This window comes from Pseudomonas sp. Irchel s3f10, from assembly GCF_900187515.1.
In the GTDB taxonomy this organism is placed as follows: Bacteria; Pseudomonadota; Gammaproteobacteria; order Pseudomonadales; family Pseudomonadaceae; genus Aquipseudomonas; species Aquipseudomonas tensinigenes.
The window spans coordinates 626211-734923 of sequence record NZ_FYDZ01000001.1; the positions used below are offsets into that span (position 1 = coordinate 626211).

134 protein-coding genes, 3 tRNA genes and 2 pseudogenes (2 of these 139 cut by a window edge) are annotated in these 108713 nt (G+C 57.5%); 94 read left to right on the forward strand and 45 right to left on the reverse strand.

The window, feature by feature from the left end:
• The 5 genes from CKW17_RS02830 to CKW17_RS02850 form a co-directional block, all read left to right on the forward strand.
• Positions 1-93 carry the end of a LysR family transcriptional regulator gene (locus CKW17_RS02830; protein ID WP_095118611.1) on the forward strand. 801 nt of this gene lie to the left of the window's left edge, so the window shows 93 of its 894 coding nt (coding positions 802-894); its start codon lies off the left edge, out of view; the stop codon is at positions 91-93.
• Between the two features lie 124 nt (positions 94-217).
• Positions 218-1378 carry a radical SAM/SPASM domain-containing protein gene (locus tag CKW17_RS02835; RefSeq protein ID WP_095118612.1) on the forward strand — a complete coding sequence of 387 codons (1161 nt, stop codon included), beginning with the start codon at positions 218-220 and terminating at the stop codon, positions 1376-1378.
• Positions 1379-1505: 127 nt separating this feature from the next.
• Positions 1506-2531 carry a GlxA family transcriptional regulator gene (locus CKW17_RS02840; RefSeq protein WP_095118613.1) on the forward strand — a complete coding sequence of 342 codons (1026 nt, stop codon included), beginning with the start codon at positions 1506-1508 and terminating at the stop codon, positions 2529-2531.
• A gap of 479 nt (positions 2532-3010) precedes the next feature.
• Positions 3011-3376: a DUF6124 family protein gene (locus CKW17_RS02845; RefSeq protein ID WP_095118614.1), complete on the forward strand. Its 366-nt coding sequence runs from the start codon at positions 3011-3013 to the stop codon at positions 3374-3376.
• A 118-nt stretch (positions 3377-3494) separates the two neighbouring features.
• Complete coding sequence (locus CKW17_RS02850; protein WP_095118615.1) at positions 3495-3851, forward strand: DUF6124 family protein; 357 nt, start codon at positions 3495-3497, stop codon at positions 3849-3851.
• Between the two features lie 209 nt (positions 3852-4060).
• Here CKW17_RS02850 and CKW17_RS02855 read toward each other — a convergent pair whose 3' ends face one another.
• On the reverse strand, positions 4061-5089 hold the full coding sequence (locus CKW17_RS02855; protein WP_095118616.1) for an alpha/beta fold hydrolase: 1029 nt from the start codon (positions 5087-5089) through the stop codon (positions 4061-4063).
• 319 nt (positions 5090-5408) lie between these two features.
• Here CKW17_RS02855 and CKW17_RS02860 point away from each other — a divergent pair.
• Positions 5409-5483, forward strand: a tRNA-Gln gene (locus CKW17_RS02860).
• Positions 5484-5595: 112 nt separating this feature from the next.
• On the opposite strand, the gene CKW17_RS02865 is transcribed toward CKW17_RS02860, so the two are convergent.
• From CKW17_RS02865 to gstA, 3 genes are all read right to left on the reverse strand, one after another.
• Positions 5596-7584 carry a U32 family peptidase gene (locus CKW17_RS02865; RefSeq protein ID WP_095118617.1) on the reverse strand — a complete coding sequence of 663 codons (1989 nt, stop codon included), beginning with the start codon at positions 7582-7584 and terminating at the stop codon, positions 5596-5598.
• Positions 7585-7788: 204 nt separating this feature from the next.
• On the reverse strand, positions 7789-8169 hold the full coding sequence (locus CKW17_RS02870) for a RidA family protein (protein ID WP_007919637.1): 381 nt from the start codon (positions 8167-8169) through the stop codon (positions 7789-7791).
• Between the two features lie 99 nt (positions 8170-8268).
• Positions 8269-8880, reverse strand: a complete 612-nt coding sequence (gstA, locus tag CKW17_RS02875; protein WP_095118618.1) for a glutathione transferase GstA — start codon at positions 8878-8880, stop codon at positions 8269-8271.
• Between the two features lie 109 nt (positions 8881-8989).
• Here gstA and CKW17_RS02880 point away from each other — a divergent pair, with 109 nt between their 5' ends.
• Positions 8990-9889, forward strand: a complete 900-nt coding sequence (locus CKW17_RS02880; protein ID WP_095118619.1) for a transcriptional regulator GcvA — start codon at positions 8990-8992, stop codon at positions 9887-9889.
• Between the two features lie 167 nt (positions 9890-10056).
• Positions 10057-10425, forward strand: coding sequence for a cupin domain-containing protein (locus tag CKW17_RS02885; RefSeq protein ID WP_371850949.1), 369 nt, complete (start codon positions 10057-10059; stop codon positions 10423-10425).
• Between the two features lie 9 nt (positions 10426-10434).
• Here the strand turns inward: CKW17_RS02885 and CKW17_RS02890 are convergent, their stop codons facing one another.
• Genes CKW17_RS02890 through CKW17_RS02900 form a run of 3 tightly spaced genes read right to left on the reverse strand, consistent with a single transcriptional unit; the run spans position 10435 to position 12264 of the window.
• Positions 10435-10644, reverse strand: coding sequence for a hypothetical protein (locus CKW17_RS02890; RefSeq protein WP_095118621.1), 210 nt, complete (start codon positions 10642-10644; stop codon positions 10435-10437).
• The gene (locus CKW17_RS02895; RefSeq protein ID WP_095118622.1) at positions 10619-11830 is read right to left on the reverse strand and encodes an MFS transporter; all 1212 of its coding nucleotides are present in this window, start codon (positions 11828-11830) and stop codon (positions 10619-10621) included. The genes CKW17_RS02890 and CKW17_RS02895 overlap by 26 nt, the downstream gene beginning before the upstream one ends.
• Positions 11831-11877: 47 nt before the next feature.
• Positions 11878-12264 (reverse strand): ectoine synthase, encoded by a 387-nt coding sequence (locus tag CKW17_RS02900; protein ID WP_034155877.1) that lies wholly within the window; start codon positions 12262-12264, stop codon positions 11878-11880.
• Between the two features lie 597 nt (positions 12265-12861).
• Here CKW17_RS02900 and CKW17_RS02905 point away from each other — a divergent pair.
• The gene (locus tag CKW17_RS02905; RefSeq protein WP_095118623.1) at positions 12862-13203 is read left to right on the forward strand and encodes a tail fiber assembly protein; all 342 of its coding nucleotides are present in this window, start codon (positions 12862-12864) and stop codon (positions 13201-13203) included.
• Between the two features lie 5 nt (positions 13204-13208).
• On the opposite strand, the gene CKW17_RS02910 is transcribed toward CKW17_RS02905, so the two are convergent.
• Positions 13209-14399 (reverse strand): acyltransferase, encoded by a 1191-nt coding sequence (locus CKW17_RS02910; protein WP_095118624.1) that lies wholly within the window; start codon positions 14397-14399, stop codon positions 13209-13211.
• A gap of 89 nt (positions 14400-14488) precedes the next feature.
• Between CKW17_RS02910 and CKW17_RS02915 the strand changes: the two are divergent.
• Positions 14489-14581: pseudogene (locus CKW17_RS02915) on the forward strand (cell wall hydrolase); the annotation flags it as partial.
• Positions 14582-14616: 35 nt separating this feature from the next.
• On the opposite strand, the gene CKW17_RS02920 reads toward CKW17_RS02915, so the two are convergent.
• A complete protein-coding gene (locus tag CKW17_RS02920; protein WP_141234546.1) occupies positions 14617-15738 on the reverse strand; it encodes an acyltransferase in 1122 nt (373 codons plus the stop codon).
• A gap of 53 nt (positions 15739-15791) precedes the next feature.
• On the opposite strand from CKW17_RS02920, the gene CKW17_RS02925 reads away from it, so the two are divergent.
• Positions 15792-16214, forward strand: coding sequence for a cell wall hydrolase (locus CKW17_RS02925; RefSeq protein ID WP_095118626.1), 423 nt, complete (start codon positions 15792-15794; stop codon positions 16212-16214).
• 13 nt (positions 16215-16227) lie between these two features.
• Here CKW17_RS02925 and CKW17_RS02930 read toward each other — a convergent pair whose 3' ends face one another.
• The gene (locus tag CKW17_RS02930) at positions 16228-16560 is read right to left on the reverse strand and encodes a hypothetical protein (protein ID WP_095118627.1); all 333 of its coding nucleotides are present in this window, start codon (positions 16558-16560) and stop codon (positions 16228-16230) included.
• A 231-nt stretch (positions 16561-16791) separates the two neighbouring features.
• Here CKW17_RS02930 and CKW17_RS02935 point away from each other — a divergent pair, with 231 nt between their 5' ends.
• On the forward strand, positions 16792-17049 hold the full coding sequence (locus tag CKW17_RS02935; protein ID WP_225936800.1) for a hypothetical protein: 258 nt from the start codon (positions 16792-16794) through the stop codon (positions 17047-17049).
• 134 nt (positions 17050-17183) lie between these two features.
• Here CKW17_RS02935 and CKW17_RS02940 read toward each other — a convergent pair whose 3' ends face one another.
• The 4 genes and pseudogenes from CKW17_RS02940 to CKW17_RS02955 all read right to left on the reverse strand — a co-directional run bounded on the left by CKW17_RS02940 (position 17184) and on the right by CKW17_RS02955 (position 19324).
• A complete protein-coding gene (locus CKW17_RS02940) occupies positions 17184-17369 on the reverse strand; it encodes a hypothetical protein (RefSeq protein WP_095118629.1) in 186 nt (61 codons plus the stop codon).
• A 66-nt stretch (positions 17370-17435) separates the two neighbouring features.
• A pseudogene (locus CKW17_RS02945) lies at positions 17436-17634 on the reverse strand (hypothetical protein).
• 396 nt (positions 17635-18030) lie between these two features.
• Complete coding sequence (locus CKW17_RS02950) at positions 18031-19080, reverse strand: tyrosine-type recombinase/integrase (protein ID WP_095118630.1); 1050 nt, start codon at positions 19078-19080, stop codon at positions 18031-18033.
• Position 19081: 1 nt separating this feature from the next.
• Entirely contained in the window at positions 19082-19324 is a 243-nt protein-coding gene (locus tag CKW17_RS02955) for a DUF4224 domain-containing protein (RefSeq protein ID WP_095118631.1), read from the reverse strand.
• A 104-nt stretch (positions 19325-19428) separates the two neighbouring features.
• Here CKW17_RS02955 and CKW17_RS02960 point away from each other — a divergent pair, with 104 nt between their 5' ends.
• The gene (locus CKW17_RS02960; protein WP_095118632.1) at positions 19429-19638 is read left to right on the forward strand and encodes a hypothetical protein; all 210 of its coding nucleotides are present in this window, start codon (positions 19429-19431) and stop codon (positions 19636-19638) included.
• A gap of 376 nt (positions 19639-20014) precedes the next feature.
• Here the strand turns inward: CKW17_RS02960 and CKW17_RS02965 are convergent, their stop codons facing one another.
• Complete coding sequence (locus tag CKW17_RS02965; protein ID WP_095118633.1) at positions 20015-20647, reverse strand: hypothetical protein; 633 nt, start codon at positions 20645-20647, stop codon at positions 20015-20017.
• A 95-nt stretch (positions 20648-20742) separates the two neighbouring features.
• Here CKW17_RS02965 and CKW17_RS02970 point away from each other — a divergent pair, with 95 nt between their 5' ends.
• Positions 20743-21459, forward strand: a complete 717-nt coding sequence (locus CKW17_RS02970) for a hypothetical protein (protein WP_095118634.1) — start codon at positions 20743-20745, stop codon at positions 21457-21459.
• A gap of 148 nt (positions 21460-21607) precedes the next feature.
• Here the strand turns inward: CKW17_RS02970 and CKW17_RS02975 are convergent, their stop codons facing one another.
• Positions 21608-22252 carry a hypothetical protein gene (locus CKW17_RS02975; RefSeq protein WP_095118635.1) on the reverse strand — a complete coding sequence of 215 codons (645 nt, stop codon included), beginning with the start codon at positions 22250-22252 and terminating at the stop codon, positions 21608-21610.
• A 93-nt stretch (positions 22253-22345) separates the two neighbouring features.
• On the opposite strand from CKW17_RS02975, the gene CKW17_RS02980 reads away from it, so the two are divergent.
• A tRNA-Ile gene (locus tag CKW17_RS02980) sits at positions 22346-22430 on the forward strand.
• A gap of 50 nt (positions 22431-22480) precedes the next feature.
• Here the strand turns inward: CKW17_RS02980 and CKW17_RS02985 are convergent.
• Positions 22481-24517: a DNA cytosine methyltransferase gene (locus CKW17_RS02985; RefSeq protein WP_095118636.1), complete on the reverse strand. Its 2037-nt coding sequence runs from the start codon at positions 24515-24517 to the stop codon at positions 22481-22483.
• 49 nt (positions 24518-24566) lie between these two features.
• On the opposite strand from CKW17_RS02985, the gene CKW17_RS02990 reads away from it, so the two are divergent.
• From CKW17_RS02990 to CKW17_RS03000, 3 genes are all read left to right on the forward strand, one after another.
• Positions 24567-24923, forward strand: a complete 357-nt coding sequence (locus CKW17_RS02990; RefSeq protein ID WP_095118637.1) for a hypothetical protein — start codon at positions 24567-24569, stop codon at positions 24921-24923.
• Positions 24924-25003: 80 nt separating this feature from the next.
• Positions 25004-25249, forward strand: a complete 246-nt coding sequence (locus CKW17_RS02995; RefSeq protein ID WP_095118638.1) for a hypothetical protein — start codon at positions 25004-25006, stop codon at positions 25247-25249.
• 90 nt (positions 25250-25339) lie between these two features.
• The gene (locus CKW17_RS03000; RefSeq protein WP_095118639.1) at positions 25340-25972 is read left to right on the forward strand and encodes a hypothetical protein; all 633 of its coding nucleotides are present in this window, start codon (positions 25340-25342) and stop codon (positions 25970-25972) included.
• Between the two features lie 20 nt (positions 25973-25992).
• Here CKW17_RS03000 and CKW17_RS03005 read toward each other — a convergent pair whose 3' ends face one another.
• The 9 genes from CKW17_RS03005 to CKW17_RS03045 form a co-directional block, all read right to left on the reverse strand.
• Positions 25993-26307, reverse strand: a complete 315-nt coding sequence (locus CKW17_RS03005; protein ID WP_095118640.1) for a hypothetical protein — start codon at positions 26305-26307, stop codon at positions 25993-25995.
• 75 nt (positions 26308-26382) lie between these two features.
• A complete protein-coding gene (locus CKW17_RS03010; RefSeq protein ID WP_095118641.1) occupies positions 26383-26847 on the reverse strand; it encodes a hypothetical protein in 465 nt (154 codons plus the stop codon).
• Positions 26844-27086, reverse strand: coding sequence for a hypothetical protein (locus CKW17_RS03015; RefSeq protein ID WP_095118642.1), 243 nt, complete (start codon positions 27084-27086; stop codon positions 26844-26846). Before CKW17_RS03015 ends, CKW17_RS03010 begins: the two co-directional genes overlap by 4 nt.
• A 2-nt stretch (positions 27087-27088) precedes the next feature.
• Entirely contained in the window at positions 27089-27757 is a 669-nt protein-coding gene (locus tag CKW17_RS03020) for a lambda exonuclease family protein (protein WP_095118643.1), read from the reverse strand.
• Positions 27754-28734 carry a RecT family recombinase gene (locus CKW17_RS03025; RefSeq protein WP_095118644.1) on the reverse strand — a complete coding sequence of 327 codons (981 nt, stop codon included), beginning with the start codon at positions 28732-28734 and terminating at the stop codon, positions 27754-27756. The genes CKW17_RS03020 and CKW17_RS03025 overlap by 4 nt, the downstream gene beginning before the upstream one ends.
• Positions 28735-28789: 55 nt before the next feature.
• Positions 28790-29920, reverse strand: coding sequence for a hypothetical protein (locus CKW17_RS03030; RefSeq protein WP_256586185.1), 1131 nt, complete (start codon positions 29918-29920; stop codon positions 28790-28792).
• A gap of 278 nt (positions 29921-30198) precedes the next feature.
• Positions 30199-30393, reverse strand: a complete 195-nt coding sequence (locus CKW17_RS03035; RefSeq protein ID WP_095118645.1) for a hypothetical protein — start codon at positions 30391-30393, stop codon at positions 30199-30201.
• Entirely contained in the window at positions 30390-30623 is a 234-nt protein-coding gene (locus CKW17_RS03040; protein ID WP_095118646.1) for a hypothetical protein, read from the reverse strand. Before CKW17_RS03040 ends, CKW17_RS03035 begins: the two co-directional genes overlap by 4 nt.
• Positions 30620-30856 carry a hypothetical protein gene (locus CKW17_RS03045; RefSeq protein WP_095118647.1) on the reverse strand — a complete coding sequence of 79 codons (237 nt, stop codon included), beginning with the start codon at positions 30854-30856 and terminating at the stop codon, positions 30620-30622. The genes CKW17_RS03040 and CKW17_RS03045 overlap by 4 nt, the downstream gene beginning before the upstream one ends.
• A gap of 182 nt (positions 30857-31038) precedes the next feature.
• On the opposite strand from CKW17_RS03045, the gene CKW17_RS03050 reads away from it, so the two are divergent.
• A complete protein-coding gene (locus CKW17_RS03050) occupies positions 31039-31377 on the forward strand; it encodes a hypothetical protein (protein ID WP_095118648.1) in 339 nt (112 codons plus the stop codon).
• 466 nt (positions 31378-31843) lie between these two features.
• Here CKW17_RS03050 and CKW17_RS03055 read toward each other — a convergent pair whose 3' ends face one another.
• The 3 genes from CKW17_RS03055 to CKW17_RS03065 form a co-directional block, all read right to left on the reverse strand.
• Positions 31844-32116 carry a hypothetical protein gene (locus tag CKW17_RS03055; protein WP_095118649.1) on the reverse strand — a complete coding sequence of 91 codons (273 nt, stop codon included), beginning with the start codon at positions 32114-32116 and terminating at the stop codon, positions 31844-31846.
• 60 nt (positions 32117-32176) lie between these two features.
• Positions 32177-32377 (reverse strand): hypothetical protein, encoded by a 201-nt coding sequence (locus CKW17_RS30690; protein WP_095118650.1) that lies wholly within the window; start codon positions 32375-32377, stop codon positions 32177-32179.
• Between the two features lie 432 nt (positions 32378-32809).
• Positions 32810-33613, reverse strand: coding sequence for a zinc ribbon domain-containing protein (locus CKW17_RS03065; protein WP_176470023.1), 804 nt, complete (start codon positions 33611-33613; stop codon positions 32810-32812).
• Between the two features lie 132 nt (positions 33614-33745).
• On the opposite strand from CKW17_RS03065, the gene CKW17_RS03070 reads away from it, so the two are divergent.
• Entirely contained in the window at positions 33746-34003 is a 258-nt protein-coding gene (locus CKW17_RS03070; RefSeq protein WP_141234547.1) for a hypothetical protein, read from the forward strand.
• Positions 34004-34054: 51 nt separating this feature from the next.
• Here the strand turns inward: CKW17_RS03070 and CKW17_RS03075 are convergent, their stop codons facing one another.
• Both CKW17_RS03075 and CKW17_RS03080 read right to left on the reverse strand, forming a co-directional pair.
• Positions 34055-35056, reverse strand: a complete 1002-nt coding sequence (locus CKW17_RS03075; protein WP_095118652.1) for a hypothetical protein — start codon at positions 35054-35056, stop codon at positions 34055-34057.
• 49 nt (positions 35057-35105) lie between these two features.
• Positions 35106-35894 carry a LexA family transcriptional regulator gene (locus CKW17_RS03080; protein ID WP_095119020.1) on the reverse strand — a complete coding sequence of 263 codons (789 nt, stop codon included), beginning with the start codon at positions 35892-35894 and terminating at the stop codon, positions 35106-35108.
• A 116-nt stretch (positions 35895-36010) separates the two neighbouring features.
• Here CKW17_RS03080 and CKW17_RS03085 point away from each other — a divergent pair, with 116 nt between their 5' ends.
• From CKW17_RS03085 to CKW17_RS30300, 39 genes are all read left to right on the forward strand, one after another.
• The gene (locus CKW17_RS03085) at positions 36011-36214 is read left to right on the forward strand and encodes a Cro/CI family transcriptional regulator (protein ID WP_095118653.1); all 204 of its coding nucleotides are present in this window, start codon (positions 36011-36013) and stop codon (positions 36212-36214) included.
• 81 nt (positions 36215-36295) lie between these two features.
• Positions 36296-36718, forward strand: a complete 423-nt coding sequence (locus tag CKW17_RS03090) for a phage regulatory CII family protein (protein WP_095118654.1) — start codon at positions 36296-36298, stop codon at positions 36716-36718.
• A 157-nt stretch (positions 36719-36875) separates the two neighbouring features.
• A complete protein-coding gene (locus CKW17_RS03095) occupies positions 36876-37727 on the forward strand; it encodes a BRO family protein (RefSeq protein ID WP_095118655.1) in 852 nt (283 codons plus the stop codon).
• A 1-nt stretch (position 37728) separates the two neighbouring features.
• Positions 37729-38700, forward strand: a complete 972-nt coding sequence (locus CKW17_RS03100) for a phage replication protein (protein ID WP_095118656.1) — start codon at positions 37729-37731, stop codon at positions 38698-38700.
• Positions 38687-39484 (forward strand): hypothetical protein, encoded by a 798-nt coding sequence (locus CKW17_RS03105; RefSeq protein ID WP_095118657.1) that lies wholly within the window; start codon positions 38687-38689, stop codon positions 39482-39484. The genes CKW17_RS03100 and CKW17_RS03105 overlap by 14 nt, the downstream gene beginning before the upstream one ends.
• Positions 39481-39708, forward strand: coding sequence for a hypothetical protein (locus CKW17_RS03110; protein WP_095118658.1), 228 nt, complete (start codon positions 39481-39483; stop codon positions 39706-39708). The genes CKW17_RS03105 and CKW17_RS03110 overlap by 4 nt, the downstream gene beginning before the upstream one ends.
• A complete protein-coding gene (locus CKW17_RS03115; protein ID WP_095118659.1) occupies positions 39701-40171 on the forward strand; it encodes a hypothetical protein in 471 nt (156 codons plus the stop codon). Before CKW17_RS03110 ends, CKW17_RS03115 begins: the two co-directional genes overlap by 8 nt.
• A complete protein-coding gene (locus CKW17_RS03120) occupies positions 40168-40749 on the forward strand; it encodes a recombination protein NinG (RefSeq protein ID WP_095118660.1) in 582 nt (193 codons plus the stop codon). The genes CKW17_RS03115 and CKW17_RS03120 overlap by 4 nt, the downstream gene beginning before the upstream one ends.
• Positions 40746-41012 carry a hypothetical protein gene (locus CKW17_RS03125; protein WP_095118661.1) on the forward strand — a complete coding sequence of 89 codons (267 nt, stop codon included), beginning with the start codon at positions 40746-40748 and terminating at the stop codon, positions 41010-41012. The genes CKW17_RS03120 and CKW17_RS03125 overlap by 4 nt, the downstream gene beginning before the upstream one ends.
• A complete protein-coding gene (locus CKW17_RS03130; RefSeq protein ID WP_095118662.1) occupies positions 41009-41554 on the forward strand; it encodes a hypothetical protein in 546 nt (181 codons plus the stop codon). The genes CKW17_RS03125 and CKW17_RS03130 overlap by 4 nt, the downstream gene beginning before the upstream one ends.
• Positions 41555-41685: 131 nt before the next feature.
• On the forward strand, positions 41686-42057 hold the full coding sequence (locus tag CKW17_RS03135; RefSeq protein ID WP_095118663.1) for a hypothetical protein: 372 nt from the start codon (positions 41686-41688) through the stop codon (positions 42055-42057).
• Between the two features lie 180 nt (positions 42058-42237).
• Positions 42238-42609, forward strand: coding sequence for a chemotaxis protein (locus CKW17_RS03140; protein WP_095118664.1), 372 nt, complete (start codon positions 42238-42240; stop codon positions 42607-42609).
• Positions 42609-42947, forward strand: a complete 339-nt coding sequence (locus CKW17_RS03145) for a hypothetical protein (protein ID WP_095118665.1) — start codon at positions 42609-42611, stop codon at positions 42945-42947. The genes CKW17_RS03140 and CKW17_RS03145 overlap by 1 nt, the downstream gene beginning before the upstream one ends.
• Complete coding sequence (locus CKW17_RS03150; RefSeq protein ID WP_095118666.1) at positions 42944-43444, forward strand: DUF2514 family protein; 501 nt, start codon at positions 42944-42946, stop codon at positions 43442-43444. The genes CKW17_RS03145 and CKW17_RS03150 overlap by 4 nt, the downstream gene beginning before the upstream one ends.
• A gap of 57 nt (positions 43445-43501) precedes the next feature.
• A complete protein-coding gene (locus CKW17_RS03155) occupies positions 43502-43777 on the forward strand; it encodes a hypothetical protein (protein ID WP_256586187.1) in 276 nt (91 codons plus the stop codon).
• Complete coding sequence (locus tag CKW17_RS03160; protein ID WP_095118667.1) at positions 43774-44028, forward strand: hypothetical protein; 255 nt, start codon at positions 43774-43776, stop codon at positions 44026-44028. Before CKW17_RS03155 ends, CKW17_RS03160 begins: the two co-directional genes overlap by 4 nt.
• Before the next feature lie 60 nt (positions 44029-44088).
• Positions 44089-44298, forward strand: coding sequence for a YodC family protein (locus tag CKW17_RS03165; RefSeq protein ID WP_095118668.1), 210 nt, complete (start codon positions 44089-44091; stop codon positions 44296-44298).
• A gap of 143 nt (positions 44299-44441) precedes the next feature.
• On the forward strand, positions 44442-45065 hold the full coding sequence (locus CKW17_RS03170; protein ID WP_095118669.1) for a putative metallopeptidase: 624 nt from the start codon (positions 44442-44444) through the stop codon (positions 45063-45065).
• A 30-nt stretch (positions 45066-45095) separates the two neighbouring features.
• A complete protein-coding gene (locus tag CKW17_RS03175; protein WP_095118670.1) occupies positions 45096-45572 on the forward strand; it encodes a DUF2280 domain-containing protein in 477 nt (158 codons plus the stop codon).
• Entirely contained in the window at positions 45547-46866 is a 1320-nt protein-coding gene (locus CKW17_RS03180) for a terminase (RefSeq protein WP_095118671.1), read from the forward strand. The genes CKW17_RS03175 and CKW17_RS03180 overlap by 26 nt, the downstream gene beginning before the upstream one ends.
• On the forward strand, positions 46866-48326 hold the full coding sequence (locus CKW17_RS03185; RefSeq protein ID WP_095118672.1) for a DUF4055 domain-containing protein: 1461 nt from the start codon (positions 46866-46868) through the stop codon (positions 48324-48326). The genes CKW17_RS03180 and CKW17_RS03185 overlap by 1 nt, the downstream gene beginning before the upstream one ends.
• Positions 48244-49356, forward strand: a complete 1113-nt coding sequence (locus CKW17_RS03190; protein WP_176470024.1) for a minor capsid protein — start codon at positions 48244-48246, stop codon at positions 49354-49356. Before CKW17_RS03185 ends, CKW17_RS03190 begins: the two co-directional genes overlap by 83 nt.
• 8 nt (positions 49357-49364) lie before the next feature.
• Entirely contained in the window at positions 49365-49850 is a 486-nt protein-coding gene (locus CKW17_RS03195; RefSeq protein ID WP_095118674.1) for a DnaT-like ssDNA-binding protein, read from the forward strand.
• Positions 49851-49929: 79 nt separating this feature from the next.
• Positions 49930-50070: a hypothetical protein gene (locus tag CKW17_RS30295; protein WP_176470025.1), complete on the forward strand. Its 141-nt coding sequence runs from the start codon at positions 49930-49932 to the stop codon at positions 50068-50070.
• Positions 50071-50208: 138 nt separating this feature from the next.
• A complete protein-coding gene (locus CKW17_RS03200) occupies positions 50209-50946 on the forward strand; it encodes a hypothetical protein (RefSeq protein WP_095119022.1) in 738 nt (245 codons plus the stop codon).
• 3 nt (positions 50947-50949) lie between these two features.
• Entirely contained in the window at positions 50950-51927 is a 978-nt protein-coding gene (locus tag CKW17_RS03205) for a major capsid protein (protein ID WP_073474183.1), read from the forward strand.
• A 58-nt stretch (positions 51928-51985) separates the two neighbouring features.
• Positions 51986-52291: a HeH/LEM domain-containing protein gene (locus CKW17_RS03210; protein ID WP_095118675.1), complete on the forward strand. Its 306-nt coding sequence runs from the start codon at positions 51986-51988 to the stop codon at positions 52289-52291.
• A 10-nt stretch (positions 52292-52301) separates the two neighbouring features.
• A complete protein-coding gene (locus tag CKW17_RS03215; RefSeq protein WP_095118676.1) occupies positions 52302-52679 on the forward strand; it encodes a hypothetical protein in 378 nt (125 codons plus the stop codon).
• Positions 52680-52681: 2 nt separating this feature from the next.
• Complete coding sequence (locus CKW17_RS03220) at positions 52682-53074, forward strand: hypothetical protein (protein ID WP_095118677.1); 393 nt, start codon at positions 52682-52684, stop codon at positions 53072-53074.
• Between the two features lies 1 nt (position 53075).
• Positions 53076-53660, forward strand: a complete 585-nt coding sequence (locus tag CKW17_RS03225) for a hypothetical protein (RefSeq protein ID WP_095118678.1) — start codon at positions 53076-53078, stop codon at positions 53658-53660.
• Positions 53657-54085, forward strand: coding sequence for a phage tail terminator-like protein (locus CKW17_RS03230; protein ID WP_095118679.1), 429 nt, complete (start codon positions 53657-53659; stop codon positions 54083-54085). Before CKW17_RS03225 ends, CKW17_RS03230 begins: the two co-directional genes overlap by 4 nt.
• Positions 54086-54124: 39 nt before the next feature.
• The gene (locus CKW17_RS03235) at positions 54125-54784 is read left to right on the forward strand and encodes a phage tail protein (protein WP_095118680.1); all 660 of its coding nucleotides are present in this window, start codon (positions 54125-54127) and stop codon (positions 54782-54784) included.
• A 9-nt stretch (positions 54785-54793) separates the two neighbouring features.
• Positions 54794-55174, forward strand: coding sequence for a phage tail assembly chaperone (locus CKW17_RS03240; RefSeq protein WP_095118681.1), 381 nt, complete (start codon positions 54794-54796; stop codon positions 55172-55174).
• Between the two features lie 53 nt (positions 55175-55227).
• Complete coding sequence (locus tag CKW17_RS03245) at positions 55228-55497, forward strand: DUF1799 domain-containing protein (RefSeq protein WP_095119023.1); 270 nt, start codon at positions 55228-55230, stop codon at positions 55495-55497.
• A gap of 27 nt (positions 55498-55524) precedes the next feature.
• Positions 55525-58575 (forward strand): phage tail tape measure protein, encoded by a 3051-nt coding sequence (locus CKW17_RS03250; protein WP_095118682.1) that lies wholly within the window; start codon positions 55525-55527, stop codon positions 58573-58575.
• Positions 58575-58913 (forward strand): phage tail protein, encoded by a 339-nt coding sequence (locus CKW17_RS03255; RefSeq protein WP_095118683.1) that lies wholly within the window; start codon positions 58575-58577, stop codon positions 58911-58913. Before CKW17_RS03250 ends, CKW17_RS03255 begins: the two co-directional genes overlap by 1 nt.
• Before the next feature lie 9 nt (positions 58914-58922).
• Positions 58923-59672 carry a phage minor tail protein L gene (locus tag CKW17_RS03260; protein ID WP_095118684.1) on the forward strand — a complete coding sequence of 250 codons (750 nt, stop codon included), beginning with the start codon at positions 58923-58925 and terminating at the stop codon, positions 59670-59672.
• A gap of 1 nt (position 59673) precedes the next feature.
• Positions 59674-60438 carry a C40 family peptidase gene (locus tag CKW17_RS03265; protein ID WP_095118685.1) on the forward strand — a complete coding sequence of 255 codons (765 nt, stop codon included), beginning with the start codon at positions 59674-59676 and terminating at the stop codon, positions 60436-60438.
• 27 nt (positions 60439-60465) lie between these two features.
• Entirely contained in the window at positions 60466-60642 is a 177-nt protein-coding gene (locus tag CKW17_RS30300; protein WP_176470026.1) for a hypothetical protein, read from the forward strand.
• Here the strand turns inward: CKW17_RS30300 and CKW17_RS03270 are convergent.
• Together CKW17_RS03270 and CKW17_RS03275 are read right to left on the reverse strand one after the other, a co-directional pair.
• On the reverse strand, positions 60626-60871 hold the full coding sequence (locus CKW17_RS03270) for a hypothetical protein (protein WP_095118686.1): 246 nt from the start codon (positions 60869-60871) through the stop codon (positions 60626-60628). The two genes, CKW17_RS30300 and CKW17_RS03270, sit on opposite strands and share 17 nt — an antisense overlap.
• A gap of 86 nt (positions 60872-60957) precedes the next feature.
• On the reverse strand, positions 60958-61209 hold the full coding sequence (locus CKW17_RS03275) for a hypothetical protein (protein ID WP_095118687.1): 252 nt from the start codon (positions 61207-61209) through the stop codon (positions 60958-60960).
• Between the two features lie 116 nt (positions 61210-61325).
• On the opposite strand from CKW17_RS03275, the gene CKW17_RS03280 reads away from it, so the two are divergent.
• From CKW17_RS03280 to CKW17_RS03325, 10 genes are all read left to right on the forward strand, one after another.
• Positions 61326-61748 (forward strand): hypothetical protein, encoded by a 423-nt coding sequence (locus tag CKW17_RS03280; protein WP_095118688.1) that lies wholly within the window; start codon positions 61326-61328, stop codon positions 61746-61748.
• Positions 61749-61801: 53 nt separating this feature from the next.
• Positions 61802-62404 carry a tail assembly protein gene (locus CKW17_RS03285; RefSeq protein ID WP_095118689.1) on the forward strand — a complete coding sequence of 201 codons (603 nt, stop codon included), beginning with the start codon at positions 61802-61804 and terminating at the stop codon, positions 62402-62404.
• Positions 62405-62606: 202 nt separating this feature from the next.
• Positions 62607-66176, forward strand: coding sequence for a phage tail protein (locus tag CKW17_RS03290; RefSeq protein ID WP_095118690.1), 3570 nt, complete (start codon positions 62607-62609; stop codon positions 66174-66176).
• Positions 66177-66559: 383 nt separating this feature from the next.
• Complete coding sequence (locus tag CKW17_RS03300) at positions 66560-67285, forward strand: hypothetical protein (protein ID WP_095118692.1); 726 nt, start codon at positions 66560-66562, stop codon at positions 67283-67285.
• 76 nt (positions 67286-67361) lie between these two features.
• Positions 67362-68543, forward strand: coding sequence for a hypothetical protein (locus CKW17_RS03305; RefSeq protein WP_095118693.1), 1182 nt, complete (start codon positions 67362-67364; stop codon positions 68541-68543).
• 4 nt (positions 68544-68547) lie between these two features.
• Positions 68548-68889, forward strand: coding sequence for a tail fiber assembly protein (locus CKW17_RS03310; RefSeq protein ID WP_095118694.1), 342 nt, complete (start codon positions 68548-68550; stop codon positions 68887-68889).
• Positions 68890-68932: 43 nt separating this feature from the next.
• The gene (locus CKW17_RS03315; RefSeq protein WP_095118695.1) at positions 68933-69355 is read left to right on the forward strand and encodes a cell wall hydrolase; all 423 of its coding nucleotides are present in this window, start codon (positions 68933-68935) and stop codon (positions 69353-69355) included.
• On the forward strand, positions 69355-69867 hold the full coding sequence (locus tag CKW17_RS03320; RefSeq protein ID WP_095118696.1) for a lysis system i-spanin subunit Rz: 513 nt from the start codon (positions 69355-69357) through the stop codon (positions 69865-69867). The genes CKW17_RS03315 and CKW17_RS03320 overlap by 1 nt, the downstream gene beginning before the upstream one ends.
• A 10-nt stretch (positions 69868-69877) precedes the next feature.
• Positions 69878-70591: a hypothetical protein gene (locus CKW17_RS29575; protein ID WP_141234548.1), complete on the forward strand. Its 714-nt coding sequence runs from the start codon at positions 69878-69880 to the stop codon at positions 70589-70591.
• A 425-nt stretch (positions 70592-71016) separates the two neighbouring features.
• Positions 71017-71247 (forward strand): hypothetical protein, encoded by a 231-nt coding sequence (locus tag CKW17_RS03325; RefSeq protein ID WP_095119024.1) that lies wholly within the window; start codon positions 71017-71019, stop codon positions 71245-71247.
• A 31-nt stretch (positions 71248-71278) separates the two neighbouring features.
• Here CKW17_RS03325 and CKW17_RS03330 read toward each other — a convergent pair whose 3' ends face one another.
• The 4 genes from CKW17_RS03330 to CKW17_RS03345 form a co-directional block, all read right to left on the reverse strand.
• A complete protein-coding gene (locus CKW17_RS03330; protein ID WP_095118697.1) occupies positions 71279-72004 on the reverse strand; it encodes a hypothetical protein in 726 nt (241 codons plus the stop codon).
• A gap of 407 nt (positions 72005-72411) precedes the next feature.
• On the reverse strand, positions 72412-73437 hold the full coding sequence (locus CKW17_RS03335; protein ID WP_095118698.1) for a hypothetical protein: 1026 nt from the start codon (positions 73435-73437) through the stop codon (positions 72412-72414).
• Between the two features lie 345 nt (positions 73438-73782).
• Positions 73783-73992, reverse strand: coding sequence for a hypothetical protein (locus CKW17_RS03340; RefSeq protein WP_034156506.1), 210 nt, complete (start codon positions 73990-73992; stop codon positions 73783-73785).
• Between the two features lie 201 nt (positions 73993-74193).
• A tRNA-Ser gene (locus tag CKW17_RS03345) sits at positions 74194-74281 on the reverse strand.
• Positions 74282-74403: 122 nt separating this feature from the next.
• Between CKW17_RS03345 and CKW17_RS03350 the strand changes: the two genes are divergently transcribed.
• Positions 74404-75075 (forward strand): Bax inhibitor-1/YccA family protein, encoded by a 672-nt coding sequence (locus tag CKW17_RS03350; RefSeq protein ID WP_095118699.1) that lies wholly within the window; start codon positions 74404-74406, stop codon positions 75073-75075.
• A gap of 85 nt (positions 75076-75160) precedes the next feature.
• On the opposite strand, the gene CKW17_RS03355 is transcribed toward CKW17_RS03350, so the two are convergent.
• Both CKW17_RS03355 and CKW17_RS03360 read right to left on the reverse strand, forming a co-directional pair.
• Positions 75161-75478, reverse strand: coding sequence for a YceK/YidQ family lipoprotein (locus CKW17_RS03355; protein ID WP_095118700.1), 318 nt, complete (start codon positions 75476-75478; stop codon positions 75161-75163).
• Between the two features lie 57 nt (positions 75479-75535).
• Positions 75536-75973 carry an Lrp/AsnC family transcriptional regulator gene (locus CKW17_RS03360; RefSeq protein ID WP_007915449.1) on the reverse strand — a complete coding sequence of 146 codons (438 nt, stop codon included), beginning with the start codon at positions 75971-75973 and terminating at the stop codon, positions 75536-75538.
• A 149-nt stretch (positions 75974-76122) separates the two neighbouring features.
• Between CKW17_RS03360 and CKW17_RS03365 the strand changes: the two genes are divergently transcribed.
• Complete coding sequence (locus tag CKW17_RS03365; protein WP_095118701.1) at positions 76123-77016, forward strand: DMT family transporter; 894 nt, start codon at positions 76123-76125, stop codon at positions 77014-77016.
• Between the two features lie 3 nt (positions 77017-77019).
• Here the strand turns inward: CKW17_RS03365 and CKW17_RS03370 are convergent, their stop codons facing one another.
• Both CKW17_RS03370 and CKW17_RS03375 read right to left on the reverse strand, forming a co-directional pair.
• On the reverse strand, positions 77020-78060 hold the full coding sequence (locus tag CKW17_RS03370; protein WP_026000472.1) for an FUSC family protein: 1041 nt from the start codon (positions 78058-78060) through the stop codon (positions 77020-77022).
• A gap of 46 nt (positions 78061-78106) precedes the next feature.
• Positions 78107-79732, reverse strand: coding sequence for an NADP-dependent glyceraldehyde-3-phosphate dehydrogenase (locus CKW17_RS03375; protein ID WP_095118702.1), 1626 nt, complete (start codon positions 79730-79732; stop codon positions 78107-78109).
• 349 nt (positions 79733-80081) lie between these two features.
• Here CKW17_RS03375 and CKW17_RS03380 point away from each other — a divergent pair, with 349 nt between their 5' ends.
• The 14 genes from CKW17_RS03380 to CKW17_RS03445 all read left to right on the forward strand — a co-directional run bounded on the left by CKW17_RS03380 (position 80082) and on the right by CKW17_RS03445 (position 94271).
• Positions 80082-80435 (forward strand): cytochrome c5 family protein, encoded by a 354-nt coding sequence (locus CKW17_RS03380; protein WP_095118703.1) that lies wholly within the window; start codon positions 80082-80084, stop codon positions 80433-80435.
• A 76-nt stretch (positions 80436-80511) separates the two neighbouring features.
• The gene (locus CKW17_RS03385) at positions 80512-81840 is read left to right on the forward strand and encodes a D-arabinono-1,4-lactone oxidase (RefSeq protein WP_176470037.1); all 1329 of its coding nucleotides are present in this window, start codon (positions 80512-80514) and stop codon (positions 81838-81840) included.
• Positions 81841-81914: 74 nt separating this feature from the next.
• Positions 81915-83123, forward strand: coding sequence for a DSD1 family PLP-dependent enzyme (locus tag CKW17_RS03390; protein ID WP_176470038.1), 1209 nt, complete (start codon positions 81915-81917; stop codon positions 83121-83123).
• Between the two features lie 261 nt (positions 83124-83384).
• Complete coding sequence (locus tag CKW17_RS30695; RefSeq protein WP_007915478.1) at positions 83385-83996, forward strand: transposase; 612 nt, start codon at positions 83385-83387, stop codon at positions 83994-83996.
• Between the two features lie 56 nt (positions 83997-84052).
• The gene (locus tag CKW17_RS03400) at positions 84053-85651 is read left to right on the forward strand and encodes a ShlB/FhaC/HecB family hemolysin secretion/activation protein (protein WP_095118706.1); all 1599 of its coding nucleotides are present in this window, start codon (positions 84053-84055) and stop codon (positions 85649-85651) included.
• A gap of 12 nt (positions 85652-85663) precedes the next feature.
• A complete protein-coding gene (locus tag CKW17_RS03405) occupies positions 85664-87460 on the forward strand; it encodes a DUF2341 domain-containing protein (RefSeq protein WP_095118707.1) in 1797 nt (598 codons plus the stop codon).
• An 11-nt stretch (positions 87461-87471) separates the two neighbouring features.
• Positions 87472-87897 (forward strand): biopolymer transporter ExbD, encoded by a 426-nt coding sequence (locus CKW17_RS03410; protein WP_007915482.1) that lies wholly within the window; start codon positions 87472-87474, stop codon positions 87895-87897.
• 3 nt (positions 87898-87900) lie between these two features.
• Positions 87901-88605: an energy transducer TonB gene (locus CKW17_RS03415; RefSeq protein WP_016983409.1), complete on the forward strand. Its 705-nt coding sequence runs from the start codon at positions 87901-87903 to the stop codon at positions 88603-88605.
• Positions 88606-88644: 39 nt separating this feature from the next.
• Entirely contained in the window at positions 88645-90342 is a 1698-nt protein-coding gene (locus CKW17_RS03420; protein ID WP_095118708.1) for a putative porin, read from the forward strand.
• A gap of 17 nt (positions 90343-90359) precedes the next feature.
• On the forward strand, positions 90360-90989 hold the full coding sequence (locus tag CKW17_RS03425) for a DNA repair protein (protein ID WP_095118709.1): 630 nt from the start codon (positions 90360-90362) through the stop codon (positions 90987-90989).
• A gap of 17 nt (positions 90990-91006) precedes the next feature.
• On the forward strand, positions 91007-91477 hold the full coding sequence (locus CKW17_RS03430) for a YbjN domain-containing protein (RefSeq protein WP_095118710.1): 471 nt from the start codon (positions 91007-91009) through the stop codon (positions 91475-91477).
• Positions 91474-92421: a peptidylprolyl isomerase gene (locus tag CKW17_RS03435; RefSeq protein ID WP_095118711.1), complete on the forward strand. Its 948-nt coding sequence runs from the start codon at positions 91474-91476 to the stop codon at positions 92419-92421. Before CKW17_RS03430 ends, CKW17_RS03435 begins: the two co-directional genes overlap by 4 nt.
• 158 nt (positions 92422-92579) lie before the next feature.
• Positions 92580-93560: a LysR family transcriptional regulator gene (locus CKW17_RS03440; RefSeq protein WP_095118712.1), complete on the forward strand. Its 981-nt coding sequence runs from the start codon at positions 92580-92582 to the stop codon at positions 93558-93560.
• Between the two features lie 192 nt (positions 93561-93752).
• Entirely contained in the window at positions 93753-94271 is a 519-nt protein-coding gene (locus tag CKW17_RS03445; protein WP_095118713.1) for a GNAT family N-acetyltransferase, read from the forward strand.
• A gap of 1 nt (position 94272) precedes the next feature.
• Here the strand turns inward: CKW17_RS03445 and CKW17_RS03450 are convergent, their stop codons facing one another.
• Positions 94273-94965, reverse strand: a complete 693-nt coding sequence (locus CKW17_RS03450; protein ID WP_095118714.1) for an aspartate/glutamate racemase family protein — start codon at positions 94963-94965, stop codon at positions 94273-94275.
• 212 nt (positions 94966-95177) lie between these two features.
• Here CKW17_RS03450 and CKW17_RS03455 point away from each other — a divergent pair, with 212 nt between their 5' ends.
• A complete protein-coding gene (locus tag CKW17_RS03455) occupies positions 95178-95669 on the forward strand; it encodes a hypothetical protein (RefSeq protein ID WP_095118715.1) in 492 nt (163 codons plus the stop codon).
• A 192-nt stretch (positions 95670-95861) separates the two neighbouring features.
• On the opposite strand, the gene CKW17_RS03460 is transcribed toward CKW17_RS03455, so the two are convergent.
• Both CKW17_RS03460 and ccoN read right to left on the reverse strand, forming a co-directional pair.
• Complete coding sequence (locus tag CKW17_RS03460; protein WP_095118716.1) at positions 95862-96080, reverse strand: CcoQ/FixQ family Cbb3-type cytochrome c oxidase assembly chaperone; 219 nt, start codon at positions 96078-96080, stop codon at positions 95862-95864.
• Between the two features lie 18 nt (positions 96081-96098).
• The gene (ccoN, locus tag CKW17_RS03465; RefSeq protein ID WP_095119025.1) at positions 96099-97526 is read right to left on the reverse strand and encodes a cytochrome-c oxidase, cbb3-type subunit I; all 1428 of its coding nucleotides are present in this window, start codon (positions 97524-97526) and stop codon (positions 96099-96101) included.
• Positions 97527-97872: 346 nt separating this feature from the next.
• Between ccoN and CKW17_RS03475 the strand changes: the two genes are divergently transcribed.
• The 5 genes from CKW17_RS03475 (at position 97873) to CKW17_RS03495 (ending at position 103724) form a co-directional block, all read left to right on the forward strand.
• A complete protein-coding gene (locus tag CKW17_RS03475) occupies positions 97873-99546 on the forward strand; it encodes a nitrite/sulfite reductase (protein ID WP_095118717.1) in 1674 nt (557 codons plus the stop codon).
• Positions 99543-100022 (forward strand): DUF934 domain-containing protein, encoded by a 480-nt coding sequence (locus CKW17_RS03480; RefSeq protein ID WP_095118718.1) that lies wholly within the window; start codon positions 99543-99545, stop codon positions 100020-100022. Before CKW17_RS03475 ends, CKW17_RS03480 begins: the two co-directional genes overlap by 4 nt.
• Before the next feature lie 220 nt (positions 100023-100242).
• Positions 100243-101217 carry a hypothetical protein gene (locus CKW17_RS03485; RefSeq protein WP_095118719.1) on the forward strand — a complete coding sequence of 325 codons (975 nt, stop codon included), beginning with the start codon at positions 100243-100245 and terminating at the stop codon, positions 101215-101217.
• Positions 101218-102090: 873 nt separating this feature from the next.
• Entirely contained in the window at positions 102091-102768 is a 678-nt protein-coding gene (locus CKW17_RS03490) for a DUF3313 domain-containing protein (RefSeq protein ID WP_095118720.1), read from the forward strand.
• 587 nt (positions 102769-103355) lie between these two features.
• Positions 103356-103724 carry a DUF6124 family protein gene (locus tag CKW17_RS03495; RefSeq protein WP_077572690.1) on the forward strand — a complete coding sequence of 123 codons (369 nt, stop codon included), beginning with the start codon at positions 103356-103358 and terminating at the stop codon, positions 103722-103724.
• Between the two features lie 253 nt (positions 103725-103977).
• Here CKW17_RS03495 and CKW17_RS03500 read toward each other — a convergent pair whose 3' ends face one another.
• On the reverse strand, positions 103978-104403 hold the full coding sequence (locus CKW17_RS03500) for a YciI family protein (protein ID WP_095118721.1): 426 nt from the start codon (positions 104401-104403) through the stop codon (positions 103978-103980).
• A gap of 341 nt (positions 104404-104744) precedes the next feature.
• On the opposite strand from CKW17_RS03500, the gene tpx reads away from it, so the two are divergent.
• The 3 genes from tpx to CKW17_RS03515 form a co-directional block, all read left to right on the forward strand.
• Entirely contained in the window at positions 104745-105245 is a 501-nt protein-coding gene (tpx, locus tag CKW17_RS03505; protein WP_008086450.1) for a thiol peroxidase, read from the forward strand.
• A 186-nt stretch (positions 105246-105431) separates the two neighbouring features.
• Complete coding sequence (locus CKW17_RS03510; protein ID WP_095118722.1) at positions 105432-106739, forward strand: MdtA/MuxA family multidrug efflux RND transporter periplasmic adaptor subunit; 1308 nt, start codon at positions 105432-105434, stop codon at positions 106737-106739.
• Positions 106736-108713: the 5' portion of an MdtB/MuxB family multidrug efflux RND transporter permease subunit gene (locus CKW17_RS03515; protein WP_095118723.1), read on the forward strand. Its footprint extends 1124 nt past the window's final position; only the first 1978 of its 3102 coding nucleotides appear in the window; it begins with the start codon at positions 106736-106738; the stop codon falls past the right edge of the window. Before CKW17_RS03510 ends, CKW17_RS03515 begins: the two co-directional genes overlap by 4 nt.

Here is a 108713-nt window from a genome sequence, read left to right on the forward strand (position 1 = left end):
CCGATGCCGCTCTACATCGCTTATCCGCCGAACCGGCATGTCAGTCTGAAATTGCGTGTGTTCATCGATTGGGTCGTTGAGTTGATGGCGTAGCAGCATTGTGGTGCAGTTATTGCTAGCTGCTGTGCCAGTGCCGTCAAAATACCAACACAATCAGGCGACTTGAAAGCCCGTAGTGATGAGATGCATGGCTTTCAATTCTAGGAGCTTCACCCGCATGAATATGTACATCGATATCGTCGGTGCGTGCAATCTGAGCTGCCCGTCCTGCCCAATGGGCAACTCGGAAAATCTCAATTTCAAAAAAGCCATGCAGCTCGAGATGTTCAAGCAGATTGTCGATAAGGCCAAGACAGAGGGCGTCAACACGATTTACCTCTATAACTGGACCGAGCCGCTGATTCATCCAAAAATTGGCGAGTTTATCGAGGTCATCAATGCTGCCGGCCTGGGCAGCGGCATCAGCACCAACCTGAACCTCGCCAAGAATATGGAAAAGGCCTTGATGGCCGAGCCGAGTTACTTCCGTATTTCGCTCTCGGGTTTTTACCAGGAGACCTACGAAAAGGGTCATGTTGGCGGCGATATCGAAGTTGTAAAACAAAACATGATCGCCCTGCAGGAGATCAAACAGCGCCTCGGTCTGAGGACCCGCGTTGATGTTTACTATCACCGCTACCTGGATAACATCGAAGAAGAATCACTGATGCGCGAGTTCAGTGAACGTCTTGGCTTCATGTTCACCACCGGGTATTCCGTGATGATGCCGCTGGAGAAGACACTGGCCATTGTCGAGCGTGACCCGTCTGTCACGCCTACCGACCTTGATACCCTGAAACGCCTCGCACTGCCGCCGTACGACGATCTCGTCAACGTCATCCAGAACTTTCCCAAGATGGCGTGCACGCTCAAGGATGACTGGCTGGTCATCGACTGCAATGGCAACACGGTGCTGTGCTGCACGATCTTCAATCAGACCGAGTATCAGGTTGGCAAGTACCTCGACATGCCGCTTGCAGAACTGACGCGGCGCAAATCGACGCAGAAAAACTGTGTCGACATGTGCGACCGCTGCGCCAATAAAGGCCTGCATATCTACTCGATGCATCCCAATCAGGGAGTGCTGGAGCGCCACGCGGTGAATCGCATCATCGATTTCGAGCACTTCGCCAGCCAGGGTCTCACGGTGGACAGCGAGCGGCTCGGGCGTGCCGGCGAAGTCAGCGCAGAAGACTTTGATGAAGCCCAGTACCTTCGATTGAATGACGATGTCAGGATTGCGATTTCCCAAGGAGCCTTCTCCAGCGGCTATCAGCACTACGTGCTGTGTGGGCGTCTCGAGGGGCGTTTAGGCGCCGGGTTTTTCTCGGCTGTTTGAGTCTGGATTCGGATCGCTGCCATCGCCCCAGTGGTGGCGCAGGTCACTGCGTCACCCGCCATCCACCACAGGCGTGATTGACTCTTTCACCGATCAAGCCAACTATCGGCGCATAACAACATGACCGATGGACCACAACTTGATCGAACGACGCCAATTCAGCGGAGGTATGAAGGGGAAAAACCTCCGCTATCTGAATGAGCAAAGCGCGGAAGACCCGCGCCTGACCCGCACCGGTTTTCTGCTGCTCGAACATTTTTCACTGCCGGCGTTTACCCAAGCGCTGGATACGGTTGTCACCACTAATCTGCTGCGTCCGGGGCTGTTTTCTTCGCGCACGTTTGGCTTGGGCGACGGTGAAGTCATCAGTGATCTGGGGCTGGTGATCCGCCCCGATGCACGTCTGGATTCGGCCGCGCTTCAGCAGCTGGATCTGCTGGTGGTGTGTGGCGGGTATCGCACCGAACTGCGGGCGAGTGACGAGTTTATTCATTTGCTGCGGGCAGCAGCGGAGCGGGGCATCAGTCTCGCCGGGTTATGGAATGGCTCGTGGTTTCTCGGCCGCGCCGGATTGCTCGACGGCTATCGCTGCGCGATCCACCCGGAGCACCGCCCGGCGCTGACCGAAATCGCCAAGTCCACCCACGTCAGCAGTGAGCCTTACGTGATCGACCGCGACCGCCTCACGGCCTCGAGTCCGTCCGGGGCTTTCCACATGGCGCTGGACTGGATCAAAAGCCTGCACGGCAAAGCCTTGGTCGAGGGCATCGAAGACATTCTGGCGTTCGAGGAATCGCGCTACCGCCGGATCAAACCGGATGAAAACCTCTGCGTCAGTGCGCCGCTGCGTGAAGTGGTGAAACTGATGGACGCCAATCTGGAAGAGCCGCTGGAGCTGGAGCAACTGGCGGTGTACGCCGGCCGATCCCGTCGTCAGCTGGAGCGCTTGTTCAAGGAGCAACTCGGCACCACGCCGCAGCGTTATTACCTGGAACTGCGCATCACCGAAGCACGACGGTTGTTGCAGCACACTGAGCTTTCGCAAGTGGAAGTGCTGGTCGCGTGCGGCTTCGTCTCGCCAAGCCATTTCAGCAAATGCTACAGCTCGTATTTCGGCTACAGACCTTCCAAAGAAAAACGGCTGGTCAAATAACGACAGCCGTTTCCCAACCAGAGTGCACCGCGCAATCACACGTCGGCGTACCTCGCCCAAACACCACGGTCGGTTCCCTCTACCTCTGGGAGAGGGCTAGGGTGAGGGGCTTTTAAACACCATCACCCACACACGTTTAACTTACACGCACTGTTACGCCATAACGGCTACAACACCTTGCGCCGTTGCCTACGCGTACGCCAGAATCCGCCGGCTTACGCGCCTTGAGGCGGGCTGTATCGTTTCCCAGTCACTGCAAAAACAGTGATCGGGTTTGGTAGCCCGTTTTCTAAGCGTTATGCGCCGCTATATGCAGTCTCTTTTCGAGGCTCGGTTTTATATGGTGGCCATGCGTGGGGCTCCTTCGGGAGCGCCGGGGTTTACTCGCTTAGACCGGTCTACCAACCTGCGCAATGGTCACCACCTCGTTTGGTAGCGTGAGTGATGGCTCCTTATTTTTTGTTAAGCGAGTGTCATCTATGTTCAAAATTACGCCAAACCCGCCAGAAACCGATCCAATCCCCTACGACGCCGCACTCGAGCCTCAAAACATCAAAGAGGCCACCGACCGCGCGATCAATTTCTACCTCAATCCTTCCGCGCTGAAGACTTCAATACCCACCCGCAAAACCGGCAAGATCTACCTGATCGACCCCACGGTGGATAACGAAACCCTGCTCGTCGAAGCCACTGAAACCTTGTCCTGCGCCAGTGACATGGCCCGAGATCTCGCCGACGTGATCGATCCTTCACAGCGCAAAAAGATGCTGATCCTGCAACAGGTGATCATGCTCAGCGAGCTGGGGGTCGGCCGAGTCCTGGATAACCAGCGCTTGCCGCACTAGTCGCGATGCAGATGGGTGAGGGGGCTTGCTCCCTCATTGCACAGAAGCGTCCGCGATCGCGGTGCTTCACGCTTTCTATAAAAGAACCTGAAGCGGTTCTTGTCTGGAGTTTCAGCTGATGTCTCAGCCACCCGAACCACCGGTCACTGATCTGGTATCGCCGTACGCATCGCCCAATTCAAGAAAGCTGCACGAAGCGGCAGAGCGTGCGCTCGACCATTACCTGTTGCCTGCCGCGATCATGGCCGAACCCTATACGCCCAACGCTCTGTTCATGGCCAACCCGCAAGCAGACACCGAGGCGTTGCTGACCAATGCTTGCGGATCGTTGGCATCCGCCTCGGTCATGCTCGGTAATTTTGCCGGGATGCTGGAGGGCGCAAATCGTCATACGCTGCTGGGCATTGCGCAAGTGGTCATGTTGGGGGAGTTGGCGGTGAACAAGGCGTTGGATCTGGTTGTGCCGACTGAGTGATCGCGCACGTTAGTCGGGATTGAGGGTGTTTGGTCGGGCATGATCGCGAGCAGGCTCACTCCTACATTTGAAATGCGTTCCCCCTGTAGGCGTTCGCCTGCTCGCGATGACGCCCGTTCAGGCATGGAATCTGCAAAACGTGACCATCCCTCAATCCCACCCTCAAATAATCAAGCAGTCAGCCATTGCGGCTGACTGCTTTTTTGTTTCTACAGGTGGTCAGCGTCAATCACAGCCTTGGCAAACGCCTGCGGATCTTCCTGCGGCAGGTTGTGCCCGATCCCGCCATTGATCAAACGGAACTGATACTTGCCGGTAAAGCGCTTGGCGTAATCCTCCGGCGCCGGGTGCGGCGCTCCGTTGGCGTCACCCTCAAGCGTAATGGTCGGAACGCTGATCGACGGCGCGGTGGCGAGTTTCTGCTCCAGCGCGGCGTATTTCGCTTCGCCTTGCACCAGGCCCAGACGCCAGCGGTAATTGAACACGGTGATGTCGACGTGATCGGGGTTCTCCAGCGCCTTGGCGCTGCGGTCGAACGTGGCGTCGTCGAATTTCCACTGCGGCGAAGCGGTCTGCCAGATCAATTTGGCGAAGTCGTGGGTGTTCTTCTCATACCCGGCGCGGCCACGGTCAGTCGCAAAGTAGAACTGATACCACCACTGCAATTCAGCCTTGGGCGGCAGCGGGTTTTGCCCGGCGGCCTGATTGCCGATCAGATAACCGCTGACCGACACCAGCGCTTTCACACGTTCCGGCCACAACGCCGAAACGATGTCCGCCGAACGCGCGCCCCAGTCATAACCACCGAGTACCGCTTGCTTGATCTTCAGCGCATCCATGAAGTCGATGACGTCACTGGCCAGCGCCGCCGGTTGGCCATTGCGCAGGGTGTCTTTGGAAAGGAACTGCGTATCGCCATAACCGCGTGCATACGGCATCAACACCCGATAACCCTTGGCCGCGAGCAACGGCGCGACTTCGTCGTAGCTGTGAATGTCGTAGGGCCAACCGTGCAACAGGATCACCACCGGGCCATCGGCGGGACCGGTTTCGGCGTAGGCGACGTCGAGCACGCCGGCCTTCACATGCTTGAGCGGGCCGAAAGGCGAGGGCGCGGAATAGCTGGCGGCCGCAGGTTCAGTGGTTTGCGCCTGAGCGCTGCCAAAAGCGCCGAACAACGACAAAGCCAGAATCGACAAACCGAACGCGGTTTTGCGGGTGTGCAGTGCCATCTTCATGGTGACGTCTCCTTTGCGAGCCTTTGGCCAAGGGGCCTGAATGAACCCTTGAAACCTTGAGTGCATTTGAGCGCTGGGACGTATCTGGCCTGTGTCGAAGAACGGCTTTATCGAAAGTCGATGTGTCGCGGCGGGGTTCGTACACAGTGTGATACACGGCGGTTAAACCGACTCACCCTGCACCTGATTCAGGCCAAAATAATAAGTCGCTGTTTTAAAACAAAAAATATTTCACTTCGCGCTTCCCAAAGGCAAAAAACCTTGGTAAATTGCGCCCCGTTCTCACAGCGAACCTAACGAAGTAGCTGGAAAGAGCAGTAGGGGCGTCGCCAAGCGGTAAGGCAGCAGGTTTTGATCCTGCCATGCGTTGGTTCGAATCCAGCCGCCCCTGCCATATTCGAAAAAACGCCAACTTCGCAAGAAGTTGGCGTTTTTTTATGCCTGCGATTTGGCCAGGCAAAGCGGGCAGACGTGCACGGCGCCGAAGCACCGCGCACGCCGTCCACTCAGTGCGGTGCGCGCGGAATGGTTTTCATCAGGTCTTCAGGACTGATATGGCCGACCACGCTGCCCGGCTGCGGCAGGTTGAGGATGTGGCCTTTCATCTTGCCGATGATGTGCATCTCGCACGGCTTGCAATCGAACTTCAGCGTCAGTACTTCATCGCCGTGGATCAACTGCATCGGCGCGACTTTGGTGCGCACGCCGGTCACGCCTTTGGCCTGTTTCGGGCACAGGTTGAAGGAGAAACGCAGGCAGTGCTTGGTGATCATCACCGGCACTTCGCCTGGCTCTTCGTGCGCCTCATACGCCGCGTCGATCAGCTTCACGCCGTGACGGTGGTAGAAGTCCCGCGCCTTCTGGTTGTAGACGTTGGCGAGGAACGTCAGGTGCGAATCCGGGTACACCGGCGGCGGGCTGGTTTCGGCTTTACGGCCGCCACGCGGATGCGCAGCGACACGTGCGGCGGTCAGGGCTTCGATCACTTCACGGCGCAGCGACTTGAGCTGCGAGTTAGGGATGAAGAACGCCTGTGGCGCATCCAGTTTGATGTCGGTGGCGTGGTACTGCGTGGTGCCGAGCTGACCGAGCAGATCGCGCAGCTGCTCCAGCGCTTGCTCAGGCTTGTTGGCTACACCGAACGGACCGTTCAGGGTGACGCTGGCGCTGATGCCTTCTTCACTGGTGGCGGTGACTTCCAGCTGTTCTTCACGCAAACGCGCGACCCAGCTCAGGGCCACGCGACGCTCGGAAGAGGTCTTTTGCAGCGCCTGTTGCCAGTTGTGATCGAGGTTGCGATTCAACGGGTGGTTCGGGCGCAGCTTGTACAGACCTTCAGGCATTTCGTTCGGCTCGACGCGATAGCGGTAGCGCTTCTCGCCGTCTTCTTCGAACTCGCCTTTGGCTTCAGCGATGTTGGCGCGGAAACCGACCACTTCGCGCTTGACCAGCACGTTCAAACCGTCGCCGTTGGACAGTGGTTCCTGGGTCACGACCTGCATGTCGCGTTTGCCGACTTTCTCGACGATACCGACTGGCAGACCGGTGAAGGTCGGCGAGTCGAAAGCGCCGATGTCGATCTTGCGATCGGTGACGAAGTAGTCGGTGCTGCCACGGTGGAAGGTCTTTTCCGGATCGGGCAGGAAGAAGTGCGCGGTGCGGCCGCTGGAAGCGCGGGCCAGGTCCGGGCGATCTTCGAGCACGTCGTCGAGGCGCTGGCGGTAATAGGCGGTGATGTTTTTCACATAGCCCATGTCCTTGTAGCGACCTTCGATCTTGAACGAACGCACACCGGCTTCAACCAGCGCGCGGATGTTGGCGCTCTGGTTGTTGTCTTTCATCGACAGCAGGTGTTTTTCGTAGGCGATCACGCCACCCTTTTCATCTTTGAGGGTGTACGGCAAGCGACAAGCCTGGGAGCAGTCGCCACGGTTGGCGCTGCGCCCGGTCTGCGCGTGGGAAATGTTGCACTGGCCGGAGAAGGCCACGCACAACGCGCCATGGATGAAGAACTCGATGGCGGCGTCGGTTTCGTCGGCGATCGCGCGGATTTCCTGCAGGTTCAGCTCACGGGCCAAGACCAGTTGCGAGAAACCGGCCTGATCGAGAAACTTCGCTCGCTCAAGGGTGCGGATGTCGGTCTGGGTCGAGGCGTGCAGCTCGATCGGCGGAATGTCCAGCTCCATCACGCCCAGATCCTGAACGATCAGCGCGTCGACCCCAGCGTCGTACAGCTGATGGATCAGCTTGCGCGCCGGCTCCAGTTCGTTGTCGTGCAGGATGGTGTTGATGGTGGTGAAAATTCGCGCGTGGTACTTGCGGGCAAATTCCACCAGTTCGGCGATTTCGCCGACTTCGTTGCAGGCGTTGTGGCGCGCACCGAAGCTCGGGCCGCCGATGTACACGGCGTCGGCGCCGTGCAGGATCGCCTCACGGGCGATGGCGACATCGCGGGCAGGGCTGAGCAATTCCAGATGATGCTTGGGCAAGGACATAGTTTTTTTAGTCAGGCTGTCACGGTTAGGCGCGCATTCTACCCGTGAAACGCGCGCCCGGCACGCCTGTGCTGCCCGATGGTGAACTTCCACTCCGGACCTGTAGGAGCTGCGGCACGCTGCGATCTTTTGATCTTGAAGCTCAGATCAAAAGATCGCAGCCTCGTTTCACTCGACAGCTCCTACAGGGGCTGGGGTGGTGTGTCAGGCCTTCGCTGCCATCGCAGTCACTTCCACGCGCATCCCTTCAACCGCCAACGAGGCCACACCCACCGCTGCACGCACCGGCCAAGGCTTGGCGAAGTAGCGCTTGTACACCTCGTTGAATGCCGCGCGATCAGCCATGTCGGTCAGGTAAATGGTCAGGTGCATCACCCGGTCCATCGAACTGCCGGCGCGTTCCAGCGCAACTTTCAGCGCTTGCAGGGTGCATTCGCTTTGCAGGGTGATATCGCCCAGTTCCAGACTGCCGTCGGCACGGGTCGGGATCTGCGTGGACATCATGATCCCGTTGAACGTGGTGACGTCCGAGGAAATCGAGTCGGCGTCCGGATCCGGAGTGAAGGTGATGTCTTGGTTAGCCATGCTGATCCCTTGTCTGAGCGAGTAAATCGCGCCAGTTTACAGATTCATGGCTAACGGACAAATGATCAGCCGCCACCGCAGTGAAAGCGTAGAGGGCGATCAAACCGGTTGCGTCGCCGCTTCTGCCGCGATCGCCGCAAGGACGCTGGGGCGGGCGGCGACCCGCTGGGAGTGGGCGGCCAGCGACGGCCAGTCCTGCAGGTCGATATTGAAGTTGGGCAGCCACGTCAGCACGGTAAACAGGTAGGCATCGGCGATACCGAACGTGCCCAGCAAATAGTCCTGATCGACCAGTTTGCGGTTCAGGTAGTCGAGGCGCTTGAACAGTTTGTGGGTGAAAATCGCTTTGGTCGCCTGTGGAATCTGCGCATCGAACAGCGGTGCGCAGCCGCCGTGAATCTCCGTGCTGATGAAATTCAGATCCTCCTGCAACCGTGTCCGCTCCCAACTGCCAAGTGCCGGCGCCAGTGCGCGTTCGGGAGCCTGATCGGCGAGGTACTGCAAGATCGCCGGGCCTTCTGTCAGCACTTCGCCGTTATCCAGAACCAGCGCGGCTACGTAGCCCTTCGGATTGATCTCGCGAAAGTCGCGGCCGTCGGCGGTGCGTTTGCTCTGGTTATTGACGCGAACCAGTTCAAACGGCAAACCCAGTTCCCGCAGGACTATGTGCGGGGAGAGCGAGCAGGTCATGGGGGCGAAATACAGTTTCATGGCACTTCCTTGAAGAGAGAAGGCGCCAGATTCCATTGCCGTGGTGGCTTTCGCAAAGGTCATTTCGGGTGTTAGCGTATGACAAAATCTCATGAGCAATCATCATCCCATGTCCGTCCGACTTCCTTCGCTTAATGGATTGCGTGCTTTTGAAACGGTCGCTCGGCACATGAGTTTTACCAAGGCTGCCGAGGAACTTAGCGTCACCCAAACCGCTGTCAGTCATCAGATTCGCCGACTCGAAGCCGAACTGGGTGTGGCTCTTTTTCTGCGGCTCAACGGTGGTTTGGCGCTGAGTGAAGACGGGCAGGCCTACTTGCCGGGGGTGCGTGCAGCGTTTCAAGCGCTGCGTTTTTCCACTGAACAGTTGCTGGAGTCTCGCGATAAAAGCGTACTGACCATCAGCACCTTGGTGTCCTTTGCGTCGAAGTGGCTGTTGCCGCGTTTGCCGTCCTTTCAGCAGGCTTTCCCCGCCATCGATGTGCGAATCAGTGCGTCCACTGAGCGGGTGGACTTTCGCAAAGACGCGATTGATGCCGCGATTCGTTACGGGCGGGGTGACTGGAAAGGGCTGCGTGCCGACTTTTTGATGTCCGATGAAGTCTTTCCGGTGTGCAGTCCTGCACTGGCGAAGACGTTGTGCGCGCCGGCGGATCTGGCCAATCACACGTTACTGCAAGTCAGCGGTGTGACGGCCGGTGACTGGAGCGCCTGGCTACGCGCAGCGAGCCAACCGCCACAACTCGCAGAAGGTCCGCGTATGACCTTCGACCTGGCGATGATGGCGGTACAGGCCGCTGTTGACGGACAGGGCGTGTGCATTGGCCGTTCGACCTATGTCGAGGACGATTTGCGGGCCGGGCGCTTGGTCGCACCCTTTGGTCTGCGCTTGAAAGATGAACTGGGCTTCTATCTGGTGACGCCCGATGAAACGGCGCAATCGAAAAAAATCGTGGCATTCAGGACATGGCTGCTGGCGTTGCTGGCGGGCGCAGACACCTTTGTATAAGCGTGTATCAAGCTGTCGCGCAGACACATGCGCACAATAAAGTCAGGGTTTACGACACATCAACGATACAGGCGACTCCCACAGTAGAGGTCACCCACCACTACGTTTGAGAGGGCTCCACCATGCATCGTCCACTGTTACTGGCCAGCGCCGCGATACTTGCTTCAATGATCGGTATCGCCCATGCGGCTGACGCACCGGCCAAGAGCTGGCAACAAGGTTTGAGCCGCACGGACCTGGTTCGCCAGGATCTCGGGGCCGCCGAGCGCGAAGTGATCCAGGCACGCGTCGATTTCGAACCGGGCGTGACGTCGCCAAGACACGCGCATCCCGGCGTTGAGGTCGCGTATGTGATCAGCGGCACGTTCGAGTATCAACTGGAGGGTCGGGCGCCGGTGACACTGAAAGCGGGGGATTCGTTGTTCATTCCCGAAGGTGTGGCGCATGTCGCCAAAAACGTTGGTGCGGACAAGGGTTCGGAACTGGCGACCTATATTGTGAAGAAGGGTGAGCCGGTGCTGATTCTGAAACCTTAGGCCCACGCCTCAATGGAGCGTCGCCGCTCGACGACTTTCTCCAATCCTGATTCGATCGAGCGCCCGGTTCAACGCATCGAGGGCATCGAGCAGCGCTTTGGCCTCGGCTTCCCGGCCTTCGCCCCACAAGCGCTCGGCCATTTTGTTCAGGGCCTGGATCGAGCGCTCGATGTCTGCGGCGTTTGCGTGCTCTTTAGGGGGCGGTGGTTTCTTCGGCATTCAGGGTTCCTCTGCTGACGGCAAACCACCATACCGCTGCGACGCCCAACAGCATAGTCAGCACGGCCAGAATCAGGATCACTCCTTGCGTACCCAGGCTTGAGGCCAACAGCGCCACCAGCAACCCCGCCAAAGGTTGCGAGAGATTATTGAGCAAGGTGATCACGCCCACGGTCTTGCCGAAGTCCTTGGCCGGAATCACCCGCTGACGGATGCTGCGCATGTAGATGTTGAACATCTTGTCGAAGCCGACGATCAGCAGGAAACCCACCACATAGCCAGTCAGGTTCGGACTCAGTGCACTGATGAGGGCGCCAGCGGCGATCATCGAGTAAGCCAGCCCACCCAGTAACCGCTGCGGGATTTCAACCCGGGCGAGGAAGAACAGAATCACGATGGTGGTGACCGCGCCGGCAGCCTGCAGTCCGGCATACGCATCTTTGCCAGCGCTGTACTCGCCGATCACCATCGCCGCTGACGTCGCCAGAGTGACGCCGACGATCAGGTTGACCCCGACCGCCAGCAGAATGATTTTTTTCAGCTCCGCCAGTTCACGTATATGCCCGAAAGCGATACGCAGCGGTTGCAGCCAGATGTCCTGATGCTGCTCGAACACTTCCAGGGTGATACGGCTGAGGCGTTGCCATACCAGCATGCTCAGGTCCGCCAGCAGGAACAGCCCGGCGACCCACAGTACCACCCAATGCCACGCCCAGATTTCCAACAGCAGTGCAGCCACCAGAGGCCCGAGCACCAGCCCGGTCTGATCGGCGATCTGCGAATAGGACAAGGTCTTGGTGTAGCTGTAGTGTTGGAAAATGTGTGGCATCAGCACCTCGCGGGCCATGATGCCCTGGGTGGTCAGCACGCCACATAGCGCTGACAGCACGACGACCCAGGCGATACCGCCGAAGAGGGCAAACATTGCCACCGCGATCAGGCAGAGCAGTGCTCGGTAAACCTGGCTGATGTGCAGAATCCTTATGGGCGAAAACTTGTCACACAAGGCTCCGCACAGCGGAAACGCGAGAAAGCGCGGCAGCGATTCGACGAAAAACGCCAGACCTGCCCAAGAGGCGCTGTTGGTGGTCTGGAACACCACCAACGGCACGATGAACAACAGAATCTGATCCGCCAGTCGCGAGAGGAACAGCGAGGTGAAAAATGCCAGGTAATCCTTGCGCAAAATGAACTCCTTGTTGTTGACGGTCTGGCCGCGTGGCCAGCCGTGCTTCAGTACGCCGATCCCTGGCTGTCGTTGAGATTATGCCGCTCGTCCCCGCGCAGGGGCGGGTTGAATACGCTGACGAGGATCAGGTCTTGCTCCTTGCCCCCGCGCAGGTAATGACGGTCGTGCTGGTCAAGCACATAAACGTCGCCGGGGCGAATCGGGAAGACATTCCCCTGCATGTCTTCGACTTCGCCTTCCCCGGCAATGCAGTAGCATGCCTCCAGATGATTGCGATAGTGCAACAGTGATTCAGTACCGGCACGCACCACGGTGTGACACAAAGTAAAACCCATGGCATCGCGTTCAGTAAGCAAGCGATGGCTCGTGCCCGCGCCCCACTCGACGAAGTACGGGGTTTGTTCAACGTCGGATTTGTTGCGAATGAACATATGAACCTCTCTGCAAAAGTGCTGATTTGAAAAAACTTCAGACCGGTTTCAGGACGGCTTCACCGTAAGCCTGCATCGCGTCGTGCCAGACCTCTACAGCAATGCCGGCACTCCTGCTCTTGAACTGAGCTCAACGATTGCCGACTCATACAACGTGGGCACGGCTCGGCAAAAGTCCGGAGATCCAAGTAGACGATTCCTTTTTTCAGTTCGAACCGGTAGCGGAGGTAACTTTCTGAAAACGGTACAAAACGGTGATCTCATGGAATACCGTAATACCTTGAACGCCTCACCGTATCGCGTCGTTGCTGGCAATTCGTCGACAATCCCATATATCGTCTATCTCATAACGATTGTTCCGCCAATAGCCAAGAGCGCACTGGTTAGCTGTCATAACGCTACGGCTGGCAGTGGCGGTCCGATTATCTGGATTACCGATTATGAGTTTCAGTACCTACCTATCAGAGGAGTTGATAGCTCAACCAGGCAAGTGCTTAAGAATTCCTCTAGTAAACCTTAGTTTTGTGTTTTTCCTTTCCTCGTCTGGTGGAAGCGCGAACTTTGACATTGTCGGTTACAGCGCGGAGCGATAAGCATATGAACGGATTTGTGATCACGGAAGTTTCTTGGGCGCCTTACACAGAAGATCGTGGAGTGCTAGACGGTGAAACATTTGTTGAGCAGATTCCTCAATGGTTGATTGATAACCTGACGAGGATCGAAAGGGACCGAGAAAACAGAAGTGAGCTCTCTGCTCGCGTGGAAACTGCCGGAAGTATCATTCAGCCACTTCAGGACGATTTTGATATCGAAGAGATAACGGAGGAAAATTTGGTTAAGCTGAAAGCTTGGAAGAAGTACCGCAGTGCACTTTTTAAAACTCCGGAGCGCTTGGGATGGCCAGAACAGCCAGACTGGCCATTAACTCCGGTGGATTAATAAAGTTATGCGGCCGCTCCGATAATTTTATCGGATGCTGTCCGGCCGCGAGCAATAAATCGTTTTTCAAGCAGTCTGTAGGATAGATCCGCTAGGAGCGCGCAAAGGATCGATGATAGAACGGCAACCATAATGATATCCCCACCATTAAGCTCTCGGTCGTAGATCGACTGTAGCGAGTGCGAAACGAGCCTAAAACCTATTCCATGAATGAGGTAAAGGGAATAAGAGCGTGAGGCAATCCAAAGAACAACTGGATTATTCTTAATAGACGAGGAAAAAAATCCTTGGTCGTAGGACGCTAGCCAGACGATTACTCCGCAGACTACTGCGATGAGGCCGGTGTGGAATGAGGCAATTGTACCAAGCCCCATCGCCGGTATTAATGCGACCAGCGCGGAGGCGATGATTATTCTAGCGGGAGCAAATTTCATGAAAGTTGGTGTGAGCGTTTTCATAATTGGGGCGTCGTAAGCCAATGCAACGATGACCCCCCAGAGAATCGCGTCAGTCCTGACGTACCAAAGAGCTGAGCCAATTTCACGCTGTAGCGGAAATTGTAGGGCGATGGCAGCTAAGCAGAAGGCGATGCGGTGGCGTTTTATAAAGAAAAAAACAATCGGTAGCGCAATGTAGAATTGCTCTTCAAGAGATAGAGACCAATATTTTCCATTTATTCCGCATTCTGAAAACCCATGAGAGCAATAATAGGCGAACCAATTTTGCACGTAGAATATTTGTGCGATGGTCTCTTTAGTGTTTGCGGAAACTGTTTTGAAATAACCAAATTGGTAAAGTGTGGCGGCAAGAAATATACTGGTGAAAAGCCAGAACCATGAAGCTGGTATTAGTCTGAAAAATCTTCTTACCCAAAAGGCTTTAATTCCTGACCAGTATTCATTGGTGTTGGATGTTGATAGCTGATCTCTGATGCTTTTTGTTATCACGAATCCGGAAACGGCGAAAAATATATCAACGCCTGGCCAGAAGCTCACATAGGTATTCAAAACTTTTAATGAGTTTGGCATTGCTGGAAGCAGAAAAGGTAAATGGGCGATGATTACAAAAATTATCCCTATCGCCCTTAATACTTCTAATTCGTTATTTTTTTTCATTTCGGGCCCCGCAAAATAAACAGCGTTAAAGAAGTAAAAAATAAGCGCGGGATTGTATCGGCGAATGTCCTGATATTCCACTCAAAACGCGCGTTATCCGCAATGGACTTGAATACATACCCAATAGGTACCCGCCGCTGAGCGGGTATTTTTTTGCCTGGAGAAAAGTGATGCCTGTAACCGAAAAAGATCGCGACATCCTCGCTCGCACAATCTGGGGCGAGGCTCGCGGCGAAGGGACGGCCGGCCAAGTGTCCGTGGCCACCGCTTCCTGAGGCTGGCTTCACGTAGAGAATAGCTACACCGCCTCAGCAGATGATGATGGATTGGCTGTTTTTGCTTGGCGTCTAATAACATTCCTCACTGGCTCTAGCCATTTGTTTGCTGACCAAGCCAAGCCATAGGAAAGAAGTAGTATTGGAATGATGGATACAGCAACGAGGCTAAGGCCTCGACGCTGCCCATCCAACACCAGATAGCTCATGATGAAGCCGACTACTCGGTGCAGTAAGAACATGGGGTAGGCAAGGTCTCCGAGCAACTTTCCTGAGCGCTTGAAAGTTTTTTGTAGGCTGGAGTTTGCTACGCAGTAAATAAAGCTTGCCATGCAAATGAGGTTTACATAGAAGAATAGGTTGAAACTCTTGAAGGCGAGACCAGAGAATAACCCGCAGGCAATAAGGTTTGCTGTCCCTGTCAGAACAGATGCACCGGCAATTGCGTGGAGCATGGCTGGAGTAATTTTTTTCGCTAAGTCTCTGAAGAAGTAAATGCATGCTCCCATTGAGAACGGCAAAAGCGCAGCATAGAACGGGAAGTAACGTTTGGTCCAATCCATATCCATAGCAAACGTAGCAGCATGATAGATCAGCGTCGCGAAGACTGTGATGACTGCCAGTTTTTTGCTTCTGGCAACAAATAGCCACAGCACGAAGTAGTTTATTAGTTCTACGCCTACTGACCAAGCAGGCGGAATCAGCCTGAAGGAAGCGTCATAAAACTCGAATGGAAAAATGAACAGGTTACCTACCACGTCTATGGCTCTGCCGGTGAATGTCCACGCGTTGTGATACTCCTGAGCTCCAGGAATCACGACCATTGCAATAATTGTTATTATTGCTGCAACGTAATATATGGGAAAAAGTCTGAGGAACCGGTTTTTCGCAAATGATGGCAAGTTGAAAGAGTACGCTTCATTTAGGACAATGGTCATTAGGTACCCGGAGATCAAATAGAATCCGAATACCGCAAAAATACCCCAATGTTCGAAGAATAGGCGACCTTCAGTCAGGTGCGCGACAACCACTAGCGCGGCTAGTCCAAATCGGTAGATCCCAAGCATTTTCGCATCCAAGCCGTATTTTAATCGGCGAATTGTATCGCTAGGTTTGCGCCTCAGCCATAAAAACAATGGCCACAAGCCGTATTCATTACCCGCCTTTGAGCGGGTATTTTTTTGTCCGGAGAAAAATGATGTCTGTAACCGAAAAAGACCGCGACATCCTCGCTCGCACTATCTGGGGTGAGGCTCGCGGTGAAGGGATAGCCGGCCAAGTGGCCGTGGCCTGGACGATCCGCAACCGTGTGTTTGATGGAAAGGAAAAGTCTTGGTGGGGCGAGGGCTACGCCGGCGTGTGCCAGAAGCCTTACCAGTTCAGCTGCTGGAACAAGACTGACCCGAACTATCGGTTCCTTATCGGCGTGAAGCAGATCCCGTTCCGTGAACTGGCGCAATGTCGTATCGCGGCTGACCAGGTGATCGACGGCAAGGTGCCAGACCCAACTGGCGGCGCCACCCACTATTACGCCACCAGCATCAAGGCGCCGGCCTGGGCGGCAAAGGCCAAGCAGACGCTGAAGCTCGGGCACCACGTCTTCTTCAAGGATGTTCCCTGAGTCCGAGCCTGGATCACTCTTCCTCCTCGATATCGCGAAGCTCCCTGAGCAGGCGTTGATTCTCTCGGAAGAGATGCTCTCCCTGGTGCTGCACGTCCGCAAATCTTCGCATTTCGCTCAGCAAGTCCCCTTCGGCGTACTGAAGCTTTGCCCTGAGAGAATTTCTCTCCTGGGTGAGCGCGTCATTGTCTCGAACCAATCCCTCAATATTTTCAAGTGCTCGCTCGAGCTTGAGGGTGAGAGTTTCGAATTCGTTTTCGTACATCCTGAGCTGGTGACGGCAGGTTTCGAGCGAAGTCGGGTTACCGAGCCAATCGTCGGTGTCTTCTATATAGAGGGGATCCACGGGTATGTCTTGCTGAATACTGTTTGCATATAAAGTAATCGAGGCGGGGTAGGTGGGCGAGGGTGAGGCGACGAACTGCAGCGGTGCGGCTACTTTCAGCCAGAAGCGGATGTTTGCAAGCGACCGCTACCGGACAATAGCGGTCATCCTTCACCGCTAGGTGTCGACCCATTGCGGCCATTCGCAGGAGCCACCAAAATCGGAGGACTATTGGTAGTGAGGTGACACATAGTGAGAATTGAAGTATCAGAAGAAGCCGACTGGAAGCTTTTCGAGGACGCGGCCCGGGTTCTTGAGAAAGGGCTGGGCGGTTGCTGGAAAGAGAGGCTCGATAGCCCGGACCAGCGCTATTGGGATCTGGTGGTGGATGAACACACGCTTACCCTGCACCTTGAGCACTATTTAGGCATTTCAGTGGTCATTCCCGATGGCGCAGATGAGATCGCTCGAAGAGTATGTGCGTTGCTCAAGCAGCCTACGCGCGGGTAAGCCCGCTCTAACAAAGATAACAACAGATCTAAATGGCAGCTGTGGGTCGATTGCTGCCTGTAGGTAACGTCAGCTTTTTTGGCCGATTGGCACCTGTCGCGAGGTGCGGTTATTGACCCATGCGAGACATCACTTCACGGGCCACTGGTGTAGATGAGCAAGGCTATGAATGCTGCGAATGGAGAGATCAGAATCAGCGCGCCGACGACAACTGCCCAGCCCCAGGCAAAACCACTTTCTCCCTTGAAGCGGCCGCCACTCAAGAGGCTCAGTACGTAGACGCCAACACGATGAGCTATCAAATCGAAAATGAAGTCCATTTGACCCTCACGCCTCCTAGTCGGGTTCCTAGATATCTCCGAACGATATTTCTGGCTGTCTATTCGTCAGTCGGGCGTCATCAGCACTGCAAGCGTCATCTTGATGAACTCTTCGTTCTTGTCGATCGCCCAGAGCGCGCCGCGCACATTCTCGGCGACGTCTGCCGATCCGCGTTGTTCTACCCAGTTCGACAACTCCATGATGGCGGCTTTGGTTTTCGTTGATTTTGAAGAGAAGGGAAGGGAGCAGGTCGGAGTTGGGCATTTTTTGGTTTCCTTGGCAGCCAAGGAATCAGCGTAGCACCGTGTACATGAAGAGTGTTTTAACGATTGGCAGGACGCCGGAGAGGGGAAAACTCGGTCGAGTTATGGAACGCGTCCACAAAAGTTATGGAACGCATTCGGCTAGGCGGAAATTTTTCAGAACGCCAGAAACGACAAAGCCCTGAATAATCAGGGCTTTGTCGGTACCAAATATGGCGGAGGCGATGGGATTCGAACTCATGGACCTGTTACAGTCGACGGTTTTCAAGACCGATATGCAAAGCCAATGAAACCGTGGCCTGTAGCCGCTTTTCGTTACGATACGTTTATTTTTTGACACCTCTACAGCCCGCATTCTACAAGGGGCGGATTTTGAGTTTTGTAACGGTTTTTGGGGCTATTTTGATGGCTTGGCAATGGCGCCAATTCGTCGATAGACGCGCTCGGTAATGTCTCCTTTGGTGTGCCCCAAGAGTAGGCTTGCATCGCCGACGTCGAGGATTTCCGACGCCGCTTTCGGCCTGATGTCTCTGAACTGGAAGCCTCCGATTTTCTCCGCCAGCTGAACATCGCCTTTTTCTTCAGCTTCTTTCTTAGCCCTTTCTCTGGCGTCGTCCCATCGATCGCGAAGCATCTTCGCGGTCATCCGCTTGCCGCGTGCGCTCACGATCAAATAGCTGCAAATGTGCTGAGCATTGCGCTCGGCCATTTTCCCGATCAACAGGCCCAGGCTGTTTGGCTCATCACCGTCAGTCATCTGGATACGCAGCTTTTTGTGTGTCTTGTTCTGCTGCACACCCAAGTAATTTCCCTCGATATCGCCCCTCCTCATGACCAGGACATCGGCCGGTCTTTGCCCGGTCAGATAGGCCAAATCCATCGCGTCTTTCAGCTCCTGAGCTGCCTTCACGTAAACAGCATCCCAAACCCCATCATTTGCGTAATAGTCCCTCGGTGTTTCCTTGTTTTTTCGTACGCCTTGGCAGGGATTTTCTTTGGTCGTCAGCCCCCATTCTCGAGCAATGTTGAAAACGTGGGAGAGGGTGGCAATCTCGCGATTCGCCCGGACCTTCGCTGTCCGCGCGTCGCGGTACCCAGCGATAGTTGCTGGGGTGATTGAGTCGATAGGAGCGCTGTCGAACATCGGCCGAAGCTGCTTGATCTCCGCCAAATTGTCCTTCTGCGTCCGCGCCGCTTTCTTCGATACGATGTCGCGGATATATCGGTCGAAGATGCCTTTCATGGTGCGCAGATCAAGCGGCTTTTCCTTCGCCTCCAGCTCCGCCCACTTGACCCTGGCCAAGTCCAGATCCTTGCCCAGCGGGATCGCCTTGCCTGTCATATCTAGATAGTAATATGCGATCCAAACCTTTCCGCTTTTTCGTGTTCGCGTCCACTGGTACATCCGAGGCGGCAAGTTGCGTGTGTCGGCCTTGCGGGGGCGCATATCAATTCACTCGCGAGTAGTCAGGTGTCCATACCGGTGCAGCCGGCGGCGGGTTCGGATCGGCAATCGTGGGGGGGATCATGCCCAGCTTCATGCGGGCATACATCCGACCAACCAGCGGGCGCTTGCCGCGGCTTTCGACGAACACCCACTGGCGATCAATCAGCCAGCGGCGCTGGTAGGCACGGGCCTTGTAGCCAGTGAGTTCGGCCAGTTCCTCGTCGGAGAGGATTTCGGTTTCCATGAGGTATTGCTCCATGCCGCGCGTGGCGGCAGAAGGTGGTTGATATTGGGTGGTTGCGCTTGGGCTACAGTTGATCGGTGCGCAACTGATGTGGGAGTAAGCGGATGTTCAACAAGTATCCCGAGCAGAAGCAAAGCCGGACGTTGCTAGGTGCGCTCGGTACCGCATTCATGGCTCTGGGAATATTTCTGATCGCCATCGACGCTGTGGGTGGTGTTCTTGTCACCGTCATGGGAGGAGGCTTGGTGTTGCTGGCGTTTTTCGCTAACGAACAAGCATTTGCGAGGTTACTGCGCGTGCTGAATTGGTTTTGAGGGAGTGATTCCCCCGCAGCCTGGCCGTACACGGCCAGGCTGTCGAGTTGGGGAGGGGTTACATTAGCGTTGCGAGGTAGGCTCCCGCGATTTGCAGTCGTAGTTCTTGACGTTGGTAGATATTGATAAGGCCCTTCCTGAATATGCGATTGCTCCACCTGTCAAAGTCGCGGAAGAAACGATTTCTCGACTTGCGACTTGATACTGGTGCTATAGCAATAACAGCTTCTGCAAAATGTCTCATGAGGTCTTCCTCGTTTTGTGAGCCTCAATGTTCATTGCATTCCACTGTCGGTTTCCCGACTATTTGACTGGGCAATTTGTTATCGCCACGGCCCCTTGTAGATGAGGTAGGCCATGTAGAGCGGGGCGAGGATCATGGCGTCACCTGCTTGAACTCGACGACCCAGACCCACGGGTTGGCCTCCCAGTCGCCGCCGGTTGAGGTCCAAAGATCGCGGAAAGCGAAGCCGGCTGGGCGATCTACGCCGGTGGCGCGGAAGGACTCAATTGCCTCGATGCCTACGCCCTCGGCCATGGCCTGCTCTTCGCTGATGTCCTGCAACCGCTCGACGCGCACGTCGGTGATCTCCAGCAGGATGCGGCAGGCCCAGCGCGGCATGTGGATGCTCGGCTTCCAGACAGGCTGATCGGTTTCATATGGGGTCAGCCCGTCGGCGGCGTAGACCAGCGTGCCGTCGTCGCGCGCCTCGCTGATATCCAAGTTTTCCGGTTTGAGGTAGGGGCCGGTCATAACCTCGCTGTGATCGCAGTACCAGGTCTCGCGAACCCAAAGCCGTTCGCCGGACTTACCGAAGGGGCATTCCGGATTGCGTTTCGTGACGTCTGGGTTGCGGATGAAAGGCTGGCCTTTGCCGTAGCTGCCAATGTCGGCCCGTGAACGCGGCTGAGCCTTCGCCTGCCGCCGCGTGACCGTCTTTCGGCCTTCCAGGATGGCGCACACCATCGGCGCCGAGAACAGGATCGGCCGTTCCTTTATTTGAGACATGGGTCGTCCTTGCCGCTATAGCGGCTGACTTTGAGGTAGATGTTTAGTCGTCAATAAATTTGCTAGAGTGGTTTTTTTATTACGGACGTGGACATTTGAAGCGTTTTTTTGATTATTGGACAAAGCAAGCTCAGTGGTGGGGCAGCAAAAAATTGGAATGGTGGGCAGCACATGCCACAGCTTTCTATTTCGGTGGTTCCATACTGGTCATAGGGGCGAAGTTCGACGAACTAATTCTCCTGAAACTGAACGAGATAGGCGACTTGGCCGCAGGAGTCTTTGGACCCCTTGCTTTTTTATGGTTGGTTCTGGGGTACATCCAGCAAGGGCGTGAGTTAAGAATAAGTTCTGAATCTTTGAAAATGCAGGCCGATGAGTTGAAGGCTTCGGTGGAGCAGCAAACGGCCATGGTCGAAGCTCAGAAAAAAGCGCTCGAAAATCATGAACGTTCGCTGGAACCGCTTTTGCTAGTTCGATATGTCGGGATCGATGATCAGGGCGGTGAATACTTCGATCTTTTTGAAGTAGTGAACCATGGAGCTTATTGTCGAAATGTAGTCGCTGACTTCATTGGCAAAAATCTTGCGTTGGCAGGTATTCAGGTCGTTTCACTAGCAAAAGATTCTCCCCAACGATTTAGAGCTACGGGGCCGTTACCTTATAATCAGGTTTGGAAGCTCCAACTGACTTATGAAAAAATCAACGGACAGACGAGCTCGCAATCTTTTGGTATGTCTAAGCGTGCTTCAAATGGTCGTGATACCTATGTCGTGATTGAAGATAAGGGTTTCATCGACGATATAGATGCCTAAACGCGATTCCCATGCAACTACAGTTGTCGGACTCATCGTGTGGTAGATGTGGGCGAAAGCTTCGCTGTCGGATTGGCGCGGTTGATGAGCCAGTCGGCGATTCCAAGGCTGTCCACGAGTTTGGCGGCTAGGCGCCAGAAGACGGTGATCATGCTGCCTCTCGCTGCGGTTGTTCCTGCCGCAGCGCTTCCTGAACTGCCTCGACAACGCGCTGTAGGTACGTGAATTCGTGGTTTTCCTCGACGGCCTTGTCGCCGACGGGATAGTGCCACTCATCACCGAAAAGCTCGGTCAGCAACTTGATGTGATGCCAGCATTCGTTCGGTGACTCGACGCTTCGCAGAACCTCTATGTCCTGCCAGAGTTCTCGGGCGTCACCCTTACTCAGCTCATCCAGCTCCCAGTCGTGCCGGCCGGTCTGTTGTCGGCGGCGCTGGACGATGCACTTTTTCGCGAAGGCATGGAGCGCTTTCCCGCTGAACCGCGTGCTGCTGATACCGCGATCAAGGCAGTTCAGGATGTAGTTCCAGTCACAATCGGCCACGAACTCCGCAACCGTCCGTGGGCCCATTCCACCCCAGTAGGCGTTCCAGCTGTTGTCCCAGCAGTTGATCGTGATCTTGCCCTGGGCGGTCTGATAGCTTGGGTCGGATTCAGTAGGGCAGTCGCGGCGGCCGAAGTCTTCGAGGAACACGGTAATCTCGTCGAGGCGCGGCGCGCCGGTGATCACCAGCTTCGTGACAGTGGAGCGCTCAACCTTCAGCGGCTCGGCCGGTTTGTTTTCTGTGGGCATGGGCGTACTCACCTATGGTGGCGTATTGATATTTTTTTGGGTGTGGGGTAAATTCGCTACCGCTCAGCCATCTGCGGAAAGCAGAAGCTTTCCAGAGGTGGCAGAGTGGCCGATTGCACCGTCCTTATAAGTCGGCGAACGGGTAACCGTTCCATGGGTTCGAATCCCATCCTCTCCACAAAACCCCTTCCAGCAATGGAGGGGGTTTTGCGGTTCTGGCTCTCTGTTTTATGCGGCAGCTGCTTGCTGCTCGACAACGCGCCACGGATCATTGGCCCGCGCCAGTGCAGCCATCGGCGGCGGGCTGACGCTGTTGCCGCACATGTGCACCTGCTGGGTCTTGGTGAAGGGCTTGCCGTCGGCGCCGTGGCTGATGATGTAGTCGGCGGGGAAGCCCTGAGCCTTGTACAGCTCGGCCGGTTGCAGCATCCGCAGGCAGATGTCGACGATCACGTACGGCGTGCCCTTGATGGTGACGGTGACCAGGCCCAGCCGATCCTTGGTGGTGATGGTTGGCGCTGGCGCGTCGGCGGCGCTCATGTTCTCGGTGCCGTAGTAGCTGATCAGGAATGCCGCTACACGCAGTGCACCGGCTTCAACTTCCGGCGAGAGCTGCAGCTCGACCAGAGAGCTCTTGCCGCCACCGCCGGCAGTGATGGTCGGTGCTGGTTCGTCCACACCCTGGCCAACGCTGGCGCCGAACTGGCGTTCCATGAAAGCAGTGACCAGCCCGTGATGAGTGCCGCCGGCGCTGATGGTGTGTAGCGGGTCGGCGGTGTCCCGCGCATCACAGTTGCCGCGCAAGTGCACCAGGTTCGCGGTCACCAGTTGCTGCTGGCTGCCGGTGTTGGTCACCGTCGTCATCGGATCCTCGATGCTCTTGGCGTCGGTGGTATTGAAGCCGCCATTCATCTGCGCCATAAAGGCTGTCGCAATGCCGTACTTCCCTCCGGAAGCCATGATGGTTCCCAATGGTTGGGCAAGATCGGCGCTGCGCGGCGCAGAGCCCGGCTTGTCACCATTTCCGAGCTGAACAAGTGCCGCAGCGGCTATGGCTCGATGATTCTGGGTCATCAGGGTGCCGGCCGGCTGATCGATCGCTGCCGGTTTGCCCGAATACTGAGGACCTCCGGCACCGACTAACACCGGGCTGATCAACGTCAGTTCACCGCGGCTGGCACAAGTGACCGTCGGCAGCGGGGCGTGCGGGTCATTGATGCGGTCGCTGCCCTGATGCGTTGCCGGCGCGATGATCGGGCTGGCCATGGCGAACGATCCGCCGCGCGGCCATGACGTCACGGTGCGCAGCGGGTCATGCGCGGACTGGACGCTTTCGCCCGACCAGTTTGCAATCGGCACAATGAACGGGTCAGCGGCATCGATGACGAATTTCTTAATGCCCTTGGCGATTCGGCGAAGGGTGGCCGGTGCCAGCGGCTTTGCCCGGTCGAAAATGCTTTTGCTCGGGATGGTCCAGTCGATGCACTCGGCGGCGGTGCGCCACTTCTTTTGGCCCTTGGCCGGGTTCTTTGCGTGGGTTGGCTCGGGCCAGACAATCGGCTGGCCATCGCAACGGGCGATCATAAACAGGCGCTCGCGGCTGGTCGGTGCACCGAAGTCGCACGCCTTGATGACCCGCCATTCAACGGCGTAGCCCAGACGCTGCAGCTCGGCGACGAACACGGCCCAGGTCTGCCCGCGACGCTTCGGGTCTGGCACCAAGAACTGCTGGTGAACCGGTACGACTTCGCCAGACTCAGCAATGGCGCCGCCCAACTTTATGACACGGCCGGTCGACTTGCAGCGCTTGGCGATCAGCGGCCCCCACTGGAGGATCTGTTTCACGTTTTCCAGACTGATGACGCGAGGCTTCTTCTTGCCGGCCCACTTCAGGCCGATCCACGACAGATTGCGGATCTCGCGCTTGCGCGGCTGTCCGCCGGCGGCTTGGCTGTGGTGCGTGCAGTCCGGTGACATGTGGAACCAGCCAACGGCCTTGCCGCCGCACTCGGTGTCGGGGTCACCATCGAACACGTCGGTGGTGTAGTGCACGGCGCCCGGGTGATTCACGGTGTGCATGCTGATCGCTTGCGGACTGTGGTTTTTCGCCACGTTCACCGCGCGGCCCAATCCCATCTCCAGCCCGGTACCTGCGCCGCCGCCACCGCAGAAGAAGTCGACAACGATCTCATCGTCCTGAGTGCTGAAGCCGAGTCCGTATTGAGTTTTGAAATCGAAGGGGTGTTTCTTCTGTTGTGCGGACATAGGGGATCCTCGCCGGTATATTCAGCGGATTAATTAGTGAGGGTTTCAAATGGATCAGGAACTGCTTAACGACATCATCTCCACTTCCGTTGGAGGCGCGGCGGGCGGCGCGGTAGCAGCTCTGGTAGTGCTGGCGGTGCAAGGGATAAGCGCTGCTTGGAAAACTCACCGGGATGCGCAGAGCATTTATGAATGGCTACAAGCCAACAGTGACAGGGAAAATGAGCCATTCCGGTCGACACGGGCTATTGCAAGCCATAACAACCTCACAGAGGACCGGGTGCGATTCGTCTGCAGTCACGACTCCAGAATCAAACTCTCAACTGGTAAGGACGATGGGATGTGGAGTATTCACATTCGAAAGCGCACGACGTCTGTAATGGCGACAACTGACGAGATCGACTGAACAGTCCTCGCCGGCTGGCGTGATTCGTAGAAGTGGGGTATTTGTGTTCGGCCCGGCATGGAGCCGGTCAAGGAGTGGTGATGTTTGCGAAAATTATTGTCGGAATATTGATCGGTTTTGTAGGTGGTTTCGTTGAGGCTCGAGGGCCATCTTGGAAAAAGAAAACAGAGATTATTTCCGAGGTTTTACTTTTCCTTGTTGGGCTTTCATTTCTCATTTCATCCTTCATGTTCGGCGTAATCTATGGCGTCATGGCGATTGTTGAATTGACTGTTGGCTTTTATGCATACGGGAAAGTTTTCCGTACAGAAAAAGCAAACTCGTAAATTTCTACAGTCAGGCGCCGCCCTACGTGACCGATGGTGGCAATTTGGTTTGGGTTGGGGTATTACGGGTGATCTGCAAGGGAGCAATGAATGATGGATATCAAAAAAAACAACAAAAGTCAGTTTGGGTTTTTAATTAACGTAGGGCTTGCAGTTATTTTTCTATTGCTGTTTTCGCTTCTCTATTTTTACTCAACTATTTTTGATGGCGATGTATCAAGGAGGGCAGAAAGCTGGTCTGCATTTGGCTCTTTTTTTGGTGGTGTGTTTGGTCCTGTTATATCACTGGTTACGCTCTTCGCACTGTTGCGCACGATCCAGCTACAGAAAGAGTTGCTTGTCACGCAGTCAACTGAGTTTGAGGCGCTTTCGTCTCTGCAATCTGAGCAGTTAAGCGAAACGAAGCTATCCGACTATAAAACTCATCAGTTGCAACTTCTTCATCAACAAACCGCCATGCTTGAGCAAATGCAGGATCGATATAATGGAGAAGCTGAGCGAATTTTTTTGCATACAACCGAGTTTCACGGAACGAAAGCTGCCGCGCTCCAAAATATGGATAAAGCGATAGCTGATAGTGAATATCAGATCAGCATGTTGATAAAGCTTTCCATAAAGGTTTCGTTGACTACTTACCAAACAATCGAGCAGATTAGGAATGATGTGTCAGAAGGCCTAAAATCTATCGATCCGTTATTCGTGGAAAGTGATATCGGCAATTAGCAGACTAAGTCGGAAGTGGTTCATTGCTGTTTTTCTGCTCCGGTCGCTGCGAACGCTTCAAGCTGCCGAGACCATTTATCGCTGATCACAATTTTCGGTCGCGACATGGTCACGAAGCGTTCAGACTCAGCCGCTGGGGCTGCGGCCAGATTGATGATGAACGTCGACACCGTCTCCTGCCATTCCTCGAAGCCGTGGCGCTCGCCGAGTATCAGCAGAGCATGATCAAGCGCCTTCGAAACAATCAGAGTGCGTTTCTCGGCGCCGATCCGATCGAGCAGCGCCTTCTCCTTGGCTCGCTTGTCCTTCTGCAATTGCGCATTGCTCTTGGCCATGGCCTACCTCTTCAATTCCGCTGGCCGGCAAGTCCAGCCAGGTCTGTCGTTTTCGTTGTTGGGGTCTGGAACGTCTCACGCAGCTACCTTCACCTGATGCCAGGCGCCGGCGGCGTAGAACAGCTTCGCGGCTTGGGCTTCGTCCATCGAGATCTCATCCGGAATGGCGATCCAGCCCGATGCCACCAGATGGGCCGGGTTCGCGCTGTTGCGCAGCTCCAGGTAGTAATGCTCGATCGCGTCAGTGAGGCGCTCGACCTTGTAGATGCCCTCGGGCGAGATTTCGACCGACTTGATGTACTCGGCGCCGCGCTCGTCGCGACACATGGCGCCGATGTAAATCGTCCAGCGGTAAGAAAAGTCGAAGATCGCGTTGGCGATCGCCAGACTGCGGATCTGCTTGCAGCTCTTCCAGTTCGCCATGATCTGGCTGCCGCTGGGGTCGATGTTCACCACCGCGACGTGGTTGGTGCGCAGCAGCGCCCGGCAGCTGCGTTCTGCCCGGGCGAATCCGTTGTTGGGTTTGCGTTTCGACTTCATAGCGAGTCCGCCATTTTGCGCAGAGCCTTGCGTTCGGCGGCCGATATCGGCTTCGGGCGCCGCTTGAGGACCGTTTCAGGGTCTATTTTCTTTGAGCGGGGCGGTGGAAGCGGATTGCGCGGCGGGCTTTTCAGTTGATCGATCTGCCCGCCGGCGGCCAGGTACTGCGCAATTCGTTCAGAGATCGACTCGGCGTCCGGTCGGTGTTGCTCGACGAGGTTGAGGTGGTTGCTGATCATGTTCAGGCTCCTAATCGATGGGCTTGCGCCCGCGCTCTGTCCGCTACTTCGTCAACCATCCGGCCAAGCTCTAAATTGAACTGGACCAGCTCTTGATGAAGCATCGCGATGTACTCGTCATCGCGCTTGATGGTCTCGATGTACAGGCGGCAGTCTTCATCTTGGCGCGGATCGAACGACAGGAAATCCCACCATTCCCGGCCCGTGACGAACATGCAGCCTTGAACCTGCGGCTTATGTTCGTCGGGCATTCCTTCGAGCCAGGTACGGACGTGGACGGCCTCATTGAAAGGACACTTGGACTCAATGCCGCCGTCTTCGCCAATCAAACCGTCCGGCGAGCAGCCCAGCCAGTCGTATTTTGGGTGAACCACAAAGCCAGACTTGATGACGGTGTTGCCGGTCAGAATTTCGTAAAAGTCGTGACTCGACTGCTCAACCTCGGTACCCCAGGCCATCGACTTGCTGCTGACCGAATGCTTCGATCGGTTGGCCAAGCGCTCGAAGGCAAGCTCGCGCATGTAAGTGGTGCGGGCCGCGAGCGGCTTGCGCTTTCCGTGCTTGTCGCGGTCACCCCAAGCAATCACATCCTTGAACCTGCTCGCCGTTAGGCGACCGCTGCGGTCTTGATGCCACTGCTCGGTACGCTGAAGGTCTACTGAGGCGTTCATTGATCGCCGCCCTGCAGATCGTTGTCAGCATTGACGTTCGAGCTCTCGTTGAGGGTTGTGAACTCAGCCTCGATGGTCTGTGCAATCGACTTCAGCTCACCGTGACGTGTCACGCCAATAGCGCCACGTTGCTGCGGCTTGAGCGCCTTCCAGGCTTTTTCGTAGCCATCAATTCCTTGCTCTTGAGCGATCTTTTTTAGCTGCTCGAACAGGTCCGCAGTTGCGTCGGTTGTATCGCCCTGAGGAACCGCCGCTGCTCCCACATCTGCTGGCTTTTCGTTGGTAGATCGTGGGGTAACATCCGTTTCCGGAAGCGCGTAGCCGTCGTCCAGCTCGTCACGGGTGTACACGCCTAGAATCACGTCGGGGCAATACAGGCGAGCCCATTTTTTGAGCGCCAGATAGGCGATCTGCTGCTTCGGATCGTCCGCCCAGAGCGTGGAGTTTCGGGTTCGAGCCTGAGTCATCAAGGTGGTCAGTTCACGGGGAGCGTCTTCACCTTCGAAAGTTGCCCAGACGCGGACACCAAGCCCTTTCTCGTCGTTGATGTTCCAGTTTGGAACGCGGTACTTTTTCGGATGCCCGTGATCATCCGTTTGCTTTTTGCTTTCGATTTCACGGAAGTTGCCAATGATCTTTTCCCAGTCGCCAAACCACTCGTAATGGATTCGATCAAGTGTCGGCGCTCGCGTGGTGATGACCGCATTGACCAGCTGCGCTTCATAGCTCAGTTGGCCACCGTTCACGATGAACGTCTTCTGCGCCACCTGAAAGGGGTTCATACCCCATTGCATGGACTGCATGATCACTGCCATGCAGTCGGCAGTGTTGCCGTGGAAATGCTTCGGCAGAGTGGTCTTGCCGCCTGCCATGATGGCCGCGAGTTCAGTCATCGACTGCATGCTGTCGCGATTGAGGATCAGGCCCGTCGGGCTAGTGTCCATTGGTACGGTAGCAATCTGGGTTTGAGCGTTCATTCCTAACTCCATAGCCGACGACTTTGGCCGGCCTCCGGGGTGATTTCAGGGGTTGTTAGAACGACAGGGCACGCAGCCAGGCCGATGCCTCGTCATTGGTGACGCAGAAGGCCATGGCCACGACCTCGACCACTTCGCCGGCGCTCGGCATGTTCGAGTCAGCGACTTCGTCGGCCGCAGGTACTGGATCGACTGCCGCCACTGCAGCTGGGGCGACATCGGCAACCGCTGGAGTCGCGATGGCATATGCAGCCGGAGTGGGCGCGGCAGCCTGAGCGCGCAGGCGTGCCAGCTCTTCTTGATCACGTTGATATTGCGCGTCGCGTTCGCGCTGCTGCCGCTGTTGCGCTTCCATGTCACGGCGCTGCTGATCCAGCTCATCTTGTTGCTGTTTCAGGCGCTTGCGGTCTTCTTCAGCGCGCTGCTTGCGCAGCTCTTCGGCCTCCGCATCGGCGATGCGCTGTTTCTCGCGAAGTTCTTCAAGCTCTTTCTGCTGAGCTGCCAGCTTGGCGGCCGCTTCCTCGCGATCAGCTGCGGCCCTGTGCAGCGTTTCGAGCTGTTCAATAGCGTTATCCCGGGCGATGGTGCCTTCAGCCTCAAACTCGGCGTATTCCTCTGGCAGGATTACCGACTCTTTGACGTTCTGCAGGACGCTCGCAACATCGGAAGCGCTACGGCTCGCATATGCAGCGGCGACTGAGCTAAATCTGGTGATTTTTGCTCGGATGGCTTCGACGCGCTCAGCTTCGATGCGCTCGCGTTCGGCCTTGGCATCAGCTGCGCGCTTTTCTTCGGCCTTGATGGCTTCGTCGATAGGAGCCTCAATCGCCAGAACACGATCCTTCAGTGCCTCGCCAAACTCTTTGACCTGGTTGACGCGAGCCTGGGCCTCTTTGACTTTCTGCTGATACGGAACGAGTGCGGTCTTTGTCGTGTTTGCCAAGGCGTAGCGCACGTCGCGGATGTCGACTCGCACTTCCTTGGCGTTTGCCAACCCCTCACTGGTCGAGCAGTCAACGACGAGCTTCGCGTAGCTGGTTTCCAAACGGACGATCTGTTCCTCATGCGGCCGATACTCGGCGATGTCGGTGACGGCAACTGCAGGAGCAATAGCGTTCTTTGTGCTTCCGGTGTCACTCAGCTCAAGGTCGGCCGATACGGGGGCTTGTTTGGCGTTTGCGGACATGACGATTCCTTGCCGCGCCGAGCGCAGCGTGTGGTGGTGTTGTTTATTGAGTGATGCGTTCGGCGAGGGCGCTGAGCAGCATCAAGAGGGTGTAAACGCCGATGGCGGAAAACGAGCCGCGCCGAATCAACAGGCGGCGCGCTCGCTGAAGGCCGGTCACCGGAAAACCCGGTAGGTGGTTGAGTTCGGCACTTCGCAGACACCAGACGAATCGTGTGCCGTCGTGTAAGCGGCCATCCCGGCAACGAGGACGGAGGCGAGGATCCAGTAGGCAAGCTTCATGGTCGAACCCTCGCGGCAATGCGACCACCTTTCATGGTCACCGACAGGCGCTGCGGGAGACTGGAAACAAGCTCCTCTCGCTTGCGGCCGATCACCTCGTTGAAGGGCAGGCCGAAACCGAGGATGGCGATGCGGCGCTCGATGTCATCGAGCTGTTCATCGACCAGCGTTTTTACTGGTGGCGTCGTCATGCTGCAGGTCCTTGCGTGATCGAAGCGTTGTAGGAGGTGTAGATCTGATCGATGCGCGCCCGGAAATGCCGGTGCTCATCGTTATCGATAGCGCGAAGCAGGAAGGCGAGAGTGATTGCAGATGTAGCCGCGGCGCTGGCGTTGGGTTGTCCGAGGTCTTTGATCATGTTGTTGATCTCACCCTCGATCCAAGTCACCGCCGTTTGGTGGTCACGCTGCTGGACGTTCATTTCAGCCCCCAGAATTCGCCATAGGCGACCACTGCTGCAGCGACCCGCGTTGCCCGCGCCTTTCGGTCGACCAACTCCTGAGCTGCCATCAGCTCCTGGTGCTGACTGCGCTGAAGCGCAGCAGCCTCGTAGTCGTGGAAGTCTTCGACCTGCGGCGCTTTCGGGCGCCCCCAGTCGTCGTAGCGCCTGTCCCACTCTCGGGCCTGCGCACTGTCTGCATAGCTGGTTGCCATGATCGCCTCCGTGGTGGCGGGTGTTGATCCAACAAAACTCGGATGCACTCATTCGCTCCGCTGGTTGCCGTTGGGCGCGGAGGGGAGTGCATTCGGGTGGTGTCGAACGATTTGCAAAGTGGCGAGTTGAATTTTTTGATTTCACTGCCGATAAAGCACAGAACTTCTAAGGATGAATTCCCATGCGTGTTATTTCGAAGGCCGTATGTCTAGTTGCTTTGGTCGCGCTCAGTAATTTAGGGCAGACCCAAGCGGGTACCGAGGATCACGACATCGCTATAACCATGGTGGCTATGGGGCGTATGTGTGCAGAACAAGAGCCTGGAATGAATTACTCGCTGCAGAACATCTTTTCCCTTCCAGACATAGCGGCAAACGCAGATCTAAAGAAGGAGATTCTTGCAGTAGATACCAATCCGGCATTTCAGGATGAAATCAAGGCAGTTCAAGTGCAGGCCGCAGGGGATCCGTCGGCAGCAAAACAGTTCTGCCCGAGCTATGCGCCGAAAGCTAGCAAGTAATCTGTCCCAGGCCCGCTACTGGCGACGGCCTGGGTTTCTAGCATCAAATTGTCGACGTGCATGGGGGTGGCCTACCTCATTCGGCCGATGCGCGGTGACATCGACGGCCTACTGTCCGCTGCCTGTATGAGTGATGGGCGCCGGCCTTCAGGCTTGCCGCGCCGCTCAGGTGAATCGCTCACGTTTACATGGCTGCCATTCCTCTGATTGAAGGCAACTACCGAGAAATCCTCGGTAGTTGGTGGAGATGCAGGTGGGCGGTTATAGGCCGCAGTTTCGTCCGCATCGGGGTGTGATCTGTCGTCCGGTCTGGGCTGCCCGGCTTACTGGCTTTCGCCTCCCACATTCCTCCGCTCCGGCTTCCCATTACTGGGCCCACCCATTGCGGGGCAAACAGGTCACACCCCGATGCGCTCTCATAGAGAGGATCGGGCAGTTAACGACAGGCTGTCGTGGCGCTGGTTGTTCAATCGTCTTCGCCTTGGGCGAGCATCTTTTCGATGTCCGCAGCCGCGGGCTTCTTCCAGTTCTTGATTTGGCCTGTCTCAAGGTCGATGTGCAGGATCAGGTAATCGCCGTAGTGCTCACCTGGGAAGAAATCCGGCACGTAGCCTGTGTAAACGCCTACCTCTTCGCCCTGTGCGTCGTGAAGGGTTGCGCAGACTTGGTCACGAACCTTCATACAGGTGCGCAACTCAGTCACGTCGACCTGCACCGTTTTCTGCGTGTTGATTTGCATGCTGCTGCCTCCGGTTGATTTCCCGTCTGGCCCTGTCGCCAAGGCCAGCCAGTGAAATCGTCATGCAGCCTTTTCCAGTTCGCAGCATTCTGCGTAATGCGACATTGCGATCGGCATGTGATAGCTATCGAGAGGCCACTTGCTGACTTTGCAGCCTTGTCCGGCTGGGCAATGAAAGACGAACAGCTCACCTTCGTCCTTATCCATTTCCATACTCACCTGTGCACCGCTGGTGAAGGTGTCCTTGATGATCGTGGTCATGCTGTGTTCCTCCGGTTGTTTTCCCAATGCACCCGTCACCAGGTGCATCAGTGAAACTTTCCGCTGACCCTTCGGCGCTACTGGCGCGGTACAGGTCGGCTCAAATTGTTCCTCCAGCCGCGGGCCTTTCGGCTTGTTCTCCCGCTGGATAACTGCTTTCGACGTTTTACGCTGCACGCCCGGGTCAGTTGCCAACCCTCTGAACCGTTGAGGCCGGTTCATCGCTGCCTTTGAATCTGGGCCGGGAGTGATCCGGCAAGTGGCGTCGCTAAAGAGCGGCGCGGCTTTCGCTGCTGGGCCTGTGTTGCCTGGCTTGCGAATAAAAGTAGCAGTGCTGCTATTTAAAGTAAATAGCGCTGCTAATAATAATTTTTGCGGGCGTAAAAAAGCCCGCGCTCAGCGGGCTTGATAGGTTGTCTCGTTGGATCAGTTTTAAGAGGGGACCCAGTACATGTTGCACTGAATATCATGATTGTCACTGAGCTCCACAGAAACCACTTTGGCGGATTGCTCATTCTCAAAGGGGCCCGTGATGATAGTGTTGCCATCTACCGCAAGCACTGGTATCGCTAGGCTTTCAAGCAGGTTCTCAATTCTGATCGAGTCTGCTGGAGGGGCTTTTATCCGAACTGTCCAACCCTGAAAGGAGCGCTCGACAACACTGTCAGTGATAGGCGGATATTTCCCGCTCACTGAATCCCTGTAAACAATCTCGCTGAACAGTCTGGGGCCGTCTCGCATTGTGATCAGGGCTTGCTTGGCTTCGTCCTTCGTCTCGAATGGCCCTGCGCCAACGGCCAGGCCAATCATCGAAACTACGGGAAGTCCGGTGGCAGCAATGGCTTCTATCGTGCGCACCTGCTCTTCCTCGTCACGACAGGAAGTTGAAGCGACCCATCCATTTTTCAGTCTTGGAGCTGCCATCGGTTCAACGTCAGCACCACAGTGTTTGCACTTTATTGCTGCCATCTTGATAGATTCGGCACAGAGAGGGCAGGGGCGAGTGTCAGTGTCAGCGCCAGCTTGGGCCGCAGAGGATTTGCCCCCCAGCAAAATCATGAGTAAGCCTGCCAACATAATCATGCCGCCTACGATGGTATGCACTTGGCGGTCAGCCATGAGCCCAAGGTTGTTAACCCTACCGCCGGATCCCGTCGCGACGGAAACATCCATACCAAGCGCAAATACCAGCCAGCAGATGCCCACAACCATTGCAATGGTCCCAAAACCTTTCATTGGATCCCTCCCTCAATTGAGGTGGCATTTTATCATTCGTGGCGCTGCGCCACCATTGGGCGGCTCGGTAGGGAATGATTGCTTGTCATCTGCTATAGCGTTACTCGAGATGCGCATCTGAGGGGACGGGCCATGAATACGAGTGAGTTTGGAATGAAGGCTTGGGGAGTCGCGACCGTTGTTCTGGCAATAGCAGCGCTTGGCATTGTTCTCCTGGGAAGTGCCTACCTAGGTTTGGATGGGAAATTTGTGGAGGGGACGCCGCGCTGGATTGCCGGGCTGTATTCAGCGATAAAGCAGAATGGGAATGTCGTGGCGGGAATATTGGGTTTCAGCGGCCTGGCTTGGTCAAATTTTTACAGAGCTTCGGCGAGACTCAGCGATGGGTGATGCAGATGCACAAAGCCCGGCAATGGGCCGGGCTTAATTAAGCATTCAGTTTCAATCCGGAGGGTCTTTGCGCACGACATCGAGCACCACCGCCTGCTTGATCTCGCCATCCATTTCCTTAGCGTTGATGCTGAGGTAAACGGTGGTTCTCTCCCACTCTGCATATTGGAGAATCTCTTTTTTGTCGCCAGTTAATGAAGTGTCTTCCACAACCGCTTCGAATTCATCCAGCGACTTATGGCGGCGCACCTTAACCTTGAACACATCAGGGTTTGATGAATCAACACGAGTGATTCGATAGTAGCCATCTAGACGCTTTTCCACTGCCTTTCTGCGTGCATTCGTAACCAATTCTTGCGCAGCATCTTGCGGGACGACGATCTCGCTAATAGTCGCTTCATCTGCCGTAGAAAATCCTCGAAGCATTTCCGTTCGAGTGTCGTAAGCTTCTCGATTTACTGTTTGCAGCTTTGGCTGGGAAACCAACAGCTTGGTCAAAATTTCAAGCCGAGCAGTTTCCTGTTTGGACATAGCCTCTACCGACGAGAGAACGTCTCTTTGCTCTTCCGTTTTAGCTTCAGATGCTCGGATATCTTTTCGATAATTAAGATAGGCGGTGTACGAGGTCTTACCAGCCCATAGCACGCCCAGCCCAAGGATCGTCGCAACGATCAATTCCGGTGGCATGGTTTCTCCTGCCTTCTCGGCGAATTTTATCAATACGTCCTGAAGGTCAATTTCAAAAATCGCAGATCCTTCTTCGACCTTTACCTCAATTTCCAGTTCATCACGCTCCTCTTTTGAAAGGCGTCGCGTGTCTTCTGTATCGTACTGGGCAATTGCATAGGACTTATAGACTAAATTCTGCAGTTCGATGAAGGACTTCATGACGCTGGGAGTGAGGCTCGAATGGAATTTCTCGCCAACCAGCCTTATTTTAAGCTTTGGCCACCCCTCCAAAACGATACCCTCTGGGAAAGCATCGCCCGCTAGAAATCGTTCAATCGCCTCAAATGCGTCGCCTTCGTTCTTGATTTTTATTGGTTGATTCACGGCGCTTCCCTCTGCCACATGGTGAAGGTTAATGAGGTCGATTTATCTTTCAGCGCGAATACATCGCCCACCAGAACACGTGCCCCAAGATCGAAATTTGCTGCTCCTGGATCTGTTGAAACGTGTAGTCCTCATCCGGATGCTCGTCACGGTTGAAGCTGCGCAGGCGAATACCGATCGGGATGCGGTAAACCTGCTTCACCCGAAGCTGGCCATTGTGATTAATCGCGTACATCTCGCCGTCAACGATATCGCTGAGAGAGTTTTTCCCCACGTTTACGCCTACCGTGGCGCCGTCGCGCAGCACGGGAACCATGCTGTTGCCGCCGACCTTCACGCACTTGGCGTTGCTGAACTGAACGCCATTGTGGCGCAGGTCCTTCTTGTTGAAGCGCAGGCGCGAGTTGGCGTTTTCCTCAATCGCAAACCTGCCAGATCCGGCCGCCAGTTCGACTTCATGAAGGAAGGGGACGTAGACCTCATCGTCATCGAGCGGGGTTTCATCATCCCAAGTCTCGATGCTTCCTAATTTTACGCTTGGCTGTACGCGGTCCTGCTGCACGCTGGCAACAGTGGATAACAGTCGAGAGCTGACCTCGCTTGCGTCGAAGTTGAGCGCCTTTGCGAGCTTCAGCAGCGCTTCCACATTTAGTGGCACCTTCCCGGTGGCGTATTGGCTGAATGCGCTTTGCCCAGACCATCCGCACGCTTCAGCAACATCCGCCTGCGTCAGGTTGCGCCCGGCCGCTTTAGCAGCTGATTTCCGCTGTTCGTAGATAGCTTTGAGCCGGGCACTCTCGGCGACTTCTTCGGGGGTGAGGGGGCGACGTATTTTCATACGAATAAGAGTATTAGCAGAGCTGATATCCAGGCAAACAGCGCTGCTAGTAATTTGTTGCTGATAAAAAGCAGCACTGCTACTATCCATGGCAGATATCAAGCCGTGGAAATTCCATGAAAAAGATCCCTTTGAGCAAATACCTAGAAGAGCACGGCACTCAAGCCGCGCTTGCTGCTGCTCTCGGCGTGAACCAGAGCGCGATCTCGCAAATGGTTCGAGCCGGCAGAAGCATTGAAATCACCCTTTATGACGACGGTCGCATTGAGGCGAGCGAGATTCGCCCGATCCCTGCGCGACCCAAACGCACAGCAGCTTGAAACGTTAGTTGCTGACTGCCTGAACAAATGATCGCCCACGCACTGGCAGGGCGCCACGGAAACAATTTTGAGGTTTTACGAATGGAAGATTTTCTGCGGGCCTGCCAGAGCGCTGTTCTGGACAACGAAGCCAAGACCCTTGCTGCAAAGATGGGCGTTCCTCACGTTGGACTGCTTCAGCGCGCCAATCCGGACAACGACGCACACCACCTCACTGTGGAGCATTTGTTCGGGATTCTGTTGCACACCGGCGACATACGACCTCTGGCGGCACTGGCAAACGAATTTGGATTCGAGCTCGTTGCGAAAGCCGCGCCGGAACCTCAGGCACTCACCAAGTCGCTGATCAATGTCGGAAAAGAAGTGGCGGATCTGACCATCGCGGTTCACCAGGCGCTCGACGACGACCACGTCAGCGGCTTCGAAAAATCCATGATCCGTCAAGAGATCAACCACGTTCGGCAGAGCTTGGATGTGATGGACGCCTCGGTTAAGGCCGCCTGAGGAGTTTGCGCATGCGCAATCTTTATTTGCGGCTGTGGCGCAAAAAATCGAAAAAAAGGAGCCATCAACAGCACTGTTGAAGAAATGGAACAAATAACAGACACAAAAAAGCCGACGGGCAATGTCGGCTGATTCGCAAAACTAGAGAGGCCCGATTATGCAGAGCCAACCGAATTCGAGCAACACCCAGAACAATGACGCGACACGTTTTAACAAATCGCAAAACGTGTCGCGTACCACCTCAGTAATTCCTTTCGACTTCGATGGTGGCGCCATCCGAGTCATAACGGACGAGCTCGGCGAACCGTGGTTCGTTGCCCGTGATGTTGCCGATGCGCTCGGTTATGCCAAGCCAGAGAACGCTATCTCCCGTCACTGCAAGGCCGCGACCACTACCCCGAAACAGGGTGGTGGATTCATGACGGTTATTCCTGAACGCGATGTCTACCGGCTGGTGATGCGCTCCAAGCTGGTCGGCGCCGAACGTTTCGAGGAATGGGTGGTTGGTGAGGTTCTGCCAAGCATCCGCAAGACCGGGAAGTTCGACGCCGCTAGCCCACGCAGTTCAAAGGTTGTCGGGGAACTCGCGCTCATGGAGTGCTACACGCGCCTGCTCAAGCCTTCACCATCCAGCCAAGTGATGATGCTGGCGAAGATCGCCATTAATAACGGTCTGGAGTCGAGCTTCCTGCCAGGTTACGCGATCGATGCCGCATCAGATGCCACTGGCGGCAGCTCGATGCCGACGAAGGCGGTCACCGCGTTGATCAAGGAAAACGGCATCGCTTGCACAACGCGAGCATTCAACCTTGCTCTTGAAGCCCGCGGTTTCCTCAAGCAGCTCCAGCGCAAAAACTCCAAGCAGGAAATGGTCGACTTCTGGTCGGTGACGGACAAGGGCCTGGCCTTCGGCAAGAACCTCACAAGCCCTCAATGCCCCCGCGAAACCCAGCCTCACTGGTACGTGGATCGCTTTCTTGAATTGGCCAAACTGGTCGGGAAGGCCTGATATGCAATTCACCGTCACGATCAATCAGGTGAAGGCGCTGGAGTGGGGGCTGAACTCTCAGCAGGCTCTGCTGTTCGCCTTCGTCTACGGCTGCCCGAGCTGGACCAAGCCAATCAAGACTGACGACGGGATCTTCTTCGCGCTGAGCAAGGCCAAGATCATCGAGGAGCTGCCGCTGCTCACTGACAAGCCAGACACTGCTTACCGCATGCTGAAGGCCCTGGAAGAGGCGGGTTTGATTGAGCTTTCCAGCACGTCGAACATCACCCTGTTTCGTCTGACCGATAAGGCGATTGAGTGGAACCAGAAGCTGGATGGGTCGGAAAAATATCCGACCCCACCAAAGAACGAACGTCGGAAAAAAATCCGATCTACCTCGGAAAAAAATCCGAGCCAGGTCGGAGAAAAATCCGAGCAAGGGTCGGAAAAATCTCCGACAAATCAGGATACCAATCATCAGGGTACCAATCAGGATACCAGTCAGGACTTGCAAGGCAGCCCGGACAAGCCGGCCCGCAATCTGGTTCTGGTGGTTGATCGCACCGATGCGCCACGGGTTGAGATTCCTGCTGACATGCCGGGCCCAAAAGACCAATCCTGCAAAACCTTCAAGGTCTGGGCGAACTACGCCATGGCCTACCGCAAGCGCTACAGCACCTGGCCGGTATGGAACGCCAAGGTCGGTGGCCAGCTTGGCCAACTGGTCGACCGCCTCGGCGCCGATGTCGCTCACCACGTCGCTGCACACTTCCTGAAAACCGCCGATGCCGCCGTGCTGCGGAAGTGCCACAGCCTCAACGAACTGCTGGCCAACGCCGAGAGCTACCACACCCAGTGGGTGACCGGTCAGCGCATCAACGGGACGACCGCACGCCAGATGGAGCGGACCGAAGCGAATGTGTCCGCCGCCGAGCAGGCCGCGCAAATGGTCTTGGCCAAGCGCCAAGCGGGAGAGCGCAATGAGTACCTTTGAAATGAACGATCAGCAGGTTGCGGGGCTTGCTGCAGCGATCTGCGCCACCGCCGAGGCCATGGGTCAGGAAATGAACCCAAGTACCGCAGCGATCATGGCCGAAGATCTCTGTGCTTACCCGGTGCAGGTGGTGAAGGCCGCGCTGAAGGCTTGCCGCTTCGAAGTGAAAGGCAAATTGGCCATGGCTGACATCCTCCAGCGAGTTCAGGTTGCAGATGGTCGCCCGGGTAAGGACGAAGCTTGGGCAATCGCCATGACTACGAACGACGAGTTCGAAACCGTGGTGCTGACCGATGAAATCCAGCTCGCGCTGGCTGCTGCAAAACCTGTCCTCGATGCCGGCGACAAGGTCGGTGCGCGCATGGCGTTCAACAGCGCTTACGAGCGTTTGGTGGGTCAGGCTCGTGAGGACAACAAAAACGTCAATTGGCACGTGTCAGTCGGATTCGATGCCAGCCGCCGCACACAGGCGATCACCAAGGCGGTGCAGATGCAACGGATCCCACATGAACGCGGGCAGTTGTACTTGGCCGACTTGAGTGTCGCGCCGGTTACTGAAGACGGGCGGGCTGTCGTTGCGCTGCTCACCGGTGAGGTTGCGCGGTCTTCGCCAAAACTGCGCGAGAAGCTCGCCGCGGTGAAGGACTCGATGCTTGCAATGCGCCAAGCATCGGCCGAGGAAAAAACAGAACTGCGAATTCTGGCAGCCAATGAGCTGGCGGATCGCCGGGCGCTGCTTATTCAGCAGGCCGAACAATTGGAAGCAAGGAGCGCTGCTCAATGACCATCGACAAACAAAAACTCCAGAAGCTGCTGTGGGCCGAAGCTGCGTCCTACCGTGCCGACTGCGCAGACTGGAAGCGCAACACCGAGGCGCTGCAGGAATTCCTTGGGGAGAAGACCGTGGAGGAGGTGGCGTTGGAGTTGCTGGCCGAGAACGAACGACTGACACAGCAGCTCGGCGAGTTGATCAACGGATTGCCGAACAAGGTGGCCACCCATGGCTGACAAAATATCCGTGAACTGTCAGGCGAAACTCTCCGAGGCCATCACGAAGCTTAGCGCCATGTACCGCGACAAGAAGTTCGTCGTCGTATCGCTACGCCCGGGAAAGGACCGCACGCTCGACCAAAACCGGCTGTGGTTCGCGATGTACAAGCGCATCGCAGAGATGACCCAGATTGGCGATGAGGCCGACGCTCGCCGGTACTGCAAGTTGCACGTCGGCGTGCAGATCCTGCTGAACGAGGACGCCGGGTTTCAGGCTGAGTGGTACCGGGTGATGCGGCATCTCCCGTACGCGACAAAGCTAGAAATGATGGGGGGCTGCAAGCTCTTCGGCCCGGACGGCTTCCCGGTGACCAGTTTGTTCAACCGCGCCCAGGGCGTGGCCTACACCGACCGTATCGTCGCGCGATTCGCCCATCAGGGCGTGCACTTCGATGATCTGCTGAGCCAGGAGGCTGCATGACGATCGCAAGGAAGCAGCCAAAGCCGAAGAAATGCTGTGTCGTATCGTGTGGGAAATCTTTCATTCCCTCGCGGATGGGGCAGGCCGTATGCAGTCCGGCATGTGCAGCAATTGATGCCCCGCGTCATCAAGAGAAAGCTCGCAAGGCGATCGACCAGTGCGAGCGCCGCGAGATCAAAGTCCGTAAGGAGAAGCTGAAGAGCAGGGCGGAGCACATGCGCGAAGCCCAGGCCGCGTTCAACGAGTGGGTCCGCCTGCGTGATTCCGATCGCCCTTGCGTGAGCTGCGGTCGCCACCATGAAGGCCAATACCACGCTGGGCACTACCGCTCTGTAGGCGCGAACCCCGAGCTGCGATTCGAACCGCTCAACGTGTGGAAGCAGTGCGCCCCGTGCAATACGCATCTGTCCGGCAATTTGGTGAATTACCGGCTTTCGCTTATGCAGCTGATCGGCCCGGAAAAGGTCGATTGGCTGGAAGGGCCGCACCCGGTCTGCAAACACACTGTCGAAGAAATCAAAACCATCAAGGCCGAATACCGGGCCAAGACCCGAGAACTGAAGAGGGCTGCAGCATGACGCAAGTTGCGCAAATAACCGGTGGCGCCAGCAGACCTTCGAAGGGCTGGCTCAAGCCGATGTTTCCCATCACCGGCAAAGCACATTACTTCAACCAAGAGAAGGCGTACGCAGCCGTCACCGCTCATGGTCGCGCTTATTTCTGGCGGTCGCTCTGCGGGATCGACACTGTGAGCACGGACAAGATGCCAATGTTCGAACCGGGTAACTGGGATCGCTGCAAAAAGTGCGGACATAAACTGGCTCGGAGGGCCGCAGCATGACCTATCGCAACGTGATTTCCGCCGTGGTCCGCGCGCTGGCCGCTGAGACAATTAGCTCTGCTGGGGGCTGCGATTTTGAGCCGAAGGTGCAGTGCGCCAAGCAGAAAGGGGAGATCGTCGGCAAAGAGGCGGCACTGCTCCAAGATTGCTGGGTGTTCGGCCGTCTGCACAAGTCACTTTCGCCGGCACACTGGCGTGCATTGGTAGCGAAGTATTCAACGCACGAAGAGCGAAAGCACAGCGCGATCCTTGAGCTGCTGAACACAGTGAGGTCGCCGGCGCCGCAACGGTTCAGGGAGTGTGCAGTGCTGACGTGGGCTATTCCGCAAGTTGGCGGTACGGAGGGGAAACGCTCCTGCACGGTGTTGCCTGCGGCTTGGTACGACATCACCAACTGGGACAATGACGGCAAGCCGGAATCAACCCGCTACCGGTGGAGATCATCGATCCGGAAGGCGCTGGATGATCAGGTGAACGAAGCACTCACAGCGGCACAAGAGCTGCTTGACGCGGAGGGCTTGATCGAAAGTTGTGCGGCGTAGCAAAAAGCCATTGCAATGATTGAGAAAGTGAGAGAGTATTTATCCATCCTGTCGATCTTGCGCGTTAGGGATTGACACATAAAACCCAGCTAATGAGCTGGGTTTTTCGTATTCGATCTGCGGAGTTTTACATGGAAGTTTGGGAGTTAATCAGGCGTCTCTTGGCTGGCGCAACGGGCGGCAACCAGTCCCACATGTCAGGGCTGATCGGCACCACGTATTACTGGGACTTGAAAAGATCCGGTTGTAACTTGAACCAGAGCTTTAATGAGATTTCGGATGCTGCCGAGTTGTTCGCTGAAGAAATGCAGGAGGCTGATCTAATTCGCCCCGCTGGTGTGCGAGGTGGCGCAATTGCGATTTTAGGCGCTATGGAGCGCACCGCCTTCGGAGAGGAGCTGTATCAGGCGCTTTGCCGTAGGGATGTCCTCGCCAAATTTGAGCATGGTGATGTGCCAATTGATATCAAGTCGATTCAGGAAGACCTGTTGCAAGTCGCTTGAGTTTTAGAAGTCCCGACCGTTGAGTCGGGATTTTTGCTTTAAACACTTCTTTGAGCCTCGGCATTTGCCGGGGCTTTTTCGTTTTCGGCTCCCCACACCCATTGCCCCGAGCTGGGAGTGCAGCGGACTCCGACCTATTTGCGCTGGCCTAGCAGGTCAGCTTTTCACGATGGAGTTGCGATGGATCCTACTGACCTCGGCCCAGGCACAGCTACCTGGCTGGGCGGTACCGGAACCGTGTTGCTGGCCGCCTTCCTTTGGCTGCGTAAATTCCTCTCAAAGGATGCTGCTGACAGGGCGATGGATAACGCCGATATTTTCACTCTTCGCCGACTGAATGAGTTGCTGGACTCCGAGCGTGTTGCGCGAAAGGAAGCTGAAGCCCGCGCTGACCAGTTCGCCAAAGAGCGCAACGAGCTTGCCGCAGCAGTTGGGCGGATGGAGGGGAAGATCGAAGCCCTCACCAGCCAAGTCGCACAACTCACCGCCACGGTTACCTCGCAGAGCGAAGAGATCGCCCGCCTGCGTACCAAGCTGGGAGGCATCAACTGATGGACAGATGCGCTATGGAATTCATCGCTCGCCGCTGGTGGCGTCGAGCAGAGGTATGGGTGATCGCAGCGCTGCTGCTGGCCGGCGGCCTGATCCTCGGCTTCCAAGCTGGTGTGTGGTCAGCCAGCAGTGAACAGACGAAGCAGCTCGCGGAGGTTCGCGCAGCCTACGATGCAGCGCTGGGCAGTCGTGACGTTCGCCTCAACAGCCTTGCCGAGAAGACGCAGGATGCAGCGGTGAAAGTGCAGGAGGCTTCGAACTCGGCAGTCCAGGCCGCCGACACGGCGAGCAAGGCAGCGGAGAAGGTCAACGAAGCCGTGGAGCGGCAGGCCCCATGAGCGCCTTACTGAAGCTCGTCCCTGTGTGGGCGTGGTTAGTGCTGGCAGCGCTCGCAGCCGTGGGCTACCTATCGTTTCGGCTGGATAGCGTAAAGGACGATCGGGCAGCCATCACCGCCGAGCGCGACACCGCCACCGCCCGCGTGGACTCGCTCACCAACACGCTCCGCATTCAGCGCGAGATCACCAATGACATCAACCGAGTCTCCGATGATGCGAAAGCCAACACTGAGCATGTGTCGGCTGCCGTTGTTGTTGCTGATAACCGGGCTCGCAGCCTGCAGCAGCAAATCACCGACCTCCTCGCCAAGCGAAAGTCTTGTGCTTCCGAGGTTGCCAGCGGAAGCAAGGCAAGAGCCGACCTTACCGTTCTGCTCGCCGACCTGCGTAGAAGCGCTGACGAAGAAGCGGGAAGACTGGCAGAAGCGCTTGATCGAAGCCGAATAGCCGGATTTGCGTGTGAGGCCGCATACGCCGCCGCACAGAAGAGCAAGTAGGTCGCGACACTTTTCGCGAGAGTGCAAATTGTGTCGCGACACCAAAAGGAGAGAGCCATGAGTAACGGATATACCAGCCCAACCTGCCGCGGTGACATGAAACTCGGAACAGGCTGCGGGCGCTGTGTGCGATGCGCAGTTTTCAAGCCTGCCGAGATTCACCATCTTGCGGACCATCGCCCGCACCTGATGGTGGCAGCGAGTAATGGCGCTCATGTCATCCCGCGCACGCTGGTCCAGTCAGTGATCGACGGTGAGCAGCCTTCCGCCATCCTCACCGAGCCGGTAGTGCAGCGCATCATTGAAGAATGGCTGCAGAAGGTAAGCGCATGACCGCCAAGCTCATCGACTTCAAACGCGAGGGATGGCGCGATGCTGCCAAGACGCTGCGCAAGATCGCAGATGACCTCGATGCCGGTGTTCATCCGGAATGCACTGTGGGCGCGCTGACAATCATGGGGCCGAAAGGCGAAGTGACGGTGTTCGGGCTTGGTCCCAAGTGCGACGACCTGCAGTGCCTGGGTGCCATGCGCCTGGGTGAGCAGAAGCTGATTGATGTCTTGCTCGATGGAGTGGAAGGGTAGGTTGATCTTCTACTGAGAGAAAACGATGATGCTGACTCAATTACCTAATGGAGTGAGGCAATGTCGGATTTCAAAAAGGGTGACCAGGTTCAATTAAAAAGCGGCGGTCCGATCATGACGGTATCTTACGTCGATGACGTACAGCCTCCACTTGAGGACAGGTTGTATCCTGAGCAAGAGTTCAACGTCACGATTTTTTGCCAATGGTTCGATCAAAAAAACAACCTTCAATCAGCGTCTTTTAATCCAGAAACGCTCATTAAAAAGTGAGCATTTACTCGGTAGTTGGTTGAACATTAGCTCGCTTTGATTAGCACTCACGCTTTTCGGCGAGCTTCTCATTTTGTATTGCCCGTATGGGTTGCCGCACGATAACGATACTTCCCCCCCGATATTTATGATCAGGTAAACGCATGGAAAGGCCCTTTCCTCCATCGTCACTACTTGAACTCTCTGATTTATCTGAGTTAGGGATCCGACTGCTGCCGGCTCCCGAGGTTTGGGAGTGGCTCCAGGCCGAGATCCTCGCCGACACCGGCAGCATCCACAACGAAGACCACGCCCATCTGATCGATGCGGACGTGAGAGTCATGTGGGCGTCTGCTGCCTTCACGAAGAAGGGTCGGACGGTGGTTGGCCAGGCTGAACAGATAGCGTTCCGCGCTGGTGGTTGGCAGAAGGTCCGAATGGAACAGCAAATGATGGATTGGTTCGGCGACGTGCCGGCCTACATCATCACACTAGCTGCCGACTACTGCGCTCAATGCTCCGACGCTGACTTCTGCGCACTGGTCGAACATGAGCTGTACCACATCGCTCAGGCGACCGATCAGTACGGCGCACCCAAGTTCACCCAGGAAGGATTGCCCAAGCTTGAGATGCGTGGACACGACGTTGAAGAGTTCGTCGGTGTGGTGCGTCGGTATGGGGCGAGCCCTCAAGTTCAAGAGCTGGTGGACGCTGCAAACAATCCTGCTGAGGTAGGAAATATGAACATTGCGAGGGCCTGCGGAACCTGTCTGCTCAAGTCGGCCTGACTTTGACAGTACTTTGACGGATGCCCACTTATGGCCGCACTCAGAGACGAGGTGAAAGCCTTTGTTGTACAGGCTCTCGCCTGCTTTGACACGCCATCGCAAGTGGTTGCGTCCGTCAAAGAAAGATTCGGGCTCGAAGTTTCCCGCCAACAGTGCGAGGCATACGACCCAACGAAGTACGTTGGACGCAACCTGCACGTGAAGTGGCAGACGCTGTTCAACGACACCCGCAAGAGGTTCCGCGAAGAGACGGCCGAGATCCCGATCGCCAACCGAGCGTATCGACTCCGCACCTTGGGACGCATGGCCGAGAAGGCCGAGAACATGAAGAACATGGCGCTGACCGCCCAGTTGCTGGAGCAGGCAGCCAAAGAAGTGGGCGACGTTTACGTGAGTCGTCGCCTCGAACCTGAAAAACCTCTGGGCTCCCAAGCGGACCAGCAGCACGCCGTTGCTGAGTACACCCTGGAGCCTGATGAGAATGTCCCCGCTACCCCGTACCTATGACCCGCCGGTAAAGCTGACACCGAAACAGGCGAACATTTACTGCTGGGGTTTCCAACCACAGGCGCGCTTCCGCGATGCCGTGTGTGGTCGGCGGTTCGGCAAGACGTTCTTGGGCAAAGCTGAGATGCGCCGAGCTGCTCGGCTGGCTGCTGAGTGGGGCGTGAGCGTCGAGGACGAGATCTGGTACGGCGCGCCGACGTTCAAGCAGGCCAAGCGTGTATTCTGGCGCCGACTGAAGCAGGCGATCCCTGAAGCGTGGCGTGCACACCGCCCGAACGAAACGGAATGCTCGATCACGCTCAAGTCTGGCCACGTCATGCGCGTGGTGGGACTCGACAACTACGACAACTTGCGCGGCTCCGGTCTGTTCTTCGTCCTGGTGGATGAATGGGCGGACTGTCCATGGGAGGCTTGGGAGGAGGTTTTGCGGCCGATGCTCTCGACCTGCCAATACTCGATACCCGGCATCGGCATGCGGAAAGGCGGCCACGCGCTACGCATCGGTACGCCCAAGGGATTCAATCACTGCTACGACACGTTCCAAGATGGCCGGCCGGGGCATGAGCCTGATCACAAGAGCTGGCTCTACACCTCGCTCGATGGCGGCAACGTGCCGGCTGAAGAGCTGGAAGCTGCCCGTCGCAAGATGGACCCTCGAACATTTCGACAGGAATACGAGGCCAGCTTTGAGAACTACGCGGGTGTCGTCTATTACACGTTCAATCGTGAGGCGAACCGCACCAGCGAAACCATTAAGCGCGGCGAGGCCCTGCACATCGGCATGGACTTCAACGTCATGAAGATGGCGGCAGTCGTGCACGTCATTCGCGATGACCTGCCACTGGCGCTCAGCGAGTTTTCAGATGTACGGGACACGCCTGAGATGATCGAGAAGATCAAGCTCCGCTTTCCTGACCACAGCATTGCGATCTACCCGGACGCCAGCGGCCAGAACACAAGCAGCAAGAGCGCAAGCGAATCTGACCTGTCACTGCTGAAAAAGGCTGGATTTACCGTAGTGGTGGATTCGACCAACCCCGCTGTGAAGGACCGGGTCAACGCCATGTGCGCGATGTTCGCCAATACCTACGGCGAGCATCGATATCTGGTCAACGTCGACCAGTGTCCGAAATACACGCAGTGCCTGGAGCGCCAGATTTACACGGACAAGGGCGAGCCCGATAAGAAGGCCGGCTACGACCACCTGGTGGACGCCCCTGGCTACTTCATTGCCAAGCGGTACCCGATCAAAACACGCACAGGCGGAACACGCCGAATTGGAGGCTTGGCCTGATGCCAGTGCAATCGACAAACCCGGACTACGACGCGCACATCGCCGAGTGGGAAATGATGGACGATGCGCTCGAGGGTGAGTGCGCCGTCAAGCGGAATGAGCGCAACCTGCCCAAGCCTAGCGGCATGGTTGAAGCTGAGAAGCTCGACGGTACCGGCAACAAATATCTCTACGAGAACTACACGAACCGGGCTCAGTACGAACACTGGGTGCGTGACTCTTTGCGTTCGATGATGGGCTTAGTCTCGCGACTGATTCCGGAGATCGAACTGCCCGCCGGCCTTAAGGGGCTGGAGGACAACGCCACGGCGGACGGCTTCGGTCTGAAGCAGCTGTTCTTCCGAATGGTGCGCCAAGCTATCTCGCACGGTCGGGTGCCACTGGTGGTGAACATCGATGATCGCGGCGAGCCGTATTTCTCGACGTATGCCACGCGTAACGCGATCAACTGGGACACCGCTGATCAGGGCGGTCGGCAGGATCTAGTCCTTTCGGTGTTCCGCGAGTTTCGCAAGAAGGGCGGCGATCGCTACAGCCACGACTGCGACACGGTGTTTCGTGAGTTCTTCATGCAAGACGAGACCTGTTACACCGCTGTACGGAACGAAGGTGGCGAGATCGTCGAGGAGGAGAAGCCACTGGGCACCACTGGCACCGACAACCGACTGGTCAAAGGCCTTTCCTACCTGCCGGTGATCTATTGCGGCTCGACCGACAACTCGCCGGAAGTGGACGAGGTGCCGCTGCTCACAATGGCGCGCGCCGCGCTGAAGTCCTATCAATTGAGCGCTGACTACTTCACTGCGCTACACCAGACCAGCCATCCGCAACCATGGGTGTCTGGCCTTGATGATTCTGTAGAGCTGAGCGTGACCGGACCATCTGCAGCATGGGACCTCGGTCCAGCCGGCCAATGTGGCTACTTGGAGTTCCAGGGCGCCGGAATTGAAGCCGTTCGCAAGGCGATGGATGACCAGAAGAACGCCGCGCTTGAAGCCGGCGCCAAGGTCATGGACGTCGACGGTACCGAGTCGGGTGAGGCACGCAAAACACGCCAGAACGACCAGCACGCCACGCTACACAGCATTGTCGTCACGGTGGCAGAAGCGGTGGAGCAGGGGCTGCGGTACGCAGCTGAGTGGAAGGGCTACGACTCCAAGCAAGTGAAGTTCAAGGTAAGTCCTGAGTTCGTGACCCCGGTGGTCGACGCCCAAGTGCTCGCCGAGCTGCTGAAAGGTGTGATGGCTGGCACGATCAGCGCCGACACCTACTGGCAGTACCTCACCACCGGCAAGCTGCCGGATCGCCCATATGAAGACGAAGCCGATCTGATCAGCGATGAGCGCGAGTCGGCCGGCATCAACCTGGACAAAGAAGATGCCAACGACAAGCCAGGCGCAGGCGGACAGCCAACTGCTGGAGCAGACGACCCGTCACTCGGTAATGCTGGAGCGGCTTAAGGCTGGCGAGGCCAAAAAGTTCGAGAGGTACCTGCGCCAGATCGACAAGCTGGTGCGCGAGCAATTGACTCGCAAGGAGCTGACCACCTACAGCCGGGACCGTCTTGAGCAGTTTCTGGCCCGGGTGGACGGCAAACTGCTGGACATCTACAAGGCCTACGGCGACCTGGTGCAGGCCGATCTGGTCGACATCGCGCTGTATGAGTCGACCTTTGAGGCCAACAGCCTGAGCAATGCGCTGTCTATCGACGCGGTGGTGCCGACCAACACGGTGATCCGCGCGGCGGTGTTCTCCTATCCGCTGCAGGTGAAGGGCATCGACGGCGGCAAGCTGCTGAAGAGCTTCGTCAGCGGCTGGACGCGCACGGAGACGATGCGCGTGACGAACACCATCAGGCTCGGCTTCGGCCAAGGCCAGACCAATGCCCAGATCATCCAGGCGATTCGCGGTACCGCGGCGCAGAACTTTACGGACGGAATCCTTGCGGTGAGCAATCGCAACGCCGCCTCTGTGGTGCAGACTGCGATCCAGCATGTCGCCACCACGGCGCGCATGGAAACGCTGAAGGCCAACAGCGACGTGGTGCTGGGCTATCGCTGGGTGTCGACACTCGATCGCAAGACCTCACAGCAGTGCAAGGGCTTGGATGGCATGCGGTTCGACCTGGGCAAAGGGCCGCTGCCGCCGGCGCACATTAACTGCCGGTCAACCACCGTGCCGACAACGAGGCTTTCGGAGCTTTTCGCCAAGGACGCCACGCGCGCTTCGGTGGGAGGCAATGGCGGTGCGCAAGTTGATGCCAGCCTGAACTATTACGAGTGGCTGGCAACGCAGCCGGCGAGCTTTCAGGATCATGCGCTCGGCCCAGTGCGGGCCAAGTTGTTCCGCGATGGCGGTCTGACTCCCGAGAAGTTCGCCAAGCTTCAACTCGACAAGTCGTTCAAGCCGCTGACCTTGGCGCAACTGAAAGATGTGGAACCCGACATGTTCACCCGAGCAGGCGTTACACTCGGCGCTCCACCGGGTTGAGAAAGCCGATGCAGATCATCGTTGAAGACGGAAAGGGCAGGCCGGACGCCAATAGCTTCGTGCCGCTGGAGAAGCTGACCTTCTACCGCGACTACTACGGGTTCCGGATACCTGAAGCTGAGGCTGACCAAGTTGAACTGCTGTTGCGCGCTGCGGCCGACATTAACAGTCGCCAGTGGAAGGGCCGCCAGGCCAAGCCTGAGCAGGCAATGGCCTGGCCCCGGCGTGACTGCAAGATCGAATATCAAACGCTTTCCGAAACGTTCGTGCCCTTTGAGCTGGAATGGGGCCAGGTACGGCTGGCGGTCGAGCTATATGCTGTCGAACAGGGCTTCCAGATCGAGGAGCCAACGCATTGCACTGAGACCAATGGCCGGCGCACACGGCTTAACCGCGATACGCCTGGGTTTCGAATGCGCCCGCCGCCGTACGCACCCAGCAGGACGCAGTTCGCTGATTACCTCGTAATGCGTGGTTTGTCTGTCATAAGTTGAAACGCTAATTCCTTGCCGAAGTTTTTCGAAATGTATATAAAACCGCGCCGCTGTACCATTTCAATCAGAGGCGATCGACATGCCAGTAGAAATCGACAACACAGAAATTAACGACGAGATTGAAGAGGAAGAAGAGTACGAGGAAGAGGGGCCGGAGGAGCTTGATCCTATGGATCAGGAAGGTTGGGAACACAACATTGAACGCTTGAACGACCTCTAACGCTTCCTCATCGATTCAACCGAATCAAAAACCGCCCTAGTGGCGGTTTTTTTATTACCAGAATTCACACCAAGCCGCCCAGTGGGCGGTTTTTTTATGCCTGCAAAGCGGGCCGACCAAACCCAAGGGGTGCACCAAGTGGCAGACGAAAACCAGATTGATCTTGAAGACCCGGCAGTCAAATCCGCGATCGCTGAAGCGGTGGAAGCGGCGACTCTGGGCCTCAAGAACAAAAACACAGAGCTGCTTGGCTCGCTCCGTACCACCAAAACTGAACTGGATGGCTTCAAGAACCAGTTCGAAGGCCTGGACATCGCTGCCGTGAAGGGCTTGCTTACCAAGGTAGGCCAGGATGAGGAGACCAAGCTAATTGCCGAAGGCAAGCTGGACGAGGTCATCACCCGCCGTACCGAGCGCCTGCGCACCGACTACGACACCAAGCTCGCGGCCGAAAAGGCCCGCGCCGACAAGGCCGAAGCCTTCGCTGCCAAGTACAGCGACAAGGTGCTGGCCGACTCCATCCGCGCTGCCGCCATCAAGGCCGGCGCTCTCCCCGAGGCCGCCGAGGACATCATCCTGCGCGCTCGGGGCACTTTCAAACTCAGTGAAGACGGCGAGGCGATTGCCACCGACCGTGACGGCGAGGTCGTTTACGGGAAGGACGGGAAAACCCCGCTGTCGCCGCTCGAATGGGCGGAATCGCTGCGTGAAACAGCAACACACCTGTGGCCAAGGGCTCAGGGTGCCGGTCCGACCGGTGATCAAGGTGGCAAGGCCACGAAAAAATGGGGCGAGTACACGGAAACCGAGCGCGCTGCGATCGCCCGCGACAACCCCGAGCTGTTCAAGAAAATCCAGGCCACCAAAGGAACCTAATTCATGGCAACTACCCAACTGACCGACATCTTCGTCGGTGACTACTACGCCTCGCTGGAGCCGGTAAATAGCCCGGAAAAAACCGCTGTCTACGAGTCGGGTATCGTGACTCGTTCGCCCGTTCTGGATGCTATTGCCTCCGGCAGCCAAGGCACCGCCGAGATCAGCTACTGGCAGGATCTCAACGCAGATGAAGCACCGAACATCAGCAACGATGACCCGAACGACCAGGGCGAGGTCGGCAAAGTCACTCAGGACAGCATGCGTGCTCGCGTCCTGTACCTCAACAAAGGTTATGGCGTTGCCGACCTGACAGCCGAACTCGCGAACAGCGAGCCTCAGCAGCAGATCCGCAACCGCTTCGGCACCTACTGGACTCGCCAGTGGCAGCGTTACGCTCTCGGCGCAGCGCGCGGCATCATCGCCTCAAACATTGCCAACAACGGCGGTGACATGGTCATCGACGCTGGCGCGACCATCAGTGCGAACGCCTTCCAAGACGCAGCGTTCACCGCCGGCGATGCTGCCGACCAGTTCGGCGCGATCGGCGTGCACTCGGTGGTGATGAACCAGATGGTCAAGCAGGACCTCATCGAGTATCTGCGCGACTCCGACGGCAAGATCATCCTGGCCACCTACCTGGGCAAGCCGGTCTTCATGGACGATGGCTTGGTGTATGGCGCTGGCAAGTACCTGTCGGTGTTCTTCGGCCAAGGCGCGTTCGGCTACGGCGAAGGCACGCCGAAGGTGCCGGTGGAGATCGAGCGCAAACCGGGCGGCGGTAACGGCGGTGGCGCAGAGGTGCTGTGGGAGCGGAAGACGTACATCCTCCAGCCTGCCGGCTTCAGTTGGAAAGGCTCCGAGGCTCAGAACCTCAGCCCAACCGCGACCCAGTATGCCGCTGCTGCGAACTGGGAGCGCGTGTTCAGCCGCAAGCAGGTCCCATTCGCCGCCGTGATCAGCGGTACCACCACGCCGTAATCCGGCCTCCACTTACCCTGGCGTCTGCAAGGGCGCCAGGCTGCAATTGAGGTGACTTATGAAAGTTATCTATACGGACAAACCGGGCAAAGAGCGCGGCGTGTGCTACCGCCTGCTGAGCGAATTCTTCGGTGTCATTGGCACTGCCAGTGAGGTGGTCATCGAGGGTGATGCGCCTGAAATTTACGATGCATACGAAGCGGCGGGCATCAAAGTTTCGGACGGCAAGGAGCCGGAAAACGCCGAAACCGACCCTCTAAAAATGAAGGTCCCCGAGCTGAAAGATTGGCTGACGGCGAAGGGCATCACCTTCGACCCAGTTGCCAAGAAAGAAGACCTGCAGGCTCTGGTGCCAGCCGAATAAGGACATGCACATGACCGACTTCATCACCGTTGCCGATGTTGACGCTTCGCTGGGTCCAGGCTGGGCCGGCACCGGTGATCCGGTCCTTGCCGTGACCATGGCCAACGCCTGGCTCACGGCCAAGATCAAGCGGGTTGTTCCCGATCCGGTTCCGACCGAGATCAAAACAGCCGGCGCCCAGGTCGCTAAGGAGGCGGCGGCGGGCAAGTTGTACACGGCAACTCAGAAGGAAGTGCAGAGCAAGACGGTTTCGGCTCAGTCCGGCACGTCTGTGAGCAAGACCTACGTGGCCGGATCTACTGATCAGTCAGCGGGTGTGAACTTCGCCCTGGCGCTGCTGGCGCCTTGGATCAAGCGCTCCGGCGTGATGATGCTGAAAAGGATCTGATCATGGGTATGCGCGAAGAGATTCAGGCTGAAATGGCTGAGGCGTTCGATGATCCTGATGGCCTGGCAGATGCGGTGAAGCCAGTGACCGGTGTGCGTAAGGTTGCGGGCGAGTATGACCCTGAGTTGGGCGGCGAGACGCCGGAGACCACTCTGACCTACGCAGGGCGCGGTGTTCTTGGTAGCTACCTGTCCAAGGAAATCGACGGCTCTCTCATTCAGACCACCGACAAGAAGCTGCTGGTGCTGCAAAACGAGTTGTTCGTGTCGGAGAACGGGGTGTCGACTGCGGTACCGGCTGCCCCAGCCATTGGCGATATCGTCAACGGGCTGCGGGTGATTGACGTGTCCGCGGATCCTGCTGATGCAACGTGGACGGCACAGTTGAGGACATGACATGGCGACTCAATCCGGCAGCTTCGCGCTGAGTCTCGCCGAGTTTGCGGCCCAGACCAGCGAAGCCATCGACGCCAGTGTGCGCGAGATCATCATCGAGGTCGGCAGCAGCCTGATCCGCATGTCTCCCGTCGGTAATCCGGAGATCTGGGCGCAGAACGCGATTGCGACCGTGTACAACAAGGCCGTCGACGATCACAACAGCGCGCTGCGCAGCGATCCGGCCAACCTCACCAAGGGCGGCAGGCTCAAGAAAGGCCGCAAGCTCAACGACGGCATGGATATCAAAGCCCCGGAAGGTTACGTCGGCGGCAGGTTCCGAGCGAACTGGCACATTTCCCTCGGCGTGGTCGAGAGCGTCACGTTCGACGAGGTGGACCCAAGCGGCGCCGAAACCACTGCCGCGCTGGTCGCAGCAATGAGCGACTTCACTGCCGGTCAGATGGCTTACATCATCAACAACTTGCCCTATGCGATCCCGCTGGAGTTTGGTCATTCGACTCAGGCTCCCGGCGGTATGGTTCGGGTCACCGTGGCTCGCTTCCAGCAGATCGTGCAGGAGGCCATCAGGAATAATCAGGTATGAGTCACGCACGTGCCCGTCAGGCCATCGAGACGAAGCTGGCCGCATGGTCGGCTGCGCGTCCAATACGAGTGGCCTACTTGAATCAGCCATTTACACCGAATCCATCTGAAACCTATCTCCGGGCCTTCCAGCTTCCAGCCAGCACCACTTGCCGTTATCTCGGCGGGGACGCCTACGAATACGCCGGCGTCTATCAGATAAGCATCGTCTGTCCATCTGCCCAGGCCATGGCCACCGCAGAAACGCTTGTTGAAGAGCTGACACAGCTCTTTCGAATAGACACGCCACTGGCCCGCATCGGGTTCGATGGCCTCATCACTGAGCCAGTAGATCAGGGGCCAACTATCACTGAGTCCGCGACCTATACGGTCCCGGCCAGCTTCACCTACGCAGGTGTCGCAGACCAACCGCCCGCTGGGGCATAACCTACCGCCGTTAGGCGGGCACTTAAGAGGAAACACACCATGGCCGCACGCTTCCCGCTGCCGAACGGCGCTGTGCTGGAGATCGCCAGCGTTATGGGATCCGCCGTCGCTTTTACTGCTTTGACCAATGCGAAACCGCCGGTCGCCGCCTCTGTAGGGCACGACATTGAAAACGGCGACGTTTTGCTGATCAACTCCGGTTGGGCGCTGATCAACGATCGCGCAGTAAAAGCGTCCGGCGTTACTGCCGATGCCTTTGCGCTGGCCGGTCTCAATACCACCAACACTGACAAATTCACTGTCGGCGCAGGTTCTGGCTCCGTGATCCCGGTATCTGGATGGACGCAAATCTCGAAAGTCACTTCTTTCACATCCTCCGGCGGCGAGCAGCAATACCAAACTGTCGGCTACCTGGAAGATGACGACGACAAGCAGTTTCCAACCAACCGCAACCCGACCACGATCACCATCGTGGTGGAAGATCAGCCGACCGCGCAATACGTCGAGACTGTCGAAGGCTTCGACGACACCAAAGAGCTGGCCGTCGTGCGCATGAAGTTGCGCAATGGCGATCAGATCCTCTATCCGGGTTATGTGAGCATCACTCCCGATCCAACGATGGAGCGCAACAACGTCATGACGCGCACCATCAGCATCGGGCTTTCTGCTCGCTCGCTCCGTTACCTGGCCGGCGTATAAGGATTTCCCATGGCGAAGATCAGGATCGCTCAGAACCCTACGTTCAACGCTCTCGTGCACATCCCCGTCGTGGGGTGTGAGCCTGAGGCAATCGAGTTCACCTTCAAATATCGCGACCGCCCGGCACTCGCCGCGCTGTTCGACGAGTGGAACCTCAGGGCGAAGGAAATGCGAGAGGGGTTCGGGGAGGGCACCACATTGTCGGATGTCGTTGCTGCCGAAACCGAGTATCAGGTGCAGCAGATCAAGGATCTGGTCGCTGGTTGGGGGTTCGATGACAAGTTCGACGACAAGAGCATCCTTGCCCTTGTGAAGTCCTGTCAGGGTACCGCCGAAGCTGTAGTGAATGCCTATCAGAGCGCGTTCAGTCAGGCCCGGCTGGGAAACTGAGGGCAGCAGCCGCAGCGTTGTACGAAAGCGGGCCCTCTGCTGAGCAGTTGGCAATCCTCGGGCTGACGGCTGCCGATTTGTCCGGTGATGATGTAGAGGTCTGGCCATGCAACTGGCCGGCCTTTCTCTTGTTCAACCGAATGTCCACGCAGTGGCGGGTCGGCACCGGAGGAGCCATCGGCCTCGATTACAACTGCATCCGAGACGTTGCCAGCTTCCTCGGCATCAAGAAAAAGAAACTCGCTGAAATCTTTCCTGACCTGCAGGTGCTGGAAGGCGAAGCCCTGCGCGTTATGGCGGAGGAAAGGGAAAACAGCCCGTAACCTCGGGCACTTATTCAAGGTGAGTCGATGAACATTGCAGAACTCGGCGTCAAGATCGACTCGGCCGATGCGATCGAGGCTAAATCGAGCCTGGATGAAATGGCGAAGGCCGGGGGCCGGGCCGAGCAGTCCGCCGTTTCGCTGATGAATGAAATGCAGGCGCTGGAGAAGTCGCTTTCTACCAACGCCAAGACCACACAGGACCTTGCCAAACAGCGCGATGCGTTGGCGAAGCTGACCAAGACCGGCGCTTATGGCGAGGCTGAGGCCGCGAAGATCTCGGCGCAGCTCGACAAGCAGCAGGTAGCGCTGGCCAAGTCGGCCATGGATGAACAGAAGGCACTCAATAGCCTGCTGGGCGCCATCGACCCCGCCCGCGCCGCACTGGCGAAGCTGGATACCCAGGTCGAGCAATTGGGCAAGCATCTGGATGCAGGCCGGATCAGTCAGGACGAGTACAACACCGCCCTGAGCAAGATCGACAAGGACTACGACAAGCTCAACAGAACCACCACCGGTTTCGACAAATTGCGACTCGGCACGCGCCAGGCGCAGGAAAACGTCGTGCAACTGGGGAATGCGCTGTCTTCGGGAGACTGGGGTAGCGGCGTTCGCGCAGTCGCACAATTGGGCGCTGGTGCGGGTGAGGGTGCGGCGGGACTGCTTGCCATTCTTGGCCCGCTTGCGCTGGCCACCGCTGCCGTGGGTGGACTGGCATACGCTTTTTACAAGGGCAGCGAGGAGCAGGACAGCTACAACAAATCGTTAATCCTCACCGGCAATTACGCCGGTGTGAGCGCCGGGCAATTGGGCGACATGGCCCGTCAGGTCAGCGCAACCGTTGGTACCATTGGCCAAGCCGCAGCCGTGCTGGCTCTGCTTGCCGACAATGGCAAGATCGCCGGCGAGAGCTTTACGGGCATCACTCAAGCCGCGGTGTCGATGCAGGAAGCGACCGGCAAGGCAGTGAGCGAGACGGTAGCGGAGTTCGCCAAGCTCGCCGACGACCCGATCAAAGCCTCTGCCGCGCTGAATGAGCAGTACCACTACCTGACCGCTTCGGTTTACTCGCAAATCACCGCGCTGGAGAAGCAGGGCGATCATGCCGGCGCCGTGAAGCTGGCCACCGAGTCGTTCGCTGATGCAATCAACGAGCGCACACCTCGAATCCTCGAGAATCTGAGTTTCTGGGAGAAGGGCTACAACGCCGTTGCTCGGGCTGCTGATGGATTGAAGAATATCGGGCGCAGCGATATCGGCGCCGATATCGAGCAAGCTCAGCGCGACTTGGCGAGCGCTCAGGCTGGCAATATCGGCTTGTTCCAGAACAAGCAGGAGATGATCGATCTCTACCAGAATCGTCTCAACATGCTGGAGGATCAGAAGGCTGCCGAAGCCGATATCGCCAAATGGCAAGGAGAGCAGGCGAGAGCTCAGGGCGATGCCGTCTCCTCAATGGCGAAGGTAGACGCACTCACCAAGTCAGCGTGGACGAATGAGCAGAAACGTACCGACGCGATCAAGGAGTACAAGCGGCAGCTCGAAGACATCCGCAAGGTAGCCCCCAATGACCCGCGCCTGAATCGGGCCGCGATCGATAAGAACCTGGCGAACATCAACGACCAGTTCAAGGATTCGAAAGCGGCCGGGTCGCAGGTTGATCTGACCAGTTTCAACAACGCCAAGAACAACCTCGCAGCCATCAGCGAAGAGTACAAAAACGCCCAGAAGGAACTGGACGCCGCGCAGAAGGCCGGACTCGTTTCTCAAGTTGACTACGCCTTGAAACGCGAAGCACTGATCGGCAACGAGCGCGACGAGGTAACCGCAGCCTACGAGGCAGAGATTGCCGCACTGGAAGCCGCGAAGGCGAAGAAAACCACCTCTGCCGCACAAAGCATCCAACTGGACCAGAAGATCGCCGACGCCCGCGCGGGCATGGTCAAAGCGCAGAAAGATGCGGACAGCCAGCTCGAGGTTTTGGCCACAAACGAGACCGGCCGTCTCGCCCGACAAGAACGTTCGATCACCACCTACGTTCAGGCCTTGGCTCAACAGCAGCGAGCGCTGGAGCTGGCAGGGCAGCGAGCTGTTCTCGGCGTCGGGCAGGGCGATCGACAGAACGCACTCAACAATGAGCTGAACAGTCAGCAGGATCGGTTCGCTCAACAATCACTGGAACTGGCAAACCAGAAGTCCGATACGTCGCGGAATATGTCGGAGGAGGAGTTCGCCCGCAAGTCGCAGGCTCTCGCCGATGCGAACAAGGCCGCAACCGATCAGATCCGGCAGAACTACGCCGATGTCGAGAAAGCTCAAGGGGACTGGACCAAGGGCGCAACGTCGGCTTGGGCCAATTACCTGGACTCGGCGAGCAATATCGCCGGCCAGACAAAGACCCTGTTCGGTAACGCTTTCAGCTCGATGGAAGACGCCGTCGTCAACTTCGCCATGACAGGGAAGCTGTCGTTTGCTGACTTCACCAAGTCGATTTTGGCGGACATGGCGCGGATCGCGACTCGGCAGGCCAGTTCGGCGCTGCTGAGCAGCCTCGTGGGTGCCGCCACCAGTTACTTCACTGGCGGCGGTGGCGGTAATGGGCTGGCGGCTGGATCAGCGGGTGCGATGTCGTCGAATCTCGGCGCATCGTCGGCGGGATACTCCAGCAACTACTTCCCGCAAGCGCTCGGCGGCGCCTGGTCGTCCGGCGTGCAAATGTTCGCCAATGGCGGCGCATTCACCAACAACATCGTCAGCACGCCAACCGCCTTCGGGATGGCAGGCGGCCGGGCGGGCGTCATGGGTGAGGCGGGGCCGGAGGCAATCATGCCGCTGACCCGGACTTCCAACGGCAAGCTGGGTGTTCTCGCCGCCGGCGGTGGCTCCGGGACTGCGATCAGCATCAGCGCACCGGTCACAGTGGTGACGCAGGATCGAGGCTCCGAAGGGATGCAGATCGACCAGCAGGCGCTGTCGAGAAACCTGCAATCGCAAATGCAGGCCGTGGCCGAGAAAGCCGTCGCTGACTCTTGGCGCGCGGGCGGTACCAGCTTCCGAAATGCAAATGGGAGGGCCTGATGGCCATCGAGAAATTCACCTGGCCAACCGGGCGCGGGGAAACACCCGATATGAACTATCGGGTGCGCTCCTCCAAGTTCGGCAATGGCTACGCCCAAAATGTCGGCGACGGACCAAACAACAAGGAGGACTCCTACCCGATCACCTGCGTCGGCCACAAGGCCAAGGTGCAGCAGATCATGGCGTTCCTCGATAGGCACGCCGGGGCAAAGGCGTTTCTCTGGACAACGCCGCTCGGCGAACTCGGACTGTTCACCTGCAAAAATCCCGCTCCCACACCAATGGGCGGTGAGGTCTTCAAACTCACCGCCACGTTCGAGCGGGCATTCAAACCATAAGGGGCAATCATGCCGCTGATCAGTGACATTCAGGTGCTTGAGCCTGGCAGCGAAGTGCTGCTCTTCGAATTGGACGGCACGGACTACGGTGCGGACGTTCTGCGCTTTCACGGGCACGCGATTCCGCATACGGCGGCCGAGTTGATCGCTGCCGGCGACGATGCCGACCAGCTCCCGGCAAAGGCGATCTACTGGCAGGGCAATGAGTACAGCGCCTGGCCGATGCAGATTGAAGGGATCGAGGCAAATGGCGACGGCACGGCGGTCCGGCCCACTCTGTCGGTGGGCAACGTAAACGGCCGCATCACTGCGCTTTGTCTGGCGTTCGAGGATCTACTCGAATTCAAGCTGACGATGCGGCACACGCTCGGCACCTACCTCGATGCCGCCAACTTTCCGGCCGGCAATCCAACGGCAGATCCAACCCAAGAGACAATCGAGGTCTGGTACATCGACCAGAAAACGAACGAGGACGGGGAGAACGTAAGTTGGGAATTGGCCAGCCCGGGCGACGTGGGCAACGAATCGATCGGCCGGCAGGCCACGACCCTTTGCCACTGGTGCCTCACCGGTGGTTACCGTGGGCCGAACTGCGGATACACCGGGCCATACGTGACCAAGGACGGCATCGTCACCGACAACCCGGAGCTGGATGAATGTGACGCCACGCTGGGCAAAGGTTGCATCCCGCGCTTCGGAGAGGGTAACCCGCTGCCGTTCGGTGGCTTCCCGGCTGTTTCCCTGATCGCACGGAGCTGACATGCGAAAGCACATCTTGAATGCGATCCAGGCGCACGCGGCGGCCGAGTACCCAAAAGAGTGCTGCGGTCTGCTGCTGGCGATCGGGCGAAAGCAACAATACTTCCCCTGCATCAATGTCTCGACTGAGCCGAACGAAGAGTTCCGTATCGATCCGGAGGAGTACGCAGTGGCCGAAGACGTCGGCGAAGTAATCGGCGTGGTTCATTCGCATCCGGACGCAACCAGCCGACCGTCACCGCGTGACCTCGCCATGTGCGAAGCGACCGCAATGCCTTGGCATATCCTGAGCTGGCCGGAAGGAGACCTGCGCACCATCGTGCCGACCGGCGAGGTGCCGCTGCTGAAACGGCCTTTTGTGCACGGGGCTTGGGACTGCTGGCAGGTGTGCGCCGATTGGTACAAGCGCGAGTGGGGGCTGGAATTCGAAGCATTCAAGCGCGCTGATGGCTGGTGGGAAAGCAAGGACAACACCAGCCTCTATGAGGCGAACTACGAGGCAGCCGGCTTCTACCGCGTCGACCAGCCGCAGCGCGGCGACATGATCGTGATGGAAGTGGGGCGCACCGTTTACCCGAACCACGCCGGAATATTCCTTGGCACTGATCCTGCGCTGCCCGGTGAGGATGCCGCGACGTTTGGCCCGGGGCCGTTTCTGCTGCACCACCTGTACGGGAGACCGTCTGAGGTCATCGTTTTCGGTGGCCCTTGGCTTGACCGAACACGCCTGATTCTCAGGCACAAAAATGCACAACCAACCAAATGACGCGGCCAGTCCGCGGGAGATAGATTTATGAGTCAGCCATTTGAAGTAACACAAGACGGTAAAGTGCGCATTGTCGAAGCTGTCATCCGCGACAATGCGCGCCATGAAGCTGGCGAATCAGTCCTGGCTCAAGCGTGGAGCGTTTTGTTGCAAAAGAATGCGCAGGGCCAGGTTATCGCCGCGGGATTCATAGTTTCCCAGTGATAACAGCGATCAGACTGTCGACATATTGATCATGGAGACCCTTGTCGATTCCGCTATAGGAGTTCGATTTCAGAGCTGCGAGATCAGTTGCCAGTACGGCGGCAATCGCCGGATTTCCCTCGGTGACTCTTCGGCTCAAAGTGCCAATGGCATTCGTGTTAAAAACGATCGCAGTTTTTAACACCGTCTCAAGATCAGCTATGCGCTGTTCGGCGGTTCTGTTCGTCATATGTCACTTTCCTTGCGTTATCCGCGCCGAGATTGGCGCAATCCCAGTCCTTGGGTTTGCAGGCAAAGGACTGGGGAATCCCTTGCTCAGGTTGCTTTCAAGCCGTCGTACGGCATTAGGGTGATGTCGACCTGTAAAAGGTGTCCGTCTTCGCCCTTGACGATTTCAAGTGGAACGCCTGGGTGAAGTACTTGGGTTACGACCCATCCACCCGTAAAGATAAATTTCACCTCGACAGGAGTGGGTACGCCTCGAAAATTGAATACAAGCTTTCCTCCGACGGGAGTATTTCTTAGTGATTCGGTAAATTGCTCAGATAAGTCGGCGTTCCGTTTCATATTCGTCCCCTGAACGTGAGGCATCACGCTACTACAGCGTGCACGGTGCCGTTACTGTTGATTCGTACAGCGCAGATCCGGTGTAATCTTGCAGCTTTCCCACAGGAGTGACCTGCATGAAAGTGATCTTAGGAGCGCTGGCGGTAGCGCTGTTGGCGGGGTGTGCGTCTTCCGCTATTCCGGTGAGCCAGGCTGATCCGGTGCCGCGTGATGAGCTGTACGCGTTTCAAACCAAACCAACCGGCGAAAGCGGCAAGGTAACGGTCGTCCGGGACTCGGGAATGGTTGGATCGGGTTGTGACATCGTCGTGTATGTCGATGGCCGGAAGGCCGCGAAAATCGGCACCGGTCAGCGCGCTTCCTTTTATCTGCCGCCGGGTAATCCAAGTATTGGAGCAGGTCTCGCTGGCTCCGGGCTGTGTGGCGGGGCAGCCATTCGTACGATCTCTGCCAATGTGCAAAACGGCAAAGAAAGCCTCTACCGAATCAGTGGAGATATGAGCGGCTTCTTTCTCGGACCGTACGTTGATTATCAGTAAATGAATTCGCAATCAGCCGCCTTCGGGCGGTTTTTTTATGCCTGGAGAAAGTCATGCAATCGAGCGTTGCTCACTATCAGCCGATGACTACGATCAAACTGTCCGGTTCTCTTGCGGCCAAATTTGGCAGAGTTCATCGTCGAGTATTGGATTCTGGTCAGACTTGGGAAGCCTTCCGAGCATTGAAGGCGACGCTTGAGGGGTTCAAGGAGGAGATTCAGCGCCTTGATCGGCTGGGCATGCGCTTCGCCGTGTTTCGCAATCGAAAGAACGTTGGCGAAGCGGAATTTGGCTTGGGTGGTGCAACCGACATTCGTATCGTGCCGGTCATCCATGGAAGCAAGAAGGCTGGGTTGATTCAAACCATTGTCGGTGCTGTTCTGATCGTTGCCGGTACGTTTCTTTCGACCACGCCATTTGGTGCGCCGCTGATTGGCGCGGGTATCGGCCTTGTCGCCGGCGGCGTGATCCAGATGCTCAGCCCCCAAGCCTCAGGTCTGAAGCAAAGCGCGTCCCCAGAGAACTCACCGTCCTACGCCTTCGGCAGCGCCAAGAACACCACGGCCAGTGGCAACCCGGTTCCGATCTGTATCGGCGAACGCCGGTGGGGCGGGATGATCATCTCAGCCTCGATCCTGGCTGAAGATAAGACCTGACAGCAAAAACCCTCACCCAAACGAGGAGGGATTGGCCCTCCAAGTTGAAGGAGGGCTTTTGATGGGAGAATCGTTTCCACGGATTCGCGCAATTACTTGGAATTTAATCCGCTTTGCTATCTGTGCGATGAAACTTTACATGAGCCTCAGCGCTTGTGACCAAACCGCCCTTGAGGCGGTTTTTTTATGCCTGGAGGAAAGCATGGGCGCAGCAGCACAGATCGATATCCACGGTGAGAAAGGCGGCAGCAGCAAGCCGAAGTCGCCGACCGAAGCCAGTGACAGCCTGCGCTCGACCAACTTGGCCAAGCTGCTGATCGCTGTGGGCGAGGGTGAGTTCGACAGCGTCCCGACCGATTACGACATCTATCTGGATAACACGCCGATCCGCGATGCCAGCGGCAACTACAACTTCCCGAACGTGAAGTGGGACTGGCGCCCGGGCTCGGTGGATCAGACCTACATCCCGGGCATTCCGTCAGTTGAAAATGAGACATCGCTCAACATCGAGCTGCGCAGCGATTCGCCGTGGGTGCGCTCGATCACCAACACCCAGCTTTCCGCTGTACGCATGCGTCTGGCGTGGCCGGCGCTGCAACGGTCTGATGACCAGGGCAACGTCGGCGGTTACCGTATCGAATACGCGATCGATGTGGCCACCGATGGCGGCGCCTATCAGCAGGTGCTGATGGATGCCGTCGACGGCAAGACCACCACGCGCTACGAGCGCTCGCGCCGCATCGATTTGCCGGACGCAACAACTGGCTGGCAGATCCGCGTGCGCCGCCTGACGCCGAACCAGAACACCAACAAGATCGCCGACACCATGTTGGTAGCCGGCTACACCGAAGTGATCGACGCCAAGCTGCGCTATCCGAACACTGCGCTGCTCTATATCGAATTTGACGCCGAGCAGTTCACCAACATCCCGGCCGTGACCGTGAAGTGCAAGGCCCGGCGTTGGATGGTTCCGAGCAACTACGACCCGATCGCACGCACCTATACCGGGACGTGGGATGGCTCGATGAAGTCGGCCTGGACCAATAACCCGGCGTGGATCACCTACGGCGTGTGCACCGAAGACCGTTTTGGCCTGGGCAAGCGAATCAAGCCTTTCATGGTGGATAAGTGGGAGCTTTACCGCATCGCCCAGTATTGCGATCAACTGGTGCCGAACGGGCTGGGCGGCCAGGAACCGCGTTTCCTCTGCGACATGAACTTGCAGGGCAAGGCTGATGCTTGGTCGCTGTTGCGAGATATCTCGGCGATTTATCGGGGCATGACCTACTGGGCGCAGGGTCAACTGGTGATGCAGGCCGACATGCCGCGCGCGCAAGACTTCGACTACGTCTTTACCCGGGCAAACGTCATCGACGGGAAATTCTCCTATGGCAGCGCATCGGCAAAGACTCGTTACACCCGGGCGCTGGTCAGCTACGACAATCCGGCAAACAACTACGACACCGACGTCATTCCATTCGCCGACCTCGATCTGCAGCGCCGCTACGGCGACCGTCCGACCGAGCTGAGCGCCATTGGCTGCACGCGTGCGTCCGAGGCTCAGCGCCGTGGCAAGTGGGCGATCCTCAGCAACAACCAAGACCGCACCGTGTCGTTCAAGACCGGCATGGAAGGTGTGATTCCGCTGCCGGGGCACATCATCCCGGTGGCGGATTCGCTGCTGGCTGGCCGTGAAGTCGGCGGCCGGATCTCGGCGGTGGCGGGGCGTGTGATCACCCTCGATCGCGACACCCAGGCCAAGGCCGGTGATCGTCTGATCATCAACCTGCCGGGCGGACGCGCCGAAGGTCGGACCGTGCAGAGCGTCAACGGCCGCGCCGTAACCGTCACAGTCGCCTACAGCGAACCGCCGGTGGCGCAGTTGCAATGGGCGCTCGACGCCGATGACTTGGCGATCCCGCTCTATCGCGTGCTGCGCACCAAGCGCACCACCGAGGGTGATTACGAAATCAGCGCGCTGCAATTCGAACCGAGCAAGTTCGCATTCATCGACACTGGCGCTCGCCTTGAAGAACGCCCGATCAGCGTGATCCCGATCACCGTCGTTCCGGCGCCGGCTAGCGTTTCGCTGTCGTCGACTTCATCGGTCGTGCAGGGTCTGGCCGTGGCCACCATGACGATCACCTGGCCCGCCGTGGATGGCGCGGTCGGCTATGACGTGGAATGGCGCAAGGACAGCGGCAACTGGATCAAGCTGCAACGCACGGGCATGACCAACGTTGACGTGGTTGGCATCTACGCCGGGGCCTATGTGGCCCGAGTGCGTGCGGTGAGTGCTTTCGACATCACGTCGCCATGGCGCAACTCGATCCTGACCAACCTCAGCGGTAAGCAGGGGCTGCCACCGGCGCTGGCTTTCTTGACCGCAACACCGTTGCTGTTCGGTATTTACCTCAAGTGGGGGTTCCCTGCTGGCGCGGAGGACAGCCAGCGCACGGAAATCTGGTACGGCCCGACGACTGAACTGGATGCCGCGACCAAGCTTACAGACCTGGCCTATCCGCAGAGTGATTTCTCCATGCTCGGTCTGCGCGCCGGTGTGACCTTCTATTTCTGGGGGCGAATCGTCGACAAGATCGGCAACATCGGGCCGTGGTATCCGATCGGATTTGGCGTACAGGGGCAATCCAGTTCTGACGCCGCTGCCATTCTGGAAATGATCGCCGGACAAATCACCGAAACGGAACTCGGCGAGGATCTTCTGGCTGAGATCGAGAAGATCCCTGGCTTGCAGGCGCAGATTGATGCGCTCGATGGGCTGAAAGGCTACAACCCAGACGACACCTACGAAGAGTACGACTTGGTGGTGCAGGGCAAGCGGATATATCAGGCCACCGGCCCGGTACCGGTCGGAACCCCGCCGCCGAATCCGCTCTACTGGCTCGACGTAGGTCAGACTGTGGAAACGGCCAATGGCTTGGCTCAGCAGGTCGCCACCAACACCGCTGGGATCATCGAACTGGATGGAGAGGCAACCGCTCAAGCGACAGCGTTTCAAGCGCTCCGGGCGTCCTACCGTGATGATGATGGGGACGGTGACCTGGCCGACGCCATGAAGGGTTGGACCAGTACGGCGGCGATCGCGGCCGAGGAGAAGGTGCGCGCTTCGGAAAATGAAGCATCAGCTCGACGTCTCGTCATGCTCGACGCGAAGGTGGCCGAGAACTCCGCGAACGTCACGCTTCTTGAAGAAGTCGTTGTCACCAACCAGCAGGCAACTGCTCAGCAGCTTAGCCAAGTCAGCACCACTGTCGGCAACCAGCAAACCGTGATCCAGCAGAACACGTCGATCGTCAACGACGTTAACGGAAAGCTCGCTGCGAGCTGGTCGGTGAAGATGCAATACAACTCAGGTACCGGGCAGTACATCGCTGCAGGTATCGGTCTTGGCATCGAGAATGGTCCAGCGGGATTGCAGAGCCAATTCTTGGTCAGTGCTGATCGGTTCGCCATTGTGAACACGATTGCCGGCGGCGCTATCTCGGTGCCGTTTGCGGTGCAGGGTGGGCAGGTGTTCATGAACTCCGCGTTCATCCAGGACGGCAGCATTACGATGCTGAAGATTGGTCAGTACCTGCAATCGGACAACTACATTGCCGGCGTGCAGGGCTGGCGCCTCGATAAAGCCGGAAACCTTGAGTTCAACGGGCCGGCGCCTGGTGGAGGCCGTCTCACAATGACCAATCGCGCAATCAAGGTGTTCGACCAGAACGGGGTTAAACGCGTCCAACTCGGAGACTTGACTGCATGACTTTCGGGATAAACGTATGGAATGGAAGTGGAGCTCTCACTCTGGATATGGGTGATTTCACACTACAAAAACTCGCGGTCATGGTACTACCAGCCAACCCATCAGGCGGAGGCGCAAGGCCAGCCCCACGTAGCGATTATATTTTGATGGATGTTTCTGGATATAATCCATCTACATGCTTTGTAACGATAACACCTCGAAACTATAATACCGGTTCTAGTTTTGGCCGTTCTGTAATTCCTACCTATCGGGATTTAGGCGGAACGCAGATTGCAATTATTCCATATGCAAATTACAGGGCGCCAAACGGTACAGGTGGGTGGATAGAGTCATGGGTTGAAAGCACTGTTGAATGCGTAATTGAAGTAGTCAGGGTGGTTTGAATGGCTGATTTCGGCTTGTCTGTTACAAATGATTATGGATCCATTTTAATTTCCAGTGACTACAAAATTATGGTGTTCTCAGAAAGGGGGACTTTCAAAATAACATCTCAGTATACGAATGTAGAGGGGCAAGGGTCTGTCAACTTCAATAAACCGATTATGACTCAGGAGCCACCTCAGGTATTCGTGCGTTTTGTCTCGGGCGTACATAGCGACCTCGGTATCTTTACCATACTTTTAGGCGCCCCCGGCAACTGGACCGGGTTCCGGGTGGTTTCTGCTGTTCGAGGTAATCCAAACTTACAAGACTATACACTGGAATATGTCTCGTGCATGTACTCAAACCTAAAAAGTACGTCTGATTACGGGCTGGAACTGTTCGACTATCAAGGGAATGTCATATATTCATCAAGTGATAATGTTGTGCGGTTTAGCAAGTTCAGTAAGAGTTGGACTCTGACGCAAGGTAATCAGGTCGATTTTTATGATAGTGGCCTCACTATCGAAGCTGATGATTTTATCTCTATATCATCTATTGATAGGGGGGTTGGCTGGTTTGCTGGTCATTCACAGTATGCAGGCATTACCCTGCTATCAAATGGCGTAAGAATGCTGCGGATAATAAACCAAATCATTGCTGGTGATTGGTACTATCAGGGTGTAAACAATACGTGTCTAGCCATACCTGTTTGTAAGTTTCCAGCTTCAAGGTACTTTAATGTGTGATGTATTTAGGCTGCCGGACATTTGTTTAGGTAGCACTAATAATATCTTGAGCTCGTAAATTTCTGGAGGTTTCACAATGCCCTGGCACAGATCGGGAACGGTTTCTGTTATCCAAAATTCGAACGTCGTTACCGGCGTTAATACAGCTTTTGCCGCCAATACCCGAATCGGAGACGCATTTATCGGGCCAGACGGCCGTCAATACGAGCTTGGCAACGTCGCCAGCGATACGGTGATTTCGATCATCCCGCCGTATTTGGGCGCGACCGCATCTGGCGCGGCCTATGCGATTGCACCGATCAAGGGTTATCAAAAGGCTTTGGCTGATCAGGTTAGCGACTGGGTAAACACCTATGGCGCGAAAATGGCCGCTCTCGGTACTACTGGCAACTATGACACCCTGCCAGTCGCTAAAGGCGGCACCGGCCTGTCGACTTTATCCGCCACGATTCAAGGTCTTCTGAATGATGCTGATCCGGCGGAGGCTCGCGCTACGTTGGGCGCTGCGAAGAGCGGTGCAAACAATGACATCACCGAGCTCAATGCCGTAACCAAGGCTCTCACCGTTGCGCAGGGCGGCGTCTCGAAAGGCTACATCGAGGGGCTGAATTTTACTTGGGTATCCGGTACGCAACTCAGCATTTCACCAGGCGCCGCTTACATCCCGGCGCTTGGTCGCCCGCTCGAAGTCGCAACAACGCTCAATATCAGCATTACGAGCGGGAGCTTGGCAGCGGACACGTTTTACTATCTCTACCTCTACAGCAACGCCGGAGCGCCAACTCTCGAACTGAGCTCAACAATCGCAGACACATACAACGGCGGTACAGCGCGGCAAAAGTCAGGAGATCCAAGCAGGAGATTCCTGTTTTCGGTTCGAAGCGGCCCGGGCGGCAACATCCTGAAGACCGTGCAGAACGGCGATTTGCTGGAGTACCGGAATACCACCAACGCCTCGCCTTACCGGATCGTCGCGGGCAACGGCTCGGTCACCCCGTACACGGTGTACCTCATTTCAATCGTCCCCCCGATCGCCAAGAGTGCCTTGGTCAGTTGCCACAATGCCACGGCTGGTACGGGAGGGCCGACGCTTTGGGTCACCGATTTCGAATTCCAATACATGCTTGTCCGAGGGATCGACAGTTCGACGAGGCAGTTGCTCAGACTGCCTTTGGTGAACCTGAGTTTCGTGTTTTTCTTCGCCGCCGCCGGTGGCAGCGCGAACTTTGACATTGTCGGCTACAGCGCGGAGCGATAATCGAATGGAAGGATTTGTAATCACCGAAACCTCTTGGGCACCTTACACCGAAGATCGCGGAGTGCTGGAAGGGGAGACGTTTGTAGAGGAAATTCCTCAATGGCTGATCGATAACCTGACGCGCATCGAGGTAGATCGGGAGAACCGCACCATTTTATCTGCCCGTATGGCGGACGCCGGTGTTGTGATTCAGCCGCTGCAGGACGACTTCGACATTGAAGAAATTACCGATGAGGACCTGGCCAGGTTGAAGATATGGAAAAAGTACCGAAGCACCCTCGGCAAGACGCCCGAGCGCGCAGGATGGCCGGAAACCCCGGACTGGCCTGAGCCGCCGCAATCCTGATAGCCCGCCACTGAGCGGGTATTTTTTTTCCTGGAGAAAAGTGATGCCTGTAACCGAAAAAGAACGCGACATCCTCGCTCGAACTATCTGGGGCGAGGCTCGCGGCGAAGGGACGGCTGGCCAAGTGGCCGTGGCCTGGACGATCCGCAACCGTGTGTTTGATGGAAAGGAAATGTCTTGGTGGGGCGAGGGCTACGCCGGGGTGTGCCAAAAGCCGTATCAGTTCAGTTGCTGGAACAAGACCGACGCGAACTATCCGTTCCTGATCGGCTTGAAGCAGATCCCGTTCCGCGAACTGGCGCAATGTCGCATCGCGGCTGACCAGGTGATCGATGGCAAGGTGCCAGACCCAACCGGCGGCGCCACCCACTACTACGCCACCAGCATCAGGGCGCCGGGTTGGGCGGCGAAGGCGAAGCAGACCTTGCGGCTGGGCAATCACATCTTCTTCAAGGATGTGCCGTGATGGTCGTTCCGTGGAAGACGGTGGGCGCAGTGGTGCTGGTGCTGATCGGTGCCGGCAGCGCCTGGCAGTTTCAGGACTGGCGCTACGGCAAGCAACTGGCCGAGCAGGTCCGGCAGCACGCCGAAACCCTCAATCAAATGACCCAAGCCGCTGCCACCGCGCAGCAGGCCGAGCAGGACAAACGCCTGGCGCTCGAGCAGCGGCTGGCGGCCAGTGAGCAAACCCACTTCAGGAAAATGACCGATGCCCAACGTGACCAAGATCGCCTGCGTGATCGCCTTGGCACTTCTGATTTGCGGTTGTCAGTCCTCCTCGACGCAACCGACGCTGCCAAAGGCTGTGGGGTGCCAGCCACCTCCAGCGCCGGCGGCGTGGATCATGCAGCCGTACGCGCCAGACTTGACGCGGCGCATGCTCAACGAATTATCGCCATCACCGACATCGGTGACAGGGGATTGATTGCACTGGCCGCATGCCAATCCTATGTGAGAGAGTTACTGTTTAAAAAATAAAGGCTCTTCTATGGAAACCTATTTTATTCAAGGGATTGTATTGCCGGAACGAGCAAGCTTTGATCTGAAATGGTCGGTCAAAGGTACTCACTTGGCGAGCGGGGGGATTTGTTCGGCAGACGTAACGGTACTCTGCAATCAGGTAGCCATTTGGTTGAGCTCTGATAGTGAAATTCAAACTTTAGACTTGAAGCACCTTGTAAATTACTTGGTTGTAGATCAGTTGTCGGCGATTTCGTACCTTGTCGGCTGTGTTTATGATTTTCAAATTACAAGGGTGATCAACAGGAATGCCGGGGTCGATTATGTTTATGGTATTGAGAATCAAGTTATTTATGGTCGACGCGGACAGGGGAATATTGAAGCTGATTTGGCAAAAATTCGAGATCTACAAGTAGGTGAACATGGTGTGCTCATTCATAGGTGCTTGGTCGATCTGATGTCGGCAATGCGATATCGTGAAGACACACCATTTTATTGTTATAGAGCGATAGAAAGCTTAAAGCATCACTATTGTTTAAAACACAATATAACTACTAAAAATGAAAGTGAGAAATGGGCTAAATTTAGAGAAGGGGGCGGGTTTAGTAAGGAGCAGATAGTGTGGGTTTCGGAGCTTGCGAAAGAATTGCGTCATGGCAATATTTCTAGCGTCGATAGTGATCAGTGTGCTGAGCTGCTTAGAGTTACTTGGGATATAGTAGATTCGTATGTTGGTCTCTAGGTTTCTGATTTCCTTTGGATGATTTTGGTTTTAATTATTGCGTTTCTCTTTGCATTGAGTGTTTATACAGTTTTTTATTAATAACTTTTTTGCTGGCGGCGCGGCTCATCAAGGAGCGCAAGCTCAATGCGCTCTAGGACTTACTTAAAGAATTGTCGCCATCACCGACACCGACACCGACACCGGCGACCGGGGAATGATTGCCTTACAGGCTTGCCAAGCCTAGGTTCGCTCGGTACGTGATGGCGCTGCGCCATTCTTGCGGTGCCATCAACCCTGAACCATCATTCACATTCAAACTGAATGAAGCGGGTCACGTGGATAAGCAACTGGCTGGCTACTCAATTGTGATGACGATTATCTGGGTTTCAATCGTTCTTTCTGTCATTTATTGGATGTCGTAGTGAAGGTAATAGGTGGCTGAATTGGAAGGGGTGGCGCTGAGCGAGAAGATGCAACGAGAAGCCGATCGGCTGCTGGCGCAAATTGTCCGGGCAGACTCGATGATCATCGCTGTGAAGGCGGGGGCACGGGCGGATGGCTTCGTGCTTGGACTGGAAACCGGCGGGGCTTTGCGCGCCGGTGATTCTGAACGGCTGTACATCATTTGCGAAGCCGCTTTGGTGGAACGCCTGAAAACTCTGTCGCGGGGTTAAATCAATTAACTTGCATGATCAAGCACATCCTTCAGCGCAGACCCGCAGGCGCCGACTTCGTCACAAAACCGTTTCCAGCGCACATCTGGCAATCTTCGCGTGCGCCAAAGTGGTCGAGACAAGCTGGGCAGATGCAGAAGGCTGCCGACTCGATATGAGGTCGTATCTTTTCAAAGGCGTGAAGATCCCGTTCCTCTTGCGCAACCTGAGCGGCTTCTACCAGAGCCCGATAGGCGTCAGAGTCAGAGAGAGGGCGGTGGGCAATCCCGGCAATCATTCGCTCGGTCTCGATCAACTGATACCGACGCCCGTTCATTTCCAGAACCAGACCTGAAATTCGCCCAATTTTTCGGGAAAGCCCTAAGGTCAGCCTTACCCCGTCCGTGTCGGAATAAACCTTCCCGTCATAAGCGAAGGAGGCACCGCGAGGCTCGTCACTCGCGAAGTTGAATATCGAGCGGCTGATAGTACCAAGCAGCTTTCCGTTGTCGAACTGCACAACGTCATAGGTCGAGGCTCCGCGGTATTGGCTGGGCGAATTCTGCAGCTCCTCGACGGCGTGCCAGTACGCGGCGTCTGCCATTTCGTTCATGTCGAACTGCTCAAGCTTGTTGATCAGGCCCTCATCGCGGAGCGTGGCTGCCATCCCATAGAGGGTTTCCCGGTGGCCCTCCGGGTTTTGCATGCGGAAGTCTTGGTCATCGAGAGTTGCGCGCCATTGCTGGAGCCTCAGAGTTTTGGCCTGGTCGAAATTCATGAAAACGGGTTCACTGTACAAATGCTGTATGCATGTACAGTAATCGAGGTCCCGCCGTAGAGCGAGCAAGAAGCGACGAGCTGCGATTAAAGTCGGCTATCGGCCAAAAGCGGTTAGTTCCGAAGACTCTTTCGCCCCAAAGCAGCCCTTCACACAATGTTGTTCATGATGAGAAGCACACCGTTTTGAAGATTCTGTGCGACCGGGGAAACGCGATTGAAGCTTCCTCAAGGTACTTAGACAAGACGCCGCAGTGATGCATCACCGCGATGCCGAAGAGGATTGTACGGACAGCAAGGCTAGCATTGAGCTAACCCGGTCAGGACGTTTGTGCGTGAGGCCCCCGCGTCACCGACAGGGGCTTCTTTTTCGCATTCATTCTGAAATACCACGCTAGCAAGGGCCTGTCAGAGAGCGCATTTTTTGGGCGGTTCAAACGTTATTCCCGTTGATTGTTTGCTTGCCAGAACATAGTTCTCGTCGCCTAGCGATGCTTGGCGATAGCTAAAAGCCGTCTTGCATTCGGTGCCGGGATACATGTCGAATTCGTATATCGAATTTCCAATTGCCAATTCTATTTGTTGGTTGTATCGATTTAGCAGAAGGAGGAATGTTGCTGGTGTGAACGCTCCAACGGCCGAATAAAAAACTATCTGAAAAATCACCGTCGCAACAATGTAGCGACTTCCTTTATCATTAAGCTCAACCCCTAAAAACCACTTTGTAAGTCGTGGTACTTTTTTCGCAAAGCTCGATGCATAAATGAGAAGGGGAGCCATTACAATAGAGACTGGGATAAAAATTGCTCCCGCAGCAATAAAAAGAAATGGGATCGCAAAGATTGCCAAAAAAGACAAAGTATGCGGAAAAGTTATAGGTGGTACATGAGTCATCCCGCCGATAATGTTTCCCGCGATGCTGAATGCGAGATTAGAGCCAATAGCAAATGCGATGGCAATAAGCCCCTTGCCCACCGAGGTTTCATAAAGGATTGCGTAGATGCGATAAACATCATACGCAGCAACGCCTAGGCAATAAATAAAAAACAACATAGCGACCGGTGCGAATAAATTATTCGCGTCCAGCAAGTAAAAATAACCAAGAACAGGGATGCATAGGATGACATTAAGGTAAAGTTGATGGCGACGCTCAAGATTTTCGTACCAGGTTACTACCCCTCCCCAGAATTCGATAAATTCATATTTTCCTGGGTGGAAAATTTGCATCACCCTAACCCCGACCCCAACCGCTAGAAAAAACATACTTGTAGAAAAATATACAAACCGCCAATGACTCGGGATGATAAAAAGTAAAAAGCAAAGGGTAGCGCCAACTAATGCAATGCGCTTCAGAAGGTCGCGAAGGTTCTCACCTCTACCAACTGACTGCGACCCCCCTGAAACAGTATTACTCGTCAGCTTCTGATTTTTCATTATCACTATGATCCTGAATAAAAACGTGTGTTTGCGATGAGATATCGCTCCATATTATCGGAGTAAGAGGCAGAAACTTTAATGTTCTCCGGTCAAGTCAGCACTGGTCGCATGACCTCTATAGAGGTCCCTTTCATTCGCCCACGCCAACTAGCCTTGTGCATGAGTCAGATGAGCTTTTCCGATATCAAATATGCTGGTAAGCGGAAGTAAATCCGCCGAGTCGGCAAAAGAGCGCTCTACCGAAGCTTGCAAAAGCCAAATGAAATCACCGTCGCCTTTCCAGTTGGCCGAAGGACAGCAATGTTTCTGACAGATCAAAGGTCCGCTTCTGGCCGATAGCGGTCACTCGGGTGTCATCAAAACCGCAAGCGTCATCTTGATGAACTCCTCGTTCTTGTCTATTGCCCAGAGGGCGCCCCGTACATTCTCGGCGACATCGGCCGACCCTCGCTGCTCAACCCAATTCGATAGCTCCATGATGGCGGCTTCGAGGGCGAGTTGGTTTTCGTTGATCTTGAAGAGCAGGGAAGGGAGCAGGTCTGAGTTGGGCATTTTGGTTTCCTTGGTAGCCAAAGAACCAGCGTAGCACCGTGTTACATGAAGAGTTTTTTAACGATCGGCAGGACGCCGGAGAGGGGGGAGTTTTGTAACGCGTTGCAAAAAGTTTTGTAACGCTTCGGAAAAAGCCGCAAAAACCTCAGATCCCAGAAACGACAAAGCCCTGAATAATCAGGGCTTTGTCGGTACCAAATATGGCGGAGGCGATGGGATTCGAACTCATGGACCTGTTACAGTCGACGGTTTTCAAGACCGTTGCCTTAAACCACTCGGCCACACCTCCGTTGCGTTGCGGGCGCCATAATACCTGAATGAAACACACTGTCAAACTCTCTGCATGGCTTGTTACAGAGCGTCTGTTATGATCTTTGCGACTGAACGTTTCAAACCAACAGGAGTGTCGCCATGCGCGAACAGGATTACGCAGTTAATAACAGCGTGCAGGCTGAGCAGCTAGAGGTTAGCCGCGTCCTGCGCAACACTTACGGCCTACTGGCTCTGACCCTCGCATTCAGCGGCGTCATGGCTTTTGTCGCTCAGCAGATGCGTGTTGGCTACCCGAATATTTTCGTGGTGCTGATCGGCTTCTACGGGCTGTTCTTCCTCACCAACAAACTCCGTGATTCCGCGTGGGGCCTGGTGTCCGCTTTTGCGCTGACCGGTTTCATGGGTTTCCTGCTCGGCCCGATCCTCAACCGTTACCTGGGCATGCAGGGCGGCGCTGAAGTGGTCAGCTCGGCGTTCGCGATGACCGCGCTGGTGTTCGGTGGTCTGTCGGCCTACGTGCTGATCACCCGCAAGGACATGAGCTTCCTCGGTGGCTTCATCACCGCTGGCTTCTTCGTGTTGCTGGGTGCAACGCTGGCGAGCTTCTTCTTCCAGGTCAGCGGCCTGCAACTGGCGATCAGCGCAGGTTTCGTGCTTTTCTCGTCCGTGTGCATCCTGTTCCAGACCAGCGCCATCATCCACGGCGGTGAGCGTAACTACATCATGGCGACCATCAGCCTGTATGTATCGATCTACAACCTGTTCGTCAGCTTGTTGCAGATCTTCGGCATCATGAGCCGCGACGACTGATTGTTACGTGCAAAAAACAAAAAACCCGCTTATGCGGGTTTTTTGTTGCCTGTGACAATGTCGGTGGGCGCGGCCATATAGTCGATCAATTGATGATGATGCTGCCGTCAGTCTGTTGCCTGTAGATCGTGTAAGGCAGCAACAAGGTGTCGAGCACCCCGGAAGCCACGGCATCAATTGCCCAACCGGGGAGGGCGGCGTTGTACTTGTTACCTTGGTCTATCGGCGCATGCAGGCTGCAGAAGTCATACATCACGCCGCTGTAGATCCTTGGCACCGCCCCACAATAGGATTTGTTCGATTTCAAATCGTCGACGGCGACCTGATCGTCGCGCATCACCGTCTGCACTGTCCCGCAACCGCCTAGCATTAACGCCATCAGCATCACTGCTTGAACTTTCATACCGCCAATCCTTCGCCGGAAAAACCCCAATCTAAGCCAAACATGCAGAAAAAGCACTCACGCCATCGGGGGTAAGCGGCGTTTGACCGGGGTTTTCTTGACGATCGCCGTGTTGGTTTCTGCCAGCGTATTGAGGCGGTCGAGCAGGGTGTCCAACTGCTCCATCGAACGCACGTGCAGGCGGGCGATAAAGCAGTCCTCGCCGGTCACCTTGTCACACTCGGTAAATTCCGGAATCGACAGAATCTGGCGCTCGACCTCCTGCAACTGCCCCGGCAGCGGCCGTACCCGGACGATGGCCTGCAATTGATAGCCGAAGCATTTCGGGTCGATTTCCACGGTGTAGCCCTTGAGCACGCCACGCTCTTCCAGCCGGCGCAAACGCTCGGCCACGCTGGGCGAAGACAAACCACTGATTTGCGCCAGCGCCTTGAGCGAACGCCGTGAATCCTCCATCAGTGCGCTGATAAGAATCTGGTCGATATCGTCGGTCATCACTCAACTCCCGGATTAGGCGATTTCTAATAGTCACCCTCGATAAAAAAGGCAGATCTGCAGTTTAGCCTGCCTTTTACTCTGGAGCGATGCCGTGTTCGCTTGACATACTTTTGCCACACTTTCGCCAAATGCTGAGGAGATTGAAGATGGACAACCCGATCCGTCGCGGCTCATTTGAAATGACCGCTGCCATGCTGATATCCGGAACGATTGGCTGGTTCGTGCTGGTTTCCGGGCAAGCGGTTCTGGACGTGGTGTTCTGGCGCTGCGTATTCGGTGCCGCTACTTTGCTGTTGATTTGCGCGGCATTCGGTTTTCTGCGGCCGGGCATTCTGACCCGTACGACATTCTGGCTGGCGGTGCTCAGCGGGATGGCGATTGTCGGAAACTGGGTGCTGCTGTTTGCTTCGTACTCGCGGGCTTCAATCGCCATTGGCACTGCGGTTTACAACGTGCAGCCGTTCATGCTGGTTGGTTTGGCGGCACTGTTTCTCGGCGAAAAAATAACCGTGCAGAAGCTGTTCTGGCTGGCGATTTCATTTATGGGGATGCTGGCGATTGTCAGCGCCCATGGTCAGCAAGGCAACAGCGGTAACGACTATCTGGTGGGAATCGCCCTGGCGTTGGGTGCGGCTTTTCTCTATGCGATTGCAGCGTTGATCATCAAGCGTTTGACCGGCACACCGCCACATCTGATCGCATTGATCCAGGTCTGCACCGGCGTGCTGTTGCTCGCACCGTTCGCGCATTTTTCCGCACTGCCGCCAACACCAGGGGCGTGGGCCAGTCTGGTGACGCTGGGCATCGTTCATACCGGTTTGATGTATGTGTTGCTGTACGGTGCCATCCAGAAATTGCCGACGGCGCTCACTGGCGCACTGTCCTTCATTTACCCGATTGCAGCGATTTTTGTCGACTGGTTTGCGTTCGGTCATCGCTTGCAGACTTTGCAATGGCTAGGCGTGGCGGCGATTCTCCTCGCGGCCGCTGGCATGCAGCAGGGCTGGGGCTTCAAGGCGCGCCGACTGGTTGCGCAATAAACCTCAGATGTTCCAGCGCGGTGCGGTTTTGGCCAGGCGCTGGCGCATCTCGGCGATGTTCGCCGCTAGTTGCCGGGTCAACAGGCGATAGCCGTCCAGCGCGCTGTAGACCGGCGCATCAAGGCTGGCGTCCGGTAACGCCAGCGGACGATCAAGGCGCTGTATCGCACCGGATTTCAAGGCGCGGGCCATGCCGATCAATTGCACGCGGATCATGCGGTGCTCGGCTTTCAACGCTGATTGCAGATGAGCCATGGCTTCGGGGTCGTTGGCATCGGGGCGGGTGTTGCCGAGGATTTCCAGGGTGCTGATGCACATGCGCAGGTTGCGCTGGATCGCGTCGAGTTCGGTCATGGAGATCTTTACTTCCTTGGACACCGACGGCATCAGCGAACGCAATTGCACCATCACCGCGCTCAAACGGCTCATCAGCTTCAGGTGCTCGTCGGCACTGACCGGCTGGCCGTTGATGATTCGACTGTATACCGTCGCGCAATCGCGCAAGGCATCGGCCAGGTTGTAGCGCCACGAGTACACCGCGTACAGCGGCAGAGCGAAGGAGAACGCCAACGCCAGCGCAATACCGATGAGAATATCGACGCCACGCCACAAGCCGTCGGTGATCGGGTTGTCGCCATGCCCGGCGACAATGAATACGGTAATTGCCGAGAGCAGGGCGGTATAGCCGCCCTTGCCGATGGCGTGATAGGAGAAGAAGCCACAGACCACCGCCATCGCAAAGTAGGTCAGCCATGGCATGCCGAGCCACGCATGCTGCGCCACCAGTAACAAACCGACGCCGGCGCCGATCAAAGTACCGGTGGCGCGCTCGGCGGCTTTCTTGCCGATGTTGCCGTGGTGCTGCAAACCGCCGATGACCACCAGCATGGTCACCGATGCCCACTCACCGTGGGGCAGGTTGATGCCGGTGGTCAGCACAATCGTCGCCAGCAACCCCAATGCCACCCGCACCGCGTGGATCAATCGGGCGTGTCGGTAGCGGCGATACGGGTCCAGGAGCGGACGCAGAATTCGACGCAACAGTGGCGGCAGTCGGTAGGTGCTGAACGTACTCAGTGCAAGGCCCTCGTCAGAAGATGTAGTCGGTGGTCAGGAAGCTCGAATCACGACCGCGAATGATCTCGCTGATCAGATCCTTGTTGCTGTCCTGGAACTTGGTTGCCACCAGTGTGCGGATCGAAAACACCCGCAATGCATCGTGTACTGACAGCGTACCTTCTGCGGAATTCTTGCGGCCATTGAACGGGTAGGTATCCGGACCGCGCTGGCACTGAGCATTGAGGTTGATCCGCCCGACCTGGTTGGCGAATGTGTCCACCAGCCGTCCGACTGCCACCGGGTTGGTACCGAAGATGCTCAATTGCTGGCCGAAATCCGACTCCAGCACATAGTCGATCACGGTATCGAGATGACGGTACGGCACGATCGGTACGACCGGGCCGAACTGTTCTTCCTGATAGACACGCATCTGCGGGTTCACCGGGTACAGCACTGCCGGGTAGAAGAACGACTCGCGGGATTCGCCGCCATTCGGGTTGACCACTTCGGCGCCTTTACTGCGCGCATCCGCCACCAGACCATGTAGATAATCAACCTTGCCTGACTCTGGCAGCGGCGTCAGCGAAACACCGCTGTCCCACGGCATGCCCGGTTTCAGCGTGGCCAGTTTGGCGTTGAATTTTTCGATGAAGCTGTCGACCACATCTTCATGCACAAAGAGGATTTTCAGCGCGGTGCAACGCTGACCGTTGAACGACAGCGAACCGGTGACCGCTTCACTGACGGCGTTGTCGAGATCGACTTCCGGCAGAACGATGCCCGGATTTTTTGCATCCAGACCCAACGCAGCACGCAAGCGGTGTGGTTTGGGGTGCAGTTTCTTAAGGTCGCTGGCGGCTTTGTTGGTGCCGATGAAGGCGAAGATGTCGATCTTGCCGCTGGCCATCAGCGCGCTGACGGTTTCACGGCCACTGCCGTAGATGACGTTGATCACACCGGTCGGGAAACTGTCGCGGAACGCTTCCAGCAACGGACGAATCAGCAGCACGCCGAGCTTGGCCGGTTTGAACACCACGGTGTTGCCCATGATCAGCGCCGGGATCAGCGTGGTGAAGGTCTCGTTCAGCGGATAGTTGTAAGGGCCCATGCACAGGGCGACGCCGAGTGGCACGCGACGGATCTGCCCGAGCGTGTCCTGTTCCAGCTCGAAACGGCTGGAGCGGCGGTCGAGTTCCTTGAGCGCATTGATGGTATCGACGATGTAGTCGCAGGTACGGTCGAACTCTTTTTCCGAGTCCTTGAGGTTCTTGCCGATTTCCCACATCAGCAACTTCACCACGGCTTCGCGCTGCTGGCGCATGCGGCCGAGGAAGGCTTCGACGTGCTGGATGCGTTCGGCCACGCGCATGGTCGGCCACAGGCCCTGGCCACGGTCGTAGGCGCGCACGGCAGCGTCGAGGGCAGTGAGGGCGGTCTCGGCATCGAGCAACGGCGTGCTGCCGAGGATGACTTGCTCATCGCCGTTGTCACCTTTCAGGTAGACCGGACTGCGCACGGTGGCGAGCGGGCCGTCCCAGCGGCGCAACTGGCCGTCGACCAGATATTCGCGTTGCTCGACCTGAGCGTCAAGGCGGTATTTTTCCGGGATGTCGCTGACAGAAGGGAACAGATTGCCAAGGATGTTTGCTGTGGTCATGTCGCTACCCCGTGTTGATGTCCGTATGCAGATCAAAAAGCCTTCACAGGTTATACGCCTGAATGCGCTGAAATTTAAACCCGCAAATGTCACCGGAATGTCACGCAAAGGCGCAAAGCAGAGGGGGGTGGCTTGATGATCGTTCCCACGCTCCGCGTGGGAATGCAGCCGGGGACGCTCTGCGTCCCATTGGAACGCGGAGCGTCCCTTGAGGCATTCCCACGCAGAGCGTGGGAACGATCATCGGGGAGAGGGCTGGCCCCGTTTGCCCCCCTCGCTGTCCGGCAATGCCCTCAACCCGTTGCAGCCGCTGCCTTAAGGTGAGAGCACAACAATAAGCGAGGCCGTTATGCGGGCAATCCGACTCACTCTATTCTTGGCGTTGGTCATGGCGCTGCCTGGCTGCGGCGAAGACCCGAAGCCCTCAGTCACCAGCAACAAAGCCATGCCCAAGGACCCGGCACTGGCGCAGATCTACACCAACAGCTGCCAGCTCTGTCACGCCAACCCCGCTGCCAATGCGCCGCTCACCGGTGATCGCAAAGCCTGGGAGCCGCGCATCCGGCAGGGCCGCGACACGCTGCTCGACCACGCCATCAACGGCTATAACGGCATGCCGCCGATGGGCCAGTGCGTCGAGTGCAGCGAAGAGCAGTTTTTGCAACTGATCGGCTTCATGGCCGACCAAGTCCTCCCAGAATAAGGTGCCCGGCATGACCATGGATCTGACACGGCGTCAGTTGTTGCAACGGGCAAGCATTGTCGGCGCGTTCAGTGCGTTGGCCAGTAACCCGGCATTGGGCCAATTGCTGCGTGCGCCACGCTTGATTCCCTGGCGCAACTGGTCAGGCGGGCAGAGTTGCCTGCCGGCGGCGCGGCTGGCGCCAAAGAATCTTGATGAACTGGTGACCGTCATCAAACAGGCGCAAGGCAAGATTCGTCCGGTCGGTTCGGCGCATTCCTTCAGCGCGTTGGTGCCCACCGATGGGACGCTGTTGTCGCTGAGCTATTTCAACGGACTGCTCGACCACGATGCGAAAACCCTGCAAGCCGAATTCGCCGCCGGCACGCCGATGTCACGCATGGGCCTGCCGCTGAAAGACATTGGTCAGGCCCTGCAGAACATGGCCGATATCGATTACCAGACCCTCGCCGGGGCCATTGCCACGTCGACTCACGGCACCGGCAAAAACTTCCAGTCCTACTCGGCGCACGTCTGCGGCATGCAACTAGTGACGGCCAGCGGTGAAGTGCTCGACTGCGACAGCCAACGCCATCCGGAAGTATTCAACGCCGCCCGGGTTTCTCTCGGCGCCCTCGGCGTGGCCACCAGAATCCGTCTGCAAAACCGCCCGGCTTATCGCTTGCGCGAACGGCAATGGATCGCCAAGACCGAAGAGCTGCTCGAAGACCTCGAAAAGAACACCAGCGAAAACCAGCACTGGGAAATGCTCGTCGTCACCCATTCCGACTACGCCTTGTCCATCGCCCTCAACGAAACCGATGACCCGGCCACGCCGCCGATCAGCCCGGAAGAAGAGGGTGGCAACGAGTTCGTCACTCTGATCGAAAAGATCGACAAGTACGGCAGCGACTTCCCCGACCTGCGCCGTACGCTGCTCAACAGCTTGCGTCATCTGGCGAGTTTCGATGAGCGCGTCGGCGACTCCTACGACATCTACGCCAACGTGCGCACCGTGCGATTCAACGAAATGGAGTATTCCGTGCCAGCCGAACACGGCCCGGCGTGCCTGCGCGAAATCCTCAAGCTGATTCAGGACAAGGATTTGCGCACCTGGTTTCCCATCGAGTACCGGTACGTCAAGGCTGACAATATTCCGCTGAGCATGTTCGAGGGCCGCGACAGCTGTTCGATCTCGGTGCACCAGCATTATCAGATGGATCATCACAATTTCTTTGCGGCGGTCGAACCGATCTTCTGGAAGTACAACGGCCGGCCGCACTGGGGCAAGTTGCACACGCTCAACGCGAAGAACCTGCAACCGCTGTATCCGCGCTGGCGCGAATTTATCGATGTGCGCCAGGCCCTGGATCCGAGCGGGCGCTTTCTCAATGCGCATTTGTCGTCGATTTTGGGGGTGAGCTGATGGCGGTCAATCGACGTAACTTTCTTCTCGGTACGTTGGGTGTCGGCGCGCTCTTGGTCGGTGTTGGCGCGTGGTTGCGCCCGGGGGATCACGGCGCGCCGTACAGCGACTATTTCCGCGCGTTGAACAAAGAATTGAAGGACCACGGGCCAATGCGCCCGGTGCTGTTGATCGACCTGGATCGGCTCGATCACAACATCGATGTGGTGATGCAATCGGTCAAACGCGGTGGCAAGCAATTGCGTTTGGTGGAGAAGTCGCTGCCATCGCCGGGGCTGTTGAGCTACATCGCGCAACGTGCCGGAACGCAGAAGCTGATGTCGTTTCATCAGCCGTTTCTCAATCACGATGCGCTGACGTTTCCACAGTCGGATATTTTGCTTGGCAAGCCATTACCGGTACGTTCGGCAGCGCTGTTCTACCAAACCCACAAAGGCCCGTTTGATCCCGCGAAGCAACTGCAATGGCTGCTCGACGGGCCGCAGCGTTTGCAGCAATACCTCGCGCTGGCTCAGGGGTTAGGCACAAGGATGCGCATCAACATTGAGCTGGACGTCGGCCTGCATCGCGGCGGCGTCAGTGATGTGAATGTGTTGGGCCAAATGCTCACGCTGATCAGCGCCAACCCGCAGCATCTGGAATTCGCTGGCTTCATGGGCTACGACCCGTTCGTGGGCATGGGAGTGCCGGGGATTCTTGGCTCGCCGGAAGAACTGTTCGCCAAGGTCATGGTGATTTATCAGCGCTGTGTCGATTTCACCCGCCAGCAGTTTCCCGCGTTGTGGCATGACGGTTTGTGCCTGAACACTGCAGGGAGCCCGAGTTATCGCATTCATGAAAACGAGAAACTCAGCAGCGAGGTTTCGGTGGGAACGGCGATGCTTAAACCGACGCACTATGATTTGCCATCGCTCAACGAGCACGTCCCCGCGACCTACATCGCCACGCCCGTGTTGAAAAGCACTGGCGCGGTGAATATCCCGGCGCTGGATGACAAGTCGAAGCTGTTTTCGTGGTGGGACCAGAATCAGCGTCAGACCTTCTTCATCTACGGCGGTAACTGGATGGCCGAGTTCGAATCGCCCCAGGGTTTACAGAGCAACAGCGTCTACGGACGCAGCTCCAATCAAGAGATAGTCAACGGCTCCAGTGCCGTCGGCCTGACCGTAGAAGATCAAGTCTTCCTGCGCCCGACCCAGACCGAAGCCGTACTCCTGCAATTCGGCGACCTGCTCGCCGTGCGCAACGGCAAAATAGTCGACACCTGGCCCGTCTACACCTGACCCAAAATCACCACAAATCCCCTGTAGGAGTGAGCCTGCTCGCGATGGCGTCCTGTCAGTTGATATTTATTTGGCTGACACACCGCTATCGCGAGCAGGCTCACTCCTACATTGGATGTGTATACACCCATACGCGGTAATGAAGCTTTTATGACAAAAGTTCGGTAGCACATCGCCAGTCCGGTCATGCCTATGTAACGCGCTTGAGGGGCCCAACGGGGCGTTTTTCACAAGCCGAGGCGGGACGCCGGGAGTGAGGCAATGGGGACTATGGAACGCTACTCGAAAGTGGGCATGCAGGAACTCGATCAACGCCTGTCGAAGATCGTCGAAGCCGCGCGCAAGAAGCCGGTTTCGGTGTATCGCTACGGCGCGCCGTGGGTCTGGATTGTCTCGCAGGATGACTGGCAGGGCGCCTTGAAAGAGGTGTCGAGCTACATTCCGCCGGGCCATTCGCTGGTGTTGCTGCGCCCGCAGATCGACGACTTGCTCGACGCCCACCGCGAACTCCTGCACGACCTCAATGCCGAGCCGGGCATGCTGATTCCCGCGCAAACGGTGATGCACATCCTGCTCCTGCAACTGCTGTATTCGGTGCCCAGCGAGCAGCAACTGTATGAACAGCTCAATTACAACCTGCTGTTCCGCTGGTTCGTCGGTCTTGGCCTGAACCAGAAAGTCTGGAGCTTCAACGCCCTCAGTCGCGACATCGCCACGCTGCTCAACGAGCCACGGGCGGTGCTGCTCATTCAAAAAATCATTGGCGAAGTGTTCTGCGGCGCGTTGCTGCAAATGCCTGAGTTCTCGCTGAACTTCGCGCTTTTGCACACGTGGCTGGGCAAGCACGCCTGCGCCTCGACAGCCAGCAATTGACGCCATACACGCGGCGTTCGAAACGCCAACAGGTCATCGCGAATTCAGGGGGTAGTGTGGAACCGATTTTCAAGTCACGGCTGGCGCTGTGGGGCTGGCTGCTGGTGACGGCGGGCGTGCAGCCGGCATTGGCCGAAGAGGCTGCGGAAAGCGCGGCGGCGCAGCGTCTGGTCGACGTCAACGAATACTTCGTGCGCGGCAACACCGTGCTCGATGCGCGGGCGATTGAAGAGGCGGTGTACCCGTTTCTCGGCCCGCAAAAAGCCCTCAGCGATATCGAAGGTGCTCGGGACGCGTTGCAAAAGGCCTATCAGGAACGCGGCTATCAGTCGGTGTTCGTCGAGCTGCCGGAGCAAGCGGTGGCTGACGGCATCGTCTACCTGCAAGTCAGCGAAACCAAGGTCGGCCGGGTGCGTGTGGTCGGCGCCAAACACTATTCGCCGCTGGACATCCGCGACGACGTCCCGGCGCTGAAGGAAGGCGAGGTGCCGGATTTCGCCAAGGTCCAGGGCGAACTCGCACAACTGAACAAAACCCCGGGCCGGCAAGTCATGCCGCTGGTGCGCGAAGGTCAGCGCCCCGGCACCATGGACGTCGATTTGCAGGTCGAAGACCAGAACCCGTGGACCGCCAGCGTCGGCCTCAACAACGATTACAGCGCCGACACGGAAAAACTGCGCACGGTCACCAGCCTTGGTTACAACAACCTTTGGCAACTTGGCCACAGCGTCAACCTGACGTTCTTCACTGCACCGCAGGAAACCGATAACGCCAAGGTCTGGTCCGGCTCCTACACCGCGCCGCTGACCGATCGCTGGAGCGTGCAGTTCTCCGGTTACCAGTCCGACAGCAACGTCGCCACCATCGGCGGCAGCAACGTGTTGGGCAAGGGCCACAGCTACGGCGTGTCGGCGATCTACACGCTGCCGTCGAGCGGCAACTGGTCGAATTCGCTGTCCGCCGGCATCGACTTCAAGGACTTCGATGAACGCCTGACCCTGTCCGGCGAGAGCGACAAAGTCCCGTTGCAATACGCACCGTTCACCTTCGCCTACAACGGCTACCGCTACACCGAGAAGAGCCAGCTCGGCCTCGGCCTGAGCCTCGTCGCCGCCACTCGCAGCATCTTCGGCTACGGCAGTTCCGACGAAGATTTCGACTACAAACGCTACCGTGCCAAACCAAGTTTCGCCGTGCTCAAGGGCGATACCAATTACACCTGGACCTTCGACAGCGACTGGCAGAGCGCAAGCAAAGCCGCATTCCAACTCGCCTCGGGGCCACTGGTCTCCAACGAACAATTCTCCGCCGGCGGCGCCACTTCAGTGCGCGGCTATCTGGCTGCCGAACGCACCGGCGATGACGGCTTGCTGCTCAGTCAGGAACTGCGCACGCCATCGCTGGCCAAGTACGCCGGCACGTGGATGCAGGACTGGCGTTTCTACGCCTTTGCCGAAGGTGCACAACTTTATCTGCGCGACGAACTGCCGGATCAGGACGCCAATTACGCCTTGGCCAGCGTCGGCCTCGGCACCCGCGCCAGCCTGAGCAAATGGCTGTCCGGCAGCCTCGACTGGGGCTACCCGCTACTCGAAGGGCCGAACACCTCGAAACAGGAATCGCGCCTGCACTTCAACCTTCAAGCCACTTTTTAAAGGAGCACGTTCATGCAGCGCCTCATTCTTTCGTTGTTGATCTGCCTGGGCTTCGTGCTCCCGGCCACGGCTCAGGCCTGGTGGCAGGACGACTGGCATTACCGCAAACAGATCGCCGTCGACACCACGCCACAAGGCGCGGCGATCAATCAGGCCCTCGGTCGCACGGCGCTGTTGGTGCGCCTGCACACCGGTAACTTCACCTTCGACGGGGTCAAAGAGGACGGTTCGGATCTGCGCTTCGTCGCCGCCGATGACAAGACCGTGCTCAACCACCAGATCGAAAGTTTCGACGCGCTGATGGGCATGGCGCTGATCTGGGTCGATGTGCCGAATGTCGAGGGCGGTCAGCGCCAGGACATCTGGATGTATTACGGCAATCAAAAGGCCCCGGCGACCGGCAACGGCCAGCTGACCTTCGACCCGAATTACACCGCGCTCTATCACTTCGACGGCGCCACCGGCACCCCGGCCAAGGACACCACCGCCTACGGCAATACCGCGCAAAGTGCGACCGGCGCGGCGATTGACGGCGTCGTCGGGCGCGCCTTGCAGTTCAGCGGCCAGCCGTTGTTGCTGCCGGCCAGTCCTTCGTTGCAGCACAACGCTGGCAGTGCGTTCACCTTCAGTGCCTGGTTGCGTCTGGATCAGGCCAATGGCGAACAACTGATTCTCGCCCGTCGTGAAGGCGCCAACAGTCTGCTGGTCGGTGCCAATCAAGGCGTAACGTTTGTAGAAATCGATGGCCAACGCGCTGTCGCCACGCAAGCGCTGAATCCGGGCCAATGGCAACACGTCGCGCTCACCGCTGAAAGCTCGAAAGTGACCCTGTTCATCAACGGTCGCGAAGTTGCCACGCTCGCTCAGGCGATGCCGGCCTTCAACTCGGTCATGGCCATCGGTGCTGACGTGCACGAAGGCCCATTCCAGCCGTTCGTGGGCGCTATCGATGAATTGCGTCTGTCGAAGGTTTCGCGCCCGGCAGCGCTGTTGCTGGCGGACGCTACTTCGCAAGGTGCCGAGTCGAAACTGGTGGCTTACGGTGTCGACGAAGAACAGTCCGGTTTCGGTTTCGGCAGCCTCGGCTTTCTGCTCAACGCCGTGCCGATCGACGCCTGGGTGATCATCGCCGTGCTGGTGCTGATGATGTTCCAGTCGTGGGTCATCATGCTGCGCAAGAACCGCAGCCTCAGCCGCGTATCTGCCGCCAACGAAGACTTCCGCGTGCAGTTCGCCAAGGTCGGCACGCGTCTGGAGATGTTCGCTGACGACGCCCAACTCGCCCAGCGTTTGCAGCATTCGTCGCTGTGGCGCTTGTATCTGGTAGCAGTGAAAGAGATCCGCACCCGCCGAGAGCAGGGCGCCGATACCTCCTCGGTATCCGCCGCCACCATCGAAGCCATCCGCTGCTCCATGGACGGCGTGCGCACCCGCGAAAACCAGCAACTGAGCTCGAAACTCTCGACCCTGTCCAACGCCATCGCCGGCGGCCCGTACATCGGCCTGCTCGGTACGGTGCTGGGGATCATGGTGGTGTTCCTCGGCACCGCAATGGCCGGCGACGTCAACATCAACGCCATCGCGCCCGGTATGGCTGCCGCGTTGCTGGCCACGGCGATGGGCCTGTTCGTCGCGATCCCGGCGCTGTTTGGCTACAACCGCCTGATCACCCGCAACAAGGAAGTCAGCGCCGACATGCGCGTGTTCGTCGACGAGTTCATCACGCGGCTGGCGGAGATGCATGGCGAGAGTCAGTTCAGTGAGTCGTCGCATCGCGGCCATCACGCCAACCACTCCGTACCGGCCTGAGGAGCACTGACATGGCGTCTGTAAATGCCTCCCACGACGATGACGAAGATGCAGCAGTGGACAGCATCAACATCACCCCCTTGGTCGACGTACTGATGGTGGTGCTGGTGATGTTCATCCTCACCGCCACCGCGCAGGTCTCCGGGATCCAGATCAACCTGCCCAAGGCCAGCGCCTCCGTGTCGCTGTCCGAGGCCAAGACCAAGGCGATTTCGGTCAACGACGGCGGCCAGGTGTTCCTCGACGCTTACCCGGTGACCCTGGCCGAGCTGGAAGAACGCCTGCGCATCGAGAAGGCGCAGAGCCCGGATTTCCCGGTGATCGTGCGCGGCGACGCGACCGTGCAATACCAGAAAGTCATCGAAGTGCTGGATCTGTTGCGCCGGCTCGAACTGTCCCAGGTCGGTCTCGTCACCGGCAAACCGAGTCAGGGCTGAGTCATGACCGCACAACTCCCGATCGAACCGCTGCCGGTGAAAAAACCAGCGCTGCGTTACGCGAAGTGGGGCGCCGGATTACTGATCGGCGCGCTCGCCGCGTGGTTCCTCTGGCAGTGGGCCAACGACATGAGCGGCATCCGCCGCGAAGCGCCGAAGGTGCCGACGATCATTCCGTTGCCGCCACCGCCACCTCCGCCGCCAGAAAAACCGCCGGAGCCGGAAACCCCGGTCGAAGAAAAAGTCGTCGAGCCGGAACCAACGCCGGAACCAGAAGAGGTCAAGCCCGAGGAAGAAGCACCGCCATCACCGGTGGACGATCTGGCCAATCCGATGCAAATGGACGGCGATGCGCAGTCCGGCAATGACGCTTTCAACATCGGCGCGGGCAAGGGCGGCGGCATGGCCGGGACCGGCGGCGGGCGCCTGGGCACGGGGACGTACAGCCAGTTTCTGGCGTTCACCTTCCAGCGTTTGCTCCGTGAGAACCCTGAGCTGCGCAACCTCGCGTTCTCGCTGCAGGCCGATGTCTGGCTGAGCAGCGTTGGCGAGATCACCCGGGTCGAGCTGATCAAGTCCAGCGGTAACCCTGAGATCGATACGCAAGTTCTGGCGGCGCTGCGCGGTGCTCCGGCACTGAGCGAACGGCCACCGGCCTCCATCACTTTGCCTGTGCGCCTGTCCCTGCAAGGGCGGCGTCCGGGTTAATTCACTTATTTACGCTTTGCCAAAAGGAGTTGTGTGCAGATGATTTCCAACGTGAATCGATTGTCCCTGGCGGTCGGCATGGTCATTGCGACCCTGGTCGGTCAGGCCGCGGCAGCGCCTGCGCCCTCGGAGAACGCCACGATCAATCTGATCCGCTTGCTGGTCGAGCAGGGCATTCTGAAACAGGACAAGGCCGACGCACTGATCGCCCAGGCGCAGAACGAAGCGGCGCAGGCGAAACAAGCTGCGGCATCCACCGCTGTGGCGGCGGGGCCAGTGGCGGCGCCGGGTGACGTGCGTGTGCAATACGTGCCGGCAGCGGTGCGTGACCAGATCCGCGATCAGGTCAAAGCCGAAGTCATGGCCACCGCCAAACAGGAAAACTGGGCCGCGCCCAACAGCTTCCCGGAATGGGCTGCGCGCATCAGTTTCGACGGCGACATTCGCTTGCGCAACGAATCGCGCTACTACTCGGACAGCAACAGCAACGAGATCGTCGACTTCGCCAAGCTCAACAACAACGGCCCGTACGACGTCAATCCGAACAGCAGCACCAATCTGCCGCCGTTGCTCAACACCCGCGAAGACCGCACCAACCAGTTCCGCATCCGTGCACGGCTGGGCATGAAAGCCGAGATCTCGCCGCAATGGACCGCTGGCATTCGTATCGGCACCGGCTCGGACAACAACCCGGTGTCGACCACGCAAAACCTCGGCGGCGGTTTCGCCAAAAAGGACATCTGGCTCGATCAGGGCTACCTGAACTGGAAGCCCACGGATGAATTGACCCTGACCGGCGGGCGCTTCGCCAATCCATTCATGTCCACCGACATGCTCTATTCCAACGACTTGAACTTCGACGGCGTCGCGGCGATTTTCGACCACAAGCTCAACCGCGATTGGGGCGTGTTCGGCACCGTCGGCGCGTTCCCGGTGGATTACACCAACGACACCGCCAGCAGCAACGGCTTCGACAAGGAAGAGAGCGACAACAAGTGGCTGTACGGTGCGCAGATCGGCGCCAAATGGGCGATCAACAGCAACAACCGCTTGAAAGGCGCGCTGGCTTACTACCGCTTCGACGACATTCAGGGTCAGCGCTCCAGCCCTTGCGAACCGTGGGCCGGCGCACCGGGTTGCGACAGCGACGGCAGCCGCGCGGCGTTCATGCAGAAGGGCAACAGCGTGTTCCTGCTGCGCGACATCACGCCGAACCCGCTTAACCCGACTACCACGCCGCAGCCGCAATTCGTTGGCCTCGCTTCCGAATTCAATCTGCTGGACTTGAACGTAGTGTGGGACGCCGACCTGCCGGAAGACTTCAAACTGCGCAGCCAGGGCAACTACATCCACAACCTCGCGTACGACGAAGGCGACATGCGCAAGCGTTCGGCCGGGCAGATCGTCAACAACCTCGACAGCAACGGCGACATCGAAAGCGGCGCCAATGCGTGGATGGTGCAGTTCACCCTCGGCAGCGCGCTGGACCTGAAAAAGCAGGGCGACTGGAACATGTTTGCTGGCTACAAATACATCCAGCCTGATGCCTTGCCGGACGGTTTCAACGACTCGTCGTTCCACCTTGGCGGCACCAACGCCAAGGGTTATTTCATTGGCGGCAACTACGGTCTGGCGAAGAACGTTTACGCGACCGGTCGCTGGATGAGCACCGAAGCGGTGTACGGCGCGCCGTTCGACATCGACGTCTTGCAGCTTGAGATCAACACGCGCTTCTAAGGCGCCGGGAGAGGGTTATGAAAACGCGTTTGTTGTGGCTGAGCCTCGGCTTGTTGTGCGCTACCGGTGCGAATGCCGAAGGCATGGAAGAACGCCTGCGCACGCAATTGCGCAGCACCACGCAACAGCTGCAGGCCCTGCAAAGTCAGCAGGCCCAGGCCAGCGCCGCGCAACTGGCGGCGCAGAACGAAGCCAAGGCTGCGCAGGCGCAAATCAAGCAATTGAGCGCTGAACTGGCTAAGGCCAAAGGCGTCGCCGAGCAACTGGCCGGGCAGCAGCAGAGCCTGCACAGCCAGGCGCAGGCACAAGTAGCGGCTAGCGCCGAGCAGACCGGCAAGTTCAAAAAGGCCTATGACGAGTTGCTGGTCATGGCCCGTGCCAAAGAGGCAGAACGGTCTAAGCTTCAAGCGCAATTGGCTGAACGTGACACACAAGTGCAGCAATGTTCAGTCAAGAATCAGCAGATGTACGGCGTCGCCAAGCAGATCCTCACTGCCTACGAAAACATCGACGTGGCCGAGGTGATGAAGATCCGCCAGCCCTTCGCGGGCAGCGCCCGGGTCAAGTTCGATGAACTGGCTCAGGGGTTTGGTGACGAGCTTTACAAGACTCAATTCGACGCGCCGCAAGCCGCGCTCACGCACTGATAGACAAGGAAGAAACAATGACTCAATTGATCAGCCACGTATCGCCAAAATCTCTGACCGAAGTCCTGCAAGCTGCGGGTTATCGCGTCAACGAAACCGAGCAGAACGGTATTGTTCAGTTGCTCAGCGCCAGCCAGGGCATCGGCTACGCCGTGCGCTTTGGTAATCCGGCGGTGGAGCAGGGCAGCTACGTCGATTTCACTTTCAGCTGTGCGCTGCGGGTGCAGGGTGAGTTGCCACAGGGTGTGGCCGAGCAGTGGAACGCCAGCCGTCGTTTTGCGCGGTTGTCGTTGCAGGGCGAGTTTCTGGTGATGGAAATGGACGTGGTGGTGGCGGCGGGCGTGAGCAACGAGCACGTGCGTGGCAACCTGGAATTGTGGGATCGCCTGTTGCAGGAATTTATCGTTTATCTGCGTGATTTCACTCAAGCCGCGCAAGCATCTACCGCGAAAGTCGCCGTTGCCGAGCAAGAGGAAGTCGCGCTGTGAAAAAGCCTGCCATGGTGATCAGCGCTGCGGCAGTGGCGCTGTTGGTGGTGGCCGTGGCGCTGGTGGTGCGGCCGGGCAGTGACCCGGTCGCCGCCCAGCAATCGTCGTCTGTGGCGGCGGTTGCTGCGGGGCCTGCAGTGGCGCGGTTGGGTAATCAGCAGGTAAGCCCTGCGGAACTTCAGGCGTTGCTGGCGACAGTCCCGCCAGAGACCCGCGAACAATTACGCGGTAATCGTGAGGCACTGGAACGCTGGATTCGCACGCGTCTGGCCGAGAAAGCGGTGCTGGAGCAGGCTGATGCGCAGGGTTGGGCGCAGCGTCCGGACGTGGCCCGGCAGACCCGTGCGGCGACTGAGCAGATTGTCTTCCGCGATTACTTGCGTTCGGTCAGTCAAGTGCCGGCGGATTATCCGAGTGCGGCCGAGTTGCAGCAGGCCTATGACGCAGGCAAAGCGAACTGGCTGACACCGTCGTTGTATCGGGTCAGTCAGATTTTCCTTGGGGTGAATGATCCGCAGAATCTTGAATCGGTGCGCAAACAGGCGCTTGAACTGAGCAAGAAAGCGCAGGCGACACCGGCAGAATTTGCTGCACTGGCGACGCAGTATTCTCAGGACCGCGTCACCGCTGAACGCGGCGGTGATAGCGGCCTGCAACCGTTGCAGCAATTGGTGCCGGAAGTGCGAGGCGCCGTGGCGCGGCTCAAGGTGGGCGCAGTCTCTGATCCCGTCCAAAGTGCCGCCGGGTTCCATGTGATCAAGCTCACCGAGCAACAGCCTGCACGCACCGCAACCCTCGATGAACTGCGTGATCAGCTAACCGAGGCCTTGCGTGCGCAGCGGCAGGAACAGATTGCCCAAGCGTATCTGGACGGAATGCTCAACACCGCAACCCTGAGCATCGACGGCGCCGAACTGAACAAAGTCCTAGAGGAAAAACGCTAATCCCACCTCCACCACCAATCCCCCTGTAGGAGTGAGCCTGCTCGCGATAGCGGTGGGTCAGGTTAAGAAATGTCGACTGACACACCGCTATCGCGAGCAGGCTCACTCCTACAGGGAGCTGCGTTAAGACAAATACAAAGATCGACAGGGAGTCATCGATGTCATTCACCGAACCCGCAGGACGACCGGGCACCAGCGATTACCGCTGGCCACAGGACAACAGCGAACCGTGGCTCGCACATGCCGCGACCATCGACGCCGACGTCGCCCAATACTTCCTGGTCAGCGCCCGCTGCGGTTGCTTCATGCAAGCCGCACGCAGCCTCAACGTACGCTCGACCTTGCTGCGCAAACAACTGGCGCAGCTTGAGCAAGAGCTTCAGCACACACTGTTCAGCTTTCAAGGCAGCGCCTTGAGCCTGACCCGCGAAGGCCAGCAATTGCAGGCCAAACTGATAGCGCTGGCCAACGAACGCAAACTCCCGGTGATCGAGCAACCGCTGATTCGCCTCGCCGTCGCCGAATCGATCCTGCACGACATCCTCGGCCGCGACCTCATCGCACTGCTGCGCCGCAATGCCAGCGTACGTCTGGAAATCATCGCGCTGGACAGCGAACTGTCCCTGCGCGCCGTCAGCGCCGACATCGTCCTCTGGCTCGCCCACGGCGAAACCCCACACCCCGGACCGACCTTCGCCACCAGCGAACCGCAACCACTGGCGCGCCTCGACTACCTGCCGCACATCGCCAAACGCTACTCCCGCGTCACCGCGCGCCCGGACACCCCCGACGACCTCGCCGACTTCATGCTGGTGCAATGGCAACATGATCGGCAGATCAGCAGCTTTCGCCCTTGGAATGAACTGGTTGAACAGCGTCTGGCCGGGGTGGTGCAAATGCAGTCTTATGAATTGATGCTGGAGATGATTCGCTGCAGCGCGTGCATTGGGTTGTTGCCGGCGTATATGAGCCGCTTTGATCGGGGCCTGATCGCGCTGCCGGGGCTGTTCGAGGAACCCATGCAATTGCAGGCGTGGCTGGCGGTCAACGCGGACTCACAAAATATCAGCGAAGTCCAAACCCTGACCGACCTCATCCACCACACCTTCAACGAACGCCACGAATGGTTCCAGCCCTGACGCAATCCTCCTGTGCCCACATTCCCCTGTAGGAGTGAGCCTGCTCGCGATAGCGGTGTGTCAGATTGATCAATGTTGACTGACACACCGCTATCGCGAGCAGGCTCACTCCTACAAATATTTTGCTATGGCAGACAAAGTGTTCACCGGTTTAGAGTGGTCAGCCACACATCGATCCAGGAAGGATCCGCCATGCCCGACCACAACGCCGCCATTCACATCGAACGCTTTAGCGAGTGGCACCTCGAGGCTGTCACTGCGCTCTACAACGAGCGGGCCGTCACCCGGCAGGTGTTGCAGATGCCGTTTCAGTCCGTCGACGTCTGGCGCCAACGGCTGCTGGCGGAAAATGAACGGGTGTTGAAGCTGGTCGCGCTGCATCAGGGCCAGGTCATCGGCCATCTGGGGCTGGAAAACTATTCGCGGATTCGTCGCAGCCACGCCGGTAGCGTCGGTATGGCAGTCGCCGGGGCGTGGCAGGGCAAAGGCGTGGGTTCGCAGCTGTTGGCGGCGGCGCTGGACGTCGCCGACAACTGGATGAATCTGCACCGCGTCGAACTCTCGGTTTACGCCGACAATGAGGCCGCCATCGCGCTCTACCGCAAATTCGGTTTCGAGACCGAAGGCCTGTTTCGCGATTACGCGGTGCGCGACGGGCAGTGGGTCGACACCCTGAGCATGGCCCGCCTGCGCAATCGTTCGAAAACCTGACTCAGTCGCCCAGCGCGAACGCCACCGCCGACTGCGCATGCAGCTCGGTGGTGTCGAGGAGTGGCAGGGCGCTGTGTTCGGGTTTGATCAACATGCCGATTTCGGTGCAGCCGAGGATAATTGCCTGAGCGCCACGCTTGGTCAGTGATTCGATTACTCGCTGATAGATTTTTCGCGATTGTTCACTGATCACGCCGACGCAGAGTTCGTCGTAGATGATCCGGTGGACGTCCTTGCGTTCGGCTTCATTCGGCACCAACACGGTCAAACCCTTGGCAATCAGGCGTTGCTTGAGAAAGTCCTGTTCCATGGTGAATGCCGTGCCGAGCAGGCCGACGGTGCGCGCATCAATGTCCAGAGCCGCCTGCGCGGCCGGTTCGGCAATGTGCAGAAACGGAATGCTGATCGCCGCCTGAATCTGTTCGGCGACCTTGTGCATGGTGTTGGTACACAGCACCACGCATTCGGCGCCGCCGGCTTCGAGCCTGCGCGCGGCATCCACCAGAATTGCCGCCGCATCGTCCCAGCGCCCGGCGTGCTGGGCCTGTTCGACAGGGCCGAAGTCGACGCTGTACATCAGCAATTGCGCCGAACGCAACGGGCCGAGACGATCACGGACTTGCTGATTGATGAGTCGATAGTATTCGGCGCTGGATTCCCAGCTCATGCCGCCGATCAGGCCGATGGTGCGCATTGGATGTCCTCAGGCATATGACAGTGTCGAACGTTCAGGTCTGCCCGGAGTTTCCTTTTGTTCAGGGGCCGATGCCAGCAACAAGTGACTGTACTGCTGATCTTTCACCCAAGTGTCATGGTGCTTCATCGGACTTGGTGCAGGTTAAACGTACGCAGCGGCTGGTATCTGCCACTATCGAGTATTGCAGGTCCTTTCCGAGGTACACCGCTATGGACGACGTACAACAATTGGGCGAGATGCTTCGTCATTACGCCGAGAGCGAAGCGCACAAGAAGCAACTGTTCGAAACACAGTCAGCGGTCTGGGCCACGCGGATTACCGCGCTGTTCGGCGATATTCAGCAATGGCTGGAACCGGTGCAGGCGCCGAATCTGCTGGAGGTGAATCGCGAGGCGTACGTCGCGTTCGGGCCGAGCACGCCGGTGGAGACCTCGACCTTCAAGACTGAGAAACTGAGCATTGTGATTGCCGGCAAACCGGTGGAGTTCGTGCCGGATGTGATGGGCAGTGCGGGGCAGATTTCGCTTGCGGTGATGGGGCTGACGGCGGCGCGTTATGGCAGCATTTCGTTGGTGGGGCTGCCGAATGGTGAGTGGCAGTGGCGCAAGACCAATGGTTTGAAGGATCCGGATACGTTTGTGTTTGATGCGAATTTTCTGGCGCAGCAGTTGCAGAGCCTGATTCCTCGGGATCGTAGTTAAGATCAAGAGCTTACCCCCTCACCCCAGCCCTCTCCCCCAAGGGGGCGAGGGGGAAAGGGAGCCGAGCTTCGTTGTTTTTAAGATTGCATTCACTTCCGATATTTCAGGTCGGCGTAACTCGAACAAACCACTCGGTCAGTTCCCTCTCCCTCTGGGAGAGGGCTAGGGTGAGGGCACCCCACCTGACACCCCTCACATATCGAGATTGACCCACCCCGGCTTCGCCACCTCCGGCGCCACCGCTTTCACGGTTTTACCGGTAGCCAGCTCCACCCGTCGCGCCACCTCCGGGTCATCGGCAAACGGCACCATGCTCGCTTCATCCAGACTGTCCGCCGTCTCCCGCCGCAAGCAGTACTCCACCGCCAGCCACAGAAACACCACGCCCATCACATCAAAGAAAATCTCCATCACGAGCGGCTCCCTGCCTCAGGCGATCTGCGCTTCGCGGTGCGCCAGTGCAACGTCCGCCACCCGCACTGTGCGCCAGACGTTGTAAGCCATCAGCAACATACCCGTGAGGAAAAACACCCCGCCAGCAAAGCGCACGATGAACCCCGGATGGCTGGCCTGCAGCGCCTCGACAAATGAATAGGTCAGCGTGCCGTCCTCGTTGATCGCCCGCCACATCAAGCCCTGAGTGATGCCGTTGACCCACATTGAAGCGATGTACAACACCGTGCCAATGGTCGCCAGCCAGAAGTGCAGATTGATCAGCGGCGTGCTGTACATCTGCTCGCGGCCAAACACTTTCGGCACCATGTGATAGGTCGCGCCAAAGGTGATCATCGCCACCCAGCCCAACGCCCCGGCGTGGACGTGGCCGATGGTCCAGTCGGTGTAGTGGGAGAGGGCGTTGACGGTTTTGATCGCCATCATCGGCCCTTCGAACGTCGACATGCCGTAGAACGCCAGCGACAACACCAGAAAGCGCAGGATCGGGTCGGTGCGCAACTTATGCCAGGCGCCGGACAATGTCATCATGCCGTTGATCATCCCGCCCCAGCTCGGCGCGAGCAGGATCAGCGACATGGCCATGCCCAGTGACTGCGCCCAGTCCGGCAGCGCGGTGTAGTGCAAATGGTGCGGGCCAGCCCAGATGTACAGGGTGATCAGCGCCCAGAAATGCACGATCGACAGGCGATACGAATACACCGGTCGATTGACCTGTTTCGGCACGAAGTAATACATCATTCCGAGGAACCCGGTGGTCAGGAAGAAACCCACCGCGTTGTGCCCATACCACCACTGCACCATGGCGTCGGTGGCGCCGGAATACACCGGATAGGACTTGAACCAGTCCACCGGGATCGACAGGTGATTGACCACATGCAGCATGGCGATCACCAGAATGAACGCGCCGAAAAACCAGTTGCCGACGTAGATATGCTTGGTCTTGCGCTGTACCACGGTGGTGAAAAACACGATGGCGTAGGCGACCCAGACCACGGCCATCCACACCGCGCCGGAGAATTCGATCTCGGCGTATTCCTTGGTGGTGGTGTAGCCCAGCGGCAGGGTGATCAGCATGATCACGATCACCGATTGCCAGCCCCAGAAAGTGAACGCGGCGAGTTTGTCTGAATACAGCCGCACCTGGCAGGTACGCTGCACCGCGTAATAACTGGCGGCAAATTGCGCGCTGCCGGCGAAACCGAAAATCACCAGGCTGGTGTGCAGCGGCCGCAGTCGGCCGAAGGTGGTCCATGGCAGGTCCAGGTTCATCTCTGGCCACACCAGTTGCGAGGCGATGAAAACCCCCATCGCCATGCCCACCACGCCCCAGAAAATCGTCGCAATGACGAATTGGCGGACGACCTTGTAGTTATAAGCCTGTCCGATTGTTGCTGTGCTCATGGTCAGTTCATCCACGGTTGCAAAGTCTTGCCAGGCCACCCGGTCTGGCATGAGCTGCACTGTAGAAACCCCGCCAGAAACAAAACAGGCTCAGGAATCTTTCATTTATGCGGATCAGATTGAAGGGCTGGCTGCGGCGTTCTGCCGCGTCCTGATATGGTTTTTATCGCTTCAGGTGAATCTGTAACGTGCTGCGCTGTTCGGCCATAGTCTGGGAAAAGCTGTAGGAGTGAGCCTGCTCGCGATAGCGGTGTGTCAGTCAACATCTCAGTTGCCTGACACACCGCTATCGCGAGCAGGCTCACTCCTACAGGAATTGTGTGCGTCCTGATGAGGTGGCAGTGGCATGTATCAATACGATGATTACGACCGGGCGCTGGTGTTCGAGCGCGTTGCGCAGTTTCGCGATCAGGTCGAGCGCTTCATGGCCGGGGAATTGAGCGAAGAGGAGTTTCTGCCGCTGCGCCTGCAAAACGGCCTGTACCTGCAAAAGCACGCCTACATGCTGCGCGTGGCGATTCCTTACGGCACGTTGAACGCCGCGCAGATGCGCACGCTGGCCAGCATCGCCAGTGATTACGATCGCGGTTACGGCCACTTCACCACGCGGCAGAACATGCAGTTTAACTGGATCGAGCTGGCCGAGGTGCCGGACATCCTCGAACGCTTGGCGCAGGTCAACATGCATGCGATCCAGACTTCCGGCAACTGCGTACGCAACATCACCACCGAGGCGTTCGCCGGGGTCGCGGCGGACGAGTTGATCGACCCGCGCCCGTTGGCCGAAATCCTGCGGCAGTGGTCGACGATCAACCCGGAATTCCTGTTTCTGCCGCGCAAATTCAAGATCGCCATCTGCTCGGCGAAGCAGGATCGTGCGGCGATCATGATGCACGACATCGGCCTGTACCTTTACCCCGGTCGCGACGGGCAGATGTTGCTGCGCGTGATCGTCGGCGGTGGTCTGGGCCGTACGCCGATCCTCGGTTTGCAGATCCGCGAAGGCTTGCCGTGGCAGCATTTGCTGTCTTACGTCGAAGCGGTTTTGCGCGTGTACAACCGCCATGGCCGGCGCGACAACAAGTACAAGGCGCGGATCAAGATTCTGGTCAAGGCACTGGGCATCGAGGCGTTTGCCGAGGAAGTCGAAGAAGAGTGGCAGCACCTCAAGGACGGCCCGGCGCAACTGACCGAGGCCGAATACCAACGGGTCGCCAGCGCCTTCGTGCCGCCGGTTTATCACACCTTGGCCGACACCGATCTGGACTTCGGCACGTGCCTGGCGGAAAGCCCGGCGTTCGCCCGTTGGGTCGCGCGCAACGTGCAGCCGCACAAAGTGCCGGGTTACACCAGTGTGGTGCTGTCGACCAAACCGGGCATGGCCGCGCCGCCGGGGGATGTCACCGGCGTGCAGATGCTCGCGGTGGCCGATTGGTCGCAACGTTTCGGTTTCGGCGAGATTCGTATTGCCCATGAGCAGAACATCGTCCTGCCAGACGTGGCGAAAACCGACCTCTACGCGCTGTGGCAACTGGCGTGCAAACATGACCTGGGCAGCGCCAACGTCGGCCTGCTGACCGACATCATTGCCTGCCCCGGTGGCGATTTCTGTGCGTTGGCCAACGCCAAGTCGATCCCGATCGCCCAAGCGATTCAGGCCCGCTTCGATAACCTCGATTACCTGCATGATCTGGGCGACATCAGCCTGAACATCTCGGGCTGCATGAATGCCTGCGGCCATCACCACATCGGCAATATCGGCATCCTTGGCGTCGATAAGAACGGCAGCGAGTGGTATCAGATCACCCTTGGCGGTGCTCAAGGTAAAAACAGCGCATTGGGCAAAGTCATCGGCCCGTCGTTCAGCGCGGCCGAGGTACCGCAGGTGATCGAGCGGATCATCGGCACCTTCGTGCGCTATCGCGAGCACGAGGAATTGTTTGTCGACACCGTCGCGCGGATTGGCCTGGAGCCGTTCAAGGAACGGGTCTATCCGAAAACGCTGGAGGCCACGGCATGAATAATCTGTTGCGGCTGGAGCAGGGTGTGGCGCGGATTGTGACGGACGATCCGTGGACGCTGGTGCGCGAGCCTACGACGCCAAGGCCTGATGGTTTGTTGATGCTGCCGCTGGGGCATTGGCTGGAATCGCCGTCGACCCACGCGGTGTGGCTGGGCCCGGATGATGAGGTTGAAAGCCTGGTGCCGTGGTTGCGATCGTTGCCGCTGATCGCGCTGGACTTCCCGAGTTTTCGCGACGGCCGCGCTTACAGCCAGGCTTATCTGCTGCGCAGTCGGTTCGGCTGGGCAGGGGAGTTGCGCGCGATTGGCGATGTCTTGCGTGATCAGCTCAGCCATATGCGCCAGTGCGGGTTCGACAGTTTCGCGGTGCGTGAGGACAAATCGGCTGAGGATGCGCTGAAAGGGTTGGCCGGGATGAGCGTGCTGTATGGGCGCTCAGTCATCGAACCACGTCCGCTTTTCCGTCGGCGTTGATGGTTTGAAAGATCGCAGCCTGCGGCAGCTCCTACAGTGGATCGCGTGTAGGAGCTGCCGCAGGCTGCGATCTTTTGATCTTGCTTCTGCCACCGGGGAAACCCCTACAACCCTCATTCGTTGGGCATTTTCCCTTGGGTCGATGCTGGCCTTTTGGTAGAGTCGCCGTCGCCAGCGGGTTTTCGGCTGGACGATGGAACCGAAGAAGGGAGTCTGATCAGTGAGTCCGGGCAAAAAAATCCTCGGTCTCACAGCGGCGCTGTTAATGGTGACGCTGTGGGCCAGTTACTTTTATGTATTCAAGGAAAACAGCGGTGGCCAGCTCGGCGGCGTCGGCGAAAGCACCGCGTGGTGCGGCACGCCACCGTCTACGGAAGCGGCGTTGCTGGGCAAGGACCAACTGACCTTGCGTGTCACCAATAACCTGCGCGGCGAGTTCATGCTCAGCGGTTCCCTGGTGGTCTCTGAACGTACTTTCAACCGCTATGACCTCGCTCGCAACGAACTGCGCTTGCGTCTGGAACCGTTGCAGTGGTCCTACGGCGTCACGCCGATCTTCCTTGAGCAGGTCAAGGTGCAACCGCTGAGCCGCAACCTGTCGGCCACCAACAAAAGTGCCTACGCCGAACTTGAACCGCGCCCGATTGGCGTGCAGGGCCAGGTCACCGAGTTCCCTTTCGACACCTATCGCTACGGCTACAAACCGGTGCTCTATTACCTCAAGGGCAGCGAGCGCATCGACCTGCGTTTCAAGAACATCACCACGTTGATGGAGATGTCCAACACCTTCACACCGATCCAGAAGTACAACCGCGTCGATTACATCAACGAGAAAACCTCGATGATTCGTGACGAGGATTACAAGGCTTACGGGCCGCACGAATGTGCCTTCAGTGTCGAGCGCAAGGGTTCGTTCAAGGCTGTCGTGCTGTTGCTGCTGTTGGTGTTGTGCCTGCCATTGCTGCTGGTGTTTTACCGTAACGAACCGGGGATCGACTTCCTGGCCACGCTGCTGGGCGCGGCGATCGTGCGAGTGCTGTTGATCGGGCCGGTGCAGGATTTTCAGCTGTACAACATCGATTTCCTGTTGGGCGCGGCGATTTTGTTGGTGGGTACGGTGTCGTTGATCAAGGCGATGCACATCAACAGCCGGCGGGAGATGGCTTTGCGCAGTGGTGAGACTTCATCCTGGTAAATCGGTTGAACCTTGAAAAGCCCCTCACCCTAACCCTCTCCCGGAGGGAGAGGGGACTGACCGAGGTGTCTGTCGTCCTGCACCGACGTGACAGACCGAGTCGACTATGGATTCAAAGCCAATCGCTCACGTCGGTGCATCTCTCGAATTTCCCCCATTTGGTCCCCTTTCCCAGAGGGAGGGGACTGACCGAGTTGTCTGTCGTCCTGCACCGACGTGACAGACCGAGTCGATTATGGATTCAAAGCCAATCGCTCACGTCGGTGTATCTCTTGAATATCCCCCGGTCGGTCCCCTTTTCCAGAGGGACGGGAGCTGACCGAGTTGTCTGGCGAGCGATACCGACGTGACAGACCGAGTCGATTATGGGATTCAAAGCCAATCGCTCACGTCGGTGCATCTCTTGAATCTCCCCCCAATCGGTCCCTCTACCTCTGGCATAGGGGACTGACCGGGGTGTCTGTCTTCCTGCACCGACGTGACAGACCGAGTCGATTATGGATTCAAAGCCAATCGCTCACGTCGGTGTATCTCTTGAATATCCCCCGGTCGGTCCCCTCTACCTCTGGGAGAGGGCTAGGGTGAGGGAAGACAATCTCCAGCCAATCACTTGGTTCATCTGCTTCCAGCCCTGCAAAAGCACCTGCGGGCGTTCCGGCTCAACTTGCTCCAGTGCAGCCGACTCTTGAAGTTCACGCATTGCCAAGTGCTCAATGCAGCGTTGCCGGATGCTCGACGTCTTTCAAATGACGCTTGTGATGCGCCGCGCAGCCTTGCGTGAATATTGTGCTTTGCAATCGCAATTACTGCGGTTTTAGCTATACCTGTAATTCCCCCGGACAAAGTTTTCGGCCTTCTGACAGGAGTTACAGCATGAAGCTAGCAGTGATGATGGGCACTCTGTGCATTGCCACCGTCGCAATGGTGGGTTGTTCCAGCAAAACCGTCGACCCGAAAGAGTACTCAGGCTTTCTCAAAGACTACAGCCAGCTCAAGGAAGCCAAATCTCCGTCCGGTGCCGAGGTGATGCGCTGGATCGATCCGAAGGTCGACATCAAAAAGTTCACCAGTGTGTACATCGAGCCAACCCAGCTCTACCCGAAACCGCAACCGACCGCGAAGATCTCCCAGCAAACCCTCAATGGCATCACCTCCTACTACGATCAGGCGCTCAAACGTGAGATCGGCAAAGACTTGCCGCTGGCCACCGGCCCGGGCCCAGGCGTGATTGTGGTGCGTGCGGCGATCACCGCCGTGAGCAGCAAGACCGAAGGCCTGCACGCGTATGAGGTGATTCCGATCGCTCTGGTCGCCGCAGCGGTCAGCACCGCCAGCGGTATCCGCGATCAGGAAACCACTCTGGCCACCGAAGCGGTGTTCCTTGATGGCGCGAATAACAAGGTCGTCGCGCAAGTGGTGCGCAAAGGCACCGGCAAGCCGTTGGAAAATGACAAGCAGGCGATGACGGCGAATGACGTCAAACCGGTGATCGATGGCTGGGCCTCGGACTTGCGTCAGTCGTATCTGAAGTTGAAGTCCGGGTCCAAATAATTCAGCGCAGTTGATGGCCCCATCGCGGGCTTGCCCGCGATGGCATTTGCTCAGGCGCTACATCATTGCCCGGTAAACCAGCGAAGCTAAGGATTCCCTCCATCCCAACGCGGCACGGTGGTTGACCCAAGCGGCCGAGCCAATGCCGACGTCCTGCAAGGTGCTGCGCACAATGCCCTGCTGGAAGCGCTCGGTGATTTTCGATCGTCCGATCGCGGTTCGAGCCTTCGGCAGCTCTTACATATGCGTATTTCAATTCGGGATGTTTAAGCGTTGTTTGAAATTTGCGGAACGTTCCCACAAGGTTTTCAGGTTGTCCGTCGGACGTCGGGTCTCTAGCCTGTGTTCGTCGCTGCCAAATCAGCGACCGGGACTGGAAACCCCGACGGGTATTAGTGGCGCGTACACGCCTTTCATAACGTATCCTTGCGCACTTCGAATGTGTGCACTCCGTTATGGCGGCTGTGCGCGGGAGACCTTCGGGTCGACCGGGTCGCCGCTGCCCGGGTTTCCAACCTGCGTACAGCTGCCACCTCTTCGTCCGGAAACCGAATGGGGCAGCTCCAACTTTCCAGTGGAGTTCCACCATGAAAAAACCAACACCCAATCCCCCAGAATCAGACGCCGACAGCACATCCCCCTACGCCTCAGTCGACAGCAAAAAACTCCACGAAGCCGCCGACCGCGCCCTCGACTACTACCTCAATCCCGCCGCCGGCATCATGTCCAGCGTCAACGAGCCGGAACCCATGTACCTCGCCAATCCCAGGTACAACACCGAATCTCTTCTAGCCAACGCCAGCGAAACCCTCGGCTCGGCCAGCGAGATGCTGATCAACTTCGCCGCGTCGCTGGAAACCTCCCAGCGCAAGACTGCATTGGGCATCGCGCAAGTCGTCATGCTGGGGGAACTGGCGGTGAATCAAGCCCTGGATCACGTCGAACTCAAGAACTGATCTCTGTTGAATGATCGTTCCCACGCTCTGCGTGGGAATGCAGCCCTTGACGCTCTGCGTCAAATTCGCAAGCTGGAACGCGGAGCGTCCCTTGAGGCATTCCCACGCAGAGCGTGGGAACGATCAAGATCCGCTCTATGCCCGAGTGATCGATTCTGTAGCTGTCGAATGAAATGAGGCTGTGATCTTTTGACTTTGCTTTTTGAGATCAAAAGATCGCAGCCTTCGGCAGCTCCTACATGTGATGTCCGGTTTAGCCGTTTTTCTTGGCCTGTTCGCGAACGCGCTCTTCTTGCGCACGTGCTTCGGGGGTGAACTCGGCGCCGAAGTCTTCGGCAGAAAATATCTGGCGAATTTCAATATCGGACTCGCCGGGCATCGGATTGGGGCAGCGCTTGACCCATTCGATGGCTTCTTCTTTCGATTTCACTTCCCAGATCCAGTAACCCGCCACCAGTTCTTTGGTCTCGATGAACGGCCCGTCGATGACCGTGCGTTTGTCCCCGGAGAAATGCACGCGCGCACCTTTGCTGCTCGGGTGCAGGCCGTCGGCGTCGATGAGAATGCCGGCCTTGACCAGTTCTTCGTTGAAGTTGCCCATGGCGGTGATCAGTTCTTCGCTGGGCATGATGCCGGCTTCCGAATCGGCGCTGGCTTTGACAAGGATCATGAATCGCATGGCGGTGACTCCGTGGATTGTGGGGATTCGTTGTTTAGTCGAACGAGCCAGCGGTGAATCGACAGGGTCTCTGGTAAAAGTGCGGAGAATTTTTCACACCGCAGATCCATTGTAGGAGTGAGCCTGCTCGCGATAGCGGTGTCTCAGTCAACATTTGCGTATATGAAAGACCGCTATCGCGAGCAGGCTCACTCCTACAGGGGAATTGCGGTGGTTTTGTATACAATTTTTCGCGCAGGCACCCAACAATTTCCAAACAGGGCATAGGTCGTCGGACAATTTCGTGGTTAACTTCGGCCTCTTGCATGCTTTCCAATCAAAACATCAGAAGGACTCAAGTCATGGCTCAAGTCACCCTTAAAGGCAATCCGGTTCAAGTCAACGGCCAGTTGCCACAAGCCGGTTCCAAGGCGCCAGCCTTTTCTCTGGTTGCCGGCAATCTGTCCGACGTCACCCTGAAAGACTTTGCCGGCAAGCGCAAAGTGCTGAACATCTTCCCAAGCGTCGACACCCCGACCTGCGCCACTTCGGTACGCAAGTTCAACGCTCAGGCCAACGAAGTGGCAAACACCGTGGTGCTGTGCATCTCGGCTGACCTGCCGTTCGCCCAAGCGCGTTTCTGCGGCGCCGAAGGCTTGGAAAACGTACAGAACCTGTCGACCCTGCGCGGTGCCGAATTCATCGAAAACTACGGCGTGGCCATCGCTGACGGCCCGCTGAAAGGCCTGACCGCTCGCGCCGTTGTGGTTCTGGACGAAAACGACAACGTCCTGCACAGCGAACTGGTCAAGGAAATCGCAGAAGAGCCTAACTACGATGCCGCTCTGGCCGTATTGAAGTAAGCTCTGCCACAAAGCTTTTACAATTGTTAACGGCCTGGCCCTGTCCAGGCCGTTTTCATTTGTGTATCAGTGTTTTGCCTCACACCTTGAAACGTAAGGTGTAAGTAAATTGCCGGTAAAGCTGCTTTGCTAATTCCCCATCAGTGCTTATCGTTCAGCCTCCCGTAAAAGAAGCCCACGCGCCCAATGGTTAATCACTCCATGCAATCGTCTCCCCGTAACTCCCGTCGCTGGCTGATCAGCCTGCTTGTCCTGTTGGTGATCGCTGTCCTGTGCTGGAAATTCTGGCCTGCCGGCTCGAGCCCCAAGGAGGGCGCAGACAAGGCTGCGGCCGGGCACACCGGGCGTTCGGGGATGATGCGGCCGGGCTTCGGTGGCGGTGCGGGGCCGATTCCGGTGCGCGTGGCGCCGGCGGTTACTGGCGATTTCCCGCTGTACTACAAGGCGCTGGGCACGGTGACCGCGCTCAACACCATCAATGTGCGCAGCCGGGTGGGCGGCGAGCTGGTCAAGATCAATTTCGAAGAAGGGCAGATGGTCAAGGCCGGCGACCTGTTGGCGGAGATTGATCCACGTCCGTACCAGAACGCCTTGCTGCAAGCCGAAGGCACCTTGCTGCAGAATCAGGCGCAACTGAAAAACGCTCAGGTCGACGTCGAGCGTTATCGCGGTTTGTACAAAGAGGACAGCATCGCCAAACAGACCCTGGATACCGCCGAAGCGCTGGTCGGCCAGTATCTGGGCACGGTCAAGACCAATCAGGCAGCGGTCAACGATGCCAAGCTCAATCTCGAATTCACCAAGATCCGCGCGCCGATTGCCGGTCGCGTCGGTCTGCGTCAGGTTGACGTCGGTAACCTCGTCACCGCCAACGACACCACGTTTCTCGCGGTGATCACCCAGACGCAACCGATCAGCGTCGCTTTCACCTTGCCGGAAAACAGCCTGGAAACCGTTCTCGCGCGTTATCGCAGCGGCGCCAAGCTTCCGGCCGAGGCGTGGGACCGCGGCGACAGCAAACTGCAAGCCACCGGCGTTCTGCAAAGCCTCGACAACCAGATTGACGTTGCTACCGGCACCCTGAAGTTCAAGGCCCGCTACGAAAACCGCGATCAGGCGCTGTTCCCCAACCAGTTCGTCAACGTGCACCTGCTGGCTGACACGCTGAAAGGCGTGGTGCTGGCACCGTCGGCGGCCATCCAGTTTGGCACCAACGGCACCTTCGTCTATGCGCTGGACGGCGACAAGAAGGTCACCATTCGCCAACTGAAGATCGGTGCCAGCGACGGCGAAAACACCGTCATCACCGAAGGCCTGACAGCCGGCGACCGAGTGGTACTGGAAGGCACTGACCGCCTGAAAGAAGGCAGTGAAGTGGAAGTGGTCAACGACAGCAATCAAGTGCCAACCACGCCGACCGAACACCTGCAAGGCAAATCTGCCGCTACCCCGACTGACGCTGCTGTCACCGACAAGGCCAAGAAGGGCGCATGAACATTTCGCGGCTGTTCATCCTCCGACCGGTAGCCACCACCCTGAGCATGCTGGCCATTGTTCTGGCCGGTCTGATCGCTTACCGCCTGCTGCCGGTGTCGGCACTGCCACAGGTCGATTACCCGACCATCCGCGTCATGACCCTGTATCCCGGCGCCAGCCCGGATGTGATGACCAGTGCAGTGACCGCGCCACTTGAGCGCCAGTTCGGGCAGATGCCGGGCCTCACGCAAATGGCCTCGACCAGTTCCGGCGGTGCGTCGGTGCTGACCCTGCGTTTCAGCCTCGACATCAACATGGACGTCGCCGAACAACAGGTGCAAGCCGCGATCAACGCCGCGACCAATCTGCTGCCGACCGATTTGCCGGCACCGCCGGTGTACAACAAGGTCAACCCGGCGGACACCCCGGTACTGACCCTGGCCATCACCTCGAAAACCATGTTGCTGCCCAAACTCAATGATCTGGTCGATACGCGCATGGCGCAGAAAATCGCCCAGATCAGCGGCGTCGGCATGGTCAGCATTGCCGGCGGTCAGCGTCAGGCGGTGCGAATCAAGGTCAACCCGGAAGCGCTGGCGGCCAACAGCCTGAACCTGTCGGACGTACGCACCCTGATCGGCGCCTCCAACGTCAACCAGCCGAAAGGCAACTTCGACGGCCCGACGCGGGTGTCGATGCTCGATGCCAACGACCAACTGACCTCGCCCGAGGACTACGCCAACCTGATCCTCGCCTACAAGAACGGCGCGCCGCTGCGGCTCAAGGACGTTGCGGAAATCGTCGATGGTGCCGAAAACGAGCGCCTCGCTGCGTGGGCCAACCAGAATCAGGCCGTGTTGCTGAACATCCAGCGTCAGCCGGGTGCCAACGTGATCGAAGTGGTCGACCGCATCAAGGCGCTGCTGCCGAGCATCACCGACAACCTGCCGGCCGGCCTCGATGTCACCGTGCTGACCGACCGCACGCAAACCATCCGTGCTTCGGTCACCGACGTACAACATGAATTGCTCATCGCCATCGCCCTGGTGGTGATGGTGACCTTCCTGTTCCTGCGGCGCGCCAGTGCGACGATCATTCCATCGGTGGCCGTGCCGCTGTCGCTGATCGGCACCTTTGGCGTGATGTATCTGGCCGGGTTCTCGGTGAACAACCTGACCCTGATGGCCCTGACCATTGCCACCGGTTTCGTGGTCGACGATGCGATCGTCATGCTGGAGAACATTTCGCGCTTTATCGAAGAAGGCGACAGCCCGATGCAGGCCGCGCTCAAGGGCGCCAAACAGATCGGTTTCACCCTGATCTCCTTGACCCTGTCGCTGATTGCGGTACTGATTCCGCTGCTGTTCATGGCCGATGTGGTCGGGCGCTTGTTCCGCGAATTCGCCATCACTCTGGCCGTGGCGATCCTGATTTCGCTGGTGGTCTCGCTGACTTTGACGCCGATGATGTGCGCCCGTCTGCTCAAGCGTGAGCCGGAAGAACATGAGCAAGGCCGCTTCTACCGCGCCAGTGGTGCGGTGATTGACTGGATGATTGCCGAATACGGTCGGATGCTGCGCTGGGTACTCAAGCACCAGCCACTGACCTTGCTGGTGGCCATCGGCACTCTGGCGTTGACCGTGTTCCTCTATATGGTCGTGCCGAAGGGCTTCTTCCCGGTGCAGGACACTGGTGTGATTCAGGGCATTTCCGAGGCGCCGCAGTCGATTTCCTTCGCGGCAATGGGTGAACGCCAACAGGAATTGGCGAAAATCATTCTTGAAGATCCGGCGGTGCAGAGCCTGTCGTCCTACATCGGCGTCGACGGCGACAACGCCACGCTCAACAGCGGGCGTTTGCTGATCAACCTCAAGCCCCATGGCGATCGCGATCTGAGCGCCACTGAAGTGATTGCGCGCCTGCAACCGCAACTGGACAAACTGGTCGGCATTCGCCTGTTCATGCAGCCGGTGCAGGACCTGACCATCGAAG

Bases quoted from the DNA above. Each gene is read 5' to 3' on its own strand.
- CKW17_RS03460 (WP_095118716.1), bottom strand. From the start codon at position 96,080: ATGGAGATTTTCTTTGATGTGATGGGCGTGGTGTTTCTGTGGCTGGCG.
- CKW17_RS02940 (WP_095118629.1), bottom strand. From the start codon at position 17,369: ATGGACTTCATTTTCGATTTGATAGCTCATCGTGTTGGCGTCTACGTA.
- CKW17_RS03100 (WP_095118656.1), top strand. From the start codon at position 37,729: ATGCAATTCACCGTCACGATCAATCAGGTGAAGGCGCTGGAGTGGGGG.
- CKW17_RS03475 (WP_095118717.1), top strand. From the start codon at position 97,873: ATGTATCAATACGATGATTACGACCGGGCGCTGGTGTTCGAGCGCGTT.
- CKW17_RS03340 (WP_034156506.1), bottom strand. From the start codon at position 73,992: ATGCCCAACTCAGACCTGCTCCCTTCCCTGCTCTTCAAGATCAACGAA.
- CKW17_RS03235 (WP_095118680.1), top strand. From the start codon at position 54,125: ATGGCCGCACGCTTCCCGCTGCCGAACGGCGCTGTGCTGGAGATCGCC.
- gstA (WP_095118618.1), bottom strand. From the start codon at position 8,880: ATGAAACTGTATTTCGCCCCCATGACCTGCTCGCTCTCCCCGCACATA.
- CKW17_RS03495 (WP_077572690.1), top strand. From the start codon at position 103,356: ATGAAAAAACCAACACCCAATCCCCCAGAATCAGACGCCGACAGCACA.
- CKW17_RS03115 (WP_095118659.1), top strand. From the start codon at position 39,701: ATGGCTGACAAAATATCCGTGAACTGTCAGGCGAAACTCTCCGAGGCC.
- CKW17_RS03220 (WP_095118677.1), top strand. From the start codon at position 52,682: ATGGGTATGCGCGAAGAGATTCAGGCTGAAATGGCTGAGGCGTTCGAT.
- CKW17_RS03005 (WP_095118640.1), bottom strand. From the start codon at position 26,307: ATGGCCAAGAGCAATGCGCAATTGCAGAAGGACAAGCGAGCCAAGGAG.
- CKW17_RS03030 (WP_256586185.1), bottom strand. From the start codon at position 29,920: ATGTCCGCAAACGCCAAACAAGCCCCCGTATCGGCCGACCTTGAGCTG.
- CKW17_RS30695 (WP_007915478.1), top strand. From the start codon at position 83,385: ATGGGGACTATGGAACGCTACTCGAAAGTGGGCATGCAGGAACTCGAT.
- CKW17_RS03275 (WP_095118687.1), bottom strand. From the start codon at position 61,209: ATGAAACGGAACGCCGACTTATCTGAGCAATTTACCGAATCACTAAGA.
- CKW17_RS03215 (WP_095118676.1), top strand. From the start codon at position 52,302: ATGACCGACTTCATCACCGTTGCCGATGTTGACGCTTCGCTGGGTCCA.
- CKW17_RS03445 (WP_095118713.1), top strand. From the start codon at position 93,753: ATGCCCGACCACAACGCCGCCATTCACATCGAACGCTTTAGCGAGTGG.
- CKW17_RS03335 (WP_095118698.1), bottom strand. From the start codon at position 73,437: ATGAAAAATCAGAAGCTGACGAGTAATACTGTTTCAGGGGGGTCGCAG.
- CKW17_RS03155 (WP_256586187.1), top strand. From the start codon at position 43,502: ATGAGTAACGGATATACCAGCCCAACCTGCCGCGGTGACATGAAACTC.
- CKW17_RS03440 (WP_095118712.1), top strand. From the start codon at position 92,580: ATGTCATTCACCGAACCCGCAGGACGACCGGGCACCAGCGATTACCGC.
- CKW17_RS03120 (WP_095118660.1), top strand. From the start codon at position 40,168: ATGACGATCGCAAGGAAGCAGCCAAAGCCGAAGAAATGCTGTGTCGTA.
- CKW17_RS03170 (WP_095118669.1), top strand. From the start codon at position 44,442: ATGGAAAGGCCCTTTCCTCCATCGTCACTACTTGAACTCTCTGATTTA.
- CKW17_RS02975 (WP_095118635.1), bottom strand. From the start codon at position 22,252: ATGCCCACAGAAAACAAACCGGCCGAGCCGCTGAAGGTTGAGCGCTCC.
- CKW17_RS02835 (WP_095118612.1), top strand. From the start codon at position 218: ATGAATATGTACATCGATATCGTCGGTGCGTGCAATCTGAGCTGCCCG.
- CKW17_RS03010 (WP_095118641.1), bottom strand. From the start codon at position 26,847: ATGAAGTCGAAACGCAAACCCAACAACGGATTCGCCCGGGCAGAACGC.
- CKW17_RS02890 (WP_095118621.1), bottom strand. From the start codon at position 10,644: ATGCCGAAGAAACCACCGCCCCCTAAAGAGCACGCAAACGCCGCAGAC.
- CKW17_RS03205 (WP_073474183.1), top strand. From the start codon at position 50,950: ATGGCAACTACCCAACTGACCGACATCTTCGTCGGTGACTACTACGCC.
- CKW17_RS03180 (WP_095118671.1), top strand. From the start codon at position 45,547: ATGTCCCCGCTACCCCGTACCTATGACCCGCCGGTAAAGCTGACACCG.
- CKW17_RS03280 (WP_095118688.1), top strand. From the start codon at position 61,326: ATGAAAGTGATCTTAGGAGCGCTGGCGGTAGCGCTGTTGGCGGGGTGT.
- CKW17_RS02995 (WP_095118638.1), top strand. From the start codon at position 25,004: ATGTTTGCGAAAATTATTGTCGGAATATTGATCGGTTTTGTAGGTGGT.
- CKW17_RS03140 (WP_095118664.1), top strand. From the start codon at position 42,238: ATGGATCCTACTGACCTCGGCCCAGGCACAGCTACCTGGCTGGGCGGT.
- CKW17_RS02925 (WP_095118626.1), top strand. From the start codon at position 15,792: ATGTCTGTAACCGAAAAAGACCGCGACATCCTCGCTCGCACTATCTGG.
- CKW17_RS02865 (WP_095118617.1), bottom strand. From the start codon at position 7,584: ATGTCCTTGCCCAAGCATCATCTGGAATTGCTCAGCCCTGCCCGCGAT.
- CKW17_RS02880 (WP_095118619.1), top strand. From the start codon at position 8,990: ATGTCCGTCCGACTTCCTTCGCTTAATGGATTGCGTGCTTTTGAAACG.
- CKW17_RS02960 (WP_095118632.1), top strand. From the start codon at position 19,429: ATGTTCAACAAGTATCCCGAGCAGAAGCAAAGCCGGACGTTGCTAGGT.
- CKW17_RS03290 (WP_095118690.1), top strand. From the start codon at position 62,607: ATGGGCGCAGCAGCACAGATCGATATCCACGGTGAGAAAGGCGGCAGC.
- CKW17_RS02850 (WP_095118615.1), top strand. From the start codon at position 3,495: ATGTCTCAGCCACCCGAACCACCGGTCACTGATCTGGTATCGCCGTAC.
- CKW17_RS03310 (WP_095118694.1), top strand. From the start codon at position 68,548: ATGGAAGGATTTGTAATCACCGAAACCTCTTGGGCACCTTACACCGAA.
- CKW17_RS02955 (WP_095118631.1), bottom strand. From the start codon at position 19,324: ATGGAAACCGAAATCCTCTCCGACGAGGAACTGGCCGAACTCACTGGC.
- CKW17_RS29575 (WP_141234548.1), top strand. From the start codon at position 69,878: ATGGAAACCTATTTTATTCAAGGGATTGTATTGCCGGAACGAGCAAGC.
- CKW17_RS03285 (WP_095118689.1), top strand. From the start codon at position 61,802: ATGCAATCGAGCGTTGCTCACTATCAGCCGATGACTACGATCAAACTG.
- CKW17_RS03265 (WP_095118685.1), top strand. From the start codon at position 59,674: ATGCGAAAGCACATCTTGAATGCGATCCAGGCGCACGCGGCGGCCGAG.
- CKW17_RS03105 (WP_095118657.1), top strand. From the start codon at position 38,687: ATGAGTACCTTTGAAATGAACGATCAGCAGGTTGCGGGGCTTGCTGCA.
- CKW17_RS03080 (WP_095119020.1), bottom strand. From the start codon at position 35,894: ATGAAAATACGTCGCCCCCTCACCCCCGAAGAAGTCGCCGAGAGTGCC.
- CKW17_RS03090 (WP_095118654.1), top strand. From the start codon at position 36,296: ATGGAAGATTTTCTGCGGGCCTGCCAGAGCGCTGTTCTGGACAACGAA.
- CKW17_RS03430 (WP_095118710.1), top strand. From the start codon at position 91,007: ATGACTCAATTGATCAGCCACGTATCGCCAAAATCTCTGACCGAAGTC.
- CKW17_RS03405 (WP_095118707.1), top strand. From the start codon at position 85,664: ATGCAGCGCCTCATTCTTTCGTTGTTGATCTGCCTGGGCTTCGTGCTC.
- CKW17_RS03185 (WP_095118672.1), top strand. From the start codon at position 46,866: ATGCCAGTGCAATCGACAAACCCGGACTACGACGCGCACATCGCCGAG.
- CKW17_RS02900 (WP_034155877.1), bottom strand. From the start codon at position 12,264: ATGTTCATTCGCAACAAATCCGACGTTGAACAAACCCCGTACTTCGTC.
- CKW17_RS03110 (WP_095118658.1), top strand. From the start codon at position 39,481: ATGACCATCGACAAACAAAAACTCCAGAAGCTGCTGTGGGCCGAAGCT.
- CKW17_RS03065 (WP_176470023.1), bottom strand. From the start codon at position 33,613: ATGAAAGGTTTTGGGACCATTGCAATGGTTGTGGGCATCTGCTGGCTG.
- CKW17_RS03380 (WP_095118703.1), top strand. From the start codon at position 80,082: ATGCGGGCAATCCGACTCACTCTATTCTTGGCGTTGGTCATGGCGCTG.
- CKW17_RS02845 (WP_095118614.1), top strand. From the start codon at position 3,011: ATGTTCAAAATTACGCCAAACCCGCCAGAAACCGATCCAATCCCCTAC.
- CKW17_RS03125 (WP_095118661.1), top strand. From the start codon at position 40,746: ATGACGCAAGTTGCGCAAATAACCGGTGGCGCCAGCAGACCTTCGAAG.
- CKW17_RS02870 (WP_007919637.1), bottom strand. From the start codon at position 8,169: ATGGCTAACCAAGACATCACCTTCACTCCGGATCCGGACGCCGACTCG.
- CKW17_RS03365 (WP_095118701.1), top strand. From the start codon at position 76,123: ATGGACAACCCGATCCGTCGCGGCTCATTTGAAATGACCGCTGCCATG.
- CKW17_RS03255 (WP_095118683.1), top strand. From the start codon at position 58,575: ATGGCCATCGAGAAATTCACCTGGCCAACCGGGCGCGGGGAAACACCC.
- CKW17_RS02885 (WP_371850949.1), top strand. From the start codon at position 10,057: ATGATCGGTATCGCCCATGCGGCTGACGCACCGGCCAAGAGCTGGCAA.
- CKW17_RS02950 (WP_095118630.1), bottom strand. From the start codon at position 19,080: ATGCGCCCCCGCAAGGCCGACACACGCAACTTGCCGCCTCGGATGTAC.
- CKW17_RS03225 (WP_095118678.1), top strand. From the start codon at position 53,076: ATGGCGACTCAATCCGGCAGCTTCGCGCTGAGTCTCGCCGAGTTTGCG.
- CKW17_RS03320 (WP_095118696.1), top strand. From the start codon at position 69,355: ATGGTCGTTCCGTGGAAGACGGTGGGCGCAGTGGTGCTGGTGCTGATC.
- CKW17_RS03510 (WP_095118722.1), top strand. From the start codon at position 105,432: ATGGTTAATCACTCCATGCAATCGTCTCCCCGTAACTCCCGTCGCTGG.
- tpx (WP_008086450.1), top strand. From the start codon at position 104,745: ATGGCTCAAGTCACCCTTAAAGGCAATCCGGTTCAAGTCAACGGCCAG.
- CKW17_RS03055 (WP_095118649.1), bottom strand. From the start codon at position 32,116: ATGCAAATCAACACGCAGAAAACGGTGCAGGTCGACGTGACTGAGTTG.
- CKW17_RS03035 (WP_095118645.1), bottom strand. From the start codon at position 30,393: ATGACGACGCCACCAGTAAAAACGCTGGTCGATGAACAGCTCGATGAC.
- CKW17_RS03490 (WP_095118720.1), top strand. From the start codon at position 102,091: ATGAAGCTAGCAGTGATGATGGGCACTCTGTGCATTGCCACCGTCGCA.
- CKW17_RS03175 (WP_095118670.1), top strand. From the start codon at position 45,096: ATGGCCGCACTCAGAGACGAGGTGAAAGCCTTTGTTGTACAGGCTCTC.
- CKW17_RS03230 (WP_095118679.1), top strand. From the start codon at position 53,657: ATGAGTCACGCACGTGCCCGTCAGGCCATCGAGACGAAGCTGGCCGCA.
- CKW17_RS03040 (WP_095118646.1), bottom strand. From the start codon at position 30,623: ATGAACGTCCAGCAGCGTGACCACCAAACGGCGGTGACTTGGATCGAG.
- CKW17_RS02840 (WP_095118613.1), top strand. From the start codon at position 1,506: ATGGACCACAACTTGATCGAACGACGCCAATTCAGCGGAGGTATGAAG.
- CKW17_RS30295 (WP_176470025.1), top strand. From the start codon at position 49,930: ATGCCAGTAGAAATCGACAACACAGAAATTAACGACGAGATTGAAGAG.
- CKW17_RS02990 (WP_095118637.1), top strand. From the start codon at position 24,567: ATGGATCAGGAACTGCTTAACGACATCATCTCCACTTCCGTTGGAGGC.
- CKW17_RS03330 (WP_095118697.1), bottom strand. From the start codon at position 72,004: ATGAATTTCGACCAGGCCAAAACTCTGAGGCTCCAGCAATGGCGCGCA.
- CKW17_RS02905 (WP_095118623.1), top strand. From the start codon at position 12,862: ATGAACGGATTTGTGATCACGGAAGTTTCTTGGGCGCCTTACACAGAA.
- CKW17_RS03095 (WP_095118655.1), top strand. From the start codon at position 36,876: ATGCAGAGCCAACCGAATTCGAGCAACACCCAGAACAATGACGCGACA.
- CKW17_RS03410 (WP_007915482.1), top strand. From the start codon at position 87,472: ATGGCGTCTGTAAATGCCTCCCACGACGATGACGAAGATGCAGCAGTG.
- CKW17_RS03020 (WP_095118643.1), bottom strand. From the start codon at position 27,757: ATGAACGCCTCAGTAGACCTTCAGCGTACCGAGCAGTGGCATCAAGAC.
- CKW17_RS03160 (WP_095118667.1), top strand. From the start codon at position 43,774: ATGACCGCCAAGCTCATCGACTTCAAACGCGAGGGATGGCGCGATGCT.
- CKW17_RS03300 (WP_095118692.1), top strand. From the start codon at position 66,560: ATGGCTGATTTCGGCTTGTCTGTTACAAATGATTATGGATCCATTTTA.
- CKW17_RS03190 (WP_176470024.1), top strand. From the start codon at position 48,244: ATGCCAACGACAAGCCAGGCGCAGGCGGACAGCCAACTGCTGGAGCAG.
- CKW17_RS03425 (WP_095118709.1), top strand. From the start codon at position 90,360: ATGAAAACGCGTTTGTTGTGGCTGAGCCTCGGCTTGTTGTGCGCTACC.
- CKW17_RS03145 (WP_095118665.1), top strand. From the start codon at position 42,609: ATGGACAGATGCGCTATGGAATTCATCGCTCGCCGCTGGTGGCGTCGA.
- CKW17_RS03375 (WP_095118702.1), bottom strand. From the start codon at position 79,732: ATGACCACAGCAAACATCCTTGGCAATCTGTTCCCTTCTGTCAGCGAC.
- CKW17_RS03500 (WP_095118721.1), bottom strand. From the start codon at position 104,403: ATGCGATTCATGATCCTTGTCAAAGCCAGCGCCGATTCGGAAGCCGGC.
- CKW17_RS03130 (WP_095118662.1), top strand. From the start codon at position 41,009: ATGACCTATCGCAACGTGATTTCCGCCGTGGTCCGCGCGCTGGCCGCT.
- CKW17_RS03085 (WP_095118653.1), top strand. From the start codon at position 36,011: ATGAAAAAGATCCCTTTGAGCAAATACCTAGAAGAGCACGGCACTCAA.
- CKW17_RS03210 (WP_095118675.1), top strand. From the start codon at position 51,986: ATGAAAGTTATCTATACGGACAAACCGGGCAAAGAGCGCGGCGTGTGC.
- CKW17_RS03070 (WP_141234547.1), top strand. From the start codon at position 33,746: ATGAATACGAGTGAGTTTGGAATGAAGGCTTGGGGAGTCGCGACCGTT.
- CKW17_RS03455 (WP_095118715.1), top strand. From the start codon at position 95,178: ATGGACGACGTACAACAATTGGGCGAGATGCTTCGTCATTACGCCGAG.
- CKW17_RS30690 (WP_095118650.1), bottom strand. From the start codon at position 32,377: ATGACCACGATCATCAAGGACACCTTCACCAGCGGTGCACAGGTGAGT.
- CKW17_RS03270 (WP_095118686.1), bottom strand. From the start codon at position 60,871: ATGACGAACAGAACCGCCGAACAGCGCATAGCTGATCTTGAGACGGTG.
- CKW17_RS03165 (WP_095118668.1), top strand. From the start codon at position 44,089: ATGTCGGATTTCAAAAAGGGTGACCAGGTTCAATTAAAAAGCGGCGGT.
- CKW17_RS03415 (WP_016983409.1), top strand. From the start codon at position 87,901: ATGACCGCACAACTCCCGATCGAACCGCTGCCGGTGAAAAAACCAGCG.
- CKW17_RS03015 (WP_095118642.1), bottom strand. From the start codon at position 27,086: ATGATCAGCAACCACCTCAACCTCGTCGAGCAACACCGACCGGACGCC.
- CKW17_RS03450 (WP_095118714.1), bottom strand. From the start codon at position 94,965: ATGCGCACCATCGGCCTGATCGGCGGCATGAGCTGGGAATCCAGCGCC.
- CKW17_RS02985 (WP_095118636.1), bottom strand. From the start codon at position 24,517: ATGTCCGCACAACAGAAGAAACACCCCTTCGATTTCAAAACTCAATAC.
- CKW17_RS03240 (WP_095118681.1), top strand. From the start codon at position 54,794: ATGGCGAAGATCAGGATCGCTCAGAACCCTACGTTCAACGCTCTCGTG.
- CKW17_RS03135 (WP_095118663.1), top strand. From the start codon at position 41,686: ATGGAAGTTTGGGAGTTAATCAGGCGTCTCTTGGCTGGCGCAACGGGC.
- CKW17_RS03195 (WP_095118674.1), top strand. From the start codon at position 49,365: ATGCAGATCATCGTTGAAGACGGAAAGGGCAGGCCGGACGCCAATAGC.
- CKW17_RS02965 (WP_095118633.1), bottom strand. From the start codon at position 20,647: ATGTCTCAAATAAAGGAACGGCCGATCCTGTTCTCGGCGCCGATGGTG.
- CKW17_RS03150 (WP_095118666.1), top strand. From the start codon at position 42,944: ATGAGCGCCTTACTGAAGCTCGTCCCTGTGTGGGCGTGGTTAGTGCTG.
- CKW17_RS03045 (WP_095118647.1), bottom strand. From the start codon at position 30,856: ATGGCAACCAGCTATGCAGACAGTGCGCAGGCCCGAGAGTGGGACAGG.
- CKW17_RS03050 (WP_095118648.1), top strand. From the start codon at position 31,039: ATGCGTGTTATTTCGAAGGCCGTATGTCTAGTTGCTTTGGTCGCGCTC.
- CKW17_RS03025 (WP_095118644.1), bottom strand. From the start codon at position 28,734: ATGAACGCTCAAACCCAGATTGCTACCGTACCAATGGACACTAGCCCG.
- CKW17_RS03250 (WP_095118682.1), top strand. From the start codon at position 55,525: ATGAACATTGCAGAACTCGGCGTCAAGATCGACTCGGCCGATGCGATC.
- ccoN (WP_095119025.1), bottom strand. From the start codon at position 97,526: ATGAGCACAGCAACAATCGGACAGGCTTATAACTACAAGGTCGTCCGC.
- CKW17_RS02855 (WP_095118616.1), bottom strand. From the start codon at position 5,089: ATGAAGATGGCACTGCACACCCGCAAAACCGCGTTCGGTTTGTCGATT.
- CKW17_RS03000 (WP_095118639.1), top strand. From the start codon at position 25,340: ATGATGGATATCAAAAAAAACAACAAAAGTCAGTTTGGGTTTTTAATT.
- CKW17_RS03305 (WP_095118693.1), top strand. From the start codon at position 67,362: ATGCCCTGGCACAGATCGGGAACGGTTTCTGTTATCCAAAATTCGAAC.
- CKW17_RS03315 (WP_095118695.1), top strand. From the start codon at position 68,933: ATGCCTGTAACCGAAAAAGAACGCGACATCCTCGCTCGAACTATCTGG.
- CKW17_RS03355 (WP_095118700.1), bottom strand. From the start codon at position 75,478: ATGAAAGTTCAAGCAGTGATGCTGATGGCGTTAATGCTAGGCGGTTGC.
- CKW17_RS03360 (WP_007915449.1), bottom strand. From the start codon at position 75,973: ATGACCGACGATATCGACCAGATTCTTATCAGCGCACTGATGGAGGAT.
- CKW17_RS03260 (WP_095118684.1), top strand. From the start codon at position 58,923: ATGCCGCTGATCAGTGACATTCAGGTGCTTGAGCCTGGCAGCGAAGTG.
- CKW17_RS03480 (WP_095118718.1), top strand. From the start codon at position 99,543: ATGAATAATCTGTTGCGGCTGGAGCAGGGTGTGGCGCGGATTGTGACG.
- CKW17_RS03420 (WP_095118708.1), top strand. From the start codon at position 88,645: ATGATTTCCAACGTGAATCGATTGTCCCTGGCGGTCGGCATGGTCATT.
- CKW17_RS30300 (WP_176470026.1), top strand. From the start codon at position 60,466: ATGAGTCAGCCATTTGAAGTAACACAAGACGGTAAAGTGCGCATTGTC.
- CKW17_RS03350 (WP_095118699.1), top strand. From the start codon at position 74,404: ATGCGCGAACAGGATTACGCAGTTAATAACAGCGTGCAGGCTGAGCAG.